Annotated in this window: 87 protein-coding genes, 2 tRNA genes, 3 rRNA genes and 1 pseudogene (2 of these 93 running past the window's edge); 71 read left to right on the forward strand and 22 right to left on the reverse strand. The window is 71.9% G+C overall.

Going from position 1 to position 115,343, the window contains the following annotated elements; genetic code table 11:
- Both ACF9IK_RS23945 and eccCa read right to left on the reverse strand, forming a co-directional pair.
- A protein-coding gene (locus ACF9IK_RS23945) for an APC family permease (RefSeq protein ID WP_395296163.1) crosses the window boundary here: on the reverse strand, positions 1 to 606 show its 5' end (the start). It extends 810 nt beyond the left edge of the window; 606 of the gene's 1,416 nt are visible here — the first part of the coding sequence; it begins with the start codon at positions 604 to 606; its stop codon lies beyond the left edge, outside the window.
- A 503-nt stretch (positions 607 to 1,109) separates the two neighbouring features.
- Positions 1,110 to 5,057 (reverse strand): type VII secretion protein EccCa, encoded by a 3,948-nt coding sequence (gene eccCa / locus ACF9IK_RS23950; protein ID WP_395296164.1) that lies wholly within the window; start codon positions 5,055 to 5,057, stop codon positions 1,110 to 1,112.
- A 420-nt stretch (positions 5,058 to 5,477) separates the two neighbouring features.
- On the opposite strand from eccCa, the gene eccD reads away from it, so the two are divergent.
- The 17 genes and pseudogenes from eccD to ACF9IK_RS24035 all read left to right on the forward strand — a co-directional run bounded on the left by eccD (position 5,478) and on the right by ACF9IK_RS24035 (position 27,856).
- Positions 5,478 to 6,938, forward strand: a complete 1,461-nt coding sequence (eccD, locus tag ACF9IK_RS23955; protein WP_313763807.1) for a type VII secretion integral membrane protein EccD — start codon at positions 5,478 to 5,480, stop codon at positions 6,936 to 6,938.
- A gap of 174 nt (positions 6,939 to 7,112) precedes the next feature.
- The gene (rpsO, locus tag ACF9IK_RS23960; RefSeq protein ID WP_238741294.1) at positions 7,113 to 7,403 is read left to right on the forward strand and encodes a 30S ribosomal protein S15; all 291 of its coding nucleotides are present in this window, start codon (positions 7,113 to 7,115) and stop codon (positions 7,401 to 7,403) included.
- 466 nt (positions 7,404 to 7,869) lie between these two features.
- Positions 7,870 to 10,077 carry a polyribonucleotide nucleotidyltransferase gene (locus ACF9IK_RS23965; RefSeq protein ID WP_395296165.1) on the forward strand — a complete coding sequence of 736 codons (2,208 nt, stop codon included), beginning with the start codon at positions 7,870 to 7,872 and terminating at the stop codon, positions 10,075 to 10,077.
- A 107-nt stretch (positions 10,078 to 10,184) separates the two neighbouring features.
- Positions 10,185 to 11,537, forward strand: a complete 1,353-nt coding sequence (locus ACF9IK_RS23970; protein ID WP_395296166.1) for a M16 family metallopeptidase — start codon at positions 10,185 to 10,187, stop codon at positions 11,535 to 11,537.
- 14 nt (positions 11,538 to 11,551) lie between these two features.
- Entirely contained in the window at positions 11,552 to 12,298 is a 747-nt protein-coding gene (gene dapB, locus ACF9IK_RS23975) for a 4-hydroxy-tetrahydrodipicolinate reductase (protein ID WP_395296167.1), read from the forward strand.
- 25 nt (positions 12,299 to 12,323) lie between these two features.
- Positions 12,324 to 12,809 carry a hypothetical protein gene (locus tag ACF9IK_RS23980; protein WP_395296168.1) on the forward strand — a complete coding sequence of 162 codons (486 nt, stop codon included), beginning with the start codon at positions 12,324 to 12,326 and terminating at the stop codon, positions 12,807 to 12,809.
- A pseudogene (locus ACF9IK_RS23985) lies at positions 12,806 to 13,087 on the forward strand (FAD-dependent thymidylate synthase); the annotation flags it as partial. The gene ACF9IK_RS23980 and the pseudogene ACF9IK_RS23985, both read left to right, overlap by 4 nt.
- Positions 13,088 to 13,390: 303 nt before the next feature.
- The gene (thyX, locus tag ACF9IK_RS23990; RefSeq protein ID WP_395298669.1) at positions 13,391 to 14,446 is read left to right on the forward strand and encodes an FAD-dependent thymidylate synthase; all 1,056 of its coding nucleotides are present in this window, start codon (positions 13,391 to 13,393) and stop codon (positions 14,444 to 14,446) included.
- 214 nt (positions 14,447 to 14,660) lie between these two features.
- Positions 14,661 to 15,560 carry a 4-hydroxy-tetrahydrodipicolinate synthase gene (dapA, locus tag ACF9IK_RS23995; RefSeq protein ID WP_395296169.1) on the forward strand — a complete coding sequence of 300 codons (900 nt, stop codon included), beginning with the start codon at positions 14,661 to 14,663 and terminating at the stop codon, positions 15,558 to 15,560.
- Between the two features lie 170 nt (positions 15,561 to 15,730).
- On the forward strand, positions 15,731 to 17,416 hold the full coding sequence (locus ACF9IK_RS24000; protein ID WP_395296170.1) for a ribonuclease J: 1,686 nt from the start codon (positions 15,731 to 15,733) through the stop codon (positions 17,414 to 17,416).
- A gap of 450 nt (positions 17,417 to 17,866) precedes the next feature.
- Positions 17,867 to 19,383: ribosomal RNA gene (locus ACF9IK_RS24005) — 16S ribosomal RNA — on the forward strand.
- 280 nt (positions 19,384 to 19,663) lie between these two features.
- Positions 19,664 to 22,783, forward strand: a 23S ribosomal RNA gene (locus ACF9IK_RS24010).
- Between the two features lie 79 nt (positions 22,784 to 22,862).
- Positions 22,863 to 22,979 (forward strand): 5S ribosomal RNA (gene rrf / locus ACF9IK_RS24015).
- Together the 16S, 23S and 5S rRNA genes form the textbook arrangement of a ribosomal RNA operon.
- A 269-nt stretch (positions 22,980 to 23,248) precedes the next feature.
- On the forward strand, positions 23,249 to 25,885 hold the full coding sequence (locus tag ACF9IK_RS24020) for an ATP-binding protein (protein WP_395296171.1): 2,637 nt from the start codon (positions 23,249 to 23,251) through the stop codon (positions 25,883 to 25,885).
- Positions 25,886 to 25,899: 14 nt separating this feature from the next.
- Positions 25,900 to 26,580, forward strand: coding sequence for a response regulator (locus ACF9IK_RS24025; RefSeq protein WP_395296172.1), 681 nt, complete (start codon positions 25,900 to 25,902; stop codon positions 26,578 to 26,580).
- Positions 26,581 to 26,687: 107 nt separating this feature from the next.
- Positions 26,688 to 27,095, forward strand: a complete 408-nt coding sequence (locus ACF9IK_RS24030; protein WP_395296173.1) for an OB-fold nucleic acid binding domain-containing protein — start codon at positions 26,688 to 26,690, stop codon at positions 27,093 to 27,095.
- Positions 27,092 to 27,856, forward strand: a complete 765-nt coding sequence (locus tag ACF9IK_RS24035) for a DUF3159 domain-containing protein (protein WP_395296174.1) — start codon at positions 27,092 to 27,094, stop codon at positions 27,854 to 27,856. The genes ACF9IK_RS24030 and ACF9IK_RS24035 overlap by 4 nt, the downstream gene beginning before the upstream one ends.
- 122 nt (positions 27,857 to 27,978) lie before the next feature.
- Here the strand turns inward: ACF9IK_RS24035 and ACF9IK_RS24040 are convergent, their stop codons facing one another.
- Together ACF9IK_RS24040 and ACF9IK_RS24045 are read right to left on the reverse strand one after the other, a co-directional pair.
- The gene (locus tag ACF9IK_RS24040) at positions 27,979 to 28,650 is read right to left on the reverse strand and encodes a potassium channel family protein (protein WP_395296175.1); all 672 of its coding nucleotides are present in this window, start codon (positions 28,648 to 28,650) and stop codon (positions 27,979 to 27,981) included.
- Entirely contained in the window at positions 28,650 to 29,318 is a 669-nt protein-coding gene (locus tag ACF9IK_RS24045; RefSeq protein WP_395296176.1) for a potassium channel family protein, read from the reverse strand. Before ACF9IK_RS24045 ends, ACF9IK_RS24040 begins: the two co-directional genes overlap by 1 nt.
- A 236-nt stretch (positions 29,319 to 29,554) precedes the next feature.
- Here ACF9IK_RS24045 and ACF9IK_RS24050 point away from each other — a divergent pair, with 236 nt between their 5' ends.
- The 3 genes from ACF9IK_RS24050 to rfbB all read left to right on the forward strand — a co-directional run bounded on the left by ACF9IK_RS24050 (position 29,555) and on the right by rfbB (position 34,493).
- A complete protein-coding gene (locus tag ACF9IK_RS24050) occupies positions 29,555 to 31,618 on the forward strand; it encodes an APC family permease (RefSeq protein ID WP_395296177.1) in 2,064 nt (687 codons plus the stop codon).
- Positions 31,619 to 32,067: 449 nt separating this feature from the next.
- Positions 32,068 to 33,360 carry a class I SAM-dependent RNA methyltransferase gene (locus ACF9IK_RS24055; protein WP_395298670.1) on the forward strand — a complete coding sequence of 431 codons (1,293 nt, stop codon included), beginning with the start codon at positions 32,068 to 32,070 and terminating at the stop codon, positions 33,358 to 33,360.
- Between the two features lie 146 nt (positions 33,361 to 33,506).
- Complete coding sequence (gene rfbB / locus ACF9IK_RS24060; protein WP_395296178.1) at positions 33,507 to 34,493, forward strand: dTDP-glucose 4,6-dehydratase; 987 nt, start codon at positions 33,507 to 33,509, stop codon at positions 34,491 to 34,493.
- A gap of 80 nt (positions 34,494 to 34,573) precedes the next feature.
- On the opposite strand, the gene ACF9IK_RS24065 is transcribed toward rfbB, so the two are convergent.
- Positions 34,574 to 34,762 (reverse strand): hypothetical protein, encoded by a 189-nt coding sequence (locus ACF9IK_RS24065; protein ID WP_395296179.1) that lies wholly within the window; start codon positions 34,760 to 34,762, stop codon positions 34,574 to 34,576.
- A gap of 183 nt (positions 34,763 to 34,945) precedes the next feature.
- Here ACF9IK_RS24065 and ACF9IK_RS24070 point away from each other — a divergent pair, with 183 nt between their 5' ends.
- Together ACF9IK_RS24070 and ACF9IK_RS24075 are read left to right on the forward strand one after the other, a co-directional pair.
- A complete protein-coding gene (locus tag ACF9IK_RS24070) occupies positions 34,946 to 35,188 on the forward strand; it encodes a toxin-antitoxin system HicB family antitoxin (RefSeq protein WP_313763790.1) in 243 nt (80 codons plus the stop codon).
- Positions 35,185 to 35,607, forward strand: coding sequence for a fic family toxin-antitoxin system, toxin component (locus ACF9IK_RS24075; protein WP_395296180.1), 423 nt, complete (start codon positions 35,185 to 35,187; stop codon positions 35,605 to 35,607). Before ACF9IK_RS24070 ends, ACF9IK_RS24075 begins: the two co-directional genes overlap by 4 nt.
- Before the next feature lie 100 nt (positions 35,608 to 35,707).
- On the opposite strand, the gene ACF9IK_RS24080 is transcribed toward ACF9IK_RS24075, so the two are convergent.
- Positions 35,708 to 36,622 (reverse strand): GNAT family N-acetyltransferase, encoded by a 915-nt coding sequence (locus tag ACF9IK_RS24080; protein WP_395296181.1) that lies wholly within the window; start codon positions 36,620 to 36,622, stop codon positions 35,708 to 35,710.
- A gap of 370 nt (positions 36,623 to 36,992) precedes the next feature.
- Between ACF9IK_RS24080 and ACF9IK_RS24085 the strand changes: the two genes are divergently transcribed.
- The 6 genes from ACF9IK_RS24085 to ACF9IK_RS24110 all read left to right on the forward strand — a co-directional run bounded on the left by ACF9IK_RS24085 (position 36,993) and on the right by ACF9IK_RS24110 (position 42,786).
- Positions 36,993 to 37,994 (forward strand): ATP-grasp domain-containing protein, encoded by a 1,002-nt coding sequence (locus ACF9IK_RS24085; RefSeq protein ID WP_395296182.1) that lies wholly within the window; start codon positions 36,993 to 36,995, stop codon positions 37,992 to 37,994.
- Positions 37,991 to 38,896 (forward strand): ATP-grasp domain-containing protein, encoded by a 906-nt coding sequence (locus ACF9IK_RS24090; protein WP_395296183.1) that lies wholly within the window; start codon positions 37,991 to 37,993, stop codon positions 38,894 to 38,896. The genes ACF9IK_RS24085 and ACF9IK_RS24090 overlap by 4 nt, the downstream gene beginning before the upstream one ends.
- 52 nt (positions 38,897 to 38,948) lie before the next feature.
- Positions 38,949 to 39,779 (forward strand): putative RNA methyltransferase, encoded by an 831-nt coding sequence (locus ACF9IK_RS24095; protein WP_395296184.1) that lies wholly within the window; start codon positions 38,949 to 38,951, stop codon positions 39,777 to 39,779.
- Between the two features lie 128 nt (positions 39,780 to 39,907).
- On the forward strand, positions 39,908 to 41,365 hold the full coding sequence (locus ACF9IK_RS24100) for an AAA family ATPase (RefSeq protein ID WP_395296185.1): 1,458 nt from the start codon (positions 39,908 to 39,910) through the stop codon (positions 41,363 to 41,365).
- The gene (locus ACF9IK_RS24105) at positions 41,362 to 41,763 is read left to right on the forward strand and encodes a nucleotide pyrophosphohydrolase (protein ID WP_395296186.1); all 402 of its coding nucleotides are present in this window, start codon (positions 41,362 to 41,364) and stop codon (positions 41,761 to 41,763) included. The genes ACF9IK_RS24100 and ACF9IK_RS24105 overlap by 4 nt, the downstream gene beginning before the upstream one ends.
- Positions 41,764 to 41,985: 222 nt before the next feature.
- A complete protein-coding gene (locus tag ACF9IK_RS24110) occupies positions 41,986 to 42,786 on the forward strand; it encodes a DUF6099 family protein (protein ID WP_395296187.1) in 801 nt (266 codons plus the stop codon).
- A gap of 560 nt (positions 42,787 to 43,346) precedes the next feature.
- Here the strand turns inward: ACF9IK_RS24110 and dapD are convergent.
- Positions 43,347 to 44,336: a 2,3,4,5-tetrahydropyridine-2,6-dicarboxylate N-succinyltransferase gene (gene dapD / locus ACF9IK_RS24115; protein WP_395296188.1), complete on the reverse strand. Its 990-nt coding sequence runs from the start codon at positions 44,334 to 44,336 to the stop codon at positions 43,347 to 43,349.
- Positions 44,337 to 44,476: 140 nt separating this feature from the next.
- Here dapD and ACF9IK_RS24120 point away from each other — a divergent pair, with 140 nt between their 5' ends.
- From ACF9IK_RS24120 to argF, 3 genes are all read left to right on the forward strand, one after another.
- Complete coding sequence (locus ACF9IK_RS24120; protein ID WP_395296189.1) at positions 44,477 to 46,168, forward strand: 3' terminal RNA ribose 2'-O-methyltransferase Hen1; 1,692 nt, start codon at positions 44,477 to 44,479, stop codon at positions 46,166 to 46,168.
- On the forward strand, positions 46,165 to 48,870 hold the full coding sequence (locus ACF9IK_RS24125; protein ID WP_395296190.1) for a polynucleotide kinase-phosphatase: 2,706 nt from the start codon (positions 46,165 to 46,167) through the stop codon (positions 48,868 to 48,870). Before ACF9IK_RS24120 ends, ACF9IK_RS24125 begins: the two co-directional genes overlap by 4 nt.
- Positions 48,871 to 49,042: 172 nt before the next feature.
- Positions 49,043 to 50,044 carry an ornithine carbamoyltransferase gene (gene argF, locus ACF9IK_RS24130; RefSeq protein WP_395296191.1) on the forward strand — a complete coding sequence of 334 codons (1,002 nt, stop codon included), beginning with the start codon at positions 49,043 to 49,045 and terminating at the stop codon, positions 50,042 to 50,044.
- Between the two features lie 68 nt (positions 50,045 to 50,112).
- Here the strand turns inward: argF and ACF9IK_RS24135 are convergent, their stop codons facing one another.
- Both ACF9IK_RS24135 and ACF9IK_RS24140 read right to left on the reverse strand, forming a co-directional pair.
- A complete protein-coding gene (locus ACF9IK_RS24135; protein ID WP_395296192.1) occupies positions 50,113 to 50,694 on the reverse strand; it encodes a superoxide dismutase family protein in 582 nt (193 codons plus the stop codon).
- Between the two features lie 181 nt (positions 50,695 to 50,875).
- Positions 50,876 to 51,283 (reverse strand): type II toxin-antitoxin system VapC family toxin, encoded by a 408-nt coding sequence (locus ACF9IK_RS24140; protein ID WP_395296193.1) that lies wholly within the window; start codon positions 51,281 to 51,283, stop codon positions 50,876 to 50,878.
- Positions 51,284 to 51,872: 589 nt separating this feature from the next.
- On the opposite strand from ACF9IK_RS24140, the gene acnA reads away from it, so the two are divergent.
- Both acnA and ACF9IK_RS24150 read left to right on the forward strand, forming a co-directional pair.
- The gene (gene acnA / locus ACF9IK_RS24145; RefSeq protein ID WP_395296194.1) at positions 51,873 to 54,518 is read left to right on the forward strand and encodes an aconitate hydratase AcnA; all 2,646 of its coding nucleotides are present in this window, start codon (positions 51,873 to 51,875) and stop codon (positions 54,516 to 54,518) included.
- 131 nt (positions 54,519 to 54,649) lie between these two features.
- Positions 54,650 to 55,966 carry a glycoside hydrolase family 18 protein gene (locus ACF9IK_RS24150; protein WP_395296195.1) on the forward strand — a complete coding sequence of 439 codons (1,317 nt, stop codon included), beginning with the start codon at positions 54,650 to 54,652 and terminating at the stop codon, positions 55,964 to 55,966.
- Positions 55,967 to 56,078: 112 nt separating this feature from the next.
- On the opposite strand, the gene pepN is transcribed toward ACF9IK_RS24150, so the two are convergent.
- The gene (gene pepN / locus ACF9IK_RS24155; RefSeq protein ID WP_395296196.1) at positions 56,079 to 58,652 is read right to left on the reverse strand and encodes an aminopeptidase N; all 2,574 of its coding nucleotides are present in this window, start codon (positions 58,650 to 58,652) and stop codon (positions 56,079 to 56,081) included.
- A gap of 260 nt (positions 58,653 to 58,912) precedes the next feature.
- Between pepN and ACF9IK_RS24160 the strand changes: the two genes are divergently transcribed.
- Positions 58,913 to 59,545, forward strand: coding sequence for a DsbA family protein (locus tag ACF9IK_RS24160; RefSeq protein WP_395296197.1), 633 nt, complete (start codon positions 58,913 to 58,915; stop codon positions 59,543 to 59,545).
- 116 nt (positions 59,546 to 59,661) lie between these two features.
- On the opposite strand, the gene ACF9IK_RS24165 is transcribed toward ACF9IK_RS24160, so the two are convergent.
- Entirely contained in the window at positions 59,662 to 61,092 is a 1,431-nt protein-coding gene (locus tag ACF9IK_RS24165; protein ID WP_395296198.1) for an amino acid permease, read from the reverse strand.
- Positions 61,093 to 61,361: 269 nt separating this feature from the next.
- Here ACF9IK_RS24165 and ACF9IK_RS24170 point away from each other — a divergent pair, with 269 nt between their 5' ends.
- From ACF9IK_RS24170 to ACF9IK_RS24185, 4 genes are all read left to right on the forward strand, one after another.
- Complete coding sequence (locus tag ACF9IK_RS24170) at positions 61,362 to 61,961, forward strand: biotin transporter BioY (protein WP_395296199.1); 600 nt, start codon at positions 61,362 to 61,364, stop codon at positions 61,959 to 61,961.
- A 112-nt stretch (positions 61,962 to 62,073) separates the two neighbouring features.
- Positions 62,074 to 62,562, forward strand: coding sequence for a ribose-5-phosphate isomerase (locus ACF9IK_RS24175; protein ID WP_395296200.1), 489 nt, complete (start codon positions 62,074 to 62,076; stop codon positions 62,560 to 62,562).
- Positions 62,563 to 62,870: 308 nt separating this feature from the next.
- A complete protein-coding gene (locus tag ACF9IK_RS24180) occupies positions 62,871 to 64,100 on the forward strand; it encodes a PP2C family protein-serine/threonine phosphatase (protein ID WP_395296201.1) in 1,230 nt (409 codons plus the stop codon).
- Positions 64,101 to 64,593: 493 nt separating this feature from the next.
- Positions 64,594 to 64,788: a hypothetical protein gene (locus ACF9IK_RS24185; RefSeq protein WP_238741223.1), complete on the forward strand. Its 195-nt coding sequence runs from the start codon at positions 64,594 to 64,596 to the stop codon at positions 64,786 to 64,788.
- Positions 64,789 to 64,836: 48 nt separating this feature from the next.
- Here ACF9IK_RS24185 and ACF9IK_RS24190 read toward each other — a convergent pair whose 3' ends face one another.
- Positions 64,837 to 65,625: a DUF6348 family protein gene (locus tag ACF9IK_RS24190; protein ID WP_395296202.1), complete on the reverse strand. Its 789-nt coding sequence runs from the start codon at positions 65,623 to 65,625 to the stop codon at positions 64,837 to 64,839.
- A 306-nt stretch (positions 65,626 to 65,931) separates the two neighbouring features.
- Between ACF9IK_RS24190 and ACF9IK_RS24195 the strand changes: the two genes are divergently transcribed.
- Positions 65,932 to 66,471, forward strand: coding sequence for a DUF6197 family protein (locus ACF9IK_RS24195; protein WP_395296203.1), 540 nt, complete (start codon positions 65,932 to 65,934; stop codon positions 66,469 to 66,471).
- A 113-nt stretch (positions 66,472 to 66,584) separates the two neighbouring features.
- Here ACF9IK_RS24195 and ACF9IK_RS24200 read toward each other — a convergent pair.
- A tRNA-Gly gene (locus ACF9IK_RS24200) sits at positions 66,585 to 66,655 on the reverse strand.
- A gap of 143 nt (positions 66,656 to 66,798) precedes the next feature.
- Between ACF9IK_RS24200 and ACF9IK_RS24205 the strand changes: the two genes are divergently transcribed.
- The 5 genes from ACF9IK_RS24205 (at position 66,799) to clpX (ending at position 71,796) form a co-directional block, all read left to right on the forward strand.
- Positions 66,799 to 66,872, forward strand: a tRNA-Pro gene (locus tag ACF9IK_RS24205).
- Positions 66,873 to 67,194: 322 nt separating this feature from the next.
- Positions 67,195 to 68,586 carry a trigger factor gene (gene tig / locus ACF9IK_RS24210; protein ID WP_395296204.1) on the forward strand — a complete coding sequence of 464 codons (1,392 nt, stop codon included), beginning with the start codon at positions 67,195 to 67,197 and terminating at the stop codon, positions 68,584 to 68,586.
- A 300-nt stretch (positions 68,587 to 68,886) separates the two neighbouring features.
- Positions 68,887 to 69,504 carry an ATP-dependent Clp protease proteolytic subunit gene (locus ACF9IK_RS24215; protein ID WP_305067940.1) on the forward strand — a complete coding sequence of 206 codons (618 nt, stop codon included), beginning with the start codon at positions 68,887 to 68,889 and terminating at the stop codon, positions 69,502 to 69,504.
- Positions 69,505 to 69,563: 59 nt separating this feature from the next.
- Entirely contained in the window at positions 69,564 to 70,226 is a 663-nt protein-coding gene (locus ACF9IK_RS24220; protein ID WP_148645159.1) for an ATP-dependent Clp protease proteolytic subunit, read from the forward strand.
- Between the two features lie 280 nt (positions 70,227 to 70,506).
- Positions 70,507 to 71,796 (forward strand): ATP-dependent Clp protease ATP-binding subunit ClpX, encoded by a 1,290-nt coding sequence (gene clpX / locus ACF9IK_RS24225; protein WP_238741210.1) that lies wholly within the window; start codon positions 70,507 to 70,509, stop codon positions 71,794 to 71,796.
- A gap of 111 nt (positions 71,797 to 71,907) precedes the next feature.
- Here the strand turns inward: clpX and ACF9IK_RS24230 are convergent, their stop codons facing one another.
- Complete coding sequence (locus ACF9IK_RS24230) at positions 71,908 to 72,669, reverse strand: hypothetical protein (protein WP_395296205.1); 762 nt, start codon at positions 72,667 to 72,669, stop codon at positions 71,908 to 71,910.
- Positions 72,670 to 72,745: 76 nt separating this feature from the next.
- Positions 72,746 to 73,606 carry a hypothetical protein gene (locus ACF9IK_RS24235; protein WP_395296206.1) on the reverse strand — a complete coding sequence of 287 codons (861 nt, stop codon included), beginning with the start codon at positions 73,604 to 73,606 and terminating at the stop codon, positions 72,746 to 72,748.
- 191 nt (positions 73,607 to 73,797) lie between these two features.
- Here ACF9IK_RS24235 and ACF9IK_RS24240 point away from each other — a divergent pair, with 191 nt between their 5' ends.
- Both ACF9IK_RS24240 and ACF9IK_RS24245 read left to right on the forward strand, forming a co-directional pair.
- Positions 73,798 to 76,437: a valine--tRNA ligase gene (locus tag ACF9IK_RS24240; protein ID WP_395296207.1), complete on the forward strand. Its 2,640-nt coding sequence runs from the start codon at positions 73,798 to 73,800 to the stop codon at positions 76,435 to 76,437.
- A 233-nt stretch (positions 76,438 to 76,670) separates the two neighbouring features.
- Positions 76,671 to 77,243, forward strand: coding sequence for a hypothetical protein (locus ACF9IK_RS24245; protein WP_395296208.1), 573 nt, complete (start codon positions 76,671 to 76,673; stop codon positions 77,241 to 77,243).
- Between the two features lie 15 nt (positions 77,244 to 77,258).
- Here the strand turns inward: ACF9IK_RS24245 and ACF9IK_RS24250 are convergent, their stop codons facing one another.
- From ACF9IK_RS24250 to ACF9IK_RS24260, 3 genes are all read right to left on the reverse strand, one after another.
- Positions 77,259 to 78,800 carry a chitinase gene (locus ACF9IK_RS24250; RefSeq protein ID WP_395296209.1) on the reverse strand — a complete coding sequence of 514 codons (1,542 nt, stop codon included), beginning with the start codon at positions 78,798 to 78,800 and terminating at the stop codon, positions 77,259 to 77,261.
- Positions 78,801 to 79,000: 200 nt separating this feature from the next.
- Positions 79,001 to 80,140 carry a non-hydrolyzing UDP-N-acetylglucosamine 2-epimerase gene (gene wecB, locus ACF9IK_RS24255; protein ID WP_395296210.1) on the reverse strand — a complete coding sequence of 380 codons (1,140 nt, stop codon included), beginning with the start codon at positions 80,138 to 80,140 and terminating at the stop codon, positions 79,001 to 79,003.
- Positions 80,141 to 80,224: 84 nt separating this feature from the next.
- Positions 80,225 to 81,682 (reverse strand): glycosyltransferase family 2 protein, encoded by a 1,458-nt coding sequence (locus ACF9IK_RS24260; RefSeq protein WP_395296211.1) that lies wholly within the window; start codon positions 81,680 to 81,682, stop codon positions 80,225 to 80,227.
- 151 nt (positions 81,683 to 81,833) lie between these two features.
- Here ACF9IK_RS24260 and folC point away from each other — a divergent pair, with 151 nt between their 5' ends.
- The 8 genes from folC (at position 81,834) to rodA (ending at position 90,689) form a co-directional block, all read left to right on the forward strand.
- Positions 81,834 to 83,237, forward strand: coding sequence for a bifunctional tetrahydrofolate synthase/dihydrofolate synthase (gene folC / locus ACF9IK_RS24265; RefSeq protein WP_395296212.1), 1,404 nt, complete (start codon positions 81,834 to 81,836; stop codon positions 83,235 to 83,237).
- A gap of 2 nt (positions 83,238 to 83,239) precedes the next feature.
- Positions 83,240 to 83,590 (forward strand): DUF4233 domain-containing protein, encoded by a 351-nt coding sequence (locus ACF9IK_RS24270; RefSeq protein WP_395296213.1) that lies wholly within the window; start codon positions 83,240 to 83,242, stop codon positions 83,588 to 83,590.
- A gap of 125 nt (positions 83,591 to 83,715) precedes the next feature.
- Complete coding sequence (gene ndk, locus ACF9IK_RS24275) at positions 83,716 to 84,129, forward strand: nucleoside-diphosphate kinase (protein WP_238741196.1); 414 nt, start codon at positions 83,716 to 83,718, stop codon at positions 84,127 to 84,129.
- A gap of 325 nt (positions 84,130 to 84,454) precedes the next feature.
- Positions 84,455 to 85,480, forward strand: coding sequence for a rod shape-determining protein (locus ACF9IK_RS24280; RefSeq protein WP_305067939.1), 1,026 nt, complete (start codon positions 84,455 to 84,457; stop codon positions 85,478 to 85,480).
- 95 nt (positions 85,481 to 85,575) lie between these two features.
- Positions 85,576 to 86,517: a rod shape-determining protein MreC gene (mreC, locus tag ACF9IK_RS24285; RefSeq protein ID WP_395296214.1), complete on the forward strand. Its 942-nt coding sequence runs from the start codon at positions 85,576 to 85,578 to the stop codon at positions 86,515 to 86,517.
- A gap of 3 nt (positions 86,518 to 86,520) precedes the next feature.
- Entirely contained in the window at positions 86,521 to 87,162 is a 642-nt protein-coding gene (gene mreD / locus ACF9IK_RS24290; protein ID WP_395296215.1) for a rod shape-determining protein MreD, read from the forward strand.
- Positions 87,163 to 87,228: 66 nt separating this feature from the next.
- A complete protein-coding gene (mrdA, locus tag ACF9IK_RS24295) occupies positions 87,229 to 89,490 on the forward strand; it encodes a penicillin-binding protein 2 (protein ID WP_395296216.1) in 2,262 nt (753 codons plus the stop codon).
- Positions 89,487 to 90,689 (forward strand): rod shape-determining protein RodA, encoded by a 1,203-nt coding sequence (gene rodA, locus ACF9IK_RS24300; RefSeq protein WP_395296217.1) that lies wholly within the window; start codon positions 89,487 to 89,489, stop codon positions 90,687 to 90,689. The genes mrdA and rodA overlap by 4 nt, the downstream gene beginning before the upstream one ends.
- A gap of 128 nt (positions 90,690 to 90,817) precedes the next feature.
- Here the strand turns inward: rodA and ACF9IK_RS24305 are convergent, their stop codons facing one another.
- Entirely contained in the window at positions 90,818 to 92,110 is a 1,293-nt protein-coding gene (locus ACF9IK_RS24305; RefSeq protein WP_395296218.1) for a M14 family zinc carboxypeptidase, read from the reverse strand.
- Between the two features lie 266 nt (positions 92,111 to 92,376).
- Between ACF9IK_RS24305 and ACF9IK_RS24310 the strand changes: the two genes are divergently transcribed.
- From ACF9IK_RS24310 to obgE, 6 genes are all read left to right on the forward strand, one after another.
- On the forward strand, positions 92,377 to 94,302 hold the full coding sequence (locus ACF9IK_RS24310; RefSeq protein ID WP_395296219.1) for a TIGR03960 family B12-binding radical SAM protein: 1,926 nt from the start codon (positions 92,377 to 92,379) through the stop codon (positions 94,300 to 94,302).
- Between the two features lie 240 nt (positions 94,303 to 94,542).
- Positions 94,543 to 95,343 carry a TIGR03936 family radical SAM-associated protein gene (locus ACF9IK_RS24315; RefSeq protein WP_395296220.1) on the forward strand — a complete coding sequence of 267 codons (801 nt, stop codon included), beginning with the start codon at positions 94,543 to 94,545 and terminating at the stop codon, positions 95,341 to 95,343.
- Positions 95,344 to 95,736: 393 nt separating this feature from the next.
- On the forward strand, positions 95,737 to 99,264 hold the full coding sequence (locus ACF9IK_RS24320) for an Rne/Rng family ribonuclease (RefSeq protein ID WP_395296221.1): 3,528 nt from the start codon (positions 95,737 to 95,739) through the stop codon (positions 99,262 to 99,264).
- A gap of 221 nt (positions 99,265 to 99,485) precedes the next feature.
- Positions 99,486 to 99,803 carry a 50S ribosomal protein L21 gene (rplU, locus tag ACF9IK_RS24325; protein ID WP_045696828.1) on the forward strand — a complete coding sequence of 106 codons (318 nt, stop codon included), beginning with the start codon at positions 99,486 to 99,488 and terminating at the stop codon, positions 99,801 to 99,803.
- A 12-nt stretch (positions 99,804 to 99,815) separates the two neighbouring features.
- Positions 99,816 to 100,073, forward strand: coding sequence for a 50S ribosomal protein L27 (rpmA, locus tag ACF9IK_RS24330; protein WP_209416555.1), 258 nt, complete (start codon positions 99,816 to 99,818; stop codon positions 100,071 to 100,073).
- A gap of 101 nt (positions 100,074 to 100,174) precedes the next feature.
- Entirely contained in the window at positions 100,175 to 101,653 is a 1,479-nt protein-coding gene (obgE, locus tag ACF9IK_RS24335; RefSeq protein ID WP_395296222.1) for a GTPase ObgE, read from the forward strand.
- 116 nt (positions 101,654 to 101,769) lie between these two features.
- Here the strand turns inward: obgE and ACF9IK_RS24340 are convergent, their stop codons facing one another.
- Positions 101,770 to 102,948 carry an IS30 family transposase gene (locus ACF9IK_RS24340; RefSeq protein ID WP_395298423.1) on the reverse strand — a complete coding sequence of 393 codons (1,179 nt, stop codon included), beginning with the start codon at positions 102,946 to 102,948 and terminating at the stop codon, positions 101,770 to 101,772.
- A gap of 294 nt (positions 102,949 to 103,242) precedes the next feature.
- Positions 103,243 to 104,085 carry a hypothetical protein gene (locus ACF9IK_RS24345; RefSeq protein ID WP_395296223.1) on the reverse strand — a complete coding sequence of 281 codons (843 nt, stop codon included), beginning with the start codon at positions 104,083 to 104,085 and terminating at the stop codon, positions 103,243 to 103,245.
- A gap of 304 nt (positions 104,086 to 104,389) precedes the next feature.
- Here ACF9IK_RS24345 and proB point away from each other — a divergent pair, with 304 nt between their 5' ends.
- From proB to ACF9IK_RS24370, 5 genes are all read left to right on the forward strand, one after another.
- Positions 104,390 to 105,526, forward strand: coding sequence for a glutamate 5-kinase (gene proB, locus ACF9IK_RS24350; protein WP_395296224.1), 1,137 nt, complete (start codon positions 104,390 to 104,392; stop codon positions 105,524 to 105,526).
- Positions 105,527 to 105,656: 130 nt separating this feature from the next.
- Positions 105,657 to 106,184, forward strand: a complete 528-nt coding sequence (locus ACF9IK_RS24355) for a hypothetical protein (RefSeq protein ID WP_395296225.1) — start codon at positions 105,657 to 105,659, stop codon at positions 106,182 to 106,184.
- 253 nt (positions 106,185 to 106,437) lie between these two features.
- The gene (locus ACF9IK_RS24360; protein WP_395296226.1) at positions 106,438 to 107,760 is read left to right on the forward strand and encodes a glutamate-5-semialdehyde dehydrogenase; all 1,323 of its coding nucleotides are present in this window, start codon (positions 106,438 to 106,440) and stop codon (positions 107,758 to 107,760) included.
- Between the two features lie 90 nt (positions 107,761 to 107,850).
- Positions 107,851 to 108,444, forward strand: a complete 594-nt coding sequence (locus ACF9IK_RS24365) for a hypothetical protein (protein WP_395296227.1) — start codon at positions 107,851 to 107,853, stop codon at positions 108,442 to 108,444.
- 104 nt (positions 108,445 to 108,548) lie between these two features.
- Positions 108,549 to 109,607: a hypothetical protein gene (locus tag ACF9IK_RS24370; protein WP_395296228.1), complete on the forward strand. Its 1,059-nt coding sequence runs from the start codon at positions 108,549 to 108,551 to the stop codon at positions 109,605 to 109,607.
- A gap of 111 nt (positions 109,608 to 109,718) precedes the next feature.
- On the opposite strand, the gene ACF9IK_RS24375 is transcribed toward ACF9IK_RS24370, so the two are convergent.
- A complete protein-coding gene (locus ACF9IK_RS24375) occupies positions 109,719 to 110,822 on the reverse strand; it encodes a M48 family metallopeptidase (RefSeq protein ID WP_395296229.1) in 1,104 nt (367 codons plus the stop codon).
- A gap of 245 nt (positions 110,823 to 111,067) precedes the next feature.
- Here ACF9IK_RS24375 and ACF9IK_RS24380 point away from each other — a divergent pair, with 245 nt between their 5' ends.
- From ACF9IK_RS24380 to ACF9IK_RS24405, 6 genes are all read left to right on the forward strand, one after another.
- Positions 111,068 to 111,214: a hypothetical protein gene (locus ACF9IK_RS24380; protein WP_395296230.1), complete on the forward strand. Its 147-nt coding sequence runs from the start codon at positions 111,068 to 111,070 to the stop codon at positions 111,212 to 111,214.
- Positions 111,215 to 111,379: 165 nt separating this feature from the next.
- Positions 111,380 to 111,538 (forward strand): hypothetical protein, encoded by a 159-nt coding sequence (locus tag ACF9IK_RS24385; protein ID WP_238741139.1) that lies wholly within the window; start codon positions 111,380 to 111,382, stop codon positions 111,536 to 111,538.
- Positions 111,539 to 111,717: 179 nt separating this feature from the next.
- The gene (nadD, locus tag ACF9IK_RS24390) at positions 111,718 to 112,350 is read left to right on the forward strand and encodes a nicotinate-nucleotide adenylyltransferase (RefSeq protein ID WP_395296231.1); all 633 of its coding nucleotides are present in this window, start codon (positions 111,718 to 111,720) and stop codon (positions 112,348 to 112,350) included.
- A gap of 19 nt (positions 112,351 to 112,369) precedes the next feature.
- A complete protein-coding gene (locus ACF9IK_RS24395) occupies positions 112,370 to 114,193 on the forward strand; it encodes a LytR C-terminal domain-containing protein (RefSeq protein ID WP_395296232.1) in 1,824 nt (607 codons plus the stop codon).
- A gap of 130 nt (positions 114,194 to 114,323) precedes the next feature.
- Positions 114,324 to 114,794 (forward strand): ribosome silencing factor, encoded by a 471-nt coding sequence (gene rsfS / locus ACF9IK_RS24400; protein WP_395296233.1) that lies wholly within the window; start codon positions 114,324 to 114,326, stop codon positions 114,792 to 114,794.
- On the forward strand, positions 114,791 to 115,343 hold the 5' portion of the coding sequence (locus ACF9IK_RS24405; protein WP_395298671.1) for a histidine phosphatase family protein. It continues 95 nt past the right edge of the window; 553 of the gene's 648 nt are visible here — the first part of the coding sequence; the start codon lies at positions 114,791 to 114,793; the stop codon falls past the right edge of the window. The genes rsfS and ACF9IK_RS24405 overlap by 4 nt, the downstream gene beginning before the upstream one ends.

Genomic DNA, 115,343 nt, shown 5'->3' on the forward strand with positions numbered 1-115,343 from the left:
CACGCCGTGCAGCATGCTCGGGGCGCCGCCGTTGGCGTGGGCGAAGCCGAGCACCGAGACGACTCCGGCCGCGACGACCTCCAGGACCAGGAAGATGCCGGTGATCCAGGCGTTGGCACGCAGGTCCAGCAGGCCGGCCAGGGTGGCGGCGAGCATCACCACGGCGCCGGCGATCGCCTTGTCGACGTGCAGCACCGGGGCGAGGTAGTCGGCCGTGCCGAGGGCGATCACCGAGGGGACGATCAGCACCACGATCAGCGAGAGCACGAAGACCAGCCAGCCGGCCAGGCGGCCCGCCAGGGTGCCGACCATCGCGTACTCGCCGCCGGCGCTGGGGATCAGGGTGCCGAGCTCGGAGTAGCAGAAGGCGACCGCGATGCAGAGCACCGAGCCGATCGCGATGGTCAGCGCAGTGGCGCTGCCGATGCTGGAGAACAGCTCCGGGACGATCACGAAGAGCGTGGACGCCGGGGTCACGCAGGAGAGCGTCAGGAGGGTGCCGCCGACGACGCCGATCGAGCGCTTGAGCGACTGGGGGGAGGCGTTCGCGCCCTCGGTGGCCGTGGTGGGGGCTACGGCGCGTGGCGGGCGAAGCGTGTCGGTCATCTGGCATCCGATCGGCTCTGGGCGGTCCTGGAGAGGGAGCGGTATCGCCTCCGCTGGCTGGCGCTGTCGGTCTCGGTCCTGTCGCTCCCGGGTCGCCATGGAACCTTGGCCGTAAAGAGTGCGTCAATCGCGGAAATGCTTCGGAATCCGTTGCGTTCGATGGCATAAACATGCGAATCAGTGATCACGCATGGTCATTGCGATGTATGTCCGACTTGTTACTTTCGCTGCATGACGCTTGAATCCAAGGTGAACTGCGGATTGCGATCTGCTATTCGAAGGCTGCATCCCGATGTGGGTCTGACTCGCCCAGGCGTCGCCGGGCGGCCTCCGGGGCCGGCCGGCCGGGTACGGGAACCGCAGCGGTGGGCCCGAAAGATCTAGGTAACGTTTCGGAACGTGGGACGCCGAAGGGCCGGACTCCCGAGGAGCCCGACCCTTCGATCACCGTCCGTGACCGCCGCCCGGGGCGGCCGTGCATACCGGGCCGCGCCCGGACCGGACTAGGCCGACGGCAGCCAGCCCGTCTGGACCATCTGGCCGTTGGTCGCCCGACGCGAGACGAACACGCCGCGGCCCGGCGGCAGCGGCTGCGGCTTGACCGTGCCCAGCAGCGCGCCCTCGTCCTTGTTGCCGGACAGGATCACGCCCTGGCCGCCCAGCTCCCGCATCCGCTGCATCACCGGCTCGTACAGCGAGCGCCCGGCGCCGCCGGCGCTGCGCGCGATGATCACGCGCAGGCCGATGTCCCGGGCGAACGGCAGGAACTCGGCCAGCGGCCCCAGCGGGTTGCCCGAGCTCGTCGCCACCAGCTCGTAGTCGTCCACGATCACGAACATGTCCTTGCCGCTGTACCAGCTGCGGTTGCGCAGCTGTTCGGCGGTCACGTCCGGGCCCGGAAGCCGGCGCGAGCAGGCCCCGCGCAGCATCTCCACGATGCTCGTCATGGCCGGCTGCGCGGCCGCGTACTCCACCAGGTACTCCTGCGGCACCACGCCGAGCAGCGCGCGCCGGTAGTCGCCGACGACGATGCCCGCCTGGTCCGGCGTGTAGCGCTCGGTGATCTGCTTGATCAGCATCCGCAGCAGCGCGGACTTCCCCGACTCGGTGTCGCCGAAGACGATGAACAGCGGGTCGGTCTCGAAGTTGACGAAGGCCGGAGCCAGCTCGACCTCGTCCACGCCGAACGAGACCCCGCGCTCGGGGTGCTCGAAACCCTTCGGCAGCGAGTGCCCGTCCAGCACCGCCGGCAGCATCCGGACCTGCGGCGCGAGCGGGCCCGTCCAGGCCGCGTTGACCGCGGCGACCAGCCCGGCCACGCCGTCCTGCAGGTCGTCCACCGAGCTTGAGCCGTCCAGCCGCGGCAGCCCGGAGAGGAAGTGCAGCCGGTCCGGAGTGACGCCGCGGCCCGGCATGGACGGCACGCTCTGCGCCACCTTCCGGTCCACCTCGGACTCCATCGCGTCACCGAGCTTCAGCTCGGTCCGGTTCTGCAGCAGGTCCTTCAGTGCCGGGCGGACCTCCGCGTAGCGGGCCGCGGTGATGATCACGTGGACACCGTAGCCGAGACCGCGCTGCGCGATGTCGCCGATCACCCCCTCCAGCATCTCGAACTCCTGCTTGAAGGTGTTCCAGCCGTCGATCGCGAGGAACACGTCGCCGAACTGCTCGTCCGGCAGCTGCCCCGCCGCCCGGCGGGCCCGGTACGTCGCGATCGAGTCGATCCCGGTCGCCCGGAACAGCTCCTCGCGCCGGTTCAGCACCCCGTGCACCTCGCTGATCATGCGGCGCACCTTCTCGACGTCCAGACGGCCCGCGACCCCGCCGACGTGCGGCAGGTCCTGCAGCGACTGGAAGCCGCCGCCGCCGAAGTCCAGCAGGTAGAACTGCGCCTCCAGCGGGGTGTGGGTCAGCGCGAACGCCGCCACCGTGGTGCGCACCAGCGTCGACTTGCCGGAGCGCGGACCACCCACGATCAGGCCGTGGCCGGCCGCACCCGAGTAGTTCTGGTGCAGCACGTCGCGCCGCTGGTCGCGCGGCCGGTCCACGATGCCGACCGGCACCTCCAGCCGGCCCAGCGCGCCGAAGCCCGGCGAGGTCAGCCCGCGCTCCGCGGTCGCCTGCAGCGGCGGCAGCAGCTGGTCCACGCTCGGCGCCTCGTCCAGCGGCGGCAGCCACACCTGGTGCGCGGCCGGGCCCTGCCCCGCCATCCGCTGCACGAACACGTCCAGCACGGTGTCCACCAGCGCGTCGTCCGGCTCCTCGGCCACCGGCTCGACCTCCTGCACCAGCGGCTCCAGCACCGGCACCTCGGCCGCGGTGAACAGCACCGGCTGCGCCGTCACCAGCCGCCCGCCGGTGGCGCGCTGCTGGCCCGGCGCCCGGTACGGCCCCGAGACGTACGCGGCCTTGAACCGGTCCATCACGTCGGTGCCGAACTTCAGGTAGCCGACACCCGGGACCGGCGGCAGGTGGTACGCGTCCGGCACGCCGAGCGCCGCCCGCGACTCCGCCGCCGAGAAGGTGCGCAGACCGATCCGGTACGAGAGGTAGGTGTCCAGGCCGCGCAGCTTGCCCTCCTCCAGGCGCTGCGAGGCCAGCAGCAGGTGCACACCCAGCGAACGGCCGATCCGGCCGATCTGGATGAACATCTCGATGAAGTCCGGCTTCGCGGTGAGCAGCTCGGAGAACTCGTCGATGATCAGCACCAGCGAGGGCAGCGGGTCGAGCGCCGCACCTGCCGCGCGGGCCCGCTCGTACTCGTGCAGGTTGGCGTAGTTGCCCGCCGAGCGCAGCAGCTCCTGGCGGCGGTTCAGCTCGCCCTCGATCGCGTCCCGCATGCGGTCGACCAGGGTGAGCTCGCCCTCCAGGTTGGTGATCACCGCGGAGGTGTGCGGCATGTCCGCCATGCCGGCGAAGGTCGCGCCGCCCTTGAAGTCGGCGAGGACGAAGTTCAGGATCTCCGAGGAGTGCGTCATCGCCAGCGCCAGCACCAGGGTGCGCAGCAGCTCCGACTTCCCGGAGCCGGTCGCGCCGACGCACAGGCCGTGCGGGCCCATGCCCTCCAGCGCCGCCTCCTTGATGTCCAGGTAGACGTGCTCGCCGCCGGCCCCGACCCCGATCGGCACCCGCAGCTTCTCGTGCTGCGCCCGCGGCCGCCAGCTCCGCGACACGTCGAAGGAGCCCGGGTCGCCCGAGTTCATCAGGTCGGTGAAGTCGAGGTTGGACAGCAGCGGCTCGTCGTCGCCTCCGGCCGAGATCCGGTACGGCGCCAACTGCCTGGCCAGCGCCTCGGACTGCCAGGCCGACAGGGTGTCCGGCGTGCCGGAGTAGGTGGCGCCCGAGGCCGAGCGGAGCACCAGCTGCTCCGGGCTCACCGTGACGATGAGGTGGCCGGTCGGCTCGTCCAGGTCGCCCGGGACCACCTCGATGATGGTCACCCCGTGCACGCCCTCCGGGCCGGCCAGCAGCGAGTCGTGCGGCACCGAGGCGCCGTCCATGACCACCACGATGTGCGGCTGCTCCGTCGTCGGCGCGGCGTCCCGCACGAAGCGCTGGCGGCCCGCCAGTTCGTCCTGGAGCAGGTACTCCAGTTCACCGAGGCCGGTCGCGATCAGCCGCCGCGAGCCCGCGCCGTCGCTCTCCTTGCGGTGCTGGTTGTGCGGGAGCCACTTGATCCACTCCCACTCCTCCACCGCGCCGGGCGCCGCGGCCACCGTCACTAGCAGGTCGTCCGGCGAGTGAAGCGTCGTCAACTGGGCGATCATCGCCCGTACGTTGCCGTACACGGTGTCCGGGTCCCCGCACACCGTGATGTGGTAGAAGGCGCGCAGCGACACCGCGAGCGGCAGGTCCTGCAGGGTGCCGTGAGCCTTGAGGAAGGTGTGCATCGCGGCCGCGGAGAGCGGCTCCAGCTCGTCCATCGGCGCGGTCTGCGGCGCCACCAGCGGCGTCGACAGCTGCACCGGCCCGCGGCCGACCCGGATCTGCGCGAAGTCCGCGTCCCCGCTGCGGCGTTCCCAGATCCGCCGGCCGTCGGCGACGATCGACCAGAGCTGGTCCGGCTCCGGGTTGAGGAACAGCTGCGCGCCGCGCTGGCGCTCGGCCGTGCGGCGCACCTGGCGGCGCATCTGCTGCAGGTACTTCAGGTAGTCGCGGCGCTCGTCGGCGGTGGCGGTCGAGCCGCCCTTGCGTGCCCGCACGATCTGGGCCAGCGCCATGCCGACCGTGGAGACGATCATCAGACCGCCCATGATCTTCATCGGGGCCGCGGCGCCGGGCGAGAAGAAGAACACCGCCGAACCGCCCATGCCGAGCATCGGAAGGATGCTCATCAGCCAGTCCTCGCCGCCGGACCGGGGCAACTCGGGCGGACTGATCAACTCCACCGGCTCTTCCGGCACCGCCGGGGGGTAGGCCCGCGCCGGGCGCTTGACCGTGATCACGCTCATGCTCCCACCCCGCAGCCTCGAACGGACAGCTCGTTCACTTCGGCATCAGCCCTCACGCAACTGGATACGTACGGGTGAGGGCGCCCCGTGTGACGCCGCCCCCGCTCCGCCGACCGCAGGCGCCCCGGGGAGGAGCGCGGCTCCTTGCCCCCGTCGCCTTGCGCAGGGGCCGATCCTACTGGTCGCCCCCGGCGACCCACCGGCGGCACCCCACCGGCCCCTGCTCGACCGGGCCCGGGAACGGAGCGGGTAGGGTAACGCCGCGCCAACTCAAGGCCGGATCGGACCAGTTCCCCGGCCGGGCGCCCGCGCAGTGCAGCAGACCGACCGCCGCCCGCAGGGCGGCACCGTCAACAAGGGGGAGCGCCCAGTGGGTCGAGCGATCGAGGGGTGCGCGATGAACGCCGGCGAGGTGTCAGCATGACCACGTCCGCCACCACCGGCTTCTGCCGGGTCACCGTCGTCGCGCCGGACAGCCGGATCGATGTCGCCCTGCCCGAGGACGTCCCGCTCGCGGACGTCTACCCCGAGGTGCTGCGCCTGTCCGGCCAGACCCAGCCCGACGGCGCGCCGACCGGCTTCCACCTCGTCCGGCGCGACGGCACCGTGCTCGACAGCGGCCTGCCGCTCGCCGCCCAGCAGGTCCGCGACGGCGACCTGCTCAGCCTGCGCCCGTTCGCCGAGTCGCTCCCGCCGGCCGTCTACGACGACGTCGCCGACGCCATCGCCACCGCCGTCGAGGCCGACCGCCGGTTCTGGAGCCCCGAGCTGATGCGGGCCTTCGGCCTCATCGGCGCCGGCGTCCTGCTCACCCTGCTCGGCTTCGCGCTCTGGTTCTCCGACCTGCGCCACGACATGCACGGTCTGCCCGGCGTGCTCTCCGGCGTCACCGCCGTGGTGCTCACCGCCCTGGCCGGCGTCCGCGCCCGGGTCTACCAGGACGCCTGGGCCGCGCTCGCCCTCGGCCTCGGCGCCCTCCCGCACGCCATGATCGGCGGCAGCGGCGTCATCGCGCCCGCCCACGCCTGGGACGGCCCGGGCCGGCTGCAGTTCCTCACCGGCTGCGTCGCCGTCCTCGTCGTCGCCGTGCTGCTGGTCGGCCTGCTGCCCGAACGGGACTCGCTGTTCGTCGCCGCCGCCTTCGTGGCCGCCGCCGGCGCACTCGCCACCTTCGCCGCGGTCCTGCTGCCCGGCACCCCGGTCGGCCACATCGCCGCCGTCACCGGCGTCGCCGCCGTCGCCGTGATCGGCTTCCTGCCCGGCCTCTCCGCCCGCTTCGCCCGGCTGCCCGTCGGCTTCAGCGCCCCCGGCCAGACCCGCACCCGCAGCCGCGACTACGACGAGGAGGCCGGCCGCGCCGAGGCCGTCCAGTACGAGCGGATCGCCCACCAGGCCCGCCGCGGCCACGAGGTGCTCGTCGGCCTCGTCGGCGGCTGCGCCGCGGTGATCGTCGGCGCCTGCGCCGTGCTCGGCTTCACCGACGCGCTCTTCCCGGAGCTGCTCGCGCTCACCCTGGGCATCGCCACCATGCTGCGCGCCCGGCTCTTCCGCTACACCGCGCAGGTCTTCAGCCTCACCATCGCCGGGCTGATCGGACTGTCGCTGCTGATCGTCGGCCTCTCCCTGCACACCCCGCTGTTCATCCTCAAGGCCGCCAGCGCCACCGAGGTCGACCTGCGCACCATCTGGCTGGGCACCTCGATCGCCTTCGGCGCCGCGGTGCTCACCGCCATCGCCCTGGTGGTGCCCCGGCTGGGCGTCTCCCCCTTCTGGGGGCGCATCCTGGACCTGGTCGACAGCCTCACCCTGATGGCCCTCGTCCCGCTGGCGCTCGCCGTGCTCGACATCTACACCCTGGTCCGCGGCGGCATCACCGGCTGACCGGGCCGCCGACGGGCCGCGGGGCGGCACTGGTACGCTTGCCTTTCGAGTGCAGCCGTGTGTCCGCCCCCGGTGGGTCGCAGACCGCAGGCCGCACTCAGTCGCGACACCGAGTTCTCACAGAGTCCTGTGCCGTAGACCAGGACCGCTCGGTATCACCCCGAAGGAGTTGCAGTGGCTCTCGCCTCTGACGTCAAGAAGCAGATCATCGCCGAGTTCGGCACCAAGGAGGGCGACACCGGCTCCCCCGAGGTCCAGGTGGCCATGCTCTCCCGTCGCATCTCGGACCTGACCGAGCACCTGAAGGCCCACAAGCACGACCACCACTCGCGTCGTGGCCTGCTGATCCTGGTCGGCCAGCGTCGCCGCCTGCTGCAGTACCTGGCCAAGAAGGACATCGAGCGCTTCCGTACGCTCGTCGACCGCCTGGGCATCCGCCGCGGTGCCGCCGGCGGCGCCCGCTAAGACCGCCGCTCGGGGCGGCTCCCCACACCGGGGGGCCGCCCCTCGCGCGTATGCCGCGGCCGGTGCCCGCGGAGCACCGGACACACGACCGCGCATAACAACTCGCGCGCACCTCCCCAGGTGGCCGAGGATTGCACCGTAGGGTTGTGGGCATGCCGGGTGATGGCGCGACACCGCGCCACCCAGGCCGAAAGACCCAGACCCCCCGCGGGACGAAGGCTTCAAACGGAAGCCGCCCGCATCCGAGAGAGCGCCCAGACGCGGACCGCCCGTCCAGGCCCGGCAGCCGAGAGGCGCCGGTCCTCGGTAGTGGCCGCCGGAAGCCCCGCAGACGAGCGGGGCCCGCCGGAGGCTTCGATCGAAGACCGGCCCGACTGCCTCCCTCTGTGAAAGAGGGTCCAGGGCCACCGCAAGGCTGTGCGCGGGGGCGCTCTCCCGGAGACGTACGAAAGAGGAGATCTTCCAGGTGGAAGAGAACGTGTTCTACGCCGAGGCCGTGATCGACAACGGTTCCTTCGGCACCCGTACCATCCGCTTCGAGACCGGCCGTCTGGCCCGCCAGGCCGCCGGCTCCGCCGTCGCCTACCTGGACGACGACACCATGGTCCTGTCGGCCACCAGCGCGTCCAAGCAGCCGAAGGAGCACTTCGACTTCTTCCCGCTGACCGTCGACGTCGAGGAGCGGATGTACGCCGCGGGCCGCATCCCCGGCTCGTTCTTCCGTCGTGAGGGCCGGCCCTCCGAGGACGCCATCCTCACCTGCCGCCTGATCGACCGCCCGCTGCGCCCGTCCTTCGTCAAGGGCCTGCGCAACGAGGTCCAGGTCGTCGTCACCGTGATGGCCCTCAACCCGGACCACCTGTACGACGTGGTGGCCATCAACGCCGCCTCCGCCTCCACCCAGCTGGCCGGCCTGCCGTTCTCCGGCCCCATCGGTGGCGTCCGCGTCGCCCTGATCAAGGGCCAGTGGGTCGCCTTCCCGACCCACAGCGAGCTGGAGTCGGCCGTCTTCGACATGGTCGTCGCCGGTCGCGTCCTGCCGGACGGCGACGTCGCGATCATGATGGTCGAGGCCGAGGCCACCGACAAGACCATCAAGCTGGTCACCGACGGCGCCGAGGCCCCGACCGAGGAGGTCGTCGCCGCCGGTCTGGACGCCGCCAAGCCGTTCATCAAGGTCCTCTGCGCCGCCCAGGCCCAGCTGGCCGCCCAGGCCGCCAAGCCGACCGGCGAGTTCCCGGTCTTCCTGGACTACCAGGACGACGTGCTGGCCGCGCTGACCGCCGCCGTCAAGGACGAGCTCTCCCAGGCCCTCACCATCGCGGGCAAGCAGGAGCGCAACAACGAGCTCGACCGCGTCAAGGCGCTGGCCGCCGAGAAGCTGCTGCCGGAGTTCGAGGGCCGCGAGAAGGAGATCAGCGCCGCCTACAACGCGCTGACCAAGAAGATCGTCCGCGAGCGCGTCATCAAGGACAAGGTCCGCATCGACGGCCGCGGCGTCACCGACATCCGCACCCTGGCCGCCGAGGTCGAGGCCATCCCGCGCGTCCACGGCTCCGCCCTGTTCGAGCGCGGCGAGACCCAGATCCTGGGTGTCACCACGCTGAACATGCTGCGCATGGAGCAGCAGCTCGACACGCTCTCCCCGGAGACGCGTCGCCGTTACATGCACAACTACAACTTCCCGCCGTACTCGGTCGGCGAGACCGGCCGCGTGGGCTCGCCCAAGCGCCGTGAGATCGGCCACGGCGCGCTGGCCGAGCGGGCGATCCTGCCCGTGCTGCCGACCCGCGAGGAGTTCCCCTACGCGATCCGCCAGGTCTCCGAGGCGCTCGGCTCCAACGGCTCCACCTCGATGGGCTCGGTCTGCGCCTCCACCATGTCGCTGCTCAACGCCGGTGTGCCGCTGAAGGCCGCCGTCGCCGGCATCGCCATGGGCCTGATCTCGCAGGAGATCGACGGCGAGACCCACTACGTCGCGCTGACCGACATCCTGGGCGCCGAGGACGCGTACGGCGACATGGACTTCAAGGTCGCCGGTACCCGCAACTTCATCACCGCGCTGCAGCTGGACACCAAGCTCAACGGCATCCCGGCGTCGGTGCTGGCCGCCGCGCTGAAGCAGGCCCGCGACGCCCGCCTGCACATCCTCGACGTGATGAACGAGGCCATCGACGCGCCCGACGAGATGTCGCCGAACGCGCCGCGCATCATCACCATCAAGATCCCGGTGGACAAGATCGGTGAGGTCATCGGCCCCAAGGGCAAGATGATCAACCAGATCCAGGAGGACACCGGCGCGGACATCACCATCGAGGACGACGGCACCATCTACATCGGTGCGGTCGACGGCCCCTCGGCGGAGGCTGCCCGTACGACGATCAACCAGATCGCCAACCCGACCATGCCGGAGGTCGGCGAGCGCTACCTGGGCACCGTGGTCAAGACCACGACGTTCGGCGCGTTCGTCTCGCTCATGCCGGGCAAGGACGGCCTGCTGCACATCTCGCAGATCCGCAAGCTGGCCGGTGGCAAGCGCGTCGAGAACGTCGAGGACGTGCTCGGCGTCGGCACCAAGGTCCAGGTCGAGATCGCCGAGATCGACCCGCGCGGCAAGCTCTCCCTGATCCCCGTCATCGAGGGCGAGGAGGGCGGCGAGGCCGCTTCCGAGTGAAGCGCCGCTAGCCCCCCATTCCCAGAGCCCGGTCGCGGCCCGCACGCCCCCGTCGGCGTGCGGGCCGCACCCGGTTGTTCACCCATGCTTTCTACGGAGGTACCCCCGTGGCCCAGGCCTCGGCGGCGAAGCAGCGCCCCGGCACCACCCGGACCCTGCTCAAGGGCGCGGACGGCGCCGGCACGGTGCGCCGCACCGTCCTCCCCGGCGGCCTGCGGGTCGTCACCGAGACCCTGCCGACGGTGCGCTCCGCGACCTTCGGCATCTGGGTCGGCGTCGGCTCGCGGGACGAGACCCCGCAGCTGAACGGGGCCACCCACTACCTGGAGCACCTGCTCTTCAAGGGCACCGAGCGGCGCAGCGCGCTGGACATCTCGGCCGCCCTGGACGCGGTCGGCGGCGAGATGAACGCCTTCACCGCGAAGGAGAACACCTGCTACTACGCGCGGGTGCTCGACACCGACCTGCCGCTGGCCATCGACGTGGTCTGCGACATGCTCACCGGTTCGCTGATCCGACCCGAGGACGTGGAGGCCGAGCGCGGCGTCATCCTTGAGGAGATGGCGATGGCCGAGGACGACCCGGGCGACGTGGTGCACGACCTCTTCGCCAAGGTGATCTTCGGCAGCGGTCCGCTGGGCCGCCCGATCCTCGGCACCCAGGAGACCATCAAGGCGCTCACCCGGGACCAGATCGCCGGCTTCTTCCACCGCCGCTACCGGCCCGAGCACCTGGTCGTCGCCGCGGCCGGCAACCTGGACCACCGCAAGGTCGTCCGGCAGGTCGAGCGGGCCTTCGCCCCGCTGCTGGCCAAGTCCGACGCCGGCCCGGCCGAGGCCCGGCGCGGGGTCAAGACGCTGCGCACGGCCGGCAAGGTCGAGGTGCTCAACCGCGGCACCGAGCAGGCCCACCTGGTGCTCGGCGTGCCCGGTGTGCCGCGGCACGACGAGCGCCGCTGGGCGATGGGCGTGCTCAACGCGGCCCTCGGCGGCGGCATGAGCTCGCGGCTCTTCCAGGAGGTCCGGGAGAAGCGCGGCCTGGCCTACTCGGTGTACTCCTACTCCTCGTCCTACGCGGACAGCGGCCTCTTCGGCATCTACGCGGGCTGCCAGCCCAAGCGCGTCGAGGAGGTGCTGCGGATCTGCCGCGAGGAGCTCGCCAAGGTGGTCGCCGACGGCATCACCGAGGAGGAGCTGCAGCGGGCGATCGGCCAGATCTCCGGCTCCACCGTGCTCGGCATGGAGGACACCGGCTCGCTGATGAACCGGATCGGCAAGGCCGAGCTGAGCTACGGCCACCACCTCTCGGTCGACGACATGCTGGCGAAGATAGCCGCCGTCACCCTGGAGGACGTCCACGAAGTGGCCCGTGACGTGCTCGGTGCCCACCGGCCGTCGCTGGCGCTGATCGGCCCGATCACCGACAAGCGGGCCGCCAGGCTCGCCGACCTGCTGGCCTGAAGGGAACACTCACCATGACGCTGCGTGTCGCCGTGATCGGCGCCAAGGGCCGAATCGGCTCCGAGGCGGTCAAGGCCGTCGAGGCCGCGCCCGACCTGGAGCTGGTCGCCACCCTGGGCCGGGAGTCGAAGCCGGAGGAGCTCACCGAGGCCGGAGTGCAGGTCGCCGTCGAGCTGACCCACCCCGAGTCGGTGATGCCCAACCTCGACTACTGCCTGCACCACGGCATCCACGTGGTCACCGGCACCACCGGCTGGACCGAGGAGCGTCTCGCCACCGTCGGCGGCTGGCTGGACGAGGCGCCCGGGCTGGGCCTGCTGATCGCCCCGAACTTCTCCATCGGCGCCGTGCTCGGTATGAAGTTCGCGCAGACCGCCGCCAGGTACTTCGAGTCGGTCGAGGTGGTCGAGCTGCACCACGACCGCAAGGCCGACGCGCCCAGCGGCACCGCCACCCGCACCGCGCAGCTGATCGCCGCCGCCCGCGCCGAGGCCGGCCGCCCGCGCCAGCAGGACCCGACCACGCACAGCCTCCCCGGCGCCCGCGGCGCCGACGTGGACGGGGTGCCGGTGCACGCGGTCCGGCTGCGTGGCCTGCTCGCCCACCAGCAGGTGATGTTCGGCGACAATGGCGAGACGCTCACCATCCGGCACGACTCGCTGCACCACAGCAGCTTCATGCCGGGCATCCTGCTCGGCGTGCGCAGGGTCGTGGAGACCCCCGGGCTCACCCTGGGCCTCGAACACTTCCTGGACCTGTGACCGTGCCGGCCCCCTGGAGTACGACGTGACCTCCCGTACCGGCTTCTTCGTCCTCGCCGGCGTGCTGCTGCTGGTGGCGCTGATCTGCGTGGGCGAGGGCGTCCAGCTGATCGCCACCGGCAAGCCGCTCGGCGTCGGCATGGGGCTCTGCGCCTTCGTCATCCCGGTGATCGGCATCTGGTTCCTGCGCCAGACCGTCCGCTTCGGCCGCGACAGCGAGCGGCTGGCCCGCGAGCTGGAGGCCGAGGGCGCCCTGCCGGTGGACGAGCTGAAGCGCACCGCCGGCGGGCGGATCGACCGGGACTCGGCCGACGCCGTGTTCGCCCGCCGCAAGGCCGAGGCCGAGGCGGCCCCCGGCGACTGGCGGGCCTTCTTCCGCCTCGCGGTCGCCTACGCCGACGCCGGTGACACCCCCCGGGCCCGCAAGACCATGCAGCACGCGATCCGGCTGCACCGTACGGCCGGCACCACCCGCACCACCATCGACAACCCTGCGAGGAGCAGCGCGTGAGCGACGAACCGACGGCCCCCCAGTTCCGCAGCGACGTCACCGTGGAGCTCGTCCGCAGCGCCGCGGCCGACTCGGACGTGATCTGGGCGGCCCGGGTCTCGACGGCGGGGGAGCAGTCCCTGGAGGCGCTCCAGCAGGACCCGGAGAAGTCCAAGGGCCTGATCAACTACCTGATGCGGGACCGGCACGGCACGCCGTTCGAGCACAACTCGATGACCTTCTTCATCAGCGCGCCGATCTTCGTCTTCCGCGAGTTCCACCGCCACCGCAGCGGCTGGTGCCTCGCCGGGGACACGGAGATCACGCTGCAGGGCAAGGACGGCTCCCTCAAGCGTCGGACCATCGCGGAGCTCCACCGTCAGTGGCACGTCGGCGTCGAGGACCGGGTGCCGGCCCCGAAGGGCGGGGTGACCTGGCACAAGAAGTCCGAGAAGTGGCGGGCGCAGGTCAAGTTCAAGGACGGGACCCACCACCTGGGCCTGTACGACTCCCGTGAGGCGGCCGAGGCGGCCGTCGCTGAGTTCCGTGAGCAGAACCCCGGAAAGCGCACGCGGAAGCCGGAGCCGGTCCGGCGCAACCACGTGCGGTGCTTCGACGAGCGCACCCTCCTCGCCGGGCGGGCGAAGATCGTCGACGTCATGGAGTCCGGGGTCAAGAAGCTCATCAAGCTCACCACGGCCGGCGGCAAGCAGCTGCGCTGCAGCAAGGACCACGCGATCCTCACCCCGGACGGCTGGCGCAAGGCGGGGGAGCTGGCCGTCGGGGACTCGGTGATGACCGGCGGCACCGCGGCGCGCCCCTCCGAGACACTGGTGCCGCCGAGCCTGCGCCGGGGCATCGGGGTCTGGACCTCGATGCAGCGGAACCGGCTCATCGACGAGCTGGACGTCTGCTACCTGTGCTCCCGCAGCTTCCCCCGCGAGGCGCTGGAGCTCGACCACGTCGTCCCGGTCGCGCTCGACCTCGGCAAGGCGCTGGACGAGAAGAACCTCGCGCCCGCCTGCCAGGACTGCCACGCGGCGAAGAGCGCCGACGAGCAGGCCCTGGCGAAGCGCGGTGGCTCGGTGGCCCTGGCCAAGGCCGACCTGGTGACCGGGATCGCCGAGGACGGCGAGGAGATGACCTACGACCTCGCCGTCGAGGGGCCCTGGCACAACTTCCTCGCCGACGGCATCGTCGTCCACAACTCCTACAACGAGGAGTCCGGCCGCTACCGCGAGCTGCAGCCGGTCTTCTACGTGCCGGGCGAGGACCGCAAGCTGGTCCAGGAGGGCCGCCCGGGCCGCTACGAGTTCGTCGAGGGGACCCCCGAGCAGCACAGGACCACCACCGGGGCGATGGAGACGGCCTACCGCGAGGCGTACGGGCGCTACCGGGAGATGCTGGACGCCGGCGTCGCCCGCGAGGTGGCCCGGGCGGTGCTGCCGGTCGGCCTCTTCTCGTCCATGTACGCGACCTGCAACGCCCGCTCGCTGATGCACTTCCTGTCGCTGCGGACCAAGAAGGAGAACGCCGCCGTGCCGTCCTTCCCGCAGCGCGAGATCGAGATGGTCGCCGAGCAGATGGAGGAGCAGTGGGCCCGGCTCATGCCGCTCACCCATGCGGCCTTCGAGAAGCACGGCCGAGTCGCCCCCTGACCTGGGATGACTGGCATATGGGCGGCTTGCCTGGCATGTCTGGATTGCGGCTTTTCCGGCCGCTCCCTACGCTCGTGACACGGATTCCGGTGCTGCATGAACCCCCGAGCATGCAGCACCGGAATCCCACGTTTGCGCCGCCCGTGCGCCACACCTGTCCGAACCCTGGACCGGCCTGGGTACCGCCCCACCGCCTACGAGTAGCTTTGGACGCATGGCTCCGACCTCCACCCCCCAGACGCCCTTCGGCCGGGTCCTGACCGCGATGGTGACGCCGTTCACCGCTGACGGCGGGCTCGACCTCGACGGCGCCCAGCGCCTCGCCGCACACCTCGTCGACTCCGGCAACGACGGTCTCGTCGTCAACGGCACCACCGGCGAGTCCCCGACCACCAGCGACGCCGAGAAGGCCGACCTCGTCCGCGCCGTGGTGGAAGCGGTGGGGGACCGTGCCCACGTGGTGGCCGGCGTCGGCACCAACGACACGCACCACAGCGCCGAGCTGGCCCGCCAGGCCGAGGCCGCCGGAGCCCACGGCCTGCTCGTCGTCACTCCGTACTACAGCAAGCCCCCGCAGGAGGGCCTGTACCGGCACACCACGCACATCGCCGACGCCACCGGGCTGCCGGTCATGCTCTACGACATCCCCGGCCGCAGCGGCGTGGCACTGAGCCACGAGACGCTGGTCAGGCTCGGCGAGCACCCGCGGATCGTCGCCAACAAGGACGCCAAGGGCGACCTCGGCGCCGCCGCCTGGGCGATCGCCCGCTCCGACCTGGCCTGGTACTCCGGCGACGACATCCTCAACCTGCCGCTGCTGTCCGTCGGAGCCGTCGGTGTGGTCAGCGTGGTCGGGCACGTGGTGGCCGGCGAGCTGCGCACCATGATCGAGGCCTACCTGGCCGGCGATGTGTCCAAGGCCACGGCGATCCACCAGAGCCTGCTCCCGGTCTTCACCGGTATCTTCCGCACCCAGGGCGTGATCCTCACCAAGGCCGCGCTGGAGCTGCAGGGCCTGCCCGCCGGACCGCTGCGGCTTCCGCTGGTCGGTGCGACCGCCGAGGAGATCGTGCAATTGAAGAAGGATCTCGCCGCAGGCGGGGTAGACCTGTAGCAGACACAGACGTGCGCGCCCCGGCTCGCCGGACCTCCCGGAGGTCTGCCGCTGAACCGGACGAAGGCGCGAGAGCACCGACCCAGTAGGAAACCGACACTGAGTACGCACGCCATATGTCTCGCGGGGGAGGACCCCGGGCATATGGCGTGCGTCGTGAGGAGAGTCTTTTGAGCCACCCGCATCCCGAACTCGGCGCGCCTCCGGCCCTGAAGGAGGGCGCCCTCCGCATCACTCCGCTCGGCGGCCTCGGCGAGATCGGCCGCAACATGACGGTCTTCGAGTACGGGGACCGCATCCTCATCGTGGACTGCGGCGTCCTCTTCCCCGAGGACGAGCAGCCCGGCGTCGACCTGATCCTCCCGGACTTCACCTACATCCGGGACCGCCTCGACAAGGTCGACGGCATCGTCCTGACCCACGGCCACGAGGACCACATCGGCGCCGTCCCGTACCTGCTCCGGGAGAACCCGGACATCCCGCTGATCGGCTCGAAGCTCACCCTCGCCCTGATCGAGGCCAAGCTCGCCGAGCACCGCATCCGCCCCTACGTCCTGGAGGTCGCCGAGGGCGACCGCGAGCGGATCGGCCCCTTCGACTGCGAGTTCATCGCGGTCAACCACTCCATCCCGGACGCCCTGGCCGTGGCCGTGCGCACCCCCGCCGGCATGGTGGTCGCCACCGGCGACTTCAAGATGGACCAGCTGCCGCTCGACGGCCGCCTGACCGACCTCCCGACCTTCGCCAAGCTGGCCGAGGAGGGCATGGACCTGCTGCTGGTGGACTCCACCAACGCCGAGGTCCCCGGTTTCATCCCGCACGAGCGGGACATCTCCGCCGCACTGCGGAACGTCTTCGCCAACGCCGAACGGCGCATCATCGTCGCCTCCTTCGCCAGCCACGTGCACCGCATCCAGCAGGTGTTGGACGCCGCGCACGAGTACAAGCGCAAGGTCGCCTTCGTCGGCCGCTCGATGGTGCGCAACATGGGCATCGCCCGCGACCTCGGTTACCTGAAGGTGCCCGGCAACCTGATCGTCGACGTCAAGCAGCTGGACGACCTGCCGGACAAGGAGGTCGTGCTGATCTGCACCGGGTCGCAGGGCGAGCCGATGGCCGCGCTGTCCCGGATGGCCAACCGCGACCACCAGATCCGCATCGTCGAGGGCGACACCGTCGTCCTGGCCTCCTCCCTGATCCCCGGCAACGAGAACGCCGTCTACCGGGTGATCAACGGCCTGACCCGTTGGGGCGCCAAGGTCGTGCACAAGGGCAACGCCAAGGTGCACGTCTCCGGCCACGCCTCGGCCGGCGAGCTCCTGTACTTCTTCAACATCTGCAAGCCGCGCAACCTGATGCCGGTGCACGGCGAGTGGCGCCACCTGCGGGCCGCCGCCGACCTGGGCATCCTCACCGGCGTGCCGCGCAACCGCGTGGTCATCGCCGAGGACGGTGTCTGCGTCGACCTGGAGGGCGGCGTCGCCCGCATCGTCGGCAAGGTGCAGGCCGGCTACGTCTACGTCGACGGCTCCTCGGTCGGCGACATCACCGAGGCCTCGCTCAAGGACCGCAGGATCCTCGGGGAGGAGGGCTTCATCTCGGTCTTCGTGGCGGTCGACTCGACCAACGGCAAGATCGTGGGCGGCCCGACCATCCAGGCCCGCGGATCCGGCATCGACGACAACGCGTTCGTCCCGGTGGCGGCCAAGCTCCAGGAGGCGCTGGACCGCTCCGCGAGCGACGGTGTCCTGGAGATCCGCCAGGTGCAGCAGCTGGTCCGCCGCACCATCGGCAAGTGGGTGGCGGACAACTACCGCCGCCGCCCGATGATCGTGCCGGTCGTCGTCGAGGTGTGATTTGACGTGGGGCAACCCGGTGCGTAATGTTCTCCGGGTTGCCCCACGGGACGGCCCCTACGGAAGCCCTCGAATGGAATTTCGAGCGGTGAGCGGGAAAACGGCCCGAATAACTCTGATAGAGTTCGGGAGCGCCGAAAGGCCGAAGCAAATCAGGTGAGTGAAACTCCGGAAAACGGAGCGGAAATCGTCTGATAAGCTGGAAACACGAAAGAACGAAGCGCCCGGAGGGCCGGTGTGAGAGCCGCCTGAAGGAAGTGTCCGTTCCTTGAGAACTCAACAGCGTGCCAAAAGTCAACGCCAGATATGTTGACATCCCCGGCCTCGGATTATCCGGGGTTGGAGATTCCTTTTGAAATAACACTAGCGAGGACGCAGTGCGCGGGGCCGCCCTATTCCGGTGGTTGCCGTGCCGCTCAACGCGGGTGTGAACCGGATAACCGGTAATCATTCACGGAGAGTTTGATCCTGGCTCAGGACGAACGCTGGCGGCGTGCTTAACACATGCAAGTCGAACGGTGAAGCCCTTCGGGGTGGATCAGTGGCGAACGGGTGAGTAACACGTGGGCAATCTGCCCTGCACTCTGGGACAAGCCCTGGAAACGGGGTCTAATACCGGATATGACCTTCCTCCGCATGGGGGTTGGTGGAAAGCTCCGGCGGTGCAGGATGAGCCCGCGGCCTATCAGCTTGTTGGTGGGGTAATGGCCTACCAAGGCGACGACGGGTAGCCGGCCTGAGAGGGCGACCGGCCACACTGGGACTGAGACACGGCCCAGACTCCTACGGGAGGCAGCAGTGGGGAATATTGCACAATGGGCGAAAGCCTGATGCAGCGACGCCGCGTGAGGGATGACGGCCTTCGGGTTGTAAACCTCTTTCAGCAGGGAAGAAGCGCAAGTGACGGTACCTGCAGAAGAAGCACCGGCTAACTACGTGCCAGCAGCCGCGGTAATACGTAGGGTGCGAGCGTTGTCCGGAATTATTGGGCGTAAAGAGCTCGTAGGCGGCCTGTCGCGTCGGATGTGAAAGCCCGGGGCTTAACCCCGGGTCTGCATTCGATACGGGCAGGCTAGAGTGTGGTAGGGGAGATCGGAATTCCTGGTGTAGCGGTGAAATGCGCAGATATCAGGAGGAACACCGGTGGCGAAGGCGGATCTCTGGGCCATTACTGACGCTGAGGAGCGAAAGCGTGGGGAGCGAACAGGATTAGATACCCTGGTAGTCCACGCCGTAAACGTTGGGAACTAGGTGTTGGCGACATTCCACGTCGTCGGTGCCGCAGCTAACGCATTAAGTTCCCCGCCTGGGGAGTACGGCCGCAAGGCTAAAACTCAAAGGAATTGACGGGGGCCCGCACAAGCAGCGGAGCATGTGGCTTAATTCGACGCAACGCGAAGAACCTTACCAAGGCTTGACATATGCCGGAAACGTCTAGAGATAGGCGCCCCCTTGTGGTCGGTATACAGGTGGTGCATGGTTGTCGTCAGCTCGTGTCGTGAGATGTTGGGTTAAGTCCCGCAACGAGCGCAACCCTTGTTCTGTGTTGCCAGCGAGTAATGTCGGGGACTCACAGGAGACTGCCGGGGTCAACTCGGAGGAAGGTGGGGACGACGTCAAATCATCATGCCCCTTATGTCTTGGGCTGCACACGTGCTACAATGGTCGGTACAAAGGGCTGCGATGCCGCGAGGCGGAGCGAATCCCAAAAAGCCGGCCTCAGTTCGGATTGGGGTCTGCAACTCGACCCCATGAAGTTGGAGTTGCTAGTAATCGCAGATCAGCATGCTGCGGTGAATACGTTCCCGGGCCTTGTACACACCGCCCGTCACGTCACGAAAGTCGGTAACACCCGAAGCCGGTGGCCTAACCCGTAAGGGGAGGAGCCGTCGAAGGTGGGACCAGCGATTGGGACGAAGTCGTAACAAGGTAGCCGTACCGGAAGGTGCGGCTGGATCACCTCCTTTCTAAGGAGCACATAGCAGCTTCGGGCGAATGTCCCGGAGTGCTCGCTCATGGGTGGAACGTTGACTATTCGGCACAGTTCAGACGATGTCTCCTAGTACTGCTTCGGCGTGGAAGAGAGGTCATGGTGTGGGTGTGTCGGGCACGTTGTTGGGTCCTGAGGGAACGGCTGTATGGTCGTTGCTTCAGAGTTGCCGGTCTCACTGAAGAGGTGCCTTCGGGTTCTTGGAGGTGGGTGACTGGTCGTTGTTTGAGAACTGCACAGTGGACGCGAGCATCTGTGGCCAAGTTTTTAAGGGCGCACGGTGGATGCCTTGGCACCAGGAACCGATGAAGGACGTGGGAGGCCGCGATAGGCCCCGGGGAGCTGTCAACCGAGCTTTGATCCGGGGGTGTCCGAATGGGGAAACCCGGCAGTCGTCATGGGCTGTCACCCGCTGCTGAACACATAGGCAGTGTGGAGGGAACGCGGGGAAGTGAAACATCTCAGTACCCGCAGGAAGAGAAAACAACCGTGATTCCGGGAGTAGTGGCGAGCGAAACCGGATGAGGCTAAACCTAGGTGGTGTGAGACCCGGCAGGGGTTGCCGCTTGGGGGTTGTGGGAATGAGCTTCAGTCGTCTGCCGGCGGCTGGGCGAGTCAGAAACCGTATGGATAGTCGAAGGACATGCGAAAGGTCCGGCGTAGAGGGTAAGACCCCCGTAGGCGAAATCTGTACGGCTTGCTTGCTCATCTCCCAAGTAGCACGGGGCCCGAGAAATCCCGTGTGAATCTGGCGGGACCACCCGCTAAGCCTAAATATTCCCTGGTGACCGATAGCGGATAGTACCGTGAGGGAATGGTGAAAAGTACCGCGGGAGCGGAGTGAAATAGTACCTGAAACCGTGTGCCTACAAGCCGTGGGAGCGTCGTCAGTGGGCTTGCCTGCTGGCCGTGACTGCGTGCCTTTTGAAGAATGAGCCTGCGAGTTTGCGGTGTGTAGCGAGGTTAACCCGTGTGGGGTAGCCGTAGCGAAAGCGAGTCCGAATAGGGCGATTGAGTTGCATGCCCAAGACCCGAAGCGGAGTGATCTAGCCATGGGCAGGTTGAAGCGCGGGTAAGACCGTGTGGAGGACCGAACCCACCAGGGTTGAAAACCTGGGGGATGACCTGTGGTTAGGGGTGAAAGGCCAATCAAACTCCGTGATAGCTGGTTCTCCCCGAAATGCATTTAGGTGCAGCGTCACGTGTTTCTTGCCGGAGGTAGAGCACTGGATAGGCGATGGGCCTCACCGGGTTACTGACCTTAGCCAAACTCCGAATGCCGGTAAGTGAGAGCGTGGCAGTGAGACTGTGGGGGATAAGCTCCATGGTCGAGAGGGAAACAGCCCAGAACACCGACTAAGGTCCCTAAGCGTGTGCTAAGTGGGAAAGGATGTGGAGTCGCAGAGACAACCAGGAGGTTGGCTTAGAAGCAGCCACCCTTGAAAGAGTGCGTAATAGCTCACTGGTCAAGTGATTCCGCGCCGACAATGTAGCGGGGCTCAAGCACACCACCGAAGTCGTGTCATTCACATAATAGGCCCAACGGCTGTGTGGATGGGTAGGGGAGCGTCGTGTGCCGGGTGAAGCGGCCGAGGAATCGAGTCGTGGACGGTATACGAGTGAGAATGCAGGCATGAGTAGCGATACAAGAGTGGGAAACTCTTGCGCCGATTGACCAAGGGTTCCTGGGTCAAGCTGATCTGCCCAGGGTAAGTCGGGACCTAAGGCGAGGCCGACAGGCGTAGTCGATGGACAACGGGTTGATATTCCCGTACCCGCTTTGAAGCGCCAACGCTGAACCAGGTGATGCTAAAGCCGTGAAGCCGGCCCGGAGTCTTCGGATGATGGGACGTGGTGGAGCCGCTGAACCAAGCCTGTAGTAGGTGAGCGATGGGGTGACGCAGGAAGGTAGTCCAGCCCGGGCGGTGGTTGTCCCGGGGTAAGGGTGTAGGGCGTTGTGTAGGCAAATCCGCACAACATGTAGCCTGAGACCTGATGCCGAGCCGATTGTGGTGAAGTGGATGATCCTATGCTGTCGAGAAAAGCCTCTAGCGAGTTTCATGGCGGCCCGTACCCCAAACCGACTCAGGTGGTCAGGTAGAGAATACCGAGGCGTTCGGGTGAACTATGGTTAAGGAACTCGGCAAAATGCCCCCGTAACTTCGGGAGAAGGGGGGCCATTCCTGGTGATGACACGTGCTGTCTGAGCTGGGGGTGGCCGCAGAGACCAGCGAGAAGCGACTGTTTACTAAAAACACAGGTCCGTGCGAAGCCGTAAGGCGATGTATACGGACTGACGCCTGCCCGGTGCTGGAACGTTAAGGGGACCGGTTAGCTAGAGTTCGCTCTGGCGAAGCTGAGAACTTAAGCGCCAGTAAACGGCGGTGGTAACTATAACCATCCTAAGGTAGCGAAATTCCTTGTCGGGTAAGTTCCGACCTGCACGAATGGCGTAACGACTTCTCGACTGTCTCAACCATAGGCCCGGTGAAATTGCATTACGAGTAAAGATGCTCGTTTCGCGCAGCAGGACGGAAAGACCCCGGGACCTTTACTATAGCTTGATATTGGTGTTCGGTTCGGCTTGTGTAGGATAGGTGGGAGACTTTGAAGCGGCAACGCCAGTTGTTGTGGAGTCGTCGTTGAAATACCACTCTGGTCGTGCTGGATGTCTAACCTGGGTCCGTGATCCGGATCAGGGACAGTGTCTGGTGGGTAGTTTAACTGGGGCGGTTGCCTCCTAAAGGGTAACGGAGGCGCCCAAAGGTTCCCTCAGCCTGGTTGGCAATCAGGTGTTGAGTGTAAGTGCACAAGGGAGCTTGACTGTGAGACTGACGGGTCGAGCAGGTACGAAAGTAGGGACTAGTGATCCGGCGGTGGCTTGTGGAAGCGCCGTCGCTCAACGGATAAAAGGTACCCCGGGGATAACAGGCTGATCTTCCCCAAGAGTCCATATCGACGGGATGGTTTGGCACCTCGATGTCGGCTCGTCGCATCCTGGGGCTGGAGTAGGTCCCAAGGGTTGGGCTGTTCGCCCATTAAAGCGGTACGCGAGCTGGGTTTAGAACGTCGTGAGACAGTTCGGTCCCTATCCGCTGTGCGCGTAGGAGTGTTGAGAAGGGCTGTCCCTAGTACGAGAGGACCGGGACGGACGAACCTCTGGTGTGCCAGTTGTTCTGCCAAGGGCATGGCTGGTTGGCTACGTTCGGGAGGGATAACCGCTGAAAGCATCTAAGCGGGAAGCCTGCTTCGAGATGAGCACTCCCACCTCCTTGAGAGGGTAAGGCTCCCAGTAGACGACTGGGTTGATAGGCCGGATATGGAAGCCCTGTGAGGGGTGGAGTTGACCGGTACTAATAGGCCGAGGGCTTGTCCTCAGTTGCTCGCGTCCACTGTGTTGTTCTGAAACAACGACCCCCGCCATCGATGGGTGGGCGGTAGATAGTTTCATAGTGTTTCGGTGGTCATAGCGTGAGGGAAACGCCCGGTTACATTCCGAACCCGGAAGCTAAGCCTCACAGCGCCGATGGTACTGCAGGGGGGACCCTGTGGGAGAGTAGGACGCCGCCGAACAATTCTTCTGAAGAACCCCCGGTCCGGGAACGGATCGGGGGTTCTTCGCATTTCCGGGGCAAATACCCGGCACCATCCCGACGGCCTGCCGCCGGGCGACCGCTGCCCCGGTGGCCCCGACAGGGCCCCTCCGCCGTCAATATGGTGCTAAAACTGCCTGATCAGCGCCCGGATCGCTGGAGAATCACCCGCTACGCCGTAGTCTCCAAGGTGAGGGGAACGGGTGTCCGGGGTGGTACCCCGGACGGGTCCGATCAAGAATGGTGCTCATGGGACGCGGCAGGCTGCGGATCTACCTCGGGGCGGCTCCCGGTGTCGGCAAGACGTACGCCATGCTGGCCGAGGCCCACCGGCGGCTGCAACGAGGCACGGACGTCGTGGTGGCGTTCGTGGAGGATCACGGGCGTCGGCACACCGGCGAGCTGGTGGCGGGCCTGGAGGTCGTGCCGCGCCGCGAGCTGGCGTACCGGGGCGCCGTGTTCACCGAGATGGATCCGGACGCCGTGCTGGCCCGCCGGCCACAGGTGGCGCTGGTGGACGAGCTCGCCCACACCAATGTGCCCGGCTGCCGCAACGCCAAGCGCTGGCAGGACGTCGAGGAACTGCTGGCGGCCGGGATCGACGTCATCTCGACCGTGAACATCCAGCACCTGGAGTCGCTCGGTGACGTGGTCGAGGGCATCACCGGTGTTCGGCAACGGGAGACGGTGCCGGACGAGGTGGTCCGCCGGGCCGACCAGATCGAGCTGGTCGACATGTCCCCGCAGGCGCTGCGGCGGCGGCTGGCGCACGGAAACGTGTACGCACCGGAGAAGATCGACGCCGCCCTCGCCAACTACTTCCGCCCGGGCAACCTCACCGCGCTGCGCGAGCTGGCGCTGCTCTGGACGGCCGACCGGGTCGACGAGTACCTGCAGAAGTACCGGGCCGAGCAGGGCATCAAGGGTACCTGGCAGGCCCGGGAGCGGATCGTGGTCGGCCTGACCGGCGGGCCCGAGGGCGCGACCCTGATCCGGAGGGCGGCCCGGATCGCGGCCCGTGGCTCCGGCGGCGAGCTGCTGGCCGTCCACATCTCCCGCGCGGACGGCCTGGCCGGCTCCGGCTCGGGCTCGTCCCGGGCTCTGATCGAGCAGCGCGCCCTGGTCGAGAACCTGGGCGGCAGCTTCCACGCCGTCCTCGGCGACGAACCCGCTGCCGGGCTCCTGGAATTCGCCCGGGGCGTCAACGCCACCCAGATCGTGCTCGGGACCAGCCGCCGGCCGGCCTGGCAGTACGTCTACGGTCCGGGCGTGGGCACCACGGTGACCCGTGACTCCGGTGACATCGACGTCCACATCGTCAACCACGAGCAGGCGGCCAAGGGCCTGGGCCGGCTGCCGATCCGCCGGGTGACCGATCTCGGCCGGACGCGGACGGTGGCCGGCTGGGCGATCGGCCTCGCCGGGCCGCCGCTGCTGGCACTGCTGCTCACCCACATCGACGGCCTGGGACTGACCACCGACATGCTGCTGTTCCTGTCGCTGACGGTCTGTGCGGCGCTGGTCGGAGGGCTCTTCCCGGCGATCGCCTCCGCGCTGGTCGGCTCCTCGGCGCTGAACTACTACTTCGCACCGCCGATCCACACCTTCACCATCGACGAGCCGCAGAACATCATGGCGGTGGCGATATTCACCGCCGTCGGCATCGCGGTCGCCTCGGTGGTGGACCTGGCGGCCCGGCGCACCCACCAGGCGGCCCGAAGCCAGACCGAGGCGCAGACGCTCGGCGCGCTGGCCGGCACCGTGCTGCGCGGCGCGCAGAGCGGGGACGGGGTGCTGACCGCCCTGCTGGAGCAGGTCCTGGAGACCTTTCAACAGGACTCCGCGGCACTGCTGGAGCGGCCGGACCCGTTGGGCCCGTGGCAGCAGGTGGCTGCGGCCGGCCCGCACCCGCCGGCGCGGCCCGAGGCCGCCGACGTGGACGTGCCGGTCGGGGACTCCCTCGCCCTGGCTCTGCGGGGGCGGGTGCTGCCGGCCGAGGACCGCCGCCTGTTGGGTGCCTTCGCCAGCCAGGCGGCCGTTCTGCTGGAGCACCGCCGCCTGGCCGAGGAGGCCGCCGCGGCCCGGCGTGCGGCTGAGGGCAACCGGATCCGCACCGCGCTGCTGGCCGCCGTCTCGCACGATCTGCGAACGCCGCTGGCCGGCATCAAGGCCTCGGTCAGCTCGCTGCGCTCGGACGACGTCGAGTGGGACGAGGCCGACGAGGCCGAGCTGCTGGCCGGGATCGAGGCCGGCGCCGACCGGCTGGACCATCTGATCAACAACCTGCTGGACATGAGCCGCCTGCAGACCGGCACGGTCACCCCGCTGATCCAGGAGACCGACCTGGACGAGGTGGTGCCGCCGGCCCTCGGCGGAGTCCCGCCGGAGGCCGTCCGAACCGACGTCCCGGAGGCGCTGCCGATGGTCCGGGTCGATGCCGGGCTGTTGGAACGCTCGCTGGCCAACCTCGTCGAGAACGCCGTCAAGTACAGCCCGCCCGGGGTGAAGGTGCTGGTCAAGGCCGATGCGCTGGTGCCGGCGGACGGCCCCGCCCGGGTCGAGCTGCGGATCGTCGACCGGGGCCCGGGCGTGCCGGAGGAGGCCAAGGAGCGGATCTTCGCGCCGTTCCAGCGCCACGGGGACGCGCCGCGGGGCGCCGGGGTGGGGCTGGGCCTCGCCGTGGCACGCGGCTTCGTCGAGGCGATGAACGGCACGGTCGGCGCCGAGGACACCCCGGGCGGCGGCCTCACCATGGTCGTCACCCTGCCGGCCGTCGACCGCCCGCACGGGCGGGATGCCCCCGCCGCGCCGGGCCCACCCGCCGGGCGGGCCGAGCCGGCCGGGCGGCCGCTCGCCGCACGACCACCGATCTTCCGACAGCTGTGAAAGGCGGATCCCGCATGACCCGGGTCCTCGTCGTGGACGACGAACCGCAGATCGTCCGCGCGCTGGTGATCAACCTCAAGGCCCGCAAGTACGAGGTGGACGCGGCCCACGACGGTGCCGGCGCACTGGAGCTGGCCGCCGCCCGTCACCCGGACGTGGTCGTCCTCGACCTCGGCCTGCCCGACATGGACGGCGTCGAGGTGATCAAGGGGCTGCGCGGCTGGACCAGGGTCCCGATCATCGTGCTCTCCGCCCGGCACGCCTCCGACGAGAAGGTGGAGGCGCTCGACGCGGGCGCCGACGACTACGTGACCAAGCCGTTCGGCATGGACGAACTGCTCGCCCGGATGCGCGCGGCCGTGCGTCGCGCCGAGCCGGTCGCCGGGGAGGACGACTCGCTGGTCGTCACCGACAGCTTCACCGTCGACCTCGCGGCGAAGAAGGTCAACCGGGACGGCACCGACATCCGCCTCACCCCGACCGAGTGGCACCTGCTGGAGGTGCTGGTCCGCAACGCCGGCCGGCTGGTCAGCCAGACCCAGCTGCTCCAGGAGGTCTGGGGCCCCGCGTACCGCACCGAGACCAACTACCTCCGGGTCTACCTGGCCCAACTGCGCCGCAAGCTGGAGCGCGACCCCTCGCACCCGCGACACTTCATCACCGAGCCGGGCATGGGCTACCGCTTCGAGAGCTGAGCGGGACGCCCGGGCGGGCACCCGTCCGCCGCTCGTCCGGCCCCGTTCGGCCGCCGTCCGACCTCGCGACCTGCCGTCGGGAGCCCCGAAACCGGTACCCTTCCCGCATGAGTGGTGACAACAGCAGCGGCCAGCCGCAGGGGCGGTTCCGCCGCCTGCTCAGTCGGCTGACCTCCTCCGTGGAAGAGCTGGAGGCGGAGGAACTGCGCCAGGAGAGCGCGGCGGAGAGGGGCTGCACCCCGATCGCCAGCTGCGGGGACCGGGAACTGGTCACCGTCGCCGGCACCCTGCGCACCGTGACCCTCCGACCGCGGGCCGGGGTGCCCGCGCTGGAGGCGGAACTCTTCGACGGCACCGAGGCGCTGGACGTGGTCTGGCTCGGCCGTCGCTCCATCGCGGGTATAGAGCCTGGTCGCCGGCTGCTCGCCAGCGGCCGGATCAGCCATGCACGCGGGCGCCGCGTGCTGTTCAACCCCCGCTACGAGCTGCGTCCGGTCGGACACGGGAGCGAATGAGCGTGAGCAACCAGCCCGGCGGCGAGCCCGCCACCCAGCTCGGCACGGTCCGGGTCGGCCCGGAGGAGGACGCCGCCGCCGAGGCGGCGCGGCAGGCGGCTGCCTCCAAGGAGGCGGCCGACACCGTGATGCAGGCCTTCGGCGGCGTCCGCGGCATGGTCGACATGACCCTGCCCGGCCTGGTCTTCATCGTGACGTACAACATCACCCACCAGGTGTCCGCGGCGGCCTGGGCGGCGCTCGGGCTGAGCGGCCTGTTCGTGGTGGCGCGCCTGGCCAAGCGGGAGACCGTCCAGCACGCCTTCAGCGGCGTCTTCGGGGTGGCCATCGGCGCCTGGATCGCGATGAAGACGGGCAAGGCGGAGGACTTCTACCTGCCCGGCCTGCTCTGGAACGTCGGCTACTGCATCGTCTTCGCCGTATCGGCGCTGGTCCGCTGGCCGCTGATCGGTGTGATGCTCGGCGCGGTCACCGGGGAGATGTTCACCTGGCGCCGGCAGAACCCGGGCCGCCTCGCCGCCTACGTCAAGGCCACCTGGGCCTGGGTGGTGATCATGGGCATCAAGCCGGTGATCCTCTTCCCGCTGTACTTCACCCACAACGTCAACCTGCTCGGCTGGCTCAAGGTCGCGCTCGGCATCCCGCCGATGCTGCTGGCGATGTACGTCACCTGGCAGATCCTGCTGAAGGCCCCGCCGCCGATCAAGGCGCAGCTGGACGAGGAGCCCGAGGAGCAGCCCGCCGGCGCCGACCGGTCCTGAGCCGCGGCGGCGCTCGCGTGCCGGGAAGGCCCGGCGGGGAGCCCGGGGGAGCGACGGGGGTGAGGGCCCGCACTCATCGAGTGCGGGCCCTCACCCGTGGGTCCGCCCGGACGGTGCGCCGGCTACTGGGCGCCCCCGGAGGCGGAGAGCAGGCTCTCCAGCTCCTCCTCGCGCTCCTGCGCGGCCACGAAGAGCAGCTCGTCGCCACCCTCCAGGGTGTCGTCCTTGCCCGGGGTGAGCACCCGGCCCTCGCGGATGATGGTCACCAGCGCGGTGTCCACCGGCCACGGCACGTCGCCGACCCGGGTGCCGACCAGCTCGGTGTCGGCGGCCAGGGTGAGCTCGACCAGGTTGGCGTTGCCCTGGCTGAAGCGCATCAGCCGGACCAGGTCGCCGACGCTGACCGCCTCCTCGACCAGGGCGGACATCAGGCGCGGGGTGGACACGGCGACGTCGACGCCCCAGGACTCGTTGAAGAGCCACTCGTTCTTCGGGTTGTTGACCCGGGCGACCACCCGCGGCACGCCGTACTCGGTCTTGGCGAGCAGCGAGACGACCAGGTTGACCTTGTCGTCGCCGGTGGCGGCGATCACCACGTGGCAGCGCTGCAGGGCGGCCTCGTCCAGTGAGGTGATCTCGCAGGCGTCCGCCAGCAGCCACTCCGCCATGGGCACCCGCTCCACCGAGATGGAGTTCGGGTTCTTGTCGATCAGCAGGACCTCGTGGTCGTTCTCCAGCAGCTCGCCCGCGATCGAGCGGCCGACGGCACCGGCCCCGGCAATGGCGACGCGCATCAGTGGCCCTCCCTCTCCGGCGCCTGGGCGAACGCGGCCTCGACGGCCGCCAGGTCGGCGCGGCGCAGCATCACGTGGATGAGGTCGCCCTCCTGGACCACCATGGTCGGGCTGGGCAGCACGCCCTCGCCGAGCCGGGTGACGAACGACACTCGGGCGCCGGAGGCCTCCTCCAGCTCGCTCAGCCGGCGGCCGACCCAGAGCGGGTCGTAGGCGACCTCGGCGAGCTGGACGGCGCCGCTCGGGTCCTGCCAGAGCGGCTCGGCGCCGCTCGGCAGCAGCCGGCGCAGCATCTGGTCGGCCGTCCAGCGGACGGTGGCGACCGTCGGGATGCCCAGACGCTGGTAGACCTCGGCGCGCCGCGGGTCGTAGATGCGGGCCGCGACGTTCTCCACGCCGAAGTTCTCCCGGGCGACCCGGGCCGCGATGATGTTGGAGTTGTCACCGCTGGAGACGGCCGCGAACGCGCCGGCCTCCTCGATGCCCGCCTCCTTCAGGGTGTCCTGGTCGAAGCCGACACCGGTCACCCGGCGGCCGTTGAATCCGGCACCCAGTCGACGGAACGACGTCGGGTCCTGGTCGACCACCGCGACCGAGTGGCCCTGTTTCTCCAGCGCTCTCGCGAGGGCGGAGCCCACGCGCCCGCAGCCCATGATGACGATGTGCACCGGCGCTACCTCACCCGTCCCGTTGGGTTCTTGACCTGCGCAAACACCGTTCATCATCCTTTCCCGCCCGGCTGTCCGGGGCGAGCGTTCTGGTGGGGGCCCGACGCGACAACTGGAGTGTTGCCCGCCTGCTCGTATCCGACACGCTAGCCGGTCCACCGAACACAGTCGCGACGAAGGGGGGGATGTAAGTCGGACCCTGGGGCGAACAGCCCCTACGATTCCTTACCGTGCCTATGCCGACTGACCTTCCGAAACGCATCCTGATCGGGCGCGCGCTGCGCAGCGACAAACTCGGGGAGACCCTGCTCCCCAAGCGCATCGCGCTGCCCGTCTTCGCCTCGGACGCACTCTCCTCGGTCGCGTACGCGCCCGAGGAGATCCTGCTGACCCTCTCCGTGGCGGGTGCCTCGGCGATCCACTTCTCCTGGCAGATCGGCGTCGTCGTCGCCATCGTGATGCTCGCGGTCGTGGCCTCGTACCGGCAGAACGTTCACGCGTACCCGAGCGGCGGCGGCGACTACGAGGTCGCCACCGTGAACCACGGCCCCAACTCCGGGTTGGTGGTCGCGAGCGCGCTGATGGTGGACTACATCCTCACCGTGGCGGTCTCCACCACCTCCGGCGTCGCCAACGTGGTCTCCGCGGTGCCCTCGCTGCGCGGCCACGAGCTGACCCTCTCGGTGCTCGTGGTCATCCTGCTGATGGGCATGAACCTGCGCGGCGTCCGCGAGTCGGGCAGTGCGTTCGCCGTCCCGACGTACGCCTTCATGGTCGGCGTGATCGGCATGGTCGTGTACGGCTTCGTCCGCCACTTCGCCCTCGGGCAGGACATGCCCGCCGAGAGCGCCGGTTTCCACCTGGAGGCCACCTCCGGGAACGACTCGCTGGCCGGCTTCGCGATGGTGTTCCTGCTGCTCAAGGCGTTCTCCTCGGGCTGTGCCGCACTGACCGGCGTCGAGGCGATCTCCAACGGCGTGCCCGCCTTCCGCAAGCCGAAGAGCAAGAACGCCGCCACCACGCTGCTGATGATGGCGTCGATCGCCGTGGCGATGTTCATGGGCATCATCTGGCTGGCCCGCCTCACCGGCGTGCAGATGGCCGAGGAGCCCGCCGAGCAGCTGATCGGCGCGGGCGGCGACTACCACCAGAAGACCGCGCTCGCCCAGATCAGCGAGGCCGTCTTCTCGAACTTCACGCCCGGTTTCTACTTCGTCGCCGCCGTGACCGGCCTGATCCTGGTACTGGCCGCCAACACCGCCTTCAACGGCTTCCCGGTGCTCGGCTCGATCCTCGCGCAGGACCGCTACCTGCCGCGCCAGCTGCACACCCGCGGTGACCGGCTGGCCTTCTCCAACGGCATCATCCTGCTGGCGCTGGCCGCGATCCTGTTCATCATCGCCTTCGACGCCGATCCGACCCGGCTGATCCAGCTCTACATCGTCGGTGTGTTCGTGGCGTTCAACATGAGCCAGTCCGGCATGATCCGGCACTGGACCAGGGAGCTGCGCACCGAGACCGACCCGGCCAGGCGCCGCCACATGCAGCGCAGCCGGGCGATCAACACCTTCGGCCTGGTGATGACCATGGCCGTGCTGATCGTCGTCCTCGCCACCAAGATCAGCCACGCCTGGATCGCGATCGCCGCGATGGTCGTGCTGTTCGTGATGATGAAGGCGATCCGCCGGCACTACGACCGGGTCTCCCACGAGCTGGCCGCCGCCGAGGCGCCGGACGACGTGGTGCTGCCCACCCGGGTGCACGCCATCGTGCTGGTCTCCAAGCTGCACAAGCCGGCCCTGCGGGCCCTGGCGTACGCCAGGCTGGCCCGCGCCCACACCCTGGAGGCGGTCACCGTCAACGTGGACCCGGCGGACACCGCGGCGCTGCGCCGGGAGTGGGACGAGCGGGGCATCGAGGTGCCGCTGAAGGTCCTGGACTCGCCGTTCCGCGAGATCACCGGGCCGGTCCTGGACTACGTGAAGAACCTGCGCCGCAGCAGCCCGCGCGACGTCGTCTCGGTGTACATCCCCGAGTACGTGGTCGGTCACTGGTACGAGCACCTGCTGCACAACCAGAGCGCGCTGCGGCTCAAGGGGCGCCTGCTCTTCAAGCCCGGTGTGATGGTCACGTCGGTGCCGTGGCAGCTGGAGTCCTCGGAACGGCGGAAGCCGCAGAAGGCGTGGTCGGCGCCGGGCGCCGTCCGTCGGGGTGAGCCCGCGGCCCCGAAGGCCGTAAAGTCGAATGTCTCGACCACGCCCGGCGACACCGCCGGCAGCAGCAAGGACTCCGCCAAGTGACCCGCAACACCCCGCCCCGCTCCCACGGCTCGTCCGGCTCGTCCGGCAAGGGTGCCCGCAAGGGCGCCGGGAAGGGCGGCGCCGCCAAGCCGGGCCAGGTCGCCCGGCCGCGCTGGGGCAAGCCGGTGCGCCCGGCCGCGACCGACCGTGAGGGCCTGACCGCGCAGACCGCGCCGCTGGCGCCGGGGGAGCGCACCCCGGAGCAGCCGGCCGGTGACCGCGGCAGCCGTGACGAGCGCGGCGAGCGATTCGAGCAGGGCGGTGCGAAGGGCGGCGCCGGGAAGGCCGGCGCAGGCAAGGGCGGCGCCGCGAAGACCGGTGGTGCGAAGGGCGGTGGTGCGAAGGGCGGTGACCGTCCGCGCAAGCAGACCGTCCGCCCGCCGAAGCTGCTCCGTACCGCCCGCGCGCCGCGTACCGAGGCCGTTCCCAAGGGGCCCGGCGGCGATCCGCTGGTCGGCGAGCGCTACGAGGTCGAGGTCGGCCCGGTCGCGCACGGCGGCGGGCACTGCGTGGCCCGGCACGAGGGCCGGGTGCTGTTCGTCCGGCACGCGCTGCCCGGCGAGCGCGTCGTCGCCCTGGTCACCGAGGGCACCACCAGGTCGCGCTTCCTGCGTGCCGACGCGGTGGAGATCCTGGAGCCGGCCAAGGACCGCATCACCCCGCCCTGCCCGTTCTCCGGGCCGGGCAAGTGCGGCGGGTGCGACTGGCAGCACGTCTCCCCGGGCGGGCAGCGCAAGCTCAAGGTGCAGGTGCTCACCGAGCAGCTGGCCAAGCTGGCCGGCCTCACCCCGGCCGAGGCCGGCTGGGACGGCAGCATCGAGCCGGTCGGCGGCAAGCTCCCGGCCGGGCAGGTGCCGGCCTGGCGCACCCGGGTCCAGTACGCGGTCGAGCCGGAGACCGGCAAGGTCGGCCTGCGCAAGCACCGTTCGCACGAGATCCAGCCGATCGACCGCTGCCTGATCGCCGCCGAGGGCGTCACCGAGCTGGGCATCGAGGCGCGCGACTGGCCGGGCGTCGTCTCGGTCGAGGTGATCGCCGCCTCCGGCTCCTCGGACCGCCAGGTGGTGCTCACGCCGGCGCCCGGTGCCCAGCTGCCGCTGGTCGAGCTGGACAAGCCGGTCTCCATCACCCGGGTCGACGACCAGGGCAACACCCACCGGGTGCACGGCCGCTCCTTCGTGCGCGAGCGTGCCGCCGGCCGTACCTGGCGGATCAGCAACGGCGGCTTCTGGCAGATCCACCCCGAGGCCCCGGACACCCTGGTCGACGCCGTCCTGGACGGCCTGGACCCGCAGTGGGGCGAGAACGCGCTCGACCTGTACTGCGGCGTCGGCCTGTTCGCCGGCGCCCTGGCCGACCGGGTGGGCGACGACGGCGCGGTGCTCGGCATCGAGTCCGCCAAGCAGGCCGTGATCGACGCCAGGCACAACCTGGCCGCGCTGGACAACGTCCGGATCGAGTGCGACCGGGTGGAGACGGTGCTGCCGCGTACCGGCATCACCGCCACCGACCTGATCGTCCTGGACCCGCCGCGCGCGGGCGCCGGGCGGGAGACCGTGGAGCACCTGGTCGGCCTCTCGGCCCGCCGGATCGCCTACGTCGCCTGCGACCCGGCCGCGCTCGCCCGGGACCTCGCGTTCTTCCGCGAGGGCGGCTACCGGCCGGTCTCGCTGCGCGCGTTCGACCTGTTCCCGATGACCCACCACTTCGAGTGCGTGGCGATCCTGGAGCCGGTGGAGTAGTCCGGGCACCGCGTTCCGCGCGAGCGCGCCGGGTGCGTGCGTCCGAGGCCCCTTCCGGGGCGGGGAGACCCGGTCCGGAAGGGGCCTCGTTCGGCTCGGTGACCGGGGACGGCCGAGGGGGAGAGACGGCAGGAGGAGAGACAGGCGTGAACATCCTGGTGACCGGTGCGGCCGGATTCATCGGCTCGCACTTCGTGCGGACGCTGCTCGGCGGCGGATACCCCGGTCACGAGGACGACCGCGTGACCGTGCTGGACCGGCTGACCTATGCCGGAACGCTCAGCAACCTGCCCCGGCACCACCCCCGGCTGCACTTCGTGCACGGCGACATCTGCGACACGGCTCTGCTGGAGGAGGTCTTCCCCGGCCACGACGCCGTGGTGCACTTCGCCGCCGAGTCGCACGTCGACCGCTCGGTCGCGGGCGCCGAGGCCTTCGTCCGAACCAATGTGCTCGGCACCCAGGCACTGCTGGAGGCCGCCCTGCGGCACGGCGTGGGCGTCTTCGTCCTGGTCTCCACGGACGAGGTCTACGGCTCGATCGAGCAGGGGAGCTGGACGGAGGAGGAGCCGCTGCTGCCGAACTCCCCGTACGCGGCCTCCAAGGCGTCGGCCGACCTGATCGCCCGCGCGTACGCGCGAACCCACGGGCTGGACGTGCGGATCACTCGCTGCGCCAACAACTACGGCCCCGGCCAGCACCCCGAGAAGCTGATACCGCTCTTCACGACCCGCCTGCTCGACGGGTTGCCGGTGCCGCTGTACGGGGACGGGGCCAACGTCCGCGAGTGGCTGCACGTGGACGACCACTGCCGGGCCGTCCGGCTGGTGCTCGACCGCGGCCGGCCCGGCGGGATCTACAACGTCGGCGGCGGAACCCACCTGACCAACCGGGAGATGACCGGCCGCCTGCTGGAACTGTGCGGGCGCGACTGGGACCTGGTGGAGCCGGTGGCGGACCGCAAGGGCCACGACCTGCGGTACGCAGTGGACGACTCGAAGATCCGTCGCGAACTGGGCTGGGCGCCGCGCCGGTCGCTGGAGGAGGGCCTGCGCGAGACGGTGGCGTGGTACGCGGCCCACCGCGACCACTGGGCCGTGGTTCGGGAGGAGCCCGCGGCGCTGCTCCGCTGAGGCTCCGGGCGGCTCGGTCGAGGCTCTGCGGGCTGCGGCCTGATCGCTCTGGGCTCCGGGTTCCGCGGACGCCGCTCGGTTCAGCGCAGGTTCTGCTCCTCCTCGTCCGCGCTGTGCGGCAGGGTGATGCCGTGCTGAGCGGCGAGCCTGATCAGTCCGGCGATCCGGCCCTCGTAGGCCTGGACGCCGTCGGCGTCCCCCTCGGCCCGGGCGGCCGCGAGTTCCTTCCGGGCCTGGGTGAGCTGCTCGCGCAGCTCCTGGTCGAACATGGCTGTCATTGTCGGCCTCCGCACAGGTCGGGGTCGCTCCAGGGGAACGCTCGGGGCAGTACAGGGTCCCCGAAGGCGGAGAAGTCTTCAAGTCCGAATTTCCCGCTGCGGCGCGGCCGGGGGAGCGAAGTGGACGTGCGTGCGCCCTTGTCGTGCTAGCACTTCAGCGCTAGCGTCGAATTCATGGGTAAGAAGCAGCTGAACGTCCGGGTGGACGCCACCACCGCGGAGATGGCCCGGGAACGGGCGGAGCAGCAGGGGATCAGCATGAACCAGTACATCGAGCGCCTGGTCCAGCAGGACATGGGCGAGGCGGGGCGGGCGTTCGTCGACGCCGCGGCGCAGTTCATGAAGGAGTACGAGACGGCCTTCCTGGCCGAGTTCGGCGAGCGGGGCGCGGCCGACCTCCAGGACGTGCGCCGTTGAACCTGGAGGTCGACCTCTCGTGGCTGCTGATGACCGCCGAGCAGTACACACCCGGTGACCCGCAGGTCACCGACTACGGATCGCTGCTCGCGGCGGCCGCCCGCCACCAGGCGGAGATCTTCGACATCTCCGTCTACCCCGAACCGCAGGACCGCGCCGCCGCCCTGATGCACCAGCTGATCCGGGTGCCGGCCCTGGAGAAGACCAACGAGCTGTTCGCCACCGCCGTCGCGTACGCCTACCTGGTCGCCAGCGGCTGCACGGTCGCGACCACCGCCCGCGAGGTGCGCAGCCTCGCCCGGGCCATCCGCGAGGGCCGGCTCGGCGTGTCCGGCGTGGCCGAGCGGCTGGCCGCGTGGGTGGTGGACGAGGCCGAGGGGGAGGGCGTCAGCGGAGAGGACGACGAGGATTCGGACTGAGCGGCCCGCCCGGCCGGCGGCCCGGCGGCCGGAGCCGATCCGGGGGGCGGCGCGGATTCGGCGGGCGGACCCGCCAGGCCGGGCGGAGGCGCCGGACCGGTCAGGCCCCGGGCGCCGGCTCGGCGATCAGCGCCGTCGCGAACGGGCGGAAGCCCACCCGGCGGTAGATCCGGGCGACGTCCTCGTCGGCGGCGGACAGGAACACCGTCCGCACGCCGTTGGCGCGGGCGTGGGCGACCAGGGCCGCGGTGACCGCGAGGCCCAGGCCCTGCCGGCGGGCCGTCGGCAGGGTGCCGACGCCGGCCACCTCGGTGACCGCGCCCACCGGGTTGTGCTGGCCCGCGCAGAGCGCCACGCCGTCCCGGACGGCGGCGGCGAGCGCCGTCTGCCCGGCGCTGATCCGCCCGGCGATCCGCTCCACCGTGCCGTCCGCCACCGACTTCTCGGCGGCCGCGGCGAGCTCCACCGGCCCGGCGGTGCCCCGGGCGGTGCCCGGCTCGCCGAAGGCCAGGTGCGGGACGGTCACCGCGCTCGCCAGGTCGGGGTCGTCGGCGGCCATGATCCGGACCGCAACACCCTCGCTCGGCGTGCCCGCGCCCGGCGCGCCGGCCGGGAGCTCGGGCTCGTCGTCGGGCCCGAGCACCAGCAGCGGGTGCTCGTGGACCGTCAGCCCGGCCCCCTCGATTGCCGCGCGCAGCTCGGGGTCGTGCTCGGCCACCCACTCGAAGGACTCCGGAATGCCCAGCTCGCGCTGACGGTCCAGCACCCGGCGGACGTCCTCGGCGGTGGCCGCCGGGCCGGTGTGGCCGAACGCCGGGCGGGCGTAGTAGGGCCAGCCCCGGCCCTCGCGGACGAACAGGCTCAGCGGGCCGAAGTCCTCGACCCGGGCGGCGGAGCGCGGAACGGAGTCGTAGTAACGCTCGATGTCCTCGAGGAGGTGACGGAGTGCCGGGTCGATTCCGGGAGCGGCGGCGGCGCCGGCCGGGGCGGCGGGCTCAAGATCATGAGAGGTCACGCCGTGCATCCTGACAGGGGTGTCACGCTCCTGCCACCTGTTTGGCCGTGCCGCAGCCGTCGGCATGGCCGTGGTCGCGGTCGTGGCTGCCACGACCGTCATCGCGGAGGCTGCAGGGTCCGGTGGGCCCGGTGGTGCGGGCGGACACCGCCGCGGTGCGACGGAAGTGGTGGGAGTACGAGCGGTCCCGGTGCGCGCAGGCCGCGGCGAGCGGCCGCGAACACCGGGCAATCCGGACCGATTGTTGCCGAACGCTTACCGGCCGGGCGATCTTGCGTGCAGGCCCCGTGGCATCCTGGGGCTTTTACAGCTCTGCCGGACGGGAACGGCGGACGTCCGTGCTGGGTGAGGCGAGGGGGATGACAGGCTCATGAGGCTCTGCTTTCTGGTCGAGGAGCACTACCGGCACGACGGCATGCCGCTCGACGTCGTGCGCCAACTCACGGCGTGGGGGCACCGGGTCGACGTACTGCGCCCAGGCGACTCGCTGATGGCGATCTCCGAGGCGGTCCGGGCGGGCAGCCACGACGCCTGGGTGCTCAAGACCGTCTCCGGCGGTCCGGGGCTCACCCTCCTGGAGGCCGCCGCCTCCGTCGGGCTCACCACCGTCAACGACGTCCGCTCCATCCGCGGCGTCCGCGACAAGGCGCTCGCCGCGGTGATCGCGCGCACCCGGGGCCTGCCCGTCCCCGTCACCTATGCCGCCGCCCGCTGGGAGCGGCTCGCGGAGATCCCCGTCGCCGAGTACCCGCTGGTGGTCAAGCCCGCCGACGGCAGCTCGGGCCGGGCCGTGCGGCTCGTCCCCACCCCCGACCACCTGGCCGCACTCGGCCCTCAGCTCGCCGGCGAAGGCCTGCTGATCGCCCAGCCCTACGTGCCCAACTCCGGCACCGACCTCAAGGTCTACTGCGTCGACGGCGAGTTCTACGCCACCGAGCGCTGCTCCCCGCTCCACCCCGGCCAGGGCGTGCGCGAGCGTCAGGTGCCGCTCGGCGCCGACATCGCGCGGATCGCCGCACAGGTCGGTGAGGTCTTCGGCCTCGACCTCTACGGAGTGGACGTGCTGCTCGGCCCGGACGGGCCGGTCGTCGTCGACATCAACGACTTCCCCAGCTTCCGGCAGGTGCCGGACGCGGTGGCCAAGGTGGCCCGCGCCGTGCTGCGGCTGGCCCGCACGGGCACGGCCGTCTCCGCCCCGGCGCCCGCCCTGCTGTCCGAGCCGGCCGCACAAGTGGCGGACGCGGCGCGGCTGCCCGCGCCGAGCGGCACCGCGGTGGGCGTCGGTGGTTTCGGCGCGGCTGGGTTGGTGGGCGAACCGGACCTGGTCGGCGGCGCCGGACTGGTCAACGGCATCGTGGGCGGCGGGATATGAGGATCTGCCTGCTCACCCCCGACCCCGGCCATCCGCTGCTGGCCGCCACCGCGGCCCTGCTGGCCGCCGACCACCGGGTCGAGACGCTCGACCCCACCACCGGCGACGCCCCGCCCGCCGAGGTCCTCGGCCCCGGACCGCTCGCCGACGTCTACCTGCTCAAGGCCCGCACCCCGCGGGCCCTCGCGCTCGCCCGGTACCTGGAGGAGCGCGGCGCCCCGGTCGTCAACTCCGCCGCGGCGACCGCGTTCTGCCAGGACCGCACCGCCATGGCCGAGCTCGCCCACCGTGCCGGCCTGCCGTTCGCGGCCACCCGCACCGCCGCCACGCTCGCCGAACTGCCCGACCCCGACGGGCCGATCGTGGTCAAGAGCCGCCACAGCCGGCGCCACGACCTCGTCGCCCGGGTCGACGACGCGGCCGCTCTGCGGGCGCTCGCCGCCGAGTGGCCCGACGAACCGGTGATCACCCAGCCGTTCCTGGCGAACTCGGGCTGGGACCAGAAGCTCTGGATCGTCGACGGGCAGGTCTTCTGCGCCCGGCGCCGCTCCGAACTCGCCGATCCGGTTGAGACGGTTGATCCGGCCGGCCCGTCGGGCGCGTCCGGACCGACGGCCGACGGCGGTCGGGGCTTCGGGCCCGCGGACCTGCCGGCCGACCGCGCCCGGCTGGCCCTGCGGGTCGGCGAGGTCTTCGCCCTCGACGTCTACGGCGTCGACCTGCTGGACGGTCCCGTCGAACCGGTCATCGTCGACGTCAACGCCTTCCCCGGCATCCGCGGCCAGGCCGGCGCCCCCGAGGCGCTCGCCGCGCTCGCCCTGCGCACCGCCCGCGGCGGCACCCCGGCCGCGCCGCGCCTGCCGGGGCAGCGCGAGGCGCGCCCGCGCGCCGCAGATCGCTAGTCTTGCTCTCTCCGGCCGGACCGCACGACCGGATGGCGAGAGAAGACGGACGTTGCTGCAGGACATCGAGCGCTACCTGGCCTGCCCCCACTGCGCGCAGGCGCTCACTCCCGACGGGCGCACCCTGCGCTGCCCCGCCGGGCACAGCTTCGACGTCGCCAAGCAGGGCTACGTCAGCCTGCTCGCCGGCGACGCGCACACCGGAACCGGTGACACCGCCGACATGGTCGCCGCCCGCAGCGGCTTCCTCGACGCCGGCCACTACCGGCCGATCGCCGACGCCCTCACCGCCGCAGCCGTCGCGGCCGCCCCCGAAGGCCTGGTCACCGACCTCGGCGCCGGCACGGGTTACTACCTCGCCCGCGTCCTCGACGCCCTGCCCGGACGGCCCGGAGCCGCCCTCGACATCTCCAAGTACGCGCTGCGCCGCGCCGCCAAGGCCCACCCCCGGATCGGCGCCGTGGTCTGCGACGCCTGGCGTCCGCTGCCGCTGCAGGACGCCTCCGCCGGCCTCGTGCTCAACGTCTTCGCCCCGCGCAACGGCTCCGAGATCCGCCGCGTGCTGCGCCCCGGCGGCACCCTGCTGCTGGTCTCCCCGACCCCGCGCCACCTGCGCGAGCTCGTCACCGTGCTCGGCCTGCTCTCGGTCGACGAGGAGAAGCAGCGCCGGATCGACGAGAAGCTCGGCCCCCACCTCACCCCGGCCGGCCGGCAGGAGGTCGAGTTCACGCTGCGGCTGTCCGCCGCCGACGTCCGCACGGTGGTCGGCATGGGGCCGAGCGCCTGGCACACCGACCCGGAACAGCTGGCCGCCCGGCTCGCCGCACTGCCCGACCCGGTCGAGGTCACCGCCTCCGTGACGGTCGCCGCCTACCGCCGCTGAGCCGCTCCGGGCCCTCGGCGAGCCGTCCGGGACGCCGCCAAGGCGGCCAGGGGCCCGCCCACCCCGTTGGGATGAATCTGCCGGGCAGGCACGTTTCTGCCGACCCGGCGGCGGCTAACGTCCGACGGGTGAACCGCGACGCCACCCTGCCCGCCGTGCCGGCCCACCCCCTCCAGCGGACCGCGGACGCCGGTCGGCCACCCGTGCAGCGACCCACCGTCGAGGAGCTCCGGCTCACCTCGTTCAAGTCCTACCGGCACGCCGCGCTGCCGCTCGCACCGCTCACCGTGCTGCACGGCCCGTCCGGCGTCGGCAAGTCCAACGCCCTCGACGCGCTCGCCGTCCTCTCCCGCCTCGCCCTCGGTGAGCAGATCGCCGACTCCCTCGACGGCCTGCCCGGCCGGGCAGGCCCGCTCGCCACGCCGGTCCGCGGCGGTCTGGCAGGCTGCGTCCCGCACGGCCGCAACGCGATCATCCTCGGCTGCACCGTCCGGTCCCTCGACGGACCGGTCCGCCTGGAGGTCGTCGTCCGCACCGACGGACCGGTCCGGATCGCCCGCGAGCAGCTCACCCTGGACGGTCGGATCCTCGTCGAGACCGGCGAACAGGACCCCCGCAACCACCGCGTGAACGTCAGCTGGCACAACGACACCCGGCAGGGCGACATCCGCGCGCCCTTCCCCAACGGCGTCCTCGTCACCGCTCAGATCCCGCTGCGGGTCGCCGGATCGTCCCCCGGCGAACGCAAGGTGCTGGCCGCCGCCGAACACGTCCTCACCGCCCTGCGCGAGGTCTTCCCGGTCCACCCCGTGCCGGCGCTCATGCGCGGCTGGGCCCGACCCGACCCGCAGGCCCGGCTGATCGGCACCGCCGCCAACATCTCCGCCGTCATCGCCCGGCTGAGCAACGAATGCGCGCGCCGCTACGGCCAGTTGCTGCGGGTCGTCCAGAGCGCCGCCCCGCACCCGCTGCTCGGACTCGACCTCGCCCGCCGCGGCAGCGGGGCCGCGGAGCGCGTCCGCACCGTGTTCGACGAGGGCGTCCTCGGCCGCACCGGCGCCGACCAGGCCTCCGACGGCATGCTGCGCCTCCTCGCCTTCGCCGCGGTGCTGCTCACCGGCGCCGCGGTCCTCGACCTCGACCCGGCCGCCGAGGTGCCCTGGGCGCACCGGCAGCTCACCGTGCTCGCGGAGGACCTCGGCGCCGGGCTCGGCACCGAGCAGACCGCCGCGCTCGTACGGCTGGCCCGCGAGATGACCGCGCGCAACCAGCTGCGGGTGCTGGCCGCGCTGCAGGAGCCGGCGGCCGCCCGGGAGGCGCTCGGCGGGGACGTGCGCGCGGGGGAGGGCGAGCTGCCGCCGGGCGTCGCGCTGGTCGAGTGCCGGCGCGACCCGGACTCCGGGCACACGGTGCTGCGCACCGAGACGGCCAGGGTGCCGGCCCAGGCCCCGCGGAGCGCGGCGGGGGAGGCCGGGGCCGCGGGGCCGGGGGTGGCGGGCGGCGAGGCCGGTCCGGGGGTGCCGGCGGGGGAGGCGGGCGCGGCGGCGGATGCGGTGGGCCTGGACGGGGTAGACCTGGACGGGTGAGCGAACGAGTGACGGAACCCACCGACCCGACCCTGGAGAGCCTGAGCCGACGGCTGGCGGAGTTCGCCGCGGTGCGCAGCTGGGAGCCCTTCCACACGCCCAAGAACCTCGCCGCGGCGCTGTCGGTGGAGGCCGGCGAGCTGCTGGAGATCTTTCAGTGGCTGACGCCCGAACAGGCCGCCTCGGTGATGTCCGACCGGGAGAGCGCGCACCGCGTCCGCGACGAGGTGGCCGACGTCCTCGCCTACCTGCTGCAGTTCTGCACGACGCTGGGAGTCGACCCGCTGGAGGCCCTCGCCGCCAAGATCGAGCGGAACGAAATGCGCTTCCCCGCCCCCGGGACGAAGCCCGCGCCGCAGCCGGACGTCAACCCGGACGTTGACGACCAATCCATGTGAGGGAAGGGAGTTTTCCACACCCCCCGGGTTCTCCACAGCTTTCGTGAAGGGAGCTGCTCCGCCTCGCCCTTCGGCGCACGCTGTCGCCGTGACCACGTGACCACGTGACCACGTGACCACGTGACCACGTGACCACGTGACCACGTGACCACGCGACCACGCGACCGCCCCGCGGCGGCCGTGGTCCGACGGCGACAGCGAGAGGGAGAGGGGTGGCGGCCGATGGAGGCGCTGCGACTGATCAGGACGGCCCGGCACGCCCTGGCCGAGGCCAGGGACGTGGCGGACGTGCTGGCGGAGGCGCGGCAGGCCGCGCTGCTGGCCGAGGCGGTCGGGGCCCGGCTGACCGAGTTGGAGGAGCCGGACGGCGACGAACTGGTCGGCTTGGGGCAGCAACTGGCCGAGGCGGGATCCCACGCGGCGGGTTGCCTCGACCAGCCCGCGGGGGAGTTCTCGGCCCTGTGGGTGACGGGCGCCGGCGGTCGGGCCGCGAGGCTCAGCGAGCTGGGGGCGCTGGCGCCGATGCTGGCCGAGCTCGACCGGTTGCTGCGGGACGCGGGAGAGGCGCTGGTGGTGTTGGCCTGCGGTGCGGAGACGGAGAGCCTGTACTGGACGTGCATCGACGGCGTCGACGCGGCGGCCGATTGCAAGGACTTGGTCGGCCGGTTGGGGAGGGCGGTGCGGCGGGCGGCGGAGGACGGCGGTCGGGAGGCCACGGGGACGACCACGGCGGCCGACCCGCCGCCGAGGCCGCCTCAGAAACCGGCGGAAGAGGCGCCGCCGGTCGTGGTCACACTCGGGCCGCCGACCGGCCCGTCGGCGGCCCGGACACCTGACGACTGCAGATCGGCGAGGTCGGCGGTGACCGAGGCGAGCAGCTCCTGCATCTGCTCCAAGAGGCTCTTCGGGGTGGCCGGCGCCGTCGACGGGTCGGTGGGCGACTGCTGCTGCGACGGCAGGGCGGATGCCTCGGACCGGGGTTCGGACATGAGCGGACCTCTTCGGATCGGTAGTGCGGTGTGAAGCGCGTGGAACGGCCGGCGGGGGCTCGGTGGACGCATCGCGCCACCGGGGCGGAGCCCCGCCGCTGCAACCAACGAACCGCTTCCGGCAGGGTCACCTGCCACCACCCGATGCGGTCCAACTCCCCTTCCGGGTAAGCCTCCCGGGTGACCTCGCCTTGCCGCGGCCGAGCGGCCTGGGCTAGACGGGGCCGATCCGGGAAAGGACTGCCCGCGGTGCGTGTGCGGGCGAGCGCTCGCCCACGCGCGCACCGGTGAAGGGCTTGCGGCGGGGCGGAGGGGAGACGGCAGGGGCTCCGCGGCCGGCTGCACAGCAGCGCCCGCACAGATCGGGCGGCACAGAGAGGGCGGCAGAGCGGGGCCGCACGGAACGGCCACACGGAAGGACCACATGACAGGGGAACGGGGAGGCGGGTGGGAGGGGGAGGGGGGTGGGCCCCCGGGAACGGGACAACGAACAGCGGACAGCAAAGGGCCTCGGCGCCGATACGGCGCCGAGGCCCTTCCCGTGTGAGGCCCTCCCGTACGGAAGGCCATTCCGGTGCGGAACCGTCGGCAGGATCAGTTGTGCGCGTGCAGCTCGGCGTTCAGGCCGCCCCACGAGCCGGAGCGGGCGATGACCTCGACGGCACCGGTCTGGGAGTTGCGGCGGAAGAGCAGGTTGTCCTGGCCGGACAGCTCGACGGCCTTGGCCACCTTGCCGTCCGGGGTGGTCACCCGGGTGCCGGCCGTGACGTACAGGCCGGCCTCGACGACGCAGTCGTTGCCGAGCGAGATGCCGATGCCGGCGTTGGCGCCGAGCAGGCAGCGCTCGCCGACCGACACGACCTGCTTGCCGCCGCCGGAGAGCGTGCCCATGATCGAGGAGCCGCCGCCGATGTCGCTGTGGTCGCCGACCACGACACCCGCGCTGATCCGGCCCTCGACCATGGAGGTTCCGAGGGTGCCGGCGTTGAAGTTGACGAAGCCCTCGTGCATCACGGTGGTCCCGGGCGCCAGGTGGGCGCCGAGCCGGACACGGTCGGCGTGCGCGATGCGCACGCCCGACGGGGCGACGTAGTCGGTCATCCGGGGGAACTTGTCGATCCCGTACACGGCGATCTGGCCGCCCTGGGCGCGGACGGCCAGGCGCGCCTGCTCGACCTTGTCCACCGGCACCGGGCCGATGCTGGTCCAGGCGACGTTGGCGAGCAGGCCGAAGACGCCGTCCAGGTTCTGGCCGTGCGGCTTCACCAGGCGGTGGCTGAGCAGGTGCAGCCGCAGGTAGGCGTCGTGCGCGTCGATCGGCTTCTCGTCCAGCGAGGCGATGGTGGTGCGCACGGCGACCACCTCGACACCGCGGCGGGCGTCGGCGCGCAGCGCCTCGGCGGCGCCGGCGCCCAGCTCGGCCTCGGCCTGCTCGGCGGTCAGGCGGACGGTGCCGGCCGGGCCCGGCTCGGCGGCCAGTGCGGGGGCGGGGAACCAGGTGTCGAGGACGGTGCCGTCGGCGGCGATGGTGGCCAGACCGGCGGCGACGGCGCCGCTTGCGAGGGAGGTGGATTCTGCAGTCACATCGTGCACGTTAACGAATGCGGGCCGCCGCTGCCGAACACGCTCACCGTGCGGACAGGGTGCCCGCGGGTGATGCGGCGGCTCCGGCACCGGACAAAACCTGGTGCTCACCGGCTTGCCGCTCGGCGATACTCGGGCAGGTGTTCATGTCGATCTCCACCACCGGCACCGCCGAGAGCCCGGCCTCCGACCTCGGCTTCCTTCTGCACAAGCACCCGGGCAAGGTCCAGCGCTTCTCGACGTCGCACGGTGAGGCGCACGTCTTCTACCCGGAGGCGGGCGACGAGCTCTGCACGGCCGCGCTCCTGCTCGACATCGACCCGATCGCGCTGGTCCGCAGGGGCCGGGGCAGGGGGCGGGGCGGCTCGCCGGACTTCGCCCTCGCCCAGTACGTCAACGACCGCCCCTATGCCGCGTCCTCGCTGCTCGCGGTCGCTCTGCGGACGGTGTTCCGCACGGCCATGAAGGGCGTCTGCGAGGCGCGCCCGGGGCTCGCCGCGGTTCCGCGGCCGCTGCGGATCTCGCTGCCCGCGGTGCCCGCCAACGGTGCCGGCGAGAGTGGCGGCCCCGCGATGGCCGCCCGGCTGTTCGAGCCGCTGGGCTGGCAGGTCGAGGCGTCGGCGATCCCGCTGGACGAGACGTTCCCGGAGTGGGGCGAGTCGCGCTACGTCCGGCTGGAGCTGGCCGGCACGGAGGTCCGGCTCGCGGACGCGCTCCAGCAGCTGTACGTGCTGCTGCCCGTGCTCGACGGCGCCAAGCACTACTGGGTCGCCCCGGACGAGGTCGACAAGCTGCTCACCGCAGGCGCGGGCTGGCTCGCCGACCACCCCGAGCAGGCCCTGATCGCGCGCCGCTACCTGTCCCGGCGCTGGGCGCTCACCCGGCGGGCGATGGAACGCCTGGAGCTGGCCCGGCTGGCGGAGGCCGACGACCGCGAGGTCGAGGAGATCGACAACGCGGTCGACGACTCCGCGGACGACTCCGCCGACGAAGCCGTGGACGCGGTCGCCGGGGGCGCGGTCGGCGCTGCCGACGCGGGCGGCGGCCGGCTCCGGGCGGAGCCGCCGGAGCCGGCCGCCGAGCGGAAGGCCTCGCTGGCCGACCAGCGCCGGGCGGCGATCCTGGCCGCCCTGGGCGAGGTCGGCGCGGCGCGGGTGGCCGACCTGGGCTGCGGGCAGGGCGAACTGATCGGCGCGCTCCTCAAGGACGCCCGGTTCACCGAGGTGCTCGGGGTGGACGTGTCCTCGCGGGCGCTGTCCGCGGCCGCGCGCAAGCTGCGGCTGGAGCGGATGTCGGAGCGCCAGGCGGCCCGGGTGCGGCTGGTCCAGGGCGCGCTGACGTACACGGACGTGCGACTGAAGGGCTTCGACGCGGCGGTGCTCTGCGAGGTGATCGAGCACCTGGACCTGCCCAGGCTGCCGGCGCTGGAGTACGCCGTGTTCGGGGCGGCCCGGCCGTCGGCGGCGGTCGTGACCACGCCGAACGCCGAGTACAACATCCGCTGGGAGAGCCTGCCGGCCGGGCACCTCCGGCACGCCGACCACCGGTTCGAGTGGGACCGCGCGCAGTTCCGGTCCTGGGCCGAGCGCGTGGCGGCGACGTACGGCTACACCGTGGTGATCCGGCCGGTCGGGCCGGAGGACGCCGAGGTGGGCGCACCGACCCAGCTCGCCCTGTTCCGGATCGGCACCCCACCGGACGCCGCGCCGGAACCGGCGCCGACACCTTCCGGCCTCACACCCGCCGTCCCCGCACCCACCGACACCACCACACCCGCCGTCCCCGCACCCACCGACACCACCACGACGCCCGAAGGGGGCGAGACCCGATGACCGACGACGCACTGCCCCCGGACGCCACCGACGCCCCGAGCGCCGACGCACCCACCGCCGCGACCCCGACCGACGCCCCGCCCACCGACGCCCCGCCCACCGAGGCGGAGGCCGACGCGACCTCCGCCCGTCCCCGCCGCCTCCCGGTGACCGACGTCTCCCTCGTCGTCCTGATCGGCACCAGCGGCGCCGGGAAGTCCACCTTCGCCCGCCGCCACTTCCTGCCCACCCAGGTCGTCTCCTCCGACTTCTGCCGGGGCCTGGTGGCCGACGACGAGAACGACCAGTCCGCCTCCGCCGAGGCCTTCGACGTTCTGCACTACATCGTCGGCAAGCGCCTCGCCGCCGGCCGGCTCACCGTGGTGGACGCCACCAACGTCCAGCCGGAGGCCCGCAAGCAGCTGGTCAGGATCGCCCGCGAGCACGACGTGCTGCCGATCGCGATCGTGCTGGACGTCCCGCCGGGCGTCTGCGCCGAGCGCAACCGCATCCGACCGGACCGCCAGCTGCCCGCCCACGTGATCCCGCGCCAGAACCGCGAGCTGCGCCGTTCGCTGCGCGGTCTGGAGCGCGAGGGCTTCCGCAAGGTGCACATCCTGCGCGGCGAGGCCGAGGTCGCGGCCGCCGAGGTCGTGCCGGAGAAGCGCTTCAACGACCTGCGCCACCTCACGGGCCCGTTCGACGTCGTCGGCGACGTCCACGGCTGCCGCTCCGAGCTGGAGACCCTGCTCACCCGCCTCGGCTACGTGCTCACCCGGGACGACGCGGGCCGCGCGGTGGACGCCGCGCACCCCGCGGGCCGGACGGCCGTCTTCGTGGGCGACCTGGTCGACCGCGGCCCGGACACACCGGGCGTGCTGCGCCTGGTGATGGGCATGGTCGCCGCCGGGCACGCGCTCTGCGTGCCGGGCAACCACGAGAACAAGCTCGGCCGGTCGATGGACGGCAGGAAGGTCACCGTCTCGCACGGCCTGCAGGAGTCGCTGGACCAGCTGGCGGGCGAGCCGGAGGAGTTCCGCGCCGAGGTGCGGGCCTTCATGCGCGGCCTGGTCAGCCACTACCTGCTGGACGGCGGCGCGCTGGTGGTCTGCCACGCCGGTCTGCCGGAGAAGTACCACGGCCGGGCCTCCGGCCGGGTCCGATCGCACGCGCTGTACGGGGACACCACCGGCGAGACCGACGAGTACGGCCTGCCGGTGCGCTACCCGTGGGCTGAGGAGTACCGGGGCAAGGCGATGGTGGTCTACGGGCACACGCCGGTGCCGGTGGCGAGCTTCCTCAACAACACCATCTGCCTGGACACCGGCTGCGTCTTCGGCGGCAGCCTCACCGCGCTGCGCTACCCGGAGCGGGAGCTGGTGTCGGTGGAGGCCGAGCAGGAGTGGTACGCGCCGGTCCGGCCGCTGAAGGCGGACGCGCCGGGCGCGCGCGAGGGCCGTCCGCTGGACCTCGCCGACGTGGCGGGCCGCCGGGTGGTGGAGACCGCGCTGCACGGCCGGATCGCCGTGCGGGAGGAGAACGCGGCGGCGGCACTGGAGGTGATGAGCCGGTTCGCGATCGATCCGCGGCTGCTCGCCTACCTGCCGCCGACCATGGCGCCGAGCGCGACCTCCCGCCGCCCCGGCTACCTCGAACACCCCGAGGAGGCGTTCGCCGCCTACCGCGAGGACGGCGTGCGCGAGGTGGTCTGCGAGGAGAAGCACATGGGCTCCCGCGCGGTGGTCCTGGTCGCCCGGGACGCCGGGGCGCTGGAGAAGCGGTTCGGCCTGGCCGGGTCGGGCGCGATCTGGACCCGGACCGGCCGGGCGTTCCTCGGTGACGACGGCCTCACGGCCGCGGTCCTGGACCGGGTGCGGGCCGCGGCGGAGCGTTCCGGCCTGTTCGACGAGCTGGCCACCGGCTGGCTGCTGCTGGACGCGGAGCTGATGCCGTGGTCGCTCAAGGCCGCGGACCTGCTGCGCCGTCAGTACGCGGCGGTCGGCGCGGCGGCGGGTGCGGCGCTGCCGCAGGTGCTCGCTGCGCTGGACCGGGCGGCCGGTCGCGGGCTCGACCTGGGCGAGCTGACGGCCCGCCAGCGGCAGCGCGCGGCGGACGCGCAGGCGTTCACCGAGGCGTACCGGCGCTACTGCTGGCCGACCGAGGGACTCGCCGGGATCCGGCTCGCGCCGTTCCAGGTGCTGGCGGCGGAGGGGGCGAACCTGGCGGTGCGCCCGCACGACGAGCACCTGGCCTGGATCGACCGGCTGGTCGACGCCGACCAGGCGGCCGAGCCGCAGGGCCCCGTGCTGCACCGGACCGGCCGGCTGGTGGTGGACACCGCCGACGACGCGTCGGTCGCCGCGGGCGTCGCCTGGTGGGAGGAGCTCACCGGGGCCGGCGGCGAGGGCATGGTGGTCAAGCCGCTCGCGTCGCTGGTCCGCGCCGGGGCGGGGGTGGGCCGTCCGGGCGGGCTGGTCCAGCCCGGGGTCAAGGTGCGTGGCCGCGAGTACCTGCGGATCGTCTACGGCCCGGACTACACCGAGTACCTGGACCAGCTGCGGCAGCGGTTCCTCGGGCACAAGCGCTCGCTGGCGCTGCGCGAGTACGCGCTGGGGCTGGAGGCGCTCGACCGGCTGGCGGCGGGCGAGCCGCTCTGGCGGGTGCACGAACCGGTGTTCGCCGTGCTCGCCCTGGAGTCGGAGCCGGTGGACCCCCGCCTCTGACCGGCCCGACGCGGCACCTGCCCGCCGGTCGGGGACGGGCCCTGCGGACCACCGCAGGGCCCGTCCCGTTCCGTCCGCCCGGCGTGATGCGCCTCGGCTCTATGCATACAAATTCCGAACGTCGTATACAATTGCCGCTCGCGGTCCGCCCACGTCACCCCAGGAGCCCGGCATGGCGTTCAACCTCCGGAACAGGCACTTCCTCAAGGAGCTCGACTTCACGGCCCAGGAGTTCCGCTTCCTGGTGGATCTCGCGGCCCAGCTCAAGGCGGCGAAGTATGCGGGCACCGAGCAGCCCCGGCTGCGGGGCAGGAGCATCGCGCTGATCTTCGAGAAGACCTCCACCCGGACGCGCTGCGCCTTCGAGGTGGCCGCCCATGATCAGGGCGCCACCACCACCTACCTGGACGCGTCCGGCTCGCAGATCGGCCACAAGGAGTCGATCAAGGACACCGCGCGGGTGCTGGGCCGGATGTTCGACGGTATCGAGTACCGGGGCCACGGGCAGGAGGTCGTCGAGGAGCTGGCCGCGTACGCCGGCGTCCCGGTCTGGAACGGCCTCACCGACGAGTGGCACCCGACGCAGATGCTCGCCGACGTGCTGACCGTCCGGGAGCACACAGCCAAGCCGCTCACCGAGGTGGCCCTCGCCTACCTCGGCGACGCCCGCTCCAACATGGGCAACTCGCTGCTGGTCACCGGCGCCCTGCTCGGCATGGACATCCGGATCGTCGCGCCCCGGGCGCTCTGGCCCGCCGAGGAGGTGCTGAAGGCCGCCGAGGGGCTCGCCGCGACCAGCGGCGCCCGGATCACCCTCACCGAGGACGTCGACGCGGGCGTGGCCGGCGCCGACTTCCTCTACACCGACGTGTGGGTCTCGATGGGCGAGCCCAAGGAGGTCTGGGCGGAGCGGATCGAGCTGCTCAGGCCGTACCAGGTGTCGATGGACACCGTCCGGGCCACCGGCAACCCGGCCGTGAAGTTCCTGCACTGCCTGCCGGCCTTCCACGACCTCGGCACGGTGGTCGGCCGACAGATGTACGAGGCGACCGGGATGGCCGAGCTGGAGTGCACCGACGAGCTGTTCGAGTCGGCGCACTCCGTCGTGTTCGACCAGGCGGAGAACCGCCTGCACACCATCAAGGCCGTGCTGGTCGCGACCCTCGGAGCCTGACCTCCCGTCCGCCCGGCCCCGCTGTCACGGCCTCCCGGGCCTCCCGGCCGCCCGAGGGTTCCCGGGCCTCACGGCTCCAGCTTCACGCAGGCGGCCCGGTCCCCCGCGCCGTGCCGGCCGGCCGGGGTGCCGGCGTGCAGGACCAGCGAGCGGGCCTCGCCCGGCCGCGGCTGCCAGGCCACCGCGGTGGCCGCCGTGCCGCCGCCCCGGGAGTCGGTGCGCAGCGTCAGCCGCAGTTCGTTGCGGTCGTTGGCGTAGGCCGGGTCGGCGGAGGGCCGCACCGGGTCCACCGCGTCCTGGTAGTGCGGGCCGGAGGCGGTCGGGTCGGCTCCGCAGGGGCCGGTGTGCAGGTGGGCCGGGAACGCGTGGTCCGCGGCGACCCCGGCCACCGTGACGGTCAGCACCGTCCGCCCGGGGAACGCATGGTCGACGACGACCCGGACGTGGGAGCCGTACGGGACGAGGTCCGGCGCATGGCTGATCGCGGTCGGCGGGACGAAGGCCGTCGGAGGGTCGAAATCGGCCTCCACGACGGAGACCGGCGAGCCCGGTGGGACCCGGCCCGAAGGGTCGGCCGGGCCGGATGGGGCGGTCGCGGCGGGGGTCAGCAGGGCGAGCGGTAGCAGGGCGGCGGCGAGCGGCACGGACATCGGCGGACCTTCCGGAGGCGGTACGGCGGGACGCCCTGCTCAACGCCGTCCGGCCCCGGCGGACACCCTCCCCGGAGCCGGTCCCCCCGGAGCGGGCACCCCGGAGCCGGCCCAAAAGGCGGGCGCCCCGTGCCTCCCGTGTGCCTCGCCCTCGGCGGACACGCCCGGGCGCTCGTTCGGCTCAGCCGGACGAGCGGGGGATCCCCCGGATCTCGCAGCGCGGCCCGCTGGCCCGCATCAGCCGCAGGTCCGCCGTGACCAGCGGCGCGCCGAACCGCTCGGCGACGGCGACGTAGGCGGCGTCATCGGGCGTGAGGTTGTCCTTCAGCTCCCAGATCCGGCCGAGCAGGGGTGCGACCTCGACCTTGCGGATGGCCAACCCCGGCAGCCGGGCGGCGAGTTCGCCGACCCGCTCGGCGGTCAGCTCCTTGGCGAGGTAGAGGCCGCGCAGCGACTGCATCACCTCGATGACGACGTGCTCGGGTGCCACCCACTCGCCGCCGGCGGCGAGTTCGGCCCGGGCGGCCTCTCCGCGCCCGCCCTCGTCGGCCAGCGCGAGCACCAGCGCGGACGCATCCACCACGATCATCAGTAGGCCCCCGTCTGCCCCGGCCGGTCCGGCACGTCAAGTCACCGGCCACGGTACCCGGGCGGCCCGCCGGAGGCTCCACCGGCGGCGGCCCGGGTGGGGGCGGACGCCGGGTTGCCGCCTCGCCGCGCCCGGCAGGCCTGCCGGCGGACCCGCCGCACCGGGGCGAGGGCGCCGGCACCCCCCCCGGCGGCCCGGACAGCCTTCCCGCACCCGCCGGGGAGCCCCCGTGGGGACCGTCCCCCCGGCCGCCGCCCTGCTCGCCGACATCGCCCCCATTCCGGACGGCCCGGAGGCCCGTCGGGCCCTTCCCGGCCCACCGATCGCGCCCCGGACCAGCCCCCGACGCGCGCCGAACCCTCCCCACGCGGTAGGACAGTTTCAGGGGCATGCCTGAGGTGGTGCCGGCGGCGCCATGCACTATGGTTTATCTCGACATCGAGATAACTGCCCCTTACGATATATCTCGACATCAAGATACTTGCCGAGAGGCGCTCACCGGCGGTGCGGGCAAGGTCAGCCTAAGTAAGGCTGACCTTACCACCGTGGCGGCCGGCTACCCGCACGAAGCACCTAGAAGGAGTCAGTCGTGTCCGCGAACAGCTTCGACGCCCGCAGCTCGCTGCAGGTGGGCGACGAGTCGTACGAGATCTTCAAGCTCTCCGCCGTCGAGGGTTCCGAGCGGCTGCCCTACAGCCTCAAGGTGCTGCTGGAGAACCTGCTCCGCACGGAGGACGGCGCCAACATCACCGCCGACCACATCCGCGCCCTCGGCAACTGGGACGCCGACGCCCAGCCGAGCCAGGAGATCCAGTTCACCCCGGCCCGCGTGATCATGCAGGACTTCACCGGTGTGCCGTGTGTGGTCGACCTCGCCACCATGCGTGAGGCCGTCAAGGAGCTGGGCGGCGACCCGGCCAAGATCAACCCGCTGGCCCCGGCCGAGCTGGTCATCGACCACTCCGTCATCGCCGACAAGTTCGGCACCCCGGACGCCTTCGTCCAGAACGTCGAGATCGAGTACGGCCGCAACAAGGAGCGCTACCAGTTCCTGCGCTGGGGCCAGACCGCGTTCGACGAGTTCAAGGTCGTCCCGCCGGGCACCGGCATCGTCCACCAGGTGAACATCGAGCACCTGGCCCGCACGGTCATGGTCCGCGGCGGCCAGGCCTACCCGGACACCTGCGTCGGCACCGACTCGCACACCACCATGGTCAACGGCCTGGGCGTGCTGGGCTGGGGCGTCGGTGGCATCGAGGCCGAGGCCGCGATGCTCGGCCAGCCGGTCTCCATGCTGATCCCGCGCGTCGTCGGCTTCAAGCTGACCGGCCAGCTGCCGGCCGGCACCACCGCCACCGACCTCGTGCTCACCATCACCGAGATGCTGCGCAAGCACGGTGTGGTCGGCAAGTTCGTCGAGTTCTACGGCGACGGCATCGGCGCCATCCCGCTGGCCAACCGCGCCACCATCGGCAACATGTCGCCGGAGTTCGGCTCGACCTGCGCGATCTTCCCGATCGACGCCGAGACCATCAACTACCTGAAGCTCACCGGCCGCGACGCCCAGCAGCTCGCCCTGGTCGAGGCGTACGCCAAGGAGCAGGGCCTCTGGCACGACCCGTCGGTCGAGCCGGTCTACTCCGAGTACCTGGAGCTGGACGTCTCCACCGTCGTCCCGTCGATCTCCGGCCCGAAGCGCCCGCAGGACCGCGTGATCCTGGCCGAGGCCGCGTCGAAGTTCGCCGAGGCGCTGCCGACCTACTCGGCCGAGGCCTCCAAGCCGACCGCCGTCACCGCCCCCGACGGCTCGTCGTACACCATCGACAACGGCGCGGTCGTGATCGCCTCGATCACCTCCTGCACCAACACCTCCAACCCCTCCGTCATGCTGGGCGCCGCCCTGCTGGCGAAGAAGGCCGTGGAGAAGGGCCTGACGGTCAAGCCCTGGGTCAAGACCACCCTGGCGCCCGGCTCCAAGGTCGTCATGGACTACTACGAGAAGGCCGGCCTGCTCCCGTACATGGAGAAGCTGGGCTTCAACCTGGTCGGTTACGGCTGCGTCACCTGCATCGGCAACTCGGGCCCGCTGCCCGAGGAGGTCTCGGCCGCGGTCAACGAGTCCGACCTGGCCGTCGTCTCGGTGCTCTCCGGCAACCGCAACTTCGAGGGCCGGATCAACCCCGACGTCAAGATGAACTACCTGGCCTCCCCGCCGCTGGTGGTCGCCTACGCCCTCGCCGGCAACATGAACGTCGACATCACCAAGGACGCCCTGGGCCAGGACGCCGACGGCAACGACGTCTTCCTCGCCGACATCTGGCCGAGCGAGCAGGAGGTCGCCGAGGTCGTCGCCGGCTCCATCGACCAGGACATGTTCGACAAGGGCTACCAGGACGTCTTCGCCGGCGACCACCGCTGGCAGTCGCTCCCGGTCCCGACCGGCAACACCTTCGAGTGGGACGCCGAGTCCACCTACGTCCGCAAGCCCCCGTACTTCGAGGGCATGGCCAAGACCCCGAGCCCGGTGACCGACATCGCCGGCGCCCGTGTCCTGGCCAAGCTGGGCGACTCGGTCACCACCGACCACATCTCCCCGGCCGGCAACATCAAGCCGGGCACCCCGGCGGCGCAGTACCTGACCGCCAACGGCGTCGAGAAGCGTGACTTCAACTCCTACGGCTCGCGCCGTGGCAACCACGAGGTCATGATCCGCGGCACCTTCGCCAACATCCGCCTGCGCAACCAGATCGCGCCGGGCACCGAGGGCGGCTACACCCGCGACTTCACCCAGGCCGACGGCCCGGTGTCGTTCATCTACGACGCCTCGCAGAACTACCAGGCCGCCGGCACCCCGCTGGTCGTCCTGGCCGGCAAGGAGTACGGCTCCGGCTCGTCCCGCGACTGGGCAGCCAAGGGCACCGCGCTGCTCGGCGTCAAGGCCGTCATCGCCGAGTCCTACGAGCGCATCCACCGCTCGAACCTGATCGGCATGGGCGTCCTGCCGCTGCAGTTCCCGGAGGGCGAGAACGCCGACTCCCTCGGCCTGACCGGCGAGGAGACCTTCTCCATCACCGGCGTGACCGAGCTAAACGAGGGCCGCACCCCCAAGACCGTCAAGGTCAAGGCCGGTGACAAGGAGTTCGACGCGATCGTGCGCATCGACACCCCCGGTGAGGCGGACTACTACCGCAACGGCGGCATCCTGCAGTACGTGCTGCGCAGCCTGATCGGCTGAACCGGGCAGTAGCGCCGAGAGGCCGGACCGCGCACGCGGTCCGGCCTCTTGTGCGTTCCGGCGCAATGGACTAAACCTCATTGTCAGTCTGGTCCAGACCATTTGACGATGCCTCAGAGGACAGGTCCGGTATGCCCACACGCGCCTCCGCCATGCTCGCCGCCGCCACCGTCGCCGTACTGCTGGCCACCACCACCGCCACCGCCACCGCGACCGCCGCCGGGGCCCACCACGGCCCGAAGCTGAAGGGACAGAGGGTCGGCTACTTCACCCAGTGGGGCGCCGACAGCTCCGCGAAGCGGGTCCAGGAGTCCGGCCAGGCCGGGAAGCTGACCGTCGTCAACTACGCCTTCGGCAACGTCTCCGCCGACGGCACCTGCTTCGAGACCGACGAGGCGGGCCGGGGCGACGCCCGCAACGACTACCAGCGGGCGTTCCCGGCCGCCGAGTCGGTGGACGGCCGGGCCGACTCGGCCGACCAGCCGCTGAAGGGACACTTCAACCAGCTGCGCAAGCTCAAGGCGAAGAACCCGCAGCTCAAGGCCGTGATCTCGCTGGGCGGTTGGAGCTGGTCCAAGTACTTCTCGGACGCCGCCGCCACCGAGGAGTCCCGGCGCAGGTTCGTCGCCTCCTGCATCGACCTGTACATCAAGGGCAACCTGCCCGTGCTCGCCGGCTCCCCGGAGGGTGGCACCGGTGCGGCCGCCGGGGTCTTCGACGGCATCGACCTCGACTGGGAGTACCCGGGCGGCGGCGGCGACGCCGGCAACGTGGTCCGCCCCGAGGACGGGCGCAACTTCACACTGCTGGTAAAGGAGTTCCGCCGCCAGCTGGACCGGCTCTCCGGTCGCAAGGGCCCGCACTACCTGCTCACCGCGGCCGTCGCCGCCAACGAGACCGTCGCCGCCCGGCTGGAGCTGCCCGAGCTGGCGTGCTCGATGGACTGGCTCAACCTGATGACCTACGACCTGCACGGCCCCTGGGAGGGCAAGGGCCCGGCCAACCACCACGCCAACCTCTACTCCGACCCTGCCGACCCGGAGCCGCTCCGGCGCAGCGCGGACAAGGCGGTCGAGTACTACACCCGGCACGGCCTGCCGGCCGCCAAGACGGTGCTCGGCGTGCCGTTCTACGCCCACGGGTGGTCCGGCGTCCCGGCCGGCGACCGCGGGGGCCTGTACCAGCCGGCCACCGGCGCCACCGCCGACCGCAGCTACAAGGAAGTCGACGCGCTGCCGGGCAAGGTCTACGTCGACCGCGACCACGGCGCGTCCTGGAAGTACGACGGCACCGACTTCTACAGCTACGACACCGTCGAGGTGCTCACCCAGAAGGCCCGCTACACCCGGTGGAACGACCTGGGCGGGGTGATGGTCTGGTCGCTGGACGGCGACGACGACCGGGGCAGCGCGATCGCCGCCCTCGACCGCGGCCTCCAGCGGGGCTGAACGCCGGCCGCCCGGCCGGGCACCGACCGGGCCCGGCCGAGCGCGGACGCACGGACGCACCGACGCGCCGGGCCCCGGCGGTCATCGGCCCCCGTACCCGGGCCGGTGCGGCTCAGCCCCGGTCGCAGGCCTGGGCGCGCAGCGCCCGGGCCAGGTCGTCCCGGCACTCCAGCACCAGCCGGCGCAGCGCGGGAGCCGCGTCCGGGTGGCCGTTCAGCCAGGAGTCGGCCTCGGCCAGGGTCTGCTCGTCGACCTGCGCCCGCGGGAAGAAGCCGCCGACGATCCGCATCGCGATCTCGATGGTCCGCTCGGACCAGACCCGCTCCAGCAGCTTGAAGTACGGCGCCGCGTACAGGGCGGTGAGGTCGCGGTGCGAGGGCAGCGCGAACCCGGCGATGTTCGCCTCGACCAGTGCGTTGGGCAGCTCGTCCGAGTCGACCACGGCCGACCAGGCGGCGGCCTTGGCCTCGGGGGTGGGCCGGGCGGCCAGGCACTGGGTGTACTGGCGGTTGCCGCTGGCGGTGTGGTCGGCCTTCAGCTCCTCGGCCAGTTCCTCGTCGGCGGCCTGGCCGGCCGCGGCGAGCGCCAGCCAGAGCGACCAGCGCAGCTCCTGGTCGACCTCCAGGCCGTCGATCCGGGCGGTGCCGGCGAGCAGGCCGCGTACCAGGCCGAGGTGCTCGGAGCCGTTGGCGGTCTGCGCCAGGAAACGCGCCCAGGCGAGCTGGTGGTCGCTGCCGGGCGCGGCCGCGCGCAGCTCGCGCAGCGCGCCGTCGGCCAGCAGCCGGCCGCCCTCGCCGCGCCAGGCCGGGTCGGCGTAGAGGTCGACGGCGCTCTTGGCCTGGGTGTGCAGCGACTGCAGCACGCCGATGTTGGACTCCTGCCCGGCGAAGCGCAGCACCAGGGCGATGTAGTCGCGGGCCGGCATCAGGCCGTCCCGGGTGAGGTTCCAGACGGCGGACCAGGCGAGCGCCCGGGCCAGGTCGTCCCGGACGTCGCCGAGGCCGGCGCGCAGCGTCTCCACCGATTCCGCGTCGAAGCGGATCTTGCAGTACGTCAGGTCGTCGTCGTTGAGCAGCACCAGGGCGGGGCGGCGGCGGCCGGCCGCCTCGGCGACGACGGTGCGGGCGCCGGTGACGTCCAGCTCGATGCGGTCGGTGCGCACCAGCACGCCGTCGCCGTCCCGGTCGTAGAGGCCGACGGCGATCCGGTGCGGGCGCAGGGTGTCGCCGTTTCCGGCGTCCTGGAGGACGGCGAGCTCGGTGATCCGGCCCTCGGCGTCGACGGTGACCTGCGGGGTGAGCACGTTGACGCCGGCGGTCTGCAGCCAGGCGGCGGCCCAGGCGGTGAGGTCGCGCCCGCTGGTCTCCTCCAGGATCTCCAGCAGGTCGGCGAGCTCGGTGTTGCCGAAGGCGTGCCGCTTGAAGTAGCGGCGGGCTCCCTCGAAGAAGGCCTCCGAGCCGACGTACGCCACCAGCTGCTTGAGCACCGAGGCGCCCTTGGCGTAGGTGATGCCGTCGAAGTTGAGCTTGGCGTCCTCCAGGTCCCGGATGTCCGCGGTGATCGGGTGGGTGGTGGGGAACTGGTCCTGCCGGTAGGCCCAGGCCTTGCGCTGGTTGGCGAAGGTGATCCAGGCCGAGGAGAAGCGGGTGCGGGCGCCGATGAGCCCGTAGGAGCCCATGAAGTCGGCGAAGGACTCCTTCAGCCAGAGGTCGTCCCACCAGCGCATGGTGACCAGGTCGCCGAACCACATGTGGGCCATCTCGTGCAGGACGACGTTGGCGCGGCCCTCGTAGGCGGCGTCGGTGACCTTCGAGCGGAAGACGAACTCCTCGCGGAAGGTGACGCAGCCCGGGTTCTCCATCGCGCCGATGTTGTACTCGGGCACGAAGGCCTGGTCGTACTTGCCGAACGGGTACGGGTAGTCGAACTGCTCGTGGAAGAAGTCGAGCCCGAGCTTGGTGGTGCCGAGGATCTCGTCGGCGTCGAAGTAGGGCGCGAGCGACCTGCGGCACATCGCGGAGAGCGGGATCTCCAGGGTGGTGCCGTCGGCGAGGGTGCGGCTGTAGTGGTCGCGCGCCATGTGGTACGGGCCGGCGACGACCGCGGTGAGGTAGCTGGAGATCGGCTTGGTGGGCGCGAACCGCCAGGTCCGGGCGTCGCCCTCGGTGGTGACCTCCTCGTGCACGGCGTTGGACCGGACGTCCCAGGCGGCCGGCGCGGTGACGGTGAAGGAGAACGGCGCCTTCAGGTCGGGCTGCTCGAAGTCGGCGAACACCCGGCGGGCGTCGGCCGGTTCGTAGTGGGTGTAGAGGTAGGTCTCGCCGTCCACCGGGTCGGTGAAGCGGTGCATGCCCTCGCCGGTGCGGCTGTACGCGCAGTCGGCGTCCACCACGAGGACGTTCTCCGCGGCGAGGCCCTCGACGTGCACCCGGGCGCCGTCGAAGGCGGTGGCCGGGTCGAGCTCGCGGCCGTTCAGGGTGACCGAGCGGACGGCGGGCGCCAGCAGGTCGACGAAGGTGGCGGCGCCCGGCTCGGTGCAGCGGAAGGCGATGGTGGTGGTGGAGCGGAAGGTGGCGGCGGCCGGGTCGGGCGCCGAGGTCACGTCCAGCCGGACCCGGTAGCCGTCCACGGCCAGGATGCTGGCCCGCTGCTGGGCTTCGTCGCGGCTCAGGTTCTTGCCCGGCACGGCGGTACTCCTTTGTCCGGCTCGCACGGTGGTGCGGTCATCGCTGGTGCGGCCGGGACGCCGCACCGTGGTCGGGGGCGCCGCACGGTGGTCGGCGCGGCACGGTGGTGCTGCGGGCATCCTTTCACGCCGCCCGCGGCAGTACCATTGCACAACGTGCCGGCGGCGTCGCGGAATCAGCGGCGCCGTGGGGGTGTTGGGTCCGGCGGAGCCCCGCGCGGGGCCCGATCCACTTCCGACGACGGACGTAAGGGACAGCCGTGACGACTGCCGCTGAGCGCAAGACCGCCGACTTCTGGTTCGACCCGGCCTGCCCGTGGGCCTGGATGACGTCCCGCTGGCTGATCGAGGTCCAGCAGCTGCGCCCGGTGGACGTGAACTGGCACGTGATGAGCCTGTCCGTGCTGAACGAGCACCGCGACCTGCCGCAGGAGTACCGCACGCTGCTGGACAACGCCTGGGGCGCGGTCCGGGTCTGCATCGCCGCCGCCCAGCAGCACGGCGACGAGGTGCTCGGCCGCCTCTACACCGAGCTGGGCACCCGCTTCCACAACCAGGGCCTGCCGCAGAACCGCGAGACCGTCGAGGCGGCGCTGGTGGCGGCGGGCCTGCCGGCCGAGCTGGCCGACGCGGCCGACACCGACGTCCACGACGAGGCCCTGCGCGCCTCGCACAAGGAGGGCATCACCCTGGTCGGCGAGGACGTGGGCACCCCGGTGATCGCGGTCGAGGGCGCGGACGGCGAGCGGGTCGCGTTCTTCGGCCCGGTGGTCACCCCGGCTCCGCGCGGCGAGGCCGCGGCCCGCCTCTGGGACGGCACCCTGCTGGTCGCCTCCACCCCGGGCTTCTACGAGATCAAGCGCACCCGCACCGCCGGCCCGTCCTTCGAGTGACACCGGCGCACGCGAAGGGGCCCGAAATCCACGATCCCCGCAACTCCCTGAACTACAGGGTGTTGCGGGGATCGCTAGAACCCGCCCCCCCGGTACCGGGCCCCTTCGCGTCCGCGCTACCGGACGGCCGCGGCGTCCTTGCGCTGCTTGACCAGCCCCGCCGTGATGAGCAGGGCGACCAGCACGCCGGCCGCGTACAGCTGCTCCCGGTTGCCCTCGGTGGTGGTCATCAGGGCGAGGATGCCGGCCACGGCGGCCATCGCGACCCAGGTCAGGTACGGGTAGCCCCACATCCGGACGGTGAGCAGCTCGGGGGCCTCGCGCTCAAGGCGGCGGCGCATCCGCAGCTGCACGACGCAGATGAAGAACCAGACCACCAGGATCGCGACGCCGGTGGTGTTCATCAGCCAGGTGAAGACGGTGTCCGGCCAGAACTTCGAGGCCAGGACGGCGCCGAAGCCGAACAGGCAGGAGACGAGGACGGCGGCCCGCGGCACGCCGCCGCTCACCTTGGCCAGCGCCTTCGGACCCTGGCCGCGGGCGACCAGCGAGTACGCCATCCGAGAGGAGCCGTAGATGTTGGCGTTCATCGCGGAGAGCAGGGCGACCAGGACCACGGCCTCCATGATGGTGCCGGCGCCGGGCACGCCCAGGTGCTGCAGGACGGTCACGTACGGGCCGTTCTCGACGACAGACGGGTCCTTCCAGGAGACCAGGGTGACCACCAGGGCCATCGAGCCGATGTAGAAGATCGCGATCCGCCAGACCGCGGTGCGCACCGCGTTGGCGACGTTGCGCTTGGGGTCGTCGGACTCGGCGGCGGCGATGGTGACGGTCTCCAGGCCGCCGTAGGCGAAGACCGAGGCGAGCAGGCCGACGATGAGTCCGCTGACGCCGTTGGGCAGGAAGCCGCCCTGGCCGGTGAGGTTGGTGGTGCCGGGGGAGCCGGGGCCGAGCACCCCGGCCACGCCGAGCGCGCCGAGGACGAGGAAGGCGACGATCGCGGCGACCTTGATCGCGGCGAACCAGAACTCGAACTCGCCGAAGTTCTTCACCGCGGTGAGGTTGCTGGCGCAGAAGAAGACCATGAAGAGGCCGACCCACACCCAGGCGGAGACACCGGGGACCCAGCCGTTGACGATCTTGCCGGCGGCGGTGGCCTCGGCGGCGACGCCGCAGCAGAGCATCACCCAGTACATCCAGCCGGCGGTGATCCCGGCCCAGGGGCCGATCTCCTTCTCGGCGTGGACCGAGAACGAGCCGGAGGCCGGCCGGGCCGCCGACATCTCGCCGAGCATCCGCATGATCAGCATGACCAGCAGGCCCGAGAGGGTGAAGGCCAGGATGATGGCCGGGCCGGCTGCCGCGATGCCCGCGCCGGAGCCGACGAAGAGGCCGGCGCCGATGACCCCGCCGAGCGCGATCATCGAGAGGTGGCGCTGCTTGAGACCGTGGGAGAGCTGCCGGCCGCCGACCTCGGTGCCGCCGGCGGCACCGGTGGCGGAGGTCGTCGTCCCGGGCGCCGGGGGCGCGGAGGTACGGGCCATGGGTGGGATCCAGACTGTTCGAATTGCGGTGCGAGTTGCCCAATATCCGGGGACGCGGGTGTCAACGCCAAGGAGGAGGGCGCCCGGATCACGATGCGGACCGGATCGTGACGGAGGTTGGCCGGAACAGTCACGTTCGGTGGCGATCGCTGCGCCGGACCCCACAAGGACGGTCTCCGGGGCTTTGTCCGAATCCCTGACGGTGCCCGTGGCGATCACCACGTAGGTTCACAGGTGTTCACTCACCTGATCACCAGAGGAAGCCACCGATGGCCACTGCCAGCACCCCGATACCCAGCCGCGCCGTCCTGGCGGACCTGCTGCCCGCCGCCTCCGGCCGGTTCGGCGCGCAGGCCCGCGACTTCGCCCTGGTGGCCGGCGGCGCCGCCCTCACCGGCCTGGCCGCCCAGTTCTCGGTGAACGTCCCCGGCTCCCCGGTGCCGGTGACCGGCCAGACCTTCGCCGCCCTGCTGGTCGGAACCGCGCTCGGCACCCGCCGCGGCGTCGCCTCGCTCGGCCTCTACCTGCTGGCCGGCATGGCCGGCCTGCCCTGGTTCGCCGAGGGCACCTCCGGTTGGTCGATGCCCTCGCTCGGCTACCTGCTCGGGTTCGTCCTGGCGGCCGCCCTGACCGGCGCGCTGGCCCGCCGCGGCGCCGACCGCAGCCCGGTCCGCACCGCCGCCGCCATGGTGCTCGGCAGCCTCGCGATCTACGCCGTCGGCGTCCCCTACCTCGCCTTCGCCCTGGACGTCCCGCTCGCCCGCGCCGCCGAGCTCGGCCTCTACCCCTATGTGGTCGGCGACGCCCTGAAGGCCGCCCTCGCAGCCGGCGTGCTGCCGCTGGCCTGGAAGGCCCTCGGCCGCCGCTGAGCACCGCGCTCCGGGCAGGATCCGAAAGCGAGGACCTGGGCGCCGGCCGGCCCCGGCACGCGCCCTCGGCCCCCTGCGCAGCCCGGGCGGGCGCGCATGCCACACTCGTGCCATGCGCGTCTACCTGGGCTCCGACCATGCCGGATACGAACTGAAGAACCACCTCGTGGAGTGGCTGAAGGAGGCCGGCCACGAGCCGGTCGACTGCGGGCCGCACATCTACGACGCCCTCGACGACTACCCGCCGTTCTGCCTGCGGGCCGCCGAGCGCACCGCGGCCGACCCGGAGGCGCTGGGCGTCGTCATCGGCGGCTCCGGCAACGGCGAGGCGATCGCCGCCAACAAGGTCAAGGGCGTGCGGGCCGCGCTGGCCTGGAGCGAGCAGACCGCCTCGCTCGGCCGTGAGCACAACAACGCCAACGTGATCTCCATCGGCGGCCGGATGCACACCCAGGAGGAGGCCACCAAGTTCGTCGAGATCTTCCTCAACACCCCGTACAGCGGTGACGAGCGGCACACCCGCCGGATCGCCATGCTGAGCGAGTACGAGACCACGGGCGAGCTCCCGCCGATCCCGGCGCACCACCCGCAGCAGGGCTGACCGCCCCCACCCGCACACCGGCCGGCCGCGCTCCCGCAGCGCGGCCGGCCGGCGCGTTCCCGCAGTGCGCGCGACCCTGTGGCATCGGCCACAGCACCCGGGGCGCCGCCGCGGCGCACGAACCGCCCCGCGCGCGGGCGCATGCGCCGCCCGTGTGGTTCGTACGCCCAGCCCCCGCACGCTTCCTGACGCCACGGCTGCCGCCCGCCGCAATCGGCCGAAACCCGCTGACGCGCCCGCGCCACCCCGGAGCCGCCCGGGCCCGGGCCGTCGACGCCGGGCCGCAGCGGTGGATATGGTCGGTCCCCATGGCTGGCAGAGCGCCGGGCACACCGCCCCAGACGACTGCGACGAGGCCCGGCGCCGCCACGGTGCCCGACCCCGTGACGGCCCGGCTGGCCAAGGGGCTCCGCCGGGTCCGCCGAAAGCTGCGCACCGCCGGTGTCGACTACTTCCGCGGCGGCGCCGCCGACTGGCCGGTGCTGATCGTCCTGGCCCTCACCGTCCCGGTGCTGATCCTGCTCAACATCTGGATCCCCGCCTGGGCCCCGCCCACCTCCCTGGTGCTGCCGATCCTGGCCGCGGCGCTGCTGCTGCGCCCCGGGAGCCTGGTGGTGCTCTACGCGCTGGCCGCGCTCGGCCTCTCCGCCGAGTCCGTGATCCACACGGGCGAGCGGGTCGCCAGCGTCGACCCGGACGCCTACACCTACGGCGTCACCCCCGGCGCCGCCCTGGTGGTCGGTGCGGCCGGGGTCGGCGGCCTGCTGCTGGCCCAGTTCCGCAGCCGGGTGGGCGTTCCCTGGTGGGGCGGCTCCACCATGCTCTTCGACCTGCGCGAGCGGCTGCGGGTGCAGAGCCGCGTCCCGGCCCTGCCGGACGGCTGGCACGCCGACATGGCGCTGCGCCCGGCCGGCGGGCAGTCCTTCTCCGGCGACTTCGTGGTCGCCGCCCGGACCGGCCCCGGCCGGCGGGTGCTGGAGGTGGTCCTCGCGGACGTCTCCGGCAAGGGCATGGACGCCGGCTCGCGGGCCCTGTTGCTCTCCGGCGCCTTCGGCGGCCTGCTGGGCTCGCTGCCCGCGCACGACTTCCTGCCCGCCGCCAACGGCTACCTGCTCCGGCAGGACTGGGAGGAGGGCTTCGCCACCGCCGTCCACCTGGTGCTGGACCTCGACACCGGCGAGTACGAGCTGCTCTCGGCCGGGCACCTGCCCGGGATGCAGCGGCTGGGCGGCGCCGGCCGGTGGGAGATGAAGGAGGCCGCGGACGGCCCGCTGCTCGGGATCTACGACGGGGCCAAGTTCGAGGGCGTGCGCGGGCGGTTGAACCGGGGCGACGTCCTGATGCTCTGCACCGACGGCATGGTCGAGGCACCCGGCCGGGACCTCTCCGAGGGGATGGACCGGCTGATGGGTGAGGCCGACCGGCTGGTCCCCGGCGGGGGCCCCGGCAGCCGCAGCGGCGCGGCCTCCCGGCTGATCGAGACGGTCGCCCGCGACATCAACGACGACCGCGCGGTCCTCCTGGTCTGGCGCGACTGAGGGGCACGTGCCCGGCCCGCTCGCCCGGGCACGTGCCGGTGGCAGCTGCTGTCAAGCCTGGGAGCTGATCTTCGGCCAATTCCGAAGGGCCGTCACCGTTGCGGACCTGCCCGTTCCGCTCCCGCCCGCCAGACGCTCCACGGCCGCTCAGCGGCGCCCCGTGGACGATCCGTCAGAACGTCTCGGCTATCGTCTCGGTCGGCGGAAACTCGTCCCGCACCGCAGGATATCGGGGCCCGGCTGCCGGTCAGACCTTTACGCAATCGGCACGGTCGACCACACTGAGTCTGGGCGGGACTGGTCAGGATTCGGGGGATAGGGGGCGTCACGTGCGGCAGGACGGACAGCGTGCGGCCGTACCGGCTCCCACTCCGGCCGCGACGGGTCGGACGAGCCGCAGTTCCGCCTCGGGACCGTCGGACAGGCCGGGGTCCGGCTTCGCAGGGGATGCCAGGTGACGGCGCCCCGCTATGAAACGAGGAAGTGAGTCCGGGTGGCACTCTCCGTCTCCGCACTGGTCCTGTTCGGCATCATCTGCTTCATCTTCATCCGCAACAAGCAGCTGAAGACCGGCCACTTCATCCTGGCCGCGCTGTTCGGCTTCATGCTCAACCAGAGCACGGCCGCCAAGCCGATCCAGGACTTCCTGAGCCAGATCGCCAAGAGCATCTCCAGCATCGCCAGCTGACCTCGGGGCCCGTCCGGGGCCCACCGGGGGAGAGGCCGGCCGCCCGGTTCACCGGCCGGCCCGTCCGGCCTGCCGCCAGCGCGCGAGGAGTCCCCGGGGCCGAGCCGCCGGGGCCGGGGGGCGGACCGGCGCAGGCGCAGCCGGGCCCGTCGGAACGGCCGGCGGCAGGATCGTCTCCCGGGTCGTCAACAGGACGAAGAGCCGCGCCCAGCAAAGCCGTTCGCCGCGCGGCCAGTCCAGCGCGCGCAGCGCCGCCGAGGCGGCTTCGGACACCTCGCCGTTGATCCGCACCTCGGCCACGTCGTCCCCCGCCTTGCCGCCGAGGAACAGCTTCACCCCGTTCGGCCGCCCGACGGCCAGCTCCGGCAGCAGCGCCGGCGCCAGCGCGGGCAGCACCCGGTGCTCCGCCAGCCAGCCGGCCAGCCGCTCGTTCCCGAAGCCGAACACCGCCGCCGGCCCCTGTACGGCGTGCCAGCGCGGCAGTTCCGGGTAGTCGGCGTGGTCGCCGTGCTCGCCCCGGCCCTCCGTCAGCTCCACCAGTGCCGAGGCGGTGGTGGTCGCCCACATCCGCACCGCGTTGGCGAGCTTCTCCTCCTCGGTCTTGCCGAGACCGGCCGCGCAGTCCCAGACCACCGGCGCGTCCGCGCGGCCCAGCCGGAGGACGTAGCCGAGGTCGACGTGGCCGGCGCCGTCGTCGCCGGGGTGCTCCCGGACGGCCACCGCGGTCGTCCCCGGACCGCGCACCACCTCGCCGTCGACCCTGAACTCCTGCCCGAATCGCGCCATTTCCCGGACCACGCAGCGCTGGATGACGGCCAGTCGGTCCTGGGGACGCACGGGTACTCCTCCGTTAGGGCTCGCAGTGTCCTCGAACTGCGCTCGAACGCCGCCGAGGCTATCGGCCCGGGCCCCCGCCGGGAAACCGTGACGACCGGCGCACCCGGCACCGGAGCGGTTCGGACGCCCCGGCGCGGGCCGGCGCGCGCGCCCGCGCCGCGCTCGCCCGTACACGTTCGCCACTCCCGGGCAGTGCGCCCCGGCAGCAGTGCCGGAACCGGCGCGCCGCGGCCCGTCCGGTCGCGTAAATGTCCTTTATGCCCCACTTTGGGTATCGGTAACCATAGGCCACCGCCTGGAGAACCGATGCCCCGCACCGAACTGACGCCGCTTCCGCCGCTGCTCACCGTCCCGGACGGTGTCGGCCTGGTGGCCGAGATCGAGGCGTACCTCGCCTCACTGCCCGCCCCGGCCCGGGCCGCGGTCCCCTATGTGTGCCCGCTCGGCTCCACCCTCCAGCCCTGGTACGCCGGCCACCCCCTCCCGAAGGCCACCCTGCTGGACCGGGCGCTGCGCCGCCCGGCGCGCGCCGTCCCGGTGAGCGCCGCCGAGCACCTGCGGCTCGCCTCCCGCTACATCGCCGCCGCCGGCTGGCTGCAGGGCGCGATGTGGGACGCGGCCGGCCGGGTCTGCCTGCTCGGCGCCCAGGCCGCCGTCCTCGCCCACGGCTACGGCACCGCGCCCACCGTCCGCACCGCCCGGGTCCAGCTGATGGAGGTGCTGCACGCCACCGGCCGCCCGGTGGGCTCCCCGGACGTCTACAACGACCGGCCGACCACCCGGCAGGCCGACATCCACCAACTGCTCGACCGGGCCGCGGCCCGCGCCGCGCGGCTCGGCCTCTGACCCCGGCCGCCCGGCAGCCCTGACGGGTGGTCGGGGGCCGGGCCGGGGGTGCGGCCGGAGAACGCGAACGGCCCCGGGAGACGCTGGACGTCTCTCCGGGGCCGGACGGTCGGAGCGGGCGACGAGAATCGAACTCGCGTGACTAGTTTGGAAGACTAGGGCTCTACCATTGAGCTACGCCCGCATGACCCTCGGCCGTCACCGGACGGAAGGTCGGGAACAGCGTACCTGGTCCGGTCGGCTGCGCGCACACCGCATTCGTTTCGGGGGCCTCGGATATGTCGGAGAACCCATGGGGCCCGGCGTGTACGCTTCCTCTCGGCACCACGGGGTGTGGCGCAGTTTGGTAGCGCGTCCGCTTTGGGAGCGGAAGGCCGTCGGTTCGAATCCGGTCACCCCGACAGTGCGGCAGGGTCTCGCCCTCGGCGGGGCCCTGTTTTGCGTCTCTGACCACCCTCGGACGACGCTCCCGCGCACGCCGACGGCGGCGTCCTGGCGTCGGCCTTTCGTGGTACCGGTAGGATGGGGCGCTGGCGGTAGTCCCTGTGGCGTCCACCCAGGTCAACCGCACGAGGGCGAGGAGTCACGCTCACCGTCCACCCCCACGGGAGATGCAGCTCCAACCGCCCATCGCCCGTCTCGCCCGATCCGATCCGCCAGGCCCCGGCCGGCGGCAGGGGAGGGCGGAGGCAACCTGACCGCAAGCCCATAGGAGACCCAACCGTGAAGAGCGCCGTCGAGACTCTGAACCCGACCCGGGTTCGACTCACCGTCGAGGTGCCCTTCGAGGAGCTCAAGCCCAGCCTCGACGCGGCGTACAAGAAGATCAACCAGCAGGTCACCGTTCCGGGCTTCCGCAAGGGCAAGATCCCGAACCGGGTCATCGACCAGCGCTTCGGTCGTGGCGCCGTGCTGGAGGAGGCCGTCAACGACGCCCTCCCGCGCTTCTACACGCAGGCCGTCGACGAGGGCAAGATCGAGGTCCTCGGCCAGCCCGACATCACCAACATCGAGGGCGTCGAGAAGATCGCCGACGGTGGCGACCTGAAGTTCACCGCCGAGGTGGACGTCCGTCCCGAGATCACCCTCCCGGACTTCTCGTCCATCGAGGTCACCGTCGACCCGATCGTGGTCACCGACGAGGACATCGACAAGTCGCTGGAGCAGCTGCGCGAGCGCTTCTCCTCCGTCAAGGACGTCGAGCGCGCCGCGGCCGCCGGTGACATCGTGGTCGTCGACCTTGAGGCCAAGGTCGACGGCGAGGTGCCGGAGGACGGCACCGCCGCCGGTGTCAGCTACGAGATCGGCTCGGGCCGCCTGATCGACGGCATCGACGACGCCGTCGTCGGCCTGGAGGCCGGTGGCACCGCCACCTTCACCACCGAGCTCAAGGGCGGCACCCAGGCGGGCAAGACCTCCGAGGTCACCGTCACCGTCACCGCCGTCCAGGAGAAGGAGCTGCCGGAGCTGGACGACGAGTTCGCCCAGCTGGCCAGCGAGTTCGACACCCTGGAGGACCTGAAGGCCGACTCCCGCAAGCGCCTGGAGCGCATGAAGGAGTACGACCAGGCCACCCAGGCCCAGGAGAAGGTCCTCGACGCGCTGCTCGGCCTGGTCGAGATCGAGTTCCCGGAGAAGCTCCTCAAGGACGAGATCGAGACCCGCAAGCACAACCTGGAGCACCACCAGCTGGAGCCGATGGGCCTCGACCTCGCGACCTACCTGGAGACCCAGGGCAAGTCGGAGGAGGAGTACCTGGCCGAGGTCGAGGAGCAGGCGAAGAAGGGCATCAAGACCCAGTTCGTCCTGGACCAGATCGTCGCCGACGAGGAGCTGGGTGTTAACCAGGAGGAGCTCACCGAGCACCTCATCCGCCGCGCCGCCGGCTCGGGCCTCACCCCGGACCAGTTCGCGCAGCAGGTCGTCCAGGGTGGCCAGGTGCCGCTGCTGGTCGGCGAGGTCGCCCGCGGCAAGGCGCTGGCCACCGTGGTCGAGGCCGCCAAGGTCGTCGACACCGAGGGCAACGAGATCAACTTCGACGACGACGAGACCGACGAGTCGGCCGAGACCGTCGAGGCCCCGGCCGCCGAGGCCGAGGAGACCACCGAGGCCTGATCGCCCCGGTCGCCCTGATGCAGCAGCGGGCCCGGACACCGTACGGTGTCCGGGCCCGCGGCATTCCCCGGCGGTGCGGGCCCCGGTCCCGCCCCGCTCCTGCCCGGGGAGGGTGGTGAACCCTGCGCTCACAGCGAACAGTTCTGCGTGAGGGATTCTGCGGCCCGGCCTGCGCGTTAGGGTCCTTGGACAGCAACAATCACGACGTGATACCCGGAAGCTGTGCGACACCGTGACGGCCGTGGAGCGACCGTCCAAATCGACTGAGCAGGTGGCTAAGTGACGTTCCCGCAGATGCAGATGCCTGGCCCGATGGCGCCGCACGCCGCCTCTGGTGACGTGCTCGGCGGCCTGGGCGACCAGGTCTACAACCGGCTGCTCAACGAGCGGATCATCTTCCTCGGCCAGCAGGTCGACGACGACATCGCCAACAAGATCACCGCCCAGCTGCTGCTGCTGGCCGCGGACCCGGACAAGGACATCTTCCTCTACATCAACTCCCCGGGCGGCTCGATCTCGGCCGGCATGGCGATCTACGACACCATGCAGTACATCAAGAACGACGTCGTCACGATCGCGATGGGCATGGCGGCCTCGATGGGCCAGTTCCTGCTGACCGCCGGCGCCAAGGGCAAGCGCTTCTCGCTGCCGAACGCCAACATCCTCATGCACCAGCCGTCCGCCGGCCTCGGCGGCTCGGCCACCGACATCCGCATCCAGGCCGAGCAGTTGCTCCGCACGAAGAAGCGGATGTCCGAGCTGATCGCCTTCCACAGCGGCCAGTCCTTCGAGCAGATCACCGCGGACTCCGACCGCGACCGCTGGTTCACGCCGGAGGAGGCCCTGGAGTACGGCCTCATCGACGCGATCATGCACAGCGCCGCGGACGTCCCCGGCGGCGGCGGCACCGGCGCCTGAGCCCGGCCCGGCCCGGCCACGAGACCACAGCCACAACGCTCCGGAGGACCAGAAACCCCATGAACATCCCCAGCCTGTCCAGCGCCAAGGCACGCGTCGAGGACATGCGCGCCGAGGGCCGCTACATCGTCCCGCGCTTCGTCGAGCGCACCTCGCAGGGCATCCGCGAGTACGACCCGTACGCCAAGCTGTTCGAGGAGCGCATCATCTTCCTCGGCTCGCAGGTGGACGACGTCTCCGCGAACGACATCATGGCCCAGCTGCTCTGCCTGGAGTCCATGGACCCGGACCGTGAGATCCAGATGTACATCAACTCGCCCGGCGGCTCGTTCACGGCCCTGACGGCCATCTACGACACCATGCAGTACGTGAAGCCGGACATCACCACGGTCTGCATGGGCCAGGCGGCCTCCGCGGCGGCCGTGCTGCTCGCGGCCGGCACCCCCGGCAAGCGGATGGCGCTGCCGAACGCCCGTATCCTGATCCACCAGCCGTACACCGAGACCGGCCGCGGTCAGGTGTCCGACCTGGAGATCCAGGCCAAGGAGATCTTCCGGATGCGCGAGCAGCTGGAGGAGATGCTCTCCAAGCACTCGAACAAGAGCGTCGAGCAGGTGCGCGACGACATCGAGCGCGACAAGATCCTCACGGCCGAGGAGGCCGTCGAGTACGGTCTCGTCGACCTGGTCATCTCCACCCGCAAGGCCTCGCTGACCTCCTGAGGTCGGCATCCCTCCGCCTCCCGGGCCCGGGCGGCGGAGGCCCCGTGGGCGGGGCGCGCACGCCGTTGCGCGCCCCGCCTCCGGCACCTCGGCGGCACCGGTGACGGCATCTGTTCGGTATCAATTCGCCCAGGGCGTAGGGCAGACCTGGCGAAGAGGACGGAATCAGAGGCCCGGCAGAGTACCGTCGGATAGCGAGACCGAGCGCCGTCGGCGTTGACGGTCCACAGCACCAGGCCCCGGAACCCCCGCGGGGCCCCTGGCGAAGGGGAAGCACCTCGTGGCACGCATCGGAGACGGTGGCGACCTGCTCAAGTGCTCGTTCTGCGGCAAGTCGCAGAAGCAGGTGAAGAAGCTGATCGCCGGCCCAGGCGTGTACATCTGCGACGAGTGCATCGACCTGTGCAACGAGATCATCGAGGAGGAGCTCGCCGAGACCTCCGAGGTGCGCTTCGAGGAGCTCCCGAAGCCGCGCGAGATCTACGAGTTCCTGGACCAGTACGTGGTCGGCCAGGACCTCGCCAAGAAGGCGCTGTCGGTGGCCGTCTACAACCACTACAAGCGCGTGCAGGCCGGCGAGGCGGGCCGCAGCGGCGGCAACGGCCGTGAGGACGCCATCGAGCTGGCGAAGTCCAACATCCTGCTGCTGGGCCCCACCGGCTCCGGCAAGACGCTGCTGGCGCAGACGCTGGCCCGGATGCTGAACGTGCCGTTCGCGATCGCCGACGCCACCGCGCTGACCGAGGCCGGCTACGTCGGCGAGGACGTCGAGAACATCCTGCTGAAGCTGATCCAGGCGGCCGACTACGACGTCAAGAAGGCCGAGACCGGGATCATCTACATCGACGAGATCGACAAGGTGGCCCGCAAGAGCGAGAACCCGTCGATCACCCGGGACGTCTCCGGTGAGGGCGTGCAGCAGGCGCTGCTGAAGATCCTGGAGGGCACCACCGCCTCGGTGCCGCCGCAGGGCGGGCGCAAGCACCCGCACCAGGAGTTCATCCAGATCGACACCACGAACGTGCTCTTCATCGTGGGCGGCGCCTTCGCCGGCCTGGAGCGGATCATCGAGGGCCGCGCGGGTGCCAAGGGCATCGGCTTCGGTGCCAACATCCGCTCCAAGCGCGAGCTGGACGCCAGCGACCACTTCCGCCAGGTGATGCCGGAGGACCTGGTCAAGTTCGGCATGATCCCCGAGTTCATCGGCCGTCTCCCGGTGATCACCAGCGTGCACAACCTCGACCGCGAGGCGCTGCTGCAGATCCTCACCGAGCCGAAGAACGCGCTGGTCAAGCAGTACCGGAAGCTCTTCGAACTGGACGGCGTGGAGCTGGAGTTCACCCGGGACGCGCTGGAGGCCATCGCCGACCAGGCGATCCTGCGCGGCACCGGCGCGCGCGGTCTGCGGGCCATCATGGAGGAGGTGCTGATGTCCGTGATGTACGAGGTGCCCTCGCGCCAGGACGTCGCCCGCGTGGTGGTCACCGGGGACGTCGTCTCCAAGCACGCCATCCCGACCCTCGTCCCGCGGGACATGATCAAGCGGGAGCGGCGCGAGAAGAGCGCCTGACCGCCCGGACGCGCAGAGGGCCCCTGGTGACCGGCCGGTCACCAGGGGCCCTTCGTCGTTCGAGCGGTGCCGCAGCCGACCCGGCACCTCGGACCGTTCCGGCCCGTCGGCCTACTTCGGCACCTCGGCGACCGCGCGCAGGTCGCGGGCCTCGGCGGCGAGCTTCTCCAGGTCCGGCGCCTTGTCGTCCGCCGGGGCCCGCATCAGCATGACCAGGCTGCTGTTGTCGGCCCAGGCGCAGATGCCCAGGTCGGTGCCGGACTGGGTGGCCTTGGCACACTCCATGGTGCCGCCCTTGGGACCGGCGTCCACCGCGTGCCGGTCGCTGACCGTCGGACCGCCCTGCTCGAAGCCCTTGAACATGGCGTCCATCTCCTGCTTGGGCAGCAGGACCTTGCCGTAGCCGCCGACCACGATGAGCTGCGGCGTGTCGTCGCTGTCCTGGTAGACCGCGCTCACGCCGGTCGGGTTCCAGGCACCGTCGCCCTTGCCGAACTCGGAGGTGATCTCCTTCTCCATCTCGCGGGAGATCTCGTTGTCGTCGTCCTTGCGGAGGTCCTTGAAGGTCGCCGGCAGGACGATCTTCTGGGTGCCGGCGTTGGACGTCACGTCGAGGACGAAGTAGGCGACGGCGCCGCCGATCAGCGCCAGCACGACGGCGAAGACGCCGATCAGCACCCAGAGCGTCTTGCGGGACCTGCGCTGCGGCACCGGGGCGTACGCGCCGTACCCGGGGTAGCCGGCCGGGGCGCCCGGCGGCGGTGCCTGCGGCGGCACCGCGCCGTAACCGGGCTGCTGGGGCGGGACCGGCGGGGCGCCGTAAGGCTGGCCGGCGGGCGGCGGCGGGGCGCCGTAGGGATTCTGCTCGGTCACGGTGGCCCTTTCTGGGACGGACGGGGCACGCACTGCCCGGGGCCCGGGCCGCGCGGTCGTGCACTGCACCGGGCTGCTACTTGGCGGTGATCATGGCGTCGCGGATCGCCCGGGTCTTCTCGGCGGCCTGGGCGGGGGTGAGGTTGCTGCCGCCCACCTTGATGAAGGACACCCGCGCGGTGGTGGAGCTGTCGGCCCAGACGCAGACGGTGGTCGAGCTCTTCGGGGCGCTGCCGCCGATCGAGACGCCGTAGGTGCCGCAGGAGAGCTTGGCCGAGGAGTCGTGGCTGTACTGCGCCGGGAAGTCCGTCATCGGGCTGGTCCAGGTGGCACCGCCGTTGGTGTCCTTCTTGGAGTCCTCGATGATCGCGTTCGGGTCCTTGATCCTGCCGTAGACGCCGAGCACGCTGATGGTGCCGTCGGTGACGTCCGAGCCCTTGGCGTAGCTGGCCAGCAGGACGTGCAGGTCGGTGCCGATCTTCTCCGACTCGCTGGACTTGGCCGGATCGGCCGCCTGCTCCTTGACCGACTTCTGGGTGTAGCCGTCCGGCAGCGTCTGCGGCGCGGTGATCTTGTAGTCGCCGCCGGACGATCCCCCGAGCAGCTTGAAGGCGGCGAAGCCGCCGCCGCCCAGCACCAGCGCGCCGATCACCAGACCGACCACCAGGCCGGCCTTGCCCTTCTTCGGCGGCGGCGCGACCGGGTAGCCCGGCTGTCCGTACGGGGCCTGCTGCGGCGCGCCGTAGGGCGGCTGCGGCGCGCCGTACTGCGGGGCCGGCGCGCCCGGCTGCTGCGGGTACCCGTACGGCTGCTGCGGCGCGCCGTAGGGCGGCTGGGCCCCGTACGGCGGCTGCGGCGGCTGCGGCGCGCCGTACTGCGGCGGCGCCCCGTAGGGCTGCGGCTGACCCTGCGGATACTGCTGACCCTGGCCGTACATCTGTGTCTGTGCTCCCCCGCCGCACCCGCGGCCTGTGTTCGTGTCCGTGGTCGTCCCGGTCGTGCCGTGAATCGGACGAGTGTCGGGGCACGGTACCGCACCGGGCCGACGCCCGTCCGGGCCGGGCGCGTCGAGTCCGTGGACCGAAAGCGGTTCGTAACCCACGTCCGCGGTTACGTAAACTGTGCGTCGTGACCGACACCACGAACCAGCGCCCCGCGAGCACGCACCCCGGGGACGACGCAGCCACCCTCCCGACGACCTACGCTCCGGCGGACGTAGAGGGCGAGCTGTACGAGCGCTGGGTAGAGCGCGGTTACTTCACGGCCGACGCCAAGAGCGACAAGCCGCCGTACACCATCGTCATCCCGCCGCCGAACGTCACCGGCGCGCTGCACCTGGGCCACGCCTTCCAGCACACGCTGATGGACGCGCTGACCCGTCGCAAGCGCATGCAGGGCTTCGAGGCGCTCTGGCTGCCCGGCATGGACCACGCCGGCATCGCCACCCAGAACAAGGTGGAGCAGCAGCTCGCCGAGTCCGGCCTCTCCCGCCACGACCTGGGCCGCGAGGCCTTCGTCGAGAAGGTCTGGGAGTGGAAGGAGAACTACGGCGGCCGGATCCTCGGCCAGATGCGCCGCCTCGGCGACGGCGTGGACTGGTCGCGCGAGCGCTTCACCATGGACGAGGGCCTCTCCCAGGCCGTCCAGACCATCTTCAAGCGCCTCTTCGACGACGGCCTGATCTACCGCGCCGAGCGCATCATCAACTGGTGCCCGCGCTGCCTGACCGCGCTCTCCGACATCGAGGTGGAGCACGAGGAGGTCCCGGGCGAGCTGGTCTCGATCCGCTACGGCGAGGGCGAGGACTCGATCGTCGTCGCCACCACCCGGGCCGAGACGATGCTGGGTGACACGGCCGTCGCCGTCCACCCGGAGGACGAGCGGTACAAGCACCTGGTCGGCCGGACCATCAAGCTGCCGCTGACCGACCGGGAGATCCCGGTCGTCGCCGACGAGCACGTCGACCCGGAGTTCGGCACCGGCGCCGTCAAGGTGACCCCGGCGCACGACCCGAACGACTTCGCCATCGGTCAGCGCCACGGCCTGCCGAACCTGAGCGTCATGGACGAGCGCGGTGTCATCACCGTGCACGGCCCGTTCCTCGGCCTGGACCGGATGGAGGCGCGCTCGGCAGTGGTCGGCGCGCTGCGCGAGCAGGGCCGGATCGTCGCCGAGAAGCGCCCGTACATGCACGCCGTCGGCCACTGCTCGCGCTGCCACACGGTGGTCGAGCCGCGGCTGTCGCTGCAGTGGTGGGTCAAGGTCGCCCCGCTGGCCCAGGCGGCCGGCGACGCGGTCCGTGACGGCCGGGTGGAGATCCACCCGAAGGAGCTGGAGCGCCGCTACTTCGACTGGGTCGACAACATGTACGACTGGTGCATCTCGCGCCAGCTCTGGTGGGGCCACCGGATCCCGGTCTGGTACGGCCCGGACGGCGAGGTCGTCTGCGTCGGACCGGACGAGCAGCCGCCGACCGGCGAGGGCTGGCACCAGGACCCTGACGTCCTGGACACCTGGTTCTCCTCCGGCCTGTGGCCCTTCTCGACCCTCGGCTGGCCGGAGCAGACCCCGGACCTGGAGAAGTTCTACCCCACCGACGTCCTGCTCACCGGCCACGACATCATCTTCTTCTGGGTCGCCCGGATGATGATGTTCGGCCTGTACGCGATGGACGGTCAGGCGCCGTTCAAGACCGTCGCCCTGACGGGCCTCGTCCGCGACGAGTTCGGCAAGAAGATGTCGAAGTCCTCCGGAACCGCCGTGGACCCGCTGGACTGGATGGACGCCTACGGCGCCGACGCCGTCCGCTTCACCCTGGCCCGCGGTGCCAACCCGGGCGCCGACGTGCCGATCGGCGAGGACTGGGTCAAGGGCTCGCGCAACTTCTGCAACAAGATCTGGAACGCGACCAGGTTCGCGCTGATGAACGGCGCCACCGTCGAGGGCCCGCTGCCCGCGCCGGAGAGCCTGACCGCCGCCGACCGCTGGATCCTGTCCCGGCTGAACAGCACCGTGGCCGAGGTCGACGCGCTGTACGAGGACTACGAGTTCGCCAAGGTCTCCGACACGCTGTTCCACTTCGCGTGGGACGAGGTCTTCGACTGGTACGTCGAGCTCTCCAAGACCACCCTGGCCAAGGGCGGCGAGCAGGCCGACGCGGCGCGCCGGGTCCTCGGCGAGGTGCTGGACGTCACGCTGCGCCTGCTGCACCCGGTGGTCCCGTTCGTCACCGACGCGCTGTGGACGGCGCTGACCGGCGGCGAGTCGCTGGTCGTCGCCGAGTGGCCGAAGGACGCCGGCTTCCGGGACGCCGACGCCGAGTCGGAGATCGCGCTGCTGCAGCAGGTGGTCACCGAGGTCCGCCGGTTCCGCAACGACCAGGGCCTGCGGGACACCCAGAAGGTTCCGGCCCGGCTGGAGCTGGACGGCACCCGGCTGGCGGCGCACGAGACGGCGATCCGTTCGCTGCTGCGGCTGACCGTCCCGGAGGACGGCTTCACCGCCACCGCCTCGCTCCCGGTCGCCGGCGCCACGGTGGCGCTGGACCTCTCCGGCACCATCGACGTCGCGGCCGAGCGCAAGCGCCTGGCGAAGGACCTCGCGGCGGCCGAGAAGGAGAAGACCCAGACCACCGCCAAGCTCGGCAACGAGGCCTTCCTGGCCAAGGCGCCGGACGACGTGGTCGCCAAGATCCGCGCACGTCAGGAGGCCGCAGAGGCCGACATCGCCCGGATCACCGCCCAGCTCGCGGCGCTGCCGCAGGCCTGACGCACCGGCTCCCCGAGGGGCCGCATCCCGCCGACGCGGGGTGCGGCCCCTCGGGCTTTTCCGCGGTACCCCTCATTCCCGCTTCCAAGCCCTTTCTGCTCCCAATAGCGCAATGGCGTTGCTCCCTTCTGGCGAATATTCATCCTGGACCGGGTGAAGTCCTATTCCGCCCGAATTCATTCCGGTCTTGCCCGCGCGGGTTCGCCGAAGTTCGCAGGTCCGATGTGTACGGTGTGCAGGACGTTCTGCTGAGCCGACGGGTGACGGGAGGGTTAGGCGTGGTGGTGACGGTGGAGTTGGCCGACGAACTTCCCGCTGAAGCGGTCGATGAGGCCAAAGCCAGGGCGGCGACGCTGCTGCTCGCGTTCCGGCACGGAAACCAGCTGGCGTTCGACGACGCGCTGGACCGGATCCATGAGGAGCACGCGCACCGGGAGGTGACCACCCTGCTCGCCTGGATCGCCGCCGAGGCCGTCCGCAAGGCGTACGCGCCGGCGGTGGGCGACCGGGTGCTGCGGGCGATGGCCCGGCGGGCCCCGGCCGACACCGCGGCGGTCGACGTGGACGAGGAGACGGCGGACGCGGCCCGGCTGATCGAGGCGGTCGCGGCCGGCCGGGTCGCCGAGGTCCGTGGCCTGGTCGCGGCCACCGCCGACACCACCTTCCTGCTCGGTGGCCTGCTCCAGGGCGTCGCCATGATGGTGCCGTTCCTGCCCGACGGCGAGGTGGCCGAGATCACCGCCGAACTGCGCCGCCGGCACTCCGGCGCGGGCCCCGAGATCCCCGAGGCCCGCGCCGGAGGCTGAACACGCCGCCGGCCTCTACGGCATGGCGTGCAGGTGTGCGCCGACGGTCCCGGCGATCCCACCGCCCGCCTTGGCGTCCCAGTTGGTCGACCAGGTCATCGCCCCGCCGATCCCGGGCCACTTGGTGTCGGGTTTGAAGCTCCCGCAGCTGGTCCCGGAGGCCAGGCAGTCCAGCGCGTTGTTCACCACGCCCGGGCTGACGTACCCGCCGCCCGCCGCGCTGGTGGAGGCCGGCACGCCGAGGCCCACCTGATCGGGCCGCAGCCCGCCCTTGAGCTGGATGCAGGCCAGCGCGGTGAGGAAGTTGACGGTGCCCTGGGCATAGACCTGGCCGTCGCAGCCCAGCATGGTGCCGGAGTTGTAGTACTGCATGTTGACGATGGTGAGGATGTCCTTCACGTTCAGCGCCAGCTTGAAGTACTCCATGCCGGTCGACTGCATGTCGATCGTCTGCGGCGCCATGGTGAGCACGAAGCCCCGGCCCGCCTTCGCCGCGAGGTCGTGCAGCGCCCGTCCCAGGTAGGTGGCGTTGACGCCGTTCTCCAGGTCGATGTCGATCCCGTCGAAGCCGTAGGCCTGCATCAGCGCCCAGGCGGTGTCGGTGAAGTTGGCGGCCGAGGCGGAGCTGTTCACCGCGACCGTGCCGTTCTGGCCGCCGACCGAGAGGACCACCTTCTTCCCGGCGGCCTTCTTGGCCGCGATCTCGGCCTTGAACCGGGCCTCGGTGTAGCCGCCGAGCCGGGAGGAGAGCGTCGGGTCCAGGGTGAAGCCCAGGCCGCCGGGCGTGGCGGTGGCGTCCGCGAAGGAGACCGCGACGATGTCGTAGGCGGCCGGGACGTCGCTGATCCGCTGCACCGTCGCGCCGTTGTCGAAGTTCTGCCAGTAGCCGGTGAGCAGGTGCTTGGGCAGCCCGGGGCGGTCGGTCGGGGTGGCGGTGGTCGTGGGCGTGCCGGTGGTCGTGGGCGTGCCGGTGTCCGTCGGGGAGGCCGTGGCGGTCGGAGTCGGGGTGGTGCCGGTCGGCGAGGGCTTCGGGTCGCCCGGCCCGACCAGCGAGACGTCGTCGGCCAGGTAGGCCGGCTGTCCGTACCAGCCGTGCAGGTAGACGGAGACGCTGGTGGTGGCGGGCCCGGTGGTGAAGGTGGTGCTCAGCTTCGACCAGCCGGCCGAGGTGGTCCAGGTGCTGGGGTCGGTCCCGCCGGTGCCGCGGGCGCCCAGGTAGACGTACGAGCCCTGGACCCAGCCGCTGAGCGTGTAGGTCGAGGACGGCTTCACGGTCACGGTCTGGACGCACTCACCGGTGTCGCCGGCGCCCGGGGTGGACCGCAGCGCGAACGCGCCGGAGTGCACGGTGGCGGTCTCCGGCGCGCCCGCGGTGCAGGTCCAGCCGGTGAGGTGGTTGCCGGACTCGAAGCCGCCGTTGGTGATCAGGTCGATGTCGGCGGCCTGGGCGCCGGTGCCGGTCGCCAGGGCGAGTCCGCTCAGGCCGAGGGCGATCGCCGTGGCCCCGGCGAGCAGGCTGTGGACGGCGCGTGGGCGCCGGTGTCGGGCAGGTGGCATGACTCCATCTTCTGTGGGGGAGGCCGGCGGCCCAGGTGGGGGTGGGTCGTCCGGGTGTCGATGGGTGCACGTGGGGGAGCTACCGACAACTCAAGTCCCTGTCGGGGTAGGAGACTTGCCTCACAAGGTGGAGTAGACCAATCCGGCTGTCAAGAGGGCCGGCGGCCGGGACCCTGGCTCCTGGCCGCAGCCCCGGGCCGCTACGCCGCGGCCAGGGCGGCGGCGGGCCGAACGGCAAGCTGCGCGGTCAGCCGGGCGATCCGGGCCGAGGCCAGCCCGTCCCCGTACGGGCTCGGGGTGGCGGCCAGCCGGGCGAGCCGCTCGGTGCGGTCGGCGAGCCAGCTGCGGGCGAGTCCGCCCAGCTCGGCGCCGGGCCGCACCAGCGCGGCGAAGCCGGCGTCCACGGCCTCGGGGCGCTCGGTGGAGCGGCGCACCACCAGCAGCGGGCGGCCGAGCACGGTGCACTCCTCCTGTACCCCGCCGGAGTCGGAGACCAGCAGTGCGGCGTGCCGGGCGAGGCCCAGGAACTCCGCGTACCCGACCGGCGCGGTGACGGCGAGGCGGTCCAGCAGGCCGTCCAGCGCGAACCGCTCGACCGCGGCCCGGGTGCGCGGGTGCATCGGGAACAGCACCGGGGTGCCGTCCCGGGCGATCCGGTCCAGTTCGGCGAGGACGGCGCCGAGCGCCTCGGCGGTGTCGGTGTTCTCCGGTCGGTGCACGGTGGCCAGCACGTAGCCGTCCGGCGCGACCCCGTGCCGGGCGAGCAGCGCGGCCCGGGCGGGCGGGTCCGGCAGCCGGCGCCGGACCACCTCGACCACGGTGTTGCCGGTCACGGCGATCCGCCGCTCGTCCAGCGACTCGGCGCGCAGGTTGGCGGCGTTCTCGGCGGTGGCGGCGCAGAGCAGGTCGGAGACGTGGTCGACCATCACCCGGTTGTGCTCCTCGGGCATCGCCCGGTCGAAGCTGCGCAGCCCGGCCTCGACGTGCACCAGCGGGATCCCACGGGCGTTGGCGGCGAGCGCGCCGGCCAGGGTGGCGTTGGTGTCGCCCTGGACGACGACGGCGGCGGGCCGGTCGTCCGCGAAGGCGGCGTCGAGCTGGCCGAGGGACTGGGCGATCTGACCGGCCCGAGGGCGGCCGCCGACGCCGGTCAGCACTTCGGGGCGGGGAAGGCCGAGGTCGCGCAGGAAGCGGCCGGACATCGCCTCGTCCCAGTGCTGACCGGTGTGCACCAGTCGGGTGGCCTCACCGAGTTCGTGGATCAGCGGGGCCAGCTTGACCAGCTCGGGGCGGGTGCCGAGGACGACGGCGACGCTGGACGGGGGAAGACAGGGGCTCATGGGTGCGTCTCTCCGGAAACGGGGGCGGCTGGGCGCTCGACGGCGGTTCGAGCGGCCGGGGTCCGACGGTGGGCTGGGGGCGGCTCAGGATTCGAGGGCAGTGGGGGCGCCGGCGGCGACCGCCTCGGCGTTGCGCCGGGTCTTGGCCCAGCCGTTGCGGCCGAGCAGCAGCCGGACGGCGGCCCGCACGGCGACCACGAACAGGTGGTAGGCGTAGAGCCAGACCAGGACGCCCCAGAGCAGGCCGGTGAGCCGGCCGCGGTCGGGGTGGACGAGGCGGCGGTAGGCGAGGCCCCAGAACACCATCGGCAGGGTGGCCAGCCCGAGGGCGAGCAGCATGTAGGGCCCGAACCTGAGCTGGAACTCGGCGGTCTCCGCGGGGAAGAGCACCAGGCCGGCCGCCGTGATCGCGAGCGAGAGCGGGGTCAGCAGGACGAGCAGCACGCAGACCACCGGCTGCAGGAAGGTGTACATCACCTCGGCCTTGCCGGCCGCGGTGTAGTGCGGGGAGCGCAGTACGCGGCCGGTGTAGCGCAGGCACTGCATGTTGCCCTGGGCCCAGCGGGTGCGCTGGGTGAGGAAGCGGCGCAGCGAGACCAGGCCCTCCTGGGAGACCTGGCGCTCGGTGACGTGGGTGAGCCGCCAGCCGGCGAGGCGGAGGTCCAGGCCGGACTCGTAGTCCTCCAGCAGGGCGCGCTCGGGCCAGGGGCGGCCGGCCCGGCCCTCGTCGGCGGTGAGCGAGTCGAGGGCGGTGAGGCGGACGAACTGGCCGTTGCCGCCGAGTCCGACGCTGCCGGTGCGGCGGCGCAGCAGTTGCATGCCGGCGTTGTTGGCCTGGAACTCGACGTCCTGCATCCGGACCAGGGCCCGGGCGAGTGCGTTGGCGGTGCGGCCGCGGCCGGGCAGCGGGAGTTCGTCGTCGGCGTTGCGCATCCGGACGCCGATCTGGACGGCGCCGGTGTCGGGGCGGCCGAGGGCGCGGTCGCTGCAGACCTGGGCGAGGGTGCCGGGGTCGAGCCGCCCGTCGGCGTCGACGACGCCGATCACCACCCGGGAGCGGTCGGTGTCCTCGGGCAGCTGCGCGGAGATCTCGCGGTAGGCGGCGTTCAGCGCGGCGCCCTTGCCGATCCGGGCGTGCGGGCGGCGGCGCTGGACGAGGTGGATCCGCGGGTCCTGCCCGGCGGCGGCCAGGACCAGCTCGCGGGTGGCGTCCTCGCTGTCGTCGTCGATCACCCACAGGTGCGCCCGGGGCGCAGTGGACCGGAGTCCGGCGAGGGTCTGGGCGACCACCGCCTCCTCGTCGCGGCAGGGGATCACCAGGTGCCACTGGAACGCGGCCGGGTCACCGGGATCTGCGGGCCGGTCGTGGAGGAACGCGTGCCGGGAGCCGGCCCAGTACACGAGGAAGCGCCCGAAGACGAGGGCCATGTAGCCGACGAGCGCCAGCGAGACGAGCCCGGCTAACCAGACGAGGGTCTCCTGGCGGGTCGTGATCCAGTCGTGCAGGCCGTCGGGCATGGCGCGGTGCTCCTCGTGATCCAAGGTCGGGCGGCTCCTGTGGAGTGCGAATCGATGCTTCGTTGCGGTTCAAACTCGCAAAATCAATAGTAAACCGGGCAAACTGGGAACGCCGGGCGAAGTGGTGGTTCTCACCCCGTGGGGAGCGCCCGGCGCCGCTCCGTAGACTGTGGTCGTGAGCGACAAGGCCGACCCGAACCCGTACACCCTCCGCCCCGCCGACGGCACCGCCGGCGCCGGCACCGGCGACGCCCTGCGCGACGTCGAGCTGGAGCTCTCCAAGCGCTGGCCGGAGAACAAGCTGGAGCCCTCGCTCGACCGGATCGAGGCGCTGATGGACATCCTGGGCCAGCCCCAGCGGTCCTTCCCCTCCATCCACATCACCGGCACCAACGGCAAGACCTCCACCGCCCGGATGATCGAGCAGCTGCTCAACACCTTCGAGCTGCGCACCGGCCGCTACACCAGCCCGCACGTGGAGACCGTCACCGAGCGGATCACCCTGGACGGAGCCCCGATCACCCCCGAGCGGTTCGTCGAGGTCTACCGCGACATCGAGCCGTACGTGCAGATGGTCGACGCCCAGCAGCCCGTCCCGATGTCCTTCTTCGAGGTGCTGACCGGCATGGCCTACGCCGCCTTCGCCGACGCCCCGGTGGACGTCGCGGTGGTCGAGGTCGGCATGGGCGGCTCCTGGGACGCCACCAACGTGATCGACGCGGCCGTCGCCGTGCTCACGCCGATCGGCCTGGACCACACCGACAAGCTGGGGGAGACCACCGGCGAGATCGCGGTCGAGAAGTCCGGGATCATCAAGTCCGGTGCCGTCGCGGTCGTCGCCCAGCAGCAGCTGGACGCGGCCGAGGTCGTCCTGCGGCGCGCCGTCGAGGTGGACGCCACGGTGGCCCGCGAAGGCATGGAGTTCGGCGTGATCCGCCGTGAGCTGGCCGTCGGCGGACAGCTGGTGACGCTGCGCGGGCTCGGCGGCGAGGAGTACGAGGACGTCTTCATCCCGCTGCACGGCGAGCACCAGGCGCACAACGCAGCCCTGGCGCTGGCCGCGGTCGAGGCCTTCTTCGGCGTCGGCGGCGCCCGTGGCGGCCAGCTCGACCAGGACAAGATCCGCCAGGCCTTCTCCGGCGTCTCCTCCCCGGGTCGCCTGGAGGTCGTCCGGCGCAGCCCCACGATCATCCTGGACGCCGCCCACAACCCGCACGGCGCCCGCGCCACCGTCGCCGCGATCACCGAGTCCTTCGGCTTCACCCGGCTGGTCGGCGTGATCGGCACCAGCGGCGACAAGGACGTGGCCGGTCTGCTGGAGGCCTTCGAGCCGGTCCTGGCCGAGGTCGTGATCAGCCAGAACTCCACCCACCGCGCGATGGACGTGGACGCCCTGGCCGCGCTCGCGGTCGAGATCTTCGGCGAGGACCGCGTCCAGGTCGAGCCCCGGCTCGACGACGCCATCGCCGCGGCCGTCACCCTCGCCGAGGAGGAGGGCGACCTCGGCGGCGCCGGCGTGCTGGTCACCGGTTCGGTCATCACGGTGGGCGAGGCCCGCCTGCTCCTCGGGAGGAAGTGACGATGAGGACGCTCTGCTCCTCCACCCTGATCGGCGAGGCGCTGCTGATCCTGTTCGCGGCGCTGGTCGCGACGCAGCTCTCCGACGTCTCCCCGGCCACGGTCTGGACCGTCAGCGGCATCGCGATGGTCCTCTGCATCGCGCTCTGTGGCATGATCACCCGCCCCGGTGCGGTGCCGATCGGCTGGGCGCTGCAGATCGGCCTGGTCGCCAGCGGCTTCATCCTGCCCACCATGTTCGCCCTCGGAGCGGTCTTCGCCGGCCTGTGGTGGTGCTCGGTGCACTACGGCCGCAAGGTGGACGAGTTCAAGGCCGCCCGCGCCGCCGCGGAGGCCGCCGCCCCGGCGGCCTAGAGCCCGTCCCACGAGGGCCGGGACCGGGGGCCCGGGGTGTTGCTCACGCAAGGTAACCTCTGCGGGTAGCCGCACTCCGCACGCCCGAGCGCGTGCGCGCCGAACCGATCCCCAGGAGACGCACCGTGTCCCAGCGCACTCTCGTCCTGCTCAAGCCCGACGCCGTCAAGCGAGGCCTGGCCGGCGAGATCATCAGCCGCATCGAGCGCAAGGCCGGCTGGAAGCTCACCGCTCTGGAGCTGCGCACCTTCGACCGGGCGACGCTGGAGCACCACTACGCGGAGCACGTCGGCCGCCCGTTCTACGAGCCGCTGCTGGAGTTCATGACCTCCGGCCCGTCCATCGCCATGATCGTCGAGGGCGAGGAGGTCGTCCCCGGCATCCGCATGCTGGCCGGCGCCACCAACCCGCTGGAGGCCGGCGCCGGCACCATCCGCGGCGACTACGCGACCATCACCCGCGAGAACCTGATCCACGCCTCCGACTCGCCCGAGTCGGCCGAGCGCGAGATCAAGATCTTCTTCCCCGCCCACGCCTGATCCCGACCCTCGCGACACGCCCGAGAGACGCCCGGGTGCCCCGGTCGGGACCGTTGGCCCGGCCGGGGCATTCTTATCGTGAAATAGGGAACTGAGGGCGCCGACACGGCGTCCCAATGCCCGGAGAAGCGATCACGCCCCGGACAATGGACGGCATGCCCCACGTCGACGTCCGTACCGGCCGGCGTGACTACGATGGACGCGACCCGAGGGCCCGTCACGGCCGGTCAGCTGGTTTCCGCCCAAGCCGTGGGCGCACGTTCGTCGTCCACCCCCCGCAATGACTCCGAGCCCGGGAAGGCACCCACACCCCATGGCAACCAACCTGTCGTTCATCGGCCGCGACCTGGCGATCGACCTCGGAACCGCCAACACGCTGGTGTACGTCAGGGGCAAGGGGATCGTCCTCAACGAGCCGTCCGTGGTCGCGGTGAACACCAACACCGGCGGCATCCTGGCGGTCGGCGCCGAGGCCAAGAAGATGATCGGCCGCACCCCCGGCAACATCGTCGCCATCCGCCCGCTCAAGGACGGCGTGATCGCCGACTTCGAGATCACCGAGCGGATGCTCCGCTACTTCATCCTCAAGATCCACCGCCGCCGCTACCTGGCCCGCCCGCGGGTCGTGGTCTGCGTGCCCTCCGGCATCACCGGGGTCGAGCGCCGCGCCGTGATCGAGGCCTCCTCGCAGGCCGGCGCGCGCCAGGTGCACATCATCGAGGAGCCGATGGCCGCCGCGATCGGCGCCGGCCTGCCGGTCCACGAGGCCACCGGCAACATGGTCGTCGACATCGGCGGCGGCACTACTGAGGTCGCCGTGATCTCCCTCGGCGGCATCGTCACCGCGCAGTCCATCCGGGTCGCCGGCGACGAGCTGGACAACGCGATCGTCCAGCACATCAAGAAGGAGTACTCGCTGCTCCTCGGCGAGCGCAGCGCCGAGCAGATCAAGATGAGCATCGGGTCCGCCTTCGCCCTGGAGGGCGAGAAGGACGAGCACGCCGAGATCCGCGGCCGCGACCTGGTCAGCGGCCTGCCCAAGACCGTCGTGATCTCCGCCGCCGAGGTCCGCGAGGCCATCGACGAGCCGGTCAACTCGATCATCGACGCCGTCAAGACCACCCTCGACCAGTGCCCGCCCGAGCTCGCCGGCGACGTCATGGACCGCGGCATCGTCCTCACCGGCGGCGGCGCCCTGCTCCGGGGCCTGGACGAGCGGCTGCGCCGCGAGACCGGCATGCCGATCCACATCGCCGAGAACCCGCTCGACTCGGTGGCCCTCGGCTCCGGCAAGTGCGTCGAGGAGTTCGAGGCACTGCAGCAGGTACTCGACGCCCAGCCGCGCCGTTAGCACAACCGACACACCGGACAGTCAAGCTGAAACGGCCCCGCCCGGGCCCCGCGGCCCGGGCGGTCGGCCAGGTACGAAGGGGCAGTACCAGCACCGTGAGGGACACACGAGAGAGCCGGCTGCTGCTCATCCTGCTGGTGGCCGTCGCCTTCGCGCTGATCACCGTCGACATCAAGGGCGGTGAGGACTCCCCGCTCGGCGGCGCCCGGCGTGCCGCCGCCGGTGTCCTCGGCCCGGTCGAGCGCGGCGCCGCCACCGTCGTCGACCCGGTCGCCGACACCGTCCGCGCCTTCCGTGACGCCGCCACCCACAGCGGCCGCACCGACCAGCTCGCCCGCGAGAACACCGAGCTGCGCCAGAAGCTCGCCTCCTCCGACGCGGCCGGCGCCCGCACCAAGCAGCTCGACGACCTGCTGCGCACCGCCGGCGCCGGCGGATACACCGTCAAGGCCGCCCAGGTCATCGCGATCGGCCCGGCCCAGGGCTTCTCCTGGACCATCACCATCGACGCCGGCAGCGACGACGGCCTCACCCGGGACATGACCGTCATCAACGGCCAGGGCCTGGTCGGCCGGATCACCACCGTCGCCCCGACCACCTCCACCGTGCTGCTCGCCTCCGACCCCGGCTTCAGCGCCGGCGCCCGGCTGGAGGGCAGCGGCGAGATCGGCTTCGCCTCCGGCGGCGGCACCAGCGCCATGAAGGTCTCGCTGCTCAACGGCAAGGCCCAGGTCAAGGAGGGCGACCGGCTGGTCACCTTCGGCTCGCAGAGCGGCCGCCCGTTCGTGCCCGGCGTCCCGGTCGGCAAGGTGGTCCAGGTCGAGGCCAACCCCGGCCAGCTCACCAAGACGATCCTCGTCGAGCCCTTCGTGCAGTTCACCCGGCTCGACCTGATCGGCGTCGTCGTCGTGCCGCCGCGCACCGACCCGCGCGACGCCGTCCTGCCGCCCGCGCCCGCCGCCCAGGGCCAGGCCCCCGCCGCCCCCGCGGCGCCGGCCGCCGCCGTACCGCCCGCCAAGCCCTCCGGGGGGAACTGAGCCATGCGCCTCGCCCGCGTCCCCGTCACCGCCGTGCTGATCCTGCTCGGCCTGATCCTTCAGGTCAGCGTCTTCGGTCGGCTCCAACTCCCGGGCGCCACACCGGACATACTGCTGCTCGTAGTGGTCGGCCTGGCCATGGTCTACGGGCCGACCGGCGGCTGCCTGGTCGGCTTCGCGGCCGGCCTGCTGGCCGATCTCGCACCGCCGTCCGACCACGCCATCGGGCGCTACGCCCTGGTGCTCTGCCTGATGGGCTACGCCGCCGGGCTGCTCCGCCCCGACCACGGCCGGCAGCGCTCGGTCTCCAGCGCGCTGCTGGTGGTGGCCGGTGCGGCGACGGCCTCCACGCTGCTGTACGCGATGGTCGGCGCCCTGGTCGGCGACACCGCCGCCCGGCACGTCGGCCTCGGCAGCCTTGTGCTCACCGCCCTGCTGTACGACCTGCTGCTGGCGCCCTTCGTGGTGCCCGCGGTGATGCTGATCGGACGCCGCTTCGGCAAGGACCCGGTCGCCGCCGCGGCCGGCGACGACGAGGGCGGCCCCGGGCTGGGCACGCTGGCCCGCTACCGCACCACCCGTGAGGCGTCGGCCGGGCCGGGCTACAAGAAGAAGCGCTCGCTCGGCTTCGCCAAGCGGCCGTAGCACCGGCCCGTCCACGCCCGTGATCCCCGTGATCCCCGGAACCCCGCACCCTGGAGCGCACGCGACGTGAGCAACATCCCCGAGACCGGCCGTACCCGGCGGGTGACGATCCGTCTGGTGGTGCTGCAGATCCTGGTGCTGTCGCTGCTCGCCACGCTCGGCGGGCGGCTCTGGTACCTGCAGATCCGCAACGCCAAGGAGTACACCGCCAAGGCGACCGGCAACCACATCCGCGAGGTGGTCGAGCCGGCCGTGCGCGGCGAGATCCTGGACGCCTCCGGGCGGATCCTGGCCGGCAACGAGACCAAACTGGTCGTCTCGGTCAGCCGGACCTCCCTGCTGCAGCAGAAGGACGCCGGCAAGGCGGTGCTCGGCCGCCTCGCCGAGGTGCTCGGCATGCCGGCCAAGGACGTCCAGGAGAAGGTCCGGCTCTGCGACGCCAAGACCTCGCAGCCCTGCTGGAACGGCTCGCCCTACCAGCCGATCCCGGTCACCAAGGAAGCGACCACCCAGCAGGCGATGCAGATAATGGAGCGCCGCGAGGACTTCCCCGGCGTCACCGCGCAGCCCACCGCCGTGCGGCACTACACCGGCGCCGAGGGCGCCAACATGGCCCAGGTGCTCGGCTACCTCTCGCCGGTGACCGACGAGGAGGTCTCCAAGACCGCCGACAAGAGCGGCCTGGACCGCTACCTGCCGGCCGACCAGATCGGCCGGGCCGGGCTGGAGTCGGTGTACGACCGCGACCTGCGCGGCACCGCGGGCATCACCAAGCTGGAGGTCGACAACCTCGGCCGGGTGATCGGCACCGCCGGCACCGTCGCCCCGCAGACCGGCAACAACCTGGTGACCAGCATCGACGCCCGGGTGCAGAAGACCGTCGAGGACAACCTGGCGCAGGCGATGAACGAAGCCCGCAAGACCTTCGACAAGGTGACCAACCGCAACTACGAGGCCGACTCCGGCGCCGCCGTCGTGATGGACGTGCACACCGGGCGGATCGTGGCGATGGCCAGCGCCCCGACGTACGACCCGAACCTCTGGCAGGGCGGCATCGCCGGCAAGGACTACCAGGCGCTGACCAGCAAGGAATCCAACTTCCCGCTGCTGAACCGGGCCATACAGGGTCAGTCCGCCCCCGGCTCGACCTTCAAGGTCGTCTCCACCACCGCCGCCGTGCAGGCGGGTTACCCGCTGGACGGCACCTACCCCTGCCCGAAGAGCCTGACCATCGGCGGCCGCGAGTTCAAGAACTTCGAGAGCGAGAACTTCGGCTCGATCACGCTGGAGAAGGCGCTGGAGGTCTCCTGCGACACCGTCTTCTACGGCCTGGCGTACGACCAGTGGATGAAGGACGGCGGCATCAAGCCGAAGAAGGACCCGGCCGACTGGTTCTACAAGACCGCCCACCAGTTCGGCCTCGGCGCCAAGACCGGGATCGACCTGCCCAGCGAGGTCACCGGCCGGGTGCCGGACCGGCAGTGGAAGCAGTCCTACTACGACAGCAACAAGGACTCCTGGTGCAAGCAGGCGGAGAAGGGCGGCACCAGCTACTCCGACCTGATCGCGAAGGAGAACTGCGTCGACGGCTACCAGATGCGGGCCGGTGACTCGGTCAACTTCGCGATCGGCCAGGGCGACACGCTGGTCACCCCGATCCAGATGGCCCGGATCTACTCGGCGCTCGCCAACGGCGGCACCTTCTACCGGCCGACCATCGGCAAGGCGGTGATGAGCCCGAGCGGTGAGCTCGTCCGCGAGATCGCCCCGCACGAGGACGCCAAGTTCCCCGGCGACCAGAAGCTGCTCGGCTACATCGACCAGGCCACCGCCGGCGTCATCACCAGTGGCACCGCGGCCTGGAAGTTCGCCGGCGCCGGCTGGCCCCAGGGCAAGATCGAGCTGCACGCCAAGACCGGCACCGCGGAGGTCGAGGGCAAGCAGACCACTTCGTGGCTGACCACCTACAGCGACGACTACGCGGTCGTGATGACGATAAGCCAGGGCGGCACGGGCTCCGGCGGCTCGGGTGACGCGATCCGCCGGATCTACCAGGCGCTCTACGGCGTGGACGACAAGGGCAACGTCGACAACGGCAAGGCCCTGCTGCCCAAGCCGCAGGCCGAGCTGCCGAAGTTCAACCCGGACGGCACCGCGATCGTCAAGCCGGTCGCCCTCCAGGGCCCCGCCGCCGGCGACCCGGGCGTGACGGGTGGCTCGCCGCGGGTCTTCCTGGACCCGGCGCAGCCGTCCGGCCCGGCGGTCCTGCTGACCGCGGCCGACACCGCGCTGGAGCCGACCCGCGGCAACGGAAGGGGCCGGGCATGACCTCGTACGGTTCGTACCGTCAGCTGCGGCTCGCCCCGCAGCAGCGCCGCGGGGTCTCCAAGGCCCTCGCCAAGGACTCGCCGCTCTGGCGGATCGACTGGATACTGCTGCTGGCCGCCCTGGTCCTCTCGCTGGGCAGCTCGCTGCTGGTCTGGTCGGCCACCCGTGGGCGGGACTCGCTCACCCACGGCGACCCGCAGTACTTCCTGTTCCGGCACCTCACCAACGTGGTCGTCGGCATGGTGCTGTGCGCGGTGGTCATAGGGATAGGGAGCCGCCGGTTCCGCACCGTGGTGCCGTTCCTGTACATCGCCGTGATCGTGCTGCTGCTGGCCACGCTGAGCCCGCTCGGCTCGACCATCAACGGCCAGCACTCCTGGATCCAGCTCGGCGGCGGCTTCTCCGTCCAGCCGGCCGAGTTCGCCAAGCTGGCGATCGTGCTCTCGATGGCTGTGGTGCTGGCCGACCAGGTCGATGCCGGGGAGCGGGAGTTCCCCTCGCACCGGGCGGTGTTCCGCGGGCTGGTCTGGGCGACGCTGCCGATGGCGATCGTGATGCTGATGCCGGACGCCGGCTCGGTGATGGTGATGGCCGTCATCGTGATGGGCATCCTGCTGGCCTCCGGCGCGGCCAACCGCTGGGTGTTCGGGCTGATCCTGGCCGGGGTCGGCGGCTGCATCGCGATCTGGAAGCTCGGGGTGCTGAGCAAGTACCAGATCGACCGCTTCGCCGCCTTCGCCAACCCGGCGCTCGACCCGTCCGGCGTCGGCTACAACACCGCGCAGGCCCGGATCGCGATCGGGTCGGGCGGGCTGACCGGCAAGGGGCTGTTCCACGGCACCCAGACCACCGGCCAGTTCGTCCCGGAGCAGCAGACCGACTTCGTCTTCACGGTGGCCGGTGAGGAACTGGGCTTCCTCGGAGCGCTGGCGATCATCGTGCTGCTGGGCGTGGTGCTCTGGCGGGGCTGCCGGATCGCCCGGCAGGCGACCGACCTGTACGGGACGATCGTGGCGGCCGGAGCGGTCACGTGGTTCGCCTTCCAGGGGTTCGAGAACATCGGGATGTGCCTGGGCATCATGCCGGTCGCCGGTATCCCGCTGCCTTTCGTCTCCTACGGCGGGTCGTCGATGTTCTCGACCTGGGTGGCGATCGGGCTGTTGCAGGCGGTGCAGAGCCAGCGGCCGATAGCGGCCTGAGCGATCGCACGGGGCCGGTCCGGGACTCTCCCGGGCCGGCCCCTCCGCATGCCGCACACCCTTCCGCCTGCCGGGCCTGCCGGGCCTGCCGGGCGCCGACGGGTGCCCGGCCGGCCGGCGCCCGCACGCTACGGCAGCAGGCAGTCCGCGGCGGCCAGCACCGCCCGCGTCTGGTGCGCCACCTGGGCCTCCACCGGGACCCACCGGGCGCCGAGCCGGCCGAGCCGCTCCAGGCTCCCGGTGACGATCCCGCGGGCCCGCTCCCGGGCGGCGTCCGCGGCTGGGCCCCCGGCGTCGCCGAGCAGCCGCAGCAGCATCGACGCCGCCCGCAGCGGGATCCGCTCGGCGACGATCCGGGCCGTGGTCACCCGGGAGACCGCCAGCGGGCGCTCGCACCAGTCGGCCAGCCACTCCCGGGCGAGCAGCGGACAGGCGCCCAGGTTGAATTCGACGGCGCGCAGCAGCGGCCCGTACGCCGCCCGGGCGTGTGCCGGGACCAGCGGCAGCAGCTCGGACAGCTGCTCGGCGCGCTCGCGCAGGGCCACGGCCGCGGCCGCCACCGACCGCCGCACGTCGGGGTGCAGCCCGGCGTCGCCGACGGAGTCCACCGCCCACATCGGCACCTCCAGCAGGGCCGTCACCCCGCCGTACCGGCCGGCGTACGCCCAGGTGGAGCGCGCCGGGTCGTCCGGCAGCGCCCGGGGGAGGCCGTCGCGGCCGCGCCCCGGCAGCACGTACACCCCAGGGGCCGGGCTGTCCCAACCGACCGCGTCGTAGGAGTCGACGTCCAGCGGCACGCCGCCGCGGGCCACCGAGCGGGCGAAGCGCCCGGCCAGGCCGGGGACCGGCCGGGTCAGCTGGACGAACGCCCCGCCGAAGTCCACACCGTGCAGCGAGCACTGCAGGAAGGGGCGCAGCTCGTCGATCAGCCCGGTCAGCACCAGGCTCTCCGGCATCGGCCTGCGCTCGCCGCCGACCGGCGGCAGCAGCTCGGGCTGCTCCTCGAAGGCGGGCCGGAAGAAGTGCTCGTAGTGCCGTGGGGCGGTGAGCGGGCCGCTGAGCCAGCCCTCGTTGAGCGCGGCGCCGTCCGGGTCCAGACAGAGCAGGATGTGCCAGGCCAGGCCGGGTCTGGGCGGCCGGGCCAGCGTCAGCGCGGCGAGGCGCAGCGCGGCGGCGACGCCGACCGGTTCGTTGGGGTGGGGGCCGCCGACCACCAGGACGGCCTGCGGGCCCTCGTCGACGGAGAGCAGGACCAGCGGCCGCCCGCCCCGGGAACGGCCCACCTCGCGGATCCGGCAGCGCTCGGGGTGGCGCAGCGCCAGCCGGCGGGCGGCGGCCGCCGCCCGGGGCGCCGCGGGGTAGCGGTCGAGCGGTCCGGGAGGGCTCTCGCGGCGGGGCACCCGCCGGCCGGTGTCGGTCATCCCGCGAGGCCGGTGTCGGTGCCGTCGTGCATGGGCGCCTTCCTTGTCCGATGGCGTGCGGGCCTCCCGGCGGAGCCCTGCCAGTACCGCACGGGCCGTCCGGGCCTGTCAACAGCCGCCGTTCCGGTCGGGCGCCCGCGGCCCGGCCGGGCCGCGGGCCGGATTCGGCTACCCTTGAGGGTCACCCCTCCCAGACGTCGCCCACCGCCCGGAACCGGGACCAGGATGCGCGCGACACCTCTCAACGTCGTAAGGGTTCCTAGTACATGACTGTCGAATCGGTCTTCCCACGCCTGGAGGCCCTCCTCCCGCACGTCCAGAAGCCGATCCAGTACGTCGGCGGCGAGCTGAACTCGACCGTCAAGGACTGGGACGCCTGCGACGTCCGCTGGGCGCTGATGTACCCCGACGCCTACGAGGTGGGCCTGCCCAACCAGGGCGTCATGATCCTCTACGAGGTGCTCAACGAGCGCGAGGGCGTGCTGGCCGAGCGGACCTACAGCGTCTGGCCCGACCTGGAAGCGCTGATGCGCGAGCACGGCGTCCCCCAGTTCACCGTGGACGCCCACCGCCCGGTGCGCGCCTTCGACGTGTTCGGCCTCTCCTTCTCCACCGAGCTCGGCTACACCAACATGCTGACCGCGCTCGACCTCGCGGGCATCCCGCTGGAGGCCCGCGACCGCACCGACGAGGACCCGATCGTCCTGGCCGGCGGCCACGCCGCGTTCAACCCCGAGCCGATCGCGGACTTCATCGACTGCGCGGTGATCGGCGACGGCGAGCAGGCCGTGCTGGACATCACCGAGCTCATCCGCGGCTGGAAGGCCGAGGGCCGCCCGGGCGGGCGCGACGAGCTGCTGCTGCGCCTGGCGCGCACCGGCGGGGTGTACGTGCCGAAGTTCTACGACGTGGAGTACCTGGCCGACGGCCGGATCGGCCGCGTCGTGCCGAACGCGCCGGGCGTGCCGTGGCGGGTGTCCAAGCACACCGTCATGGACCTCGACGAGTGGCCCTACCCGAAGCAGCCGTTGGTCCCGCTGGCCGAGACCGTGCACGAGCGGATGTCCGTGGAGATCTTCCGCGGCTGCACGCGCGGCTGCCGCTTCTGCCAGGCCGGCATGATCACGCGCCCCGTGCGGGAGCGAAGCATCACCGGCATCGGCGAGATGGTCGAGCGCGGCCTGAAGGCGACCGGCTTCGAGGAGGTCGGCCTGCTGTCGCTGTCCAGCGCCGACCACACCGAGATCGGCGACATCGCGAAGGGCCTGGCCGACCGCTACACCGAGGACAAGATCGGTCTGTCGCTGCCGTCCACCCGCGTCGACGCGTTCAACATCGACCTCGCCAACGAGCTGTCCCGCAACGGCCGCAGGTCGGGCCTGACCTTCGCCCCCGAGGGCGGCAGCGAGCGCATGCGCAAGGTGATCAACAAGATGGTGTCGGAGGAGGACCTCATCCGCACCGTCGCCACCGCGTACGGCAACGGCTGGCGCCAGGTGAAGCTGTACTTCATGTGCGGCCTGCCGACCGAGACCGACGAGGACGTGCTCCAGATCGGCGAGATGGCGAAGAACGTCATCCAGAAGGGCCGCGAGGTCACCGGCCAGAACGACATCCGCTGCACCGTCTCGATCGGCGGGTTCGTGCCCAAGCCGCACACCCCGTTCCAGTGGGCACCGCAGCTGTCCGCCGAGGCCACCGACGCCCGCCTGGCGAAGCTGCGCGACTCGATCCGCGGCGACCGCAAGTACGGCAAGAACATCGGCTACCGCTACCACGACGGCAAGCCCGGCATCGTCGAGGGCCTGCTCTCCCGCGGCGACCGCCGGATCGGTGCCGTGATCCGCGCGGTCTACGAGGACGGCGGCCGCTTCGACGGCTGGCGCGAGTACTTCTCGTACGACCGCTGGATGCTCTCGGCCGAGAAGGGCCTGGCCGGCACCGGCGTCGACGTCGACTGGTACACCACCCGCGAGCGCACCTACGAGGAGGTGCTGCCCTGGGACCACCTGGACAGCGGCCTCGACAAGGACTGGCTGTGGGAGGACTGGCAGGACGCCCTCGAAGAGGTCGAGGTCGACGACTGCCGCTGGACCCCGTGCTTCGACTGCGGCGTCTGTCCGCAGATGCAGACGGAGATCCAGATCGGTCCCACCGGCAAGAAGCTGCTGCCGCTGACCGTGGTCAAGTAGCCGTTGCGCGCGTCCGACGCCCCGCCGGAGAGTTCCGGCGGGGCGTCGGCGTGTCCGGCCCCGGCCGGGGTGGCGGGGCCCGACCAGGGGCGGAGCGAGCGGGGCGTGCGGGCGCGTACCCTTTGAGGTGACAGAGTCCGGACAGTGGCGCACGACCGCCGCGCCGGACGGGGACAACTGACTAAGGACTGAGCGACTCTGGCACGCCGTACGCCCGACGGTCCGCCGCCCGCGCCGACGGTGCAGCGGATCCGTCTCCGCTACACCAAGCGCGGCCGGCTCCGCTTCACCAGCCACCGCGATTTTCAGCGCGCCTTCGAGCGCGCCCTGCGCCGGTCGGCGGTGCCGATGGCCTACTCGGCCGGCTTCACCCCGCACCCGAAGGTCTCGTACGCCAACGCCGCTCCGACCGGGGTGGCGAGCGAGGCGGAGTACCTGGAGATCGGCCTCGCCGACGCCCGCGACCCGGAGCAGCTGCGTGCGCAGCTGGACGCGTCGCTGCCGAGCGGGCTGGACGTCATCGACGCGGTCGAGGTCCGGACGCCCAACTTCGTGGAGCGCCTGGAGGCCTCCGAGTGGCAGGTCCGGCTGGACGGTGTCACGCGGGAGGAGGCCGCCCGCGCGGCCGCCGTCTTCCTCGCCGAGGAGCGGGTCGAGGTCGAACGCCTGACCAAGAACGGTGTTCGGGTCTTCGACGCGCGCGGCGCCGTGGCGGCGCTGGAAATCCTCCCGTCGCAGGTCGACGCCGGTGCGGACACGGTGGGCGAAGGGGCCCGCGATGTTCGGACGGCCCGTCCCTGTGCGATACTGCGCCTGGTAGTACGACACGCCACACCCGCCGTACGACCCGACGACGTATTGTCCGGTCTCCGTGCGACGGCCGACCTGGCGCCGCCGGTCCCCGCAGAGGTGACCAGGCTGGCGCAGGGGCCGCTCGACGAGGGGACCGGCACGGTGACCGACCCGCTGGCGCTCGACCGCGCCGCGGCCCCGGCCGGCCCTGTGGCGGCCGCCGAGCCGCGCGCAACCGCGTCCGCCTAGCGGGCGGAGGCCGGGTCCAGTACCACTGGACCCGACGGTCCTCCAGGCCCCCGCGGCTCCCCAGGGGAGCGAGCGTCGTCGAAGCACAGGCCGGCCTCTTGCGGCCCGCCGACCCGATGGTCGGTGGGCCCGAGGACCCCGTCCGGGAGCCACCCGGGGTTGGGGGACGGCGCAGCTTGGGAAAACCTCAGAAGACTGGTCAGACCAGAAGACTTTCGACACCCCGCCGAGCGTGGGGCGCCGAGCGAGACTACGAGCCCCTGTGCGGCCTCGCGTCCGCACGGCGGCACCGTGAAAGGGTCCGGCCCGAGCATCGTCGCGATGCCGGCCGGCCACCGGTGCCCAGCCGTGCGCGGATGTGGAGCCCGGGGGCCTGACGGGAGATCCACCCGCATGCTCGATAACACCGATCCGCAGCAGTCTGCGGCGCCGGAACAGAACGATTCCACCACCACCGGTGGCGAGGGCGCGGCCGCCGCGCCGCCGCGCCGCCGTCGCCGTGCGGTGTCCCGCCCGGCGGGCACCCCGCAGGGTGCGGCCGCGGAGGCCGCCGAGACGGTGATCCCGGCCGAGGCGCCGGCGGCCGAGGCCGTGCCCGTCGAGGCTCCGGCCGCCGAGCCGGTGGCCGAGAAGCCGGTCCGGGCCCGCCGTACCCGCAAGCGTGCCGAGGCCCCCGCCGGGGCGCCGGAGGCCGCCTCGATCGTCGTCACCGCGCCGGAGGCCCCGCAGGCCGCCGGGGCGCCGGCGGCCGAGGCCGTGCCCGTCGAGGCTCCGGCCGCCGAGCCGGTGGCCGAGAAGCCGGTCCGGGCCCGCCGTACCCGCAAGCGTGCCGAGGCCCCCGCCGGGGCGCCCGCCGCCGAGGCCGCGCCCGTCGAAGCCGCGCCCGTCGAGGCCGCCCCCGTCGAAGCGCCGGCCGAGGCTCCGGCTGCCCCTGCCGCCGAGGAGGCGCCGGCTGCGCCGGCCCGCCGTCCCCGCCGCCGCCGGGTGGTCGAGGAGACGCCGGTCGTCGCGGAGACGCCGGTCGAGGAGCCCGCCGTCGAGGCCCCGGCCGAGGAGCCCGTCGCCGAGGAGGAGGCCGCCGAGGTCGAGGCCGCCGCGCCCGCCCCGGCCCCCGCCGCCGAGGCCGAGCCGCCGCACCGGGTGCGCCGCCGCGCGGTCCGCCCGTCCACCGCGATCTTCCAGGCCCCGGTCTTCCAGGAGCCTGCCCCCTACGTCGCCCCGCCCGCCGCGCAGCCGGCAGCCGCCGCGCCCGCTCCGGCCGAGGCCGCCGCGCCAGCCGTCCAGCGCGAAGAGGAGGACGAGTACGAGTACAGCGGCGTCGGCCGTCGCCGCCGTACCCGCACCCAGGTGCGGGTGCAGGCACCGGCCCGCCCGAAGCCCGTCGTCGAGGCCCCGGCCGAGGAGCCCGCCGTCGAGGCCCCCGCCGCCGGTCCGGAGGCCGAGGGCGAGTGGGAGGAGGACGGCCGTCCGTCCCGCCGTCGCCGCCGTGGCGGCCGTCGCCGCCGCCGTGGCGAAGCCGAGGAGTTCGAGGCCGAGGCCGCCGAGACCGAGCAGCCCGCCGAGGAGCCGGCCGCGGCCGCCGACGAGGAGGAGGGCGACGAGGACGAGGACGAGCTGTCCGCCGGCCTGGCCTCGTCCCGTCGCCGTCGCCGCCGTCGCCGCCGCAGCGGTGAGGCCGGCGCGGTCGAGACCGCCGAGACCACCGAGGACGGCGTCCGCACGGTCGTGAAGGTGCGCGAGCCGCGCCGCCGCTCCACCGAGCCGTCGTTCGACCCGGACGAGGTGCAGTCGATCAAGGGCTCGACCCGCCTGGAGGCGAAGAAGCAGCGCCGCCGCGAGGGCCGCGAGCTGGGCCGCCGCCGGGTGCCGATCATCACCGAGGCCGAGTTCCTGGCCCGCCGCGAGTCGGTCGAGCGCGTCATGGTGGTGCGCCAGAACGGCCAGCGCACCCAGATCGGCGTGCTTGAGGACGGCGTGCTGGTCGAGCACTACGTCAACAAGGAGCAGGCCACCTCGTACGTCGGCAACGTCTACCTGGGCAAGGTCCAGAACGTGCTGCCGTCGATGGAGGCCGCCTTCGTCGACATCGGCAAGGGCCGCAACGCCGTGCTCTACGCCGGCGAGGTCAACTTCGGTGCGCTGGGCGGCCACGGCGGCCCGCGCCGGATCGAGTCGGTGCTGAAGTCCGGCCAGTCCGTGCTGGTGCAGGTCTCCAAGGACCCGATCGGCCACAAGGGCGCCCGCCTGACCAGCCAGATCTCGCTGCCCGGCCGCTACCTGGTCTACGTGCCCGAGGGCTCGATGACCGGCATCTCGCGCAAGCTGCCGGAGAACGAGCGCGCCCGGCTGAAGCAGATCCTCAAGAAGATCGTCCCGGACGACGCGGGCGTCATCGTGCGCACCGCCGCCGAGGGCGCCTCCGAGGAGGAGCTGACCCGCGACGTCCAGCGCCTGCAGCAGCAGTGGGAGGACATCCAGAAGAAGGCCGCCAGCGGCAACGCCCCGGCGCTGCTGTACGGCGAGCCGGACATGACCGTCCGGGTCGTCCGCGACATCTTCAACGAGGACTTCACCAAGGTCATCGTCTCCGGCACCGAGGCGTGGAACACCATTCACGACTACGTGTCCAACGTGGCCCCGGACCTCGCCGAGCGGCTCCAGCGGTGGACCTCCGAGGTGGACGTGTTCGCCACCTACCGGATCGACGAGCAGCTGATGAAGGCGCTGGACCGCAAGGTCTGGCTGCCCAGCGGCGGTTCGCTGGTGATCGACCGCACCGAGGCGATGGTCGTCATCGACGTCAACACCGGGAAGTTCGTCGGCCAGGGCGGCAACCTGGAGGAGACGGTCACCCGGAACAACATCGAGGCGGCCGAGGAGATCGTGCGCCAGCTCCGGCTGCGCGACCTCGGCGGCATCATCGTGATCGACTTCATCGACATGGTGCTGGAGTCCAACCGGGACCTGGTGCTGCGCCGCCTGCTGGAATGCCTGGGCCGTGACCGGACCAAGCACCAGGTGGCCGAGGTCACCTCGCTCGGCCTGGTGCAGATGACCCGCAAGCGGGTCGGCCAGGGCCTGCTGGAGTCGTTCTCCGAGCCCTGCGTGCACTGCAACGGGCGTGGCGTGATCGTCCACATGGAGCAGCCGAGCGCCCACGTCCACGCGGCTGGCGGCCAGTCCGCCGCAGCCGGCGAGGCGGGCTCGGGCGGTGGCAAGCGCCGGCGCCGGGGCAAGGGCGGTGCGGCCCACGAGGAGCCGCAGGCCGTCGCCGAGGCGGCCGTCGAGGCGATCGAGGCCGCGGAGGCGGTCGTCGAGGCCCCGGCCGAGGTCGAGGCCGTCGAGGTCGTGGAGACGGTCGAGGCGCCGCCGGCCGCCGAGGCTCCGGCCGAGGTCGAGGCCGCCGCGGTCGCCGAGCCGGTCGCCGAGGCGGCGGCCCAGCCGAGCCTGGTGGAGATCCCGGCCGTCGCCCCGGCGCCTGCCGGCCGCACCCGCCGCCGTGCGGTGCGCAAGGCGACGGCTCCGGCCGGTGCGCCGGCCGAGGCGGAGATCGTGGTGCTGCAGGCCCGTGCCGACGCGGCCCTGGAGGCGGCCTTCGCCGCCGCCGAGGCTCCGGTGGAGGCGCCGACCGAGGTCGTCGTCGAGGCCGCCGCCGAGGCTCCGGTGGAGGCCGCCGCCGAGGCGGTCGTCGCCGAGCCGGCCGTCGAGATCCCCGCCGAGGCCGCTGCCGAGGCACCCGAGGAGGAGGAGGCGCCGGCGCCGAAGAAGCGGGCCGCGCGCAAGACCGCCGCCAAGAAGACGGCCGCCAAGAAGACCACGGCGGCCGCGAAGAAGACCACCGCCCGCAAGACCGCGACCAAGCGGACCAGCGCGGCGGCCAAGAAGGCCGCGGCCGCCGAGGGTGAACCGGCAGCCGAGTAGTGCCCGTGTCCCGGGGGCGGGCGACCGTCCGCCCCCGGGACCGTACGGTCCGGTTTGCCCCCGTGGCGGCCGGTCCGTATTCTTGACCCTCGGCGTGTCTACGCCATGCTCCTGAGCAATTTCACCTTCCCGGCCCCTCACGGAGCCGGGGAGAGGCCCCTGTGTCCGTACCCAGGCGGCTGGCATCTGGAGCTCCGACCGAGTTAGAAATGGGGTACCGCATGTACGCGATCGTTCGCGCAGGCGGCCGCCAGCACAAGGTCGCCGTCGGCGACGTGCTGGAGATCGACCGTATCGAGGCCAAGCCGGGTGACTCGGTGGAGCTCTCCACCATCCTGGTCGTCGACGGTGACGCTGTCACCTCCGACCCGTGGGTGCTGGCCGGCGTGAAGGCTCACGCCGAGGTGGTCGACCAGACCAAGGGCGACAAGATCGTCATCCTGCGCTACAAGAACAAGACCGGTTACCGTCGCCGCCAGGGTCACCGCCAGCAGCACACCGCTGTGCGGATCACGAGCATCGACTCCGTCAGCAAGTAAGGGGATAGCGAGATGGCACACAAGAAGGGCGCAAGCTCTACCCGCAACGGCCGTGACTCGAACGCCCAGCGCCTCGGCGTGAAGCGCTTCGGCGGCCAGGTCGTATCCGCCGGCGAGATCCTCGTCCGCCAGCGTGGCACCCACTTCCACCCGGGTGCCGGTGTCGGCCGCGGTGGCGACGACACCCTGTTCGCGCTGACCGCCGGTGCCGTGCAGTTCGGCACCCGCCGCGGCCGCAAGGTCGTCAACATCGTGGCCACCGAGGCCTGAGTCCGACAAGACTCACAATGAAGGGTGGGCCGGAATGTTCCGGTCCACCCTTCGGCTTTACCGCAGGCAGACCCATTGACTTCGCACTGGAGGCACTCCCCATGACCACCTTCGTGGACCGCGTCGAGCTGTACGTCGCCGCGGGTAACGGGGGCCACGGCTGCGCCTCCGTGCACCGTGAGAAGTTCAAGCCGCTGGGCGGGCCGGACGGCGGTAACGGCGGCGAGGGCGGCAGTGTCATCCTCACCGTGGACGCCCAGGTCACCACGCTGCTGGAGTACCACCACTCGCCCAAGCGCAAGGCCACCAACGGCAAGCCGGGCGCGGGCGGCCACCGCACCGGCGCCGACGGCCAGGACCTCGTGCTCGCCGTGCCGGACGGCACCGTGGTGATGGACAGGCAGGGCAACGTGCTGGCCGACCTGGTCGGCCACGGCACCAGCTTCGTCGCCGCCGCCGGCGGCCGCGGGGGCCTCGGCAACGCCGCGCTGGCCTCCGCCCGCCGCAAGGCCCCCGGCTTCGCGCTGCTCGGCGAGCCCGGCGAGGCCCGCGACATCGTCATGGAGCTCAAGTCCGTCGCCGACGTGGCCCTGGTGGGCTACCCGAGCGCCGGCAAGTCCTCGCTGATCTCGGTGCTCTCCGCCGCCAAGCCGAAGATCGCGGACTACCCGTTCACCACCCTGATCCCCAACCTCGGCGTGGTCACCGCGGGCGACACCGTCTACACCATCGCGGACGTGCCCGGCCTGATCCCGGGCGCCAGCCAGGGCCGCGGCCTCGGCCTGGAGTTCCTGCGGCACGTCGAGCGCTGCTCGGTGCTGGTGCACGTACTGGACTGCGCGACCCTGGAGCCGGGCCGCGACCCGCTCAGCGACCTGGAGACCATCGAGGCCGAGCTGGCCGAGTACGGCGGCCTGGAGGACCGTCCGCGCCTGGTCGCGCTCAACAAGGTCGACGTGCCGGACGGCCAGGACATCGCCGACCTCACCCGCGCCTCGCTGGAGGAACGCGGCTACCGCGTCTTCGAGGTGTCCGCGGCCTCCCGCAAGGGCCTGCGCGAGCTGAGCTTCGCGATGGCGCAGATCGTCGCGGAGGCCCGGGCCGCCAAGCCGGTCGAGGAGTCCACCCGGATCGTGCTGCGGCCCAAGGCCGTGGACGACGCGGGCTTCACCATCACCGAGGAGGACGGCGCCTACCGCATCCGCGGCACCAAGCCGGAGCGCTGGGTCCGCCAGACCGACTTCGCCAACGACGAGGCCGTGGGCTACCTCGCCGACCGGCTGGCCCGTCTCGGCGTCGAGGACCAGCTCTGGAAGATCGGCGCCCACGAGGGCGACACCGTCATCATCGGGCCGGACGAGAACGCCGTCGTCTTCGACTGGGAGCCGACCATGGCCGCCGGTGCCGAGATGCTCGGTCGCCGCGGCGAGGACCACCGCTTCGAGAGCCCGCGGCCGGCGGTGGACCGCCGCCGCGAGAAGCAGAAGGGCCGGGACGCGGCCGAGGCCGAGTTCCTCGCCTTCGAGGCGCTCTCCAGCGGTCGCCAGGCGGCCATCGAGGGCGACGACGAGGACTACTGACCCCGACGGCCCGCCGAGCCCGAGGGACTGCCGAGCCCGAGGGACTGCCGAGCCCGAAACACACGGCCCCCGCCACCCTGAGGGCGGATTCTTGGGGTCCTCGCAACACCTGATGGCTATGTGGTCGTTAGTAGATCACGCAGGCGCTCGGCTGGGGTTCTCCAGTCGAGCGTTTTGCGTGGTCGGCCGTTGAGTTGTTGGGCGACGTGTTCGAGGTCTTCGGGGCTGTGGACGGACAGGTCGGTGCCCTTGGGGAAGTACTGCCGTAGCAGGCCGTTGGTGTTCTCGTTCGATCCGCGCTGCCAGGGTGAGTGCGGATCGCAGAAGTAGACCGGCACGCCCGTGGCCACGGTGAACTGCTTGTGCGCGGCCATCTCGCAGCCCTGGTCCCAGGTCAGCGAGCCGCGTAGGTGCTGGGGCAGGGTCTGGATCAGGGGCACCAGCACTTCCCGGACCTCCTCGGCGGTGTGCCCGCCGGGCAGGTGTCCGAGCAGGACGTAACGGGTGGAGCGCTCGACCAGGGTCACGATCGCGCTCTCGTTGCGGGTGCCGACGATCAGATCGCCTTCCCAGTGGCCGGGAACCGCCCGGTCCTCGACCTCGGCAGGGCGTTCGGAGATCATCACCATCTCGTCGACGAACCGGGACGTGCGCTGCTCCGGGCTGCGCTGCGGCTTGCGTCGGGTGCGCCCGGTGCGCAGTGCGAGTGCGACCTCGCGACGCAGCCCGCCGCGGGCCTGGACGTAGATCGCCTGGTAGACCGTCTCCGGACTCACCCGCATGCTGTCGTCGTCGGGGAACTCCATGACCAGAGCGTGACAGATCTGCTCGGGCGACCACCGTTTCCGCAGCCCGTCCGTGACGAACTCGCGCAGTGGACCGTCCTGGGCGAGCTTGGAGTCCTTGGGGCGCGCCCGGCTCCCGGCCCAGGCCCGCTGGGCGCGGTGCGGCCGGTAGAGGCCGTCGACGGAACGGGCATCGATCTCGCGTTTGACGGTGGAGGCCGGCCGGCCCAATGCCCGTCCGATCGCCCGCAGCGACCGGCCCTCACGGTGCAGGTCCGCGATCAGCTCCCGCTCGGCCACCGTCAAGAACCGGGGATGCAGCTCGGCCTCGACCGCCGCGAGGGACGGTGTGGCCTTGGAGGAAACGGTGCTGGTCATCCCCGTTGTGTAGTCGATCCTGCGCCCATCGGGGTATAGGCGCGCGTTGCCGATCTTGCGGATCCCGCGGTCCCAGTCCCGGGCGGTGCGCTCGTGGACCCCAACCCGTGCCGCGGCATCACGGCGTCGCACCCCGGACGCGCGTAGCCGCTCGTACTCCGCCCGGCCCGGATGCCCGCCCGTACCGGACTTCCCCCGGCCGCGGACACCGGCCTTCCGCGCCCAGCCGGCCGCCGTATGACGACTCACCCCGACCATCCGGGCAGCACCCGAGACGCTGCCGTCCTCCCGGTCCAACGCCTCGAAGAACCTCGCCTTCAACACCCCGAAATCCACGATCCCCGCAACTCCCTGAACTACAGGGTGTTGCGGGGATCGCTAGAACCCGCCTGAGGTGGCGGGGGCCGTCGGCGTGGTGACCCGGTGTCACTTGCTCCAGGAGGCCTGCAGCTTGAGCGGGTCGGCCAGGTCCGTGTAGCCGACCTCGCTGACGGCGTTGCCCGGCAGCGAGACGATCTGGCAGCCCTTCACCTCGGAGCCCTTCGCGAAGCCCTGGAACTTCGCGCCCGTGCACTTGGGCAGCGGGGTGGCGGCGTTGATGACGAAGATGCCGTTCTTGCCGTTCTGGTCGTAGGCGACGAACTTCGAGTCCGGGGCGGTGAAGGAGAGCGTGGTGTCGCTCAGGTTCTTCATCGTGTAGTTGAGGTAGACGATGGTGCGGCCGTCCAGACCCGTGGTGCTGATCTTGGCGGCCTTGAGGTCCTCGACCGACCCGGTCTCCCAACCGGTGACGGTGACCTCCAGCTTGGCGCTCTTCTGGCTCTGCTTGTCGGTGAAGTCCACCGTCGCCTTCTGGCCGACCTTGACCGCGGTGGCGGCCTTCGGCGCGGCGGCGGCGCCCCCGGCGGCCCCGGCAGCCCCGGCCCCGGCCGCGGCGCCCGCCCCGGCGGAGGCGCCCGCGCCGGCCGCAGTGCCGGCTCCTGCGGCGGCCCCGGCACCCGCGGCGGCACCCGCACCGGCGGAGGCACTCGCACCCGCCGCGGCCCCGGCCGCGGCACCCGCGGCAGCGCCGCCGGCGGGGGAGGTGGCGCCACCACCGGCCGCGGCACCCGCCCCGGCGGAACCGCCCGCCGGTGCGGTCGCGGCGCCCCCGGCGCCCGCCCCGGCACCGGCCGCGGCGTCCTCGTTGTCCGGGCCGCAGGCGGCGAGCGAGAAGGCGGTGGCGGTCGCCAGCGCGGCGACCGTGAGCTTCATGGTGTTCGAACGCATCTGTGCGCTTACTCCTGGGCACGCGCCCGCGAACCGTTGCCGGCCTGCCCGTGCGGTGGTGCCCGTCCAAGACGATTGGAGACATGGGTACAGCGGGCAAGAAGCCGTCCCCCGATCTGGCTTGCGGTCAGGGACCATACCAGTCACCCGGATCACCGGCCGCGCTGTGGCGGAGCCGTGACCGGCCCGGGTCCAGCCGGTGAAACGCGCTGCGGGCGCGCTGCCCCGATCGCGTAGATTGCGGGGGTGACGGCCGGGCGCGCGCCCGCCGCACCCGCACCACACCGGAAGGGCGAACAGCGAGATGAGCGACGACTCACTGCGGGAGGAGGTGCTGACCGCGCGCCGGATCGTCGTCAAGGTCGGCTCCTCGTCACTCACCACGGCGGCCGGCGGCCTCGACGCCGACCGGGTGGACGCCCTGGTCGACGCGCTCGCCAAGGTGCGCAGCCGCCCGGACGCCCCGGAGGTGGTGCTGGTCTCCTCCGGCGCCATCGCGGCCGGCCTCGCCCCGCTCGGCCTGGAGAAGCGTCCCAAGGACCTCGCCCGTCAGCAGGCCGCCGCCAGCGTCGGCCAGGGTCTGCTGGTCGCCCGCTACACGGCCTCCTTCGCCCGGTACGGCATCCGGGTCGGCCAGGTGCTGCTGACCGCCGAGGACGCCAGCCGCCGCGCCCACTACCGCAACGCCTACCGGACGCTGGACCAGTTGCTGGCGATGGGGGCGATGCCGGTCGTCAACGAGAACGACACCGTCGCCACCGCCGAAATCAAGTTCGGTGACAACGACCGGCTGGCCGCGCTCGTCGCCCATCTGGTCCGGGCGGACCTGCTGGTGCTGCTCTCCGACGTCGACGGCCTCTACGACGGCGACCCGAGCCGGCCCGGCACCAGCCGGATCGCCGAGGTGGCCGGCCCGCACGACCTGGACGGCATCGAGATCGGCAGCGCCGGGAAGGCCGGCGTCGGCACCGGCGGCATGGTCACCAAGGTCGAGGCGGCCCGGATCGCCACGGGCGCGGGCATCCCGGTGGTGCTCACCGCCGCCAGCCACGCCGCCGAAGCACTCGCGGGCCGTCCCACCGGCACGCTGTTCCGGCGCACCGGCAGCCGCTCGTCCGACCGGCTGCTCTGGCTCGCCCACGCGAGCAGCCCGCGCGGCGCCCTGCACCTGGACGAGGGCGCGGTCGCCGCGGTGGTTTCCGGGGGCGCTTCGCTGCTGCCGGCCGGGGTCACCAAGGTCGACGGCGAGTTCGCCGCGGGTGATCCGGTGGACCTTCTTGGCGAAAACGGCCACATCGTGGCGCGCGGACTGGTCAACTTTGATGCGAGGGAGTTGCCCCGCCTGCTCGGCCGGTCCACCCGTGACCTGGCCCAGGAGTTCGGCGCCGCCTACGAGCGGGAGGTCGTCCACCGCGACGACCTCGTCGTCCTGCGCGGCTGACCGGCCCGCGGGCGCCACGGACGGCTCCGCGGGGTGGAGGCCCGGCCACGGGCGAGGAGGGGCGCAGCCGTACGCGTCGGCCGGGGCCGGCGGGTACGACGACACGACATCGCCGAACAGGAGGCCGCCGGTGGAACGCAGGCGCGAGGCAGCGCTGACCGGAGGAACGGCGGGGCGGCGGCTGACCAGCATCGACGGCGGACGCGCGAGCGAGGATCCCGCCGGTCCGGTCGGTCCGCCGCCGCACGGCCCGGGCGCGGTGCGCGGGGCCCGGCCGGAACGGCGGGGCGAGGGCGAGCCGCCCGCCGGCCCCGAGCAGGCCCGGCTCTGGCACGTGGTGCTCAGCGTCTCCGGCCCGGTCACCCCGCTCACCGAGCTGCGGGCGGGGCTGGAGCGGTTGGCGCACGACCACTCCTTCTTCCTGACCGCGCGGTACGCGGCCGACCACGCCGAGATCCGCTACTGGGAGCAGGCCCGCGACCTGCACGACGCGGCGGCGATCGCGCTGCGGCTCTGGGGCGAGCACAAGGCGACGGCGAAGCTGCCGCCGTGGGAGATCGTCGGCCTGGAGGTGGTGGACCGGGCGACGTACCACAAGCGGGTCGCCGAGGGCTTCGGCGACCCGGCCCCGCAGCTCGGGGGCGTGCACCCGTACTGACCCCTTTCGGGGCCCCGGTTCGTCTCGGGGCGCTCCGGCCCGGTGCCGAGGGTGGGGACTCCAACGCGCTCTCCCCGGGATTCCGGCCGGGGGTGCCGCGTCCCGCGGGCGTCCTGGCTCCTCCCGTTCGGCAACGGCGCGACCCTGTGGCCCGGTCGGCGGGCGTCCGGGCCCGCTCGCCGGGGGTCTCACCGGGGGTCTCACCGGGCGAAACAGCGCCGGGGGGCGGGGGCGCAGTCGCTACCCTTGGCGCATGACCAGCGACCTCGCCACCGCCGACAGCCCCGTCCTCGCCGTAGCGCGCCGAGCCCGGGAGGCCGCCGCCGCGCTCGCCCCGCTCCCGCGCCGGGCGAAGGACGACGCACTGGCGGCGATCGCGGACGCCCTGGTGGCCCGCAGCACCGAGATCACCGCCGCCAACGCCGAGGACGTCGCACGCGCCCGCGAGGCCGGCACCGCCGAGTCGGTGATCGACCGGCTGACCCTCGACGACGATCGGATCGCCGCGATCGCCGCGGACGTCCGCAAGGTGGCCGGTCTGCCCGACCCGGTCGGCGAGGTGCTCCGCGGCTACACCCTGCCCAACGGCCTGGACGTGCGGCAGGTCCGCGTCCCGCTCGGCGTGGTCGGCATCATCTACGAGGCCCGCCCCAACGTCACCGTGGACGCCGCCGCGCTCTGTCTGAAGTCCGGCAACGCCGTGCTGCTGCGCGGTTCGGCCTCCGCCTACCGCTCCAACACCGCGCTGGTGGACGTCCTGCGCGACGCCGTGGTGTCGGCCGGACTGCCCGCCGACGCCGTCCAGCTCGTCCCGGGCGAGAGCCGCGACTCGGTCCAGGAGCTGATGCGCGCCCGTGGCCTGGTCGACGTGCTGATCCCGCGCGGCGGCGCCTCGCTGATCCGCACCGTGGTCGAGGGCTCGACCGTCCCGGTGATCGAGACCGGTACCGGCAACTGCCACGTCTACGTGGACGCGCAGACCGACCTGGCGATGGCCGTCGGCATCCTGCTGAACTCCAAGGCCCAGCGGGTCAGCGTCTGCAACGCGGCCGAGACCCTGCTGGTCCACCGGGACGTCGCGGACGCCTTCCTGCCGCTCGCGCTCGCCGCCCTGGCCGAGGCCGGGGTCACGGTGCACGGCGACGAGGCGGTGCTCAAGGCCGCCGAGGGCTCTGCGGCCACCGTGGTGCCGGCCACCGAGGAGGACTGGGAGGCCGAGTACCTCTCGTACGACCTGGCGGCCGCCGTGGTGCCCTCCCTGGAGGCCGCCGTCGCGCACATCCGCCGCTGGTCCTCCGGTCACACCGAGGCGATCGTCACCACCTCGCAGGCGGCCGCCCGCCGCTTCACCCAGCTGGTCGACTCGACCACGGTGGCCGTCAACGCCTCGACCCGGTTCACCGACGGAGGTGAGTTCGGCTTCGGTGCCGAGATCGGCATCTCGACCCAGAAGCTGCACGCCCGCGGCCCGATGGGCCTGCCGGAGCTGACCAGCACCAAGTACATCGTCACTGGTGACGGCCATGTCCGGGGCGAGGCTGCGCAGACCGTGGGCGGGGCGGCCGACGCCGGCTGAGCCCGGGCCCCGGGCGGTCCGTCACACGTGCGACGGACCAACTGCGAGGAGCCACAGACAAATCGTCCGCCCGGTAATACGCTGAATCCCGTGGCTGAGGATGTGGGGGGCTTGCCGTACCCCGACGGCGCCGACCACGGTGGTGCGGACGACGAGTTCGCCACCGTGGTCTTCGATGAGGCCTTCGTCCGGTCCGCCGCCGTGCACGAGCCGACGGCCAAGGAGCGGCAGCTCGCCGCCGCCGAGGCCAGGTTCGAGCCGGACACGGCGGGTGCGGGCTGGGGCTATGACGTCCCGGCCGGTGACGGGCTGCCGCTGGAGCTGCGGCCGTACCCGGGCAGGCTCGACGACGACCACCTCTACCCCGATCCGTGGTCGGGCCCCGGCCGGGCGGCCGGGCGCCGGAGCCGCAGGTGGGGCCGGGGCGGCGGCTTCGACCCGGCCCGGGCCCGGCGCGGGCGCTACGTCGCCCAGCAGCGCTGGCACCGACCGGTGGCCTGGGTGCTCGCCGTGATCATGGGCGTGAGCCTGGTGGCGGTGGCGGTCGCGGCGATCTACCAGGGCGTGGGCGGGCCGGGCGGCGGTACGCCGCGGCGGCCGGAGTCCGGCAGCAGCAGCGCGGGGCTCGACCCGGCACCACCGCCGGCCGAGCCCTCGCTGGTCGTCACGGCGCCGGCGGGCTGACCTGCCGGGGCGGTGCGCCGCGGGCCGCAGGACGGTCGTCGGGCGCCCGGGGAAAGTGCGCGAGCACCCTCGTGGCGGCGCCGGGTGCGCCTTACCCTGGTGTCATGGGTGACCCGCGCGAGCCTCCGGAGGGTGCGCCCGAAGGTGGTTCCGGAAACGAGGACGAGTACCGGTCCGTCGTCTTCGACGAATCGTTCGTCCGGGCTGCCCGGATCCAGGAGCTGTCCGCCCGGGAGCGGCTGGCCGGTCCGTTCGGCCGCGCCACCCGGCCGCGGGTGCGGCTCGGCCCGCTGGGCACCGTGCCGCGGCAGGCGCTCGCGCTGCTGCTGGTGATCCTGCTGGCATTCGCGGCCGCGGTGTACTTCGGCGTCAGCTCGCCGAACCGGCAGTCGGCGCGACCCGAGGGAAGCCAACTGACCGTCAGCCTGGTGGCGTTGAGCCCGGCTTCGGTGGTCCGCCCGGTCCCCGACCCGGCCGCCCCGTTCGCTTCGCTGCCAGCCGGCTACAGCGACGGCGCGATCGGCCTGGGCGCGCCCGCCGGGGCGGCCACCCAGCACTTCAGCCGGGTCGAGGTGACCAAGGCGCTCGACACCGTCCAGCGCTACCTGGTCGCCTCCTCGCTGGCGCCGGCGGCGCTGGTCCAGGGTGCCACCGCGGAGGTGCGGGCCTTCGTCACCCCCGGCGAGCAGGCGCACTTCGACGCGAGCGTGGCGCATCCGGTGGACGACCGCCACAACGCGGCCACCGGCTGGGTGGTCCGCTTCGACCCGGCGCGGGTCGCGCTGGCGGCCGACACCGTGAAGGTGGCCGGCGCGATGCGGATCGACGAGGCGGACAGCGGCACGTTGCAGGTCACCACCGACCACACCTTCGTCTACGCGCTGAAGCAGGCCGGTGCGCCGAGCGGTGCGCCGGTGACCCTGGAGACCGTGCGGCGGCAGCTGACCTTCCAGTTCGACCGGATCGACCTGGCCGCCGCCCAGCTGCGGCTGGTGGACTCGGTGCTGCAGGCCGGTCCGGCCGACTGCGCCGGCTCGATGGCCGCGTACCTGCAGCCGGTGCTGGCCGGGCCGGACGGCACCCAGCCGCCGGCGCCGACGGCCGTGGACCCCGGCAACCACGCCCACCCGGCCTGGCAGGTCTGCGGGGTGCTGGCCGGCTGAGGTCCGGGAGCCCCGGTCCCGGGGCGGGGTGGTCCGGCGTTCCGGGGACGGGGGCCCGCAGACGCCGAGGCCCCCGGCCGGTGGGCCGGGGGCCGTCGGGACGGGCCCGGGTCAGTCCCGGTCGCGGCCGTCCCGGCCGTCGCGGGGGCCGGGAACGTCGTCGTTGCCGTCGCCGTTGCCGCCGCCGTTGCCACGGGCGGCGTTGGCGAAGGTGTCACGGAGCTTGCCGCCGACGTTGGCCGCGCCGCCGGCCATGTCGCGGATCAGGCCCATCAGCGGGTCCTTGCTCTCCTTCACGGAGCTGCTGTAGTGCTCGGCGGCGGCCTTCCACTGCTCGCCGACCGAGGCGTCGGGGTCGTCGGTGCGGCGCGGGTAGGCGCCGGCCAGGATCGAGCGGTACTCGTCGCTCTCCGCCCACTTCTTCAGCTTGGCGACCCGCACCACCGCGAACGGGTGGCTCTGCGGCAGCACCTGCAGCAGCTTGAGCACGCCGTCGCGCAGGTCCCCGCCCTTCTCGTACTCCTCGGCCTGCTCCAGGAAGGCGTCCACGTTCATCTCGGCCGTGTTGTGGCCGCCGGCGAGCTTCATCAGGGCCCGCATGGAAGCCTGGAGGTCCTGGCCGGCGAGGAGCCCCGCGCGGTCGCTGGAGAGCTCGGCCTTGCGGAACCACTCGTTGAGCGCCGTGACGATCGCCATGATCGCGATGTTGCCGAGCGGCACCCAGGCGATCCGGGCGGCGATGTTGGTGAGGATCAGCAGCATCGTCCGGTAGACCGCGTGGCCGGACATCGCGTGGCCGACCTCGTGGCCGATGACCGAGCGCAGCTCCTCCTCGTCCAGCAGCTCGACCAGCCCGCTGGTGACCACGATGATCGGGGAGTCGATGCCGATGCAGTACGCGTTGACCGTCGGGTCCTGGCTGACGTAGAGGTCCGGCACCTTGTCGAGGTCCAGCACGTAGGCCGCGTCCCGCACCATCCCGTGGAGCTCGGGGAACTGCCGCTCGGACGTCTTGACGGCGGTGGCCAGGAACATCAGCCGGATCGCGCGCTCGGAGACGAGCCCGGCGAGCTTCTTGAGCACGTCGTCGAAGCCGGTCAGCTTCCGCAGCGCGACCAGGGCGGAGCGGTCCGCCGGGTGCTCCCAGGCCCGGGTGGAGATCTCCGGGAAGCGCTGGCGGCGCCGGCTCGGGGCCTTCGCGGTGATGTCGGTCATGGTGTGGGTACCCTCCTGGTCGACGGCGGCCCCGGCCGGTGGCCGGCCCCCGCTGGTCTTCGCCTGCAACGACTTCCAGTTCAACGTCCGCGGTTGCGTACTCGTCCCCGGGCGGGCCCCTCCGCCGCACGAACGGGCCCGGAGGGGGCCGTGGACGGCGGGGGTGTGAGGGCGGTTTACCCTGAATGCCCTGGAGAGCCGGGACCAGCCTGGCCGCGGTACGCGTACGTCCGAGGAGCCCGCAGATGTCCACCGACGCCCTTGTCAGCCTGGCCGGACCCATCTCCGAGGAGGGCGGCCCGGGCCTGTTCCTGCGGATCATCGTGGTGGCCTCGTTCGTCGGCGTCGGCCTGCTCGCCTGGGTCCTGCTGCGGGCCGGCCGCAAGAGCTGAGCAACCCCCTTCCGGCCCGGCTCCGGCCGGGCACCGCTCACGCCGGATCAGACGCGGTGGGCCGCCGAGCGGTTGCCGTGTAACCCCCCGTACGATGACGGGTGGGCCCTCACCGGCCTGCACACCCCCTGGTCCGTCATCCGAGCCGAGAAGGTCCCGCCGACCATGAGCACTGCCGCCGCACTTCCCGTCCTGAACCTGCTCGCCTCCGAGGGCGAGGGGGGCAACCACGACAGCCTCAACCCCTACCTGACCGGTGGCGGCGCGCTGTTCATCCTGCTGCTGCTGCTCTACGTGACCACCCGCTTCAACCGGGACCGCTGAGCCCGCCTCCGGGGACGGCTCGGGGAGCGTCCGGCGAGCGCGCCGGCCGCTCCCTCACGCATCTGCGGGCCGAACCCGCCGGTTCCGCCCCCCGCCCGCGGCCGGGCCCTGCCCGGGGCCCCGGGGCCCTCACCCGGCCGTTCCCGCACCGCAACGGGCGTCGCGTATGGTGTGGCGACATGGGAGAGCAGACCGGGAATCCCGGCGGACCGGCACCGGTGAAGCGGCGCCTCGGCGTGATGGGCGGCACCTTCGACCCGATCCACCACGGACACCTGGTCGCCGCCAGTGAGGTGGCGAGCGCGTTCCACCTGGACGAGGTGATCTTCGTGCCGACCGGGCAGCCGTGGCAGAAGACCGACCGCCACGTCACCCCGGCCGAGGACCGCTACCTGATGACGGTCATCGCCACCGCGGAGAACCCGCAGTTCTCGGTCAGCCGGATCGACATCGACCGCGAGGGCCCGACGTACACCGTGGACACCCTGCGCGACCTGCGCGCGCTGCACCCGGACGCCGAACTCTTCTTCATCACCGGCGCCGACGCGCTCGCCCAGATCCTCTCCTGGCGGGACTCCGACGAGCTTTTCTCGCTCGCCCACTTCATCGGCTGCACCCGGCCGGGGCACACTCTTTCGGACGCCGGGCTTCCGGTGGGCGGGGTCTCCCTGGTGGAGGTCCCGGCGCTGGCCATCTCCTCCACGGACTGCCGCAACCGGGTCGCCAAGGGCGAGCCGGTCTGGTACCTCGTCCCGGACGGCGTGGTCCGCTACATCGACAAGCGGGCGCTCTACGCGCCGGACCGGACCTGAGTCCCGGAGGGGCGTGCGCATGAGTGACCGCAGGGGCGGCGGACAGCAGCCCGACGACTGGTCCGCCGGGCAGTACCAGCAGCACCGGCAGCCGTACCCGGGGCATCCGCAGCAGGGCGGCTACGACCAGCAGTCCTACGACCAGCAGTCCTACGAGCAGTACGACCAGTACGGGCAGCCGGTCCAGCACGGGCACCGGCAGCAGGGCGGCTACGGCTACCAGGAGCAGCCGTACCAGCAGCAGGGGTACCAGTCCTACGACCAGCAGTCCTACGAGCAGTACGACCAGTACGGGCAGCCGGTCCAGCAGGGGCAGCCGGTCCAGCACGGGTACCAGCAGCAGGGCGGGTACGGCTACCAGGAGCAGCCGTACCAGCAGACCTACGACCCGTACGGGCAGCAGGCGCAGCAGTACGCGACCGCGCCGCAGCCCGTGGTCGCCGAGCCCGAGCCCGCACCGGAGCCCGCCGCCCCGACGCCGCGCCCGCGCACGCCCCGGCCGGCCGCTGCCGCTGCTGCCGCCGCGCCGGCCCGGCCCGAACCGCCGTCCGAGCAGGTCGGCGGTAGCCGCACGGCCAAGGCCAAGGACCCCAAGGCCTCCTACGCCACCGGCCAGTTCACCTTCGTCGACGAGGAGGCGGAGGAGACCGAGGACGTCATCGACTGGCTGAAGTTCGCCGAGTCCCGCAGCGAGGTGCGCGCCGAGCGCCGCCGCAAGCTGCGCAACCGGCTGATCGGCGTCGGTGTGGTGGCTGCCCTCGCGGCGGCCGGCGCCGGCGGCTACCTCTGGTTCACCGCGGACAAGCAGACCGCGGCGACCGCGGCCGGCCCGCGTCAGGTCAACGTGGTGCACCTGCGCGACCTGCAGGGCAAGGTCTCCAGTGCGCTGCTGGTCAACGACGCCGCCGGGCAGAAGGGCACCGTGCTGCTGCTGCCCGACACCCTGCGCCTGCCCGGCCCCGGCGACCCGCCGGTGACCACCGTCGGCCAGGCCATGGACGCCATCGGCCCGTCCTCCACCCGCGACGGCCTGGCCACCGTGCTCGGCGCCCCGGTGGCCGGCACGTGGCGGCTGGACACCCCCTACCTGGAGCTGCTGGTCGCCCAGCTCGGCGGCGTCCGGGTGGACACCAACGCCGAGACCCACGAGGGCGGGAAGCCGGACGGCAAGCTGCTCTCCGCCGCCGGCAAGAACACCCTGCTCGGCGGGAAGGCCGCGGTCGCCTACGCCACCCTGCAGGGCCAGGGCGAGAGCCGGGACGCCCAGCTGGCCCGGTTCGGCCAGGTGATGGACGCGGTGCTGCGCACCATGCCGACCGACTTCAAGGACGCCAAGGACGACGTGCACCGGATGAACGCGGTGCTCGACCCGTCGCTGCCCGAGGACGCCCTGGCCGGGGTGCTGGTGCAGCTCGCCCAGCAGGGCAAGGACGGCCACCTCGGGACCACCGCGCTGACCGTCAAGCCGGACGGCACACTGGACGAGGCCACCGCCGGCAAGCAGGTCAAGGACGTCCTGGGCGGCACCGTGAAGTCCGCCAACGCCACCGACGCGCCGCCCCGGGTCTCGATCCAGGACGCCACCGGCAACGACCAGGCGGCCGCCGCCGCGCAGGTCCAGGTGGTCAACGCGGGCCTCACCTTCATCCCGGGCGGAGCCAAGAGCGCGCCGCAGGCCGCCAGTGAGATCCGCTACACCGACGACGCCCGGCAGGCCGCGGCGAAGTCGCTGGCCACCAGCCTGAACCTGCCCGAAACGGCGGTGAAGAAGGTCGCCGACGCGCAGAACGCCGACCTTGTGGTCGTCCTCGGCAAGGACTACCAGCCGCCGAAGCCGCAGTAGGCCCGGTGCCGTGGCCGGCGGGCGGTCCCGGAAATCGGTTCCGGGGCCGCCCGGGCGGCGTGAGATCCTGGAAGGCGATGCCCGGCCGTGCGCCGGGCGCGCCCCCAAGCCGCCGAGCCGGAAGTACACCGTGACCGCCACCGAGCACAGCCAGGAACTCATCACCGTCGCCGCCCAGGCGGCGGCCGACAAGCTGGCGCACAACATCATCGCGTTCGACGTCAGCGAGGTGCTGTCGATCACCGACGCCTTCCTGATCGCCTCCGCGAACAACGACCGTCAGGTCAAGTCCATCGCCGAGGAGATCGAGGACCAGCTGCGCGAGCGGCTGGACGTCAAGCCGGTGCGCCGCGAGGGCGAGCGCGAAGGCCGCTGGATCCTGCTCGACTACCTGGACATCGTGGTGCACGTCCAGCACTCCGAGGAGCGTTCCTTCTACTCGCTCGACCGGCTCTGGAAGGACTGCCCCGAGCTGCCGCTGCCGGCCGACGCGCTGGCCTCGCGCAACCGCCCCGACGCGCTCACCGACGCGGACGGCAACGCCGTCTCGCCGACCGAGGCGGCCCCGGCGGACGACTTCGGCGCCGAGGACTACAGCTGAGCCGGGAGGCGCGGGGCCCGCGCATCGTCTTCTGGCGGCACGGTCAGACCTCCTGGAACCTCGAATCGCGGTTCCAGGGCACCACGGACATCGAGCTGACCGGCCAGGGCGTCCTCCAGGCCCAGCGGGCGGCCCGGCTGCTCTCGGGCCTGCGGCCCGACCTGCTGATCTCGTCGGACCTGAAGCGCGCCCGGCGCACCGCCGAGGAGCTGGCCGCCGTCACCGGCCTGGACGTGCAGCACCACGAGGGGCTGCGCGAGACCTACGCGGGCTCCTGGCAGGGGCTGACCAACGCCGAGATCCGCGAGCGCTTCCCGGAGGAGTACGCGGCCTGGGCGCAGGGCGAGCCGGTCCGGCGCGGCGGTGGCGAGCTCTCCACCGAGGTGGCCGACCGCGCCGTGCCGGTGGTGCTGGAGGCGACCGCCAAGCTGCCGGAGCACGGCACTCTGGTCGTGGTCAGTCACGGCGGCACCATCCGCACCATGCTCGGGCGGCTGCTCGGCCTGGAGCCGGCGCTCTGGGAGTGCTTCGGCGGCCTGTCGAACTGCT

The sequence above is a fragment of the Kitasatospora hibisci genome (assembly GCF_043950205.1).
GTDB lineage: Bacteria > Actinomycetota > Actinomycetes > Streptomycetales > Streptomycetaceae > Kitasatospora > Kitasatospora hibisci.

Coding starts and splice junctions, on each gene's coding strand:
- ACF9IK_RS24165 (WP_395296198.1), bottom strand. CDS start 61,092: ATGGCCCGTACCTCCGCGCCCCCGGCGCCCGGGACGACGACCTCCGCC.
- ACF9IK_RS24235 (WP_395296206.1), bottom strand. CDS start 73,606: ATGTACGGCCAGGGTCAGCAGTATCCGCAGGGTCAGCCGCAGCCCTAC.
- ACF9IK_RS24360 (WP_395296226.1), top strand. CDS start 106,438: ATGACCAGCGACCTCGCCACCGCCGACAGCCCCGTCCTCGCCGTAGCG.
- ACF9IK_RS24125 (WP_395296190.1), top strand. CDS start 46,165: ATGACCGACGACGCACTGCCCCCGGACGCCACCGACGCCCCGAGCGCC.
- ACF9IK_RS24040 (WP_395296175.1), bottom strand. CDS start 28,650: ATGCGCGTCGCCATTGCCGGGGCCGGTGCCGTCGGCCGCTCGATCGCG.
- ACF9IK_RS24385 (WP_238741139.1), top strand. CDS start 111,380: ATGAGCACTGCCGCCGCACTTCCCGTCCTGAACCTGCTCGCCTCCGAG.
- ACF9IK_RS24135 (WP_395296192.1), bottom strand. CDS start 50,694: ATGTCCGTGCCGCTCGCCGCCGCCCTGCTACCGCTCGCCCTGCTGACC.
- ACF9IK_RS24050 (WP_395296177.1), top strand. CDS start 29,555: ATGCCGACTGACCTTCCGAAACGCATCCTGATCGGGCGCGCGCTGCGC.
- ACF9IK_RS24305 (WP_395296218.1), bottom strand. CDS start 92,110: ATGACCGACACCGGCCGGCGGGTGCCCCGCCGCGAGAGCCCTCCCGGA.
- obgE (WP_395296222.1), top strand. CDS start 100,175: ATGACCACCTTCGTGGACCGCGTCGAGCTGTACGTCGCCGCGGGTAAC.
- ACF9IK_RS24025 (WP_395296172.1), top strand. CDS start 25,900: ATGACCCGGGTCCTCGTCGTGGACGACGAACCGCAGATCGTCCGCGCG.
- wecB (WP_395296210.1), bottom strand. CDS start 80,140: ATGAGCCCCTGTCTTCCCCCGTCCAGCGTCGCCGTCGTCCTCGGCACC.
- ACF9IK_RS24175 (WP_395296200.1), top strand. CDS start 62,074: ATGCGCGTCTACCTGGGCTCCGACCATGCCGGATACGAACTGAAGAAC.
- ACF9IK_RS24110 (WP_395296187.1), top strand. CDS start 41,986: ATGGAGGCGCTGCGACTGATCAGGACGGCCCGGCACGCCCTGGCCGAG.
- eccD (WP_313763807.1), top strand. CDS start 5,478: ATGACCACGTCCGCCACCACCGGCTTCTGCCGGGTCACCGTCGTCGCG.
- ACF9IK_RS24395 (WP_395296232.1), top strand. CDS start 112,370: ATGAGTGACCGCAGGGGCGGCGGACAGCAGCCCGACGACTGGTCCGCC.
- ACF9IK_RS24150 (WP_395296195.1), top strand. CDS start 54,650: ATGCCCACACGCGCCTCCGCCATGCTCGCCGCCGCCACCGTCGCCGTA.
- ACF9IK_RS24035 (WP_395296174.1), top strand. CDS start 27,092: ATGAGCGTGAGCAACCAGCCCGGCGGCGAGCCCGCCACCCAGCTCGGC.
- ACF9IK_RS24085 (WP_395296182.1), top strand. CDS start 36,993: ATGAGGCTCTGCTTTCTGGTCGAGGAGCACTACCGGCACGACGGCATG.
- rpmA (WP_209416555.1), top strand. CDS start 99,816: ATGGCACACAAGAAGGGCGCAAGCTCTACCCGCAACGGCCGTGACTCG.
- ACF9IK_RS24070 (WP_313763790.1), top strand. CDS start 34,946: ATGGGTAAGAAGCAGCTGAACGTCCGGGTGGACGCCACCACCGCGGAG.
- ACF9IK_RS24020 (WP_395296171.1), top strand. CDS start 23,249: ATGGGACGCGGCAGGCTGCGGATCTACCTCGGGGCGGCTCCCGGTGTC.
- eccCa (WP_395296164.1), bottom strand. CDS start 5,057: ATGAGCGTGATCACGGTCAAGCGCCCGGCGCGGGCCTACCCCCCGGCG.
- ACF9IK_RS24170 (WP_395296199.1), top strand. CDS start 61,362: ATGGCCACTGCCAGCACCCCGATACCCAGCCGCGCCGTCCTGGCGGAC.
- ACF9IK_RS24090 (WP_395296183.1), top strand. CDS start 37,991: ATGAGGATCTGCCTGCTCACCCCCGACCCCGGCCATCCGCTGCTGGCC.
- argF (WP_395296191.1), top strand. CDS start 49,043: ATGGCGTTCAACCTCCGGAACAGGCACTTCCTCAAGGAGCTCGACTTC.
- rplU (WP_045696828.1), top strand. CDS start 99,486: ATGTACGCGATCGTTCGCGCAGGCGGCCGCCAGCACAAGGTCGCCGTC.
- ACF9IK_RS24345 (WP_395296223.1), bottom strand. CDS start 104,085: ATGCGTTCGAACACCATGAAGCTCACGGTCGCCGCGCTGGCGACCGCC.
- ACF9IK_RS24370 (WP_395296228.1), top strand. CDS start 108,549: ATGGGTGACCCGCGCGAGCCTCCGGAGGGTGCGCCCGAAGGTGGTTCC.
- ACF9IK_RS24030 (WP_395296173.1), top strand. CDS start 26,688: ATGAGTGGTGACAACAGCAGCGGCCAGCCGCAGGGGCGGTTCCGCCGC.
- ACF9IK_RS24220 (WP_148645159.1), top strand. CDS start 69,564: ATGAACATCCCCAGCCTGTCCAGCGCCAAGGCACGCGTCGAGGACATG.
- ACF9IK_RS24195 (WP_395296203.1), top strand. CDS start 65,932: ATGCCCCGCACCGAACTGACGCCGCTTCCGCCGCTGCTCACCGTCCCG.
- ACF9IK_RS24215 (WP_305067940.1), top strand. CDS start 68,887: ATGCCTGGCCCGATGGCGCCGCACGCCGCCTCTGGTGACGTGCTCGGC.
- proB (WP_395296224.1), top strand. CDS start 104,390: ATGAGCGACGACTCACTGCGGGAGGAGGTGCTGACCGCGCGCCGGATC.
- ACF9IK_RS24310 (WP_395296219.1), top strand. CDS start 92,377: ATGACTGTCGAATCGGTCTTCCCACGCCTGGAGGCCCTCCTCCCGCAC.
- ACF9IK_RS24270 (WP_395296213.1), top strand. CDS start 83,240: ATGAGGACGCTCTGCTCCTCCACCCTGATCGGCGAGGCGCTGCTGATC.
- nadD (WP_395296231.1), top strand. CDS start 111,718: ATGGGAGAGCAGACCGGGAATCCCGGCGGACCGGCACCGGTGAAGCGG.
- ACF9IK_RS24250 (WP_395296209.1), bottom strand. CDS start 78,800: ATGCCACCTGCCCGACACCGGCGCCCACGCGCCGTCCACAGCCTGCTC.
- ACF9IK_RS24065 (WP_395296179.1), bottom strand. CDS start 34,762: ATGTTCGACCAGGAGCTGCGCGAGCAGCTCACCCAGGCCCGGAAGGAA.
- ACF9IK_RS24380 (WP_395296230.1), top strand. CDS start 111,068: ATGTCCACCGACGCCCTTGTCAGCCTGGCCGGACCCATCTCCGAGGAG.
- mreD (WP_395296215.1), top strand. CDS start 86,521: ATGCGCCTCGCCCGCGTCCCCGTCACCGCCGTGCTGATCCTGCTCGGC.
- ACF9IK_RS24180 (WP_395296201.1), top strand. CDS start 62,871: ATGGCTGGCAGAGCGCCGGGCACACCGCCCCAGACGACTGCGACGAGG.
- dapA (WP_395296169.1), top strand. CDS start 14,661: ATGGCTCCGACCTCCACCCCCCAGACGCCCTTCGGCCGGGTCCTGACC.
- ACF9IK_RS24375 (WP_395296229.1), bottom strand. CDS start 110,822: ATGACCGACATCACCGCGAAGGCCCCGAGCCGGCGCCGCCAGCGCTTC.
- dapB (WP_395296167.1), top strand. CDS start 11,552: ATGACGCTGCGTGTCGCCGTGATCGGCGCCAAGGGCCGAATCGGCTCC.
- rodA (WP_395296217.1), top strand. CDS start 89,487: ATGACCTCGTACGGTTCGTACCGTCAGCTGCGGCTCGCCCCGCAGCAG.
- ACF9IK_RS24320 (WP_395296221.1), top strand. CDS start 95,737: ATGCTCGATAACACCGATCCGCAGCAGTCTGCGGCGCCGGAACAGAAC.
- ACF9IK_RS24140 (WP_395296193.1), bottom strand. CDS start 51,283: ATGATCGTGGTGGATGCGTCCGCGCTGGTGCTCGCGCTGGCCGACGAG.